The sequence below is a fragment of the Paenibacillus sp. 1182 genome (genome assembly GCF_017833915.1).
Classification (GTDB): Bacteria; Bacillota; Bacilli; order Paenibacillales; family Paenibacillaceae; genus Paenibacillus; species Paenibacillus polymyxa_D.
In genome coordinates this window covers 1-115343 of record NZ_JAFICR010000006.1, presented here as the reverse complement: position 1 = coordinate 115343, position 115343 = coordinate 1, and the positions used below count along the sequence as shown (strand labels likewise).

General features: G+C 46.4%; 99 protein-coding genes, 1 pseudogene and 1 other annotated feature (1 of these 101 running past the window's edge). Of the genes and pseudogenes, 14 read left to right on the top strand and 86 right to left on the bottom strand.

The window, feature by feature from the left end; all coding sequences use genetic code 11:
- The 25 genes from glyS to JOD82_RS13900 form a co-directional block, all read right to left on the bottom strand.
- A protein-coding gene (glyS, locus tag JOD82_RS14020) for a glycine--tRNA ligase subunit beta (protein WP_209949498.1) crosses the window boundary here: on the bottom strand, positions 1–1835 show its 5' portion. It extends 241 nt beyond the left edge of the window; 1835 of the gene's 2076 nt are visible here — the first part of the coding sequence; the start codon lies at positions 1833–1835; its stop codon lies beyond the left edge, outside the window.
- Positions 1828–2715 carry a glycine--tRNA ligase subunit alpha gene (gene glyQ / locus JOD82_RS14015; RefSeq protein ID WP_023989480.1) on the bottom strand — a complete coding sequence of 296 codons (888 nt, stop codon included), beginning with the start codon at positions 2713–2715 and terminating at the stop codon, positions 1828–1830. The genes glyS and glyQ overlap by 8 nt, the downstream gene beginning before the upstream one ends.
- 403 nt (positions 2716–3118) lie before the next feature.
- On the bottom strand, positions 3119–3871 hold the full coding sequence (recO, locus tag JOD82_RS14010) for a DNA repair protein RecO (RefSeq protein ID WP_013311133.1): 753 nt from the start codon (positions 3869–3871) through the stop codon (positions 3119–3121).
- 42 nt (positions 3872–3913) lie between these two features.
- Entirely contained in the window at positions 3914–4051 is a 138-nt protein-coding gene (locus tag JOD82_RS14005) for a YqzL family protein (protein WP_080658633.1), read from the bottom strand.
- Positions 4052–4558: 507 nt separating this feature from the next.
- Positions 4559–5461, bottom strand: coding sequence for a GTPase Era (gene era / locus JOD82_RS14000; RefSeq protein WP_029517791.1), 903 nt, complete (start codon positions 5459–5461; stop codon positions 4559–4561).
- Positions 5462–5510: 49 nt separating this feature from the next.
- Positions 5511–5885, bottom strand: a complete 375-nt coding sequence (locus JOD82_RS13995; RefSeq protein ID WP_209949496.1) for a diacylglycerol kinase family protein — start codon at positions 5883–5885, stop codon at positions 5511–5513.
- Entirely contained in the window at positions 5885–6382 is a 498-nt protein-coding gene (gene ybeY / locus JOD82_RS13990) for an rRNA maturation RNase YbeY (protein ID WP_029517792.1), read from the bottom strand. The genes JOD82_RS13995 and ybeY overlap by 1 nt, the downstream gene beginning before the upstream one ends.
- A 55-nt stretch (positions 6383–6437) precedes the next feature.
- The gene (locus JOD82_RS13985; protein ID WP_165149033.1) at positions 6438–8684 is read right to left on the bottom strand and encodes an HD family phosphohydrolase; all 2247 of its coding nucleotides are present in this window, start codon (positions 8682–8684) and stop codon (positions 6438–6440) included.
- Positions 8685–8779: 95 nt separating this feature from the next.
- Positions 8780–9751 (bottom strand): PhoH family protein, encoded by a 972-nt coding sequence (locus JOD82_RS13980; RefSeq protein ID WP_029517794.1) that lies wholly within the window; start codon positions 9749–9751, stop codon positions 8780–8782.
- Positions 9752–9757: 6 nt separating this feature from the next.
- On the bottom strand, positions 9758–10951 hold the full coding sequence (gene yqfD, locus JOD82_RS13975) for a sporulation protein YqfD (protein ID WP_209949494.1): 1194 nt from the start codon (positions 10949–10951) through the stop codon (positions 9758–9760).
- Positions 10948–11241, bottom strand: coding sequence for a sporulation protein YqfC (gene yqfC / locus JOD82_RS13970; RefSeq protein WP_029517796.1), 294 nt, complete (start codon positions 11239–11241; stop codon positions 10948–10950). Before yqfC ends, yqfD begins: the two co-directional genes overlap by 4 nt.
- Before the next feature lie 381 nt (positions 11242–11622).
- Positions 11623–13032: a branched-chain amino acid transporter BcaP gene (gene bcaP / locus JOD82_RS13965; protein ID WP_165149027.1), complete on the bottom strand. Its 1410-nt coding sequence runs from the start codon at positions 13030–13032 to the stop codon at positions 11623–11625.
- Positions 13033–13453: 421 nt separating this feature from the next.
- On the bottom strand, positions 13454–14032 hold the full coding sequence (locus JOD82_RS13960; RefSeq protein WP_069010261.1) for a hypothetical protein: 579 nt from the start codon (positions 14030–14032) through the stop codon (positions 13454–13456).
- A 44-nt stretch (positions 14033–14076) separates the two neighbouring features.
- On the bottom strand, positions 14077–15078 hold the full coding sequence (gene floA / locus JOD82_RS13955) for a flotillin-like protein FloA (RefSeq protein ID WP_029517799.1): 1002 nt from the start codon (positions 15076–15078) through the stop codon (positions 14077–14079).
- A 43-nt stretch (positions 15079–15121) separates the two neighbouring features.
- Entirely contained in the window at positions 15122–16489 is a 1368-nt protein-coding gene (locus JOD82_RS13950) for an NfeD family protein (RefSeq protein ID WP_029517800.1), read from the bottom strand.
- A gap of 279 nt (positions 16490–16768) precedes the next feature.
- A complete protein-coding gene (locus JOD82_RS13945; RefSeq protein ID WP_013311146.1) occupies positions 16769–17212 on the bottom strand; it encodes a GatB/YqeY domain-containing protein in 444 nt (147 codons plus the stop codon).
- A 16-nt stretch (positions 17213–17228) separates the two neighbouring features.
- A complete protein-coding gene (rpsU, locus tag JOD82_RS13940) occupies positions 17229–17402 on the bottom strand; it encodes a 30S ribosomal protein S21 (RefSeq protein ID WP_005547957.1) in 174 nt (57 codons plus the stop codon).
- A 171-nt stretch (positions 17403–17573) separates the two neighbouring features.
- Positions 17574–17933, bottom strand: a complete 360-nt coding sequence (locus JOD82_RS13935) for a histidine triad nucleotide-binding protein (protein WP_025722131.1) — start codon at positions 17931–17933, stop codon at positions 17574–17576.
- Between the two features lie 162 nt (positions 17934–18095).
- Complete coding sequence (locus tag JOD82_RS13930) at positions 18096–19439, bottom strand: aminotransferase-like domain-containing protein (protein ID WP_209949492.1); 1344 nt, start codon at positions 19437–19439, stop codon at positions 18096–18098.
- Between the two features lie 328 nt (positions 19440–19767).
- Positions 19768–20172 (bottom strand): hypothetical protein, encoded by a 405-nt coding sequence (locus tag JOD82_RS13925; RefSeq protein WP_029517802.1) that lies wholly within the window; start codon positions 20170–20172, stop codon positions 19768–19770.
- 261 nt (positions 20173–20433) lie between these two features.
- Positions 20434–23829 carry an AAA family ATPase gene (locus tag JOD82_RS13920; protein WP_069010258.1) on the bottom strand — a complete coding sequence of 1132 codons (3396 nt, stop codon included), beginning with the start codon at positions 23827–23829 and terminating at the stop codon, positions 20434–20436.
- A complete protein-coding gene (locus tag JOD82_RS13915) occupies positions 23826–25010 on the bottom strand; it encodes an exonuclease SbcCD subunit D (RefSeq protein ID WP_069010257.1) in 1185 nt (394 codons plus the stop codon). Before JOD82_RS13915 ends, JOD82_RS13920 begins: the two co-directional genes overlap by 4 nt.
- 28 nt (positions 25011–25038) lie before the next feature.
- Positions 25039–29058: a helicase-exonuclease AddAB subunit AddA gene (gene addA / locus JOD82_RS13910; RefSeq protein ID WP_069010256.1), complete on the bottom strand. Its 4020-nt coding sequence runs from the start codon at positions 29056–29058 to the stop codon at positions 25039–25041.
- A complete protein-coding gene (gene addB, locus JOD82_RS13905; protein WP_069010255.1) occupies positions 29055–32621 on the bottom strand; it encodes a helicase-exonuclease AddAB subunit AddB in 3567 nt (1188 codons plus the stop codon). The genes addA and addB overlap by 4 nt, the downstream gene beginning before the upstream one ends.
- Before the next feature lie 236 nt (positions 32622–32857).
- The gene (locus tag JOD82_RS13900) at positions 32858–34237 is read right to left on the bottom strand and encodes a class I SAM-dependent rRNA methyltransferase (protein WP_069010254.1); all 1380 of its coding nucleotides are present in this window, start codon (positions 34235–34237) and stop codon (positions 32858–32860) included.
- Between the two features lie 394 nt (positions 34238–34631).
- Here JOD82_RS13900 and JOD82_RS13895 point away from each other — a divergent pair, with 394 nt between their 5' ends.
- Positions 34632–35654 (top strand): Na/Pi cotransporter family protein, encoded by a 1023-nt coding sequence (locus JOD82_RS13895; protein ID WP_069012562.1) that lies wholly within the window; start codon positions 34632–34634, stop codon positions 35652–35654.
- On the opposite strand, the gene JOD82_RS13890 is transcribed toward JOD82_RS13895, so the two are convergent.
- From JOD82_RS13890 to prmA, 5 genes are all read right to left on the bottom strand, one after another.
- The gene (locus JOD82_RS13890) at positions 35644–36078 is read right to left on the bottom strand and encodes an NUDIX hydrolase (protein WP_029515343.1); all 435 of its coding nucleotides are present in this window, start codon (positions 36076–36078) and stop codon (positions 35644–35646) included. The two genes, JOD82_RS13895 and JOD82_RS13890, sit on opposite strands and share 11 nt — an antisense overlap.
- A gap of 104 nt (positions 36079–36182) precedes the next feature.
- Positions 36183–37526, bottom strand: coding sequence for a tRNA (N(6)-L-threonylcarbamoyladenosine(37)-C(2))-methylthiotransferase MtaB (mtaB, locus tag JOD82_RS13885; RefSeq protein WP_029515344.1), 1344 nt, complete (start codon positions 37524–37526; stop codon positions 36183–36185).
- A 1-nt stretch (position 37527) separates the two neighbouring features.
- Positions 37528–38292 (bottom strand): 16S rRNA (uracil(1498)-N(3))-methyltransferase, encoded by a 765-nt coding sequence (locus JOD82_RS13880; protein ID WP_029515345.1) that lies wholly within the window; start codon positions 38290–38292, stop codon positions 37528–37530.
- A 188-nt stretch (positions 38293–38480) separates the two neighbouring features.
- Positions 38481–39173: a site-2 protease family protein gene (locus JOD82_RS13875; RefSeq protein ID WP_029515346.1), complete on the bottom strand. Its 693-nt coding sequence runs from the start codon at positions 39171–39173 to the stop codon at positions 38481–38483.
- A 2-nt stretch (positions 39174–39175) separates the two neighbouring features.
- Positions 39176–40141: a 50S ribosomal protein L11 methyltransferase gene (gene prmA / locus JOD82_RS13870; protein WP_029515347.1), complete on the bottom strand. Its 966-nt coding sequence runs from the start codon at positions 40139–40141 to the stop codon at positions 39176–39178.
- Between the two features lie 39 nt (positions 40142–40180).
- On the opposite strand from prmA, the gene JOD82_RS13865 reads away from it, so the two are divergent.
- Positions 40181–40579, top strand: coding sequence for a hypothetical protein (locus tag JOD82_RS13865; protein ID WP_141695525.1), 399 nt, complete (start codon positions 40181–40183; stop codon positions 40577–40579).
- A gap of 84 nt (positions 40580–40663) precedes the next feature.
- Here JOD82_RS13865 and JOD82_RS13860 read toward each other — a convergent pair whose 3' ends face one another.
- From JOD82_RS13860 to hrcA, 10 genes are all read right to left on the bottom strand, one after another.
- Positions 40664–40849 carry a YfhD family protein gene (locus tag JOD82_RS13860; RefSeq protein ID WP_029515349.1) on the bottom strand — a complete coding sequence of 62 codons (186 nt, stop codon included), beginning with the start codon at positions 40847–40849 and terminating at the stop codon, positions 40664–40666.
- A gap of 24 nt (positions 40850–40873) precedes the next feature.
- Positions 40874–41248, bottom strand: coding sequence for a hypothetical protein (locus JOD82_RS13855; protein WP_069012560.1), 375 nt, complete (start codon positions 41246–41248; stop codon positions 40874–40876).
- A 168-nt stretch (positions 41249–41416) separates the two neighbouring features.
- Entirely contained in the window at positions 41417–42613 is a 1197-nt protein-coding gene (locus JOD82_RS13850; RefSeq protein ID WP_069012559.1) for an NAD(P)-dependent malic enzyme, read from the bottom strand.
- Positions 42614–42676: 63 nt separating this feature from the next.
- Positions 42677–44023, bottom strand: coding sequence for a 2-hydroxycarboxylate transporter family protein (locus JOD82_RS13845; RefSeq protein ID WP_069012558.1), 1347 nt, complete (start codon positions 44021–44023; stop codon positions 42677–42679).
- Between the two features lie 121 nt (positions 44024–44144).
- Positions 44145–44855, bottom strand: a complete 711-nt coding sequence (gene dcuR / locus JOD82_RS13840) for a two-component system response regulator DcuR (RefSeq protein WP_069012557.1) — start codon at positions 44853–44855, stop codon at positions 44145–44147.
- Positions 44848–46503, bottom strand: a complete 1656-nt coding sequence (gene dcuS / locus JOD82_RS13835; RefSeq protein ID WP_081317617.1) for a DcuS/MalK family sensor histidine kinase — start codon at positions 46501–46503, stop codon at positions 44848–44850. Before dcuS ends, dcuR begins: the two co-directional genes overlap by 8 nt.
- A 155-nt stretch (positions 46504–46658) precedes the next feature.
- The gene (dnaJ, locus tag JOD82_RS13830; protein WP_029515355.1) at positions 46659–47789 is read right to left on the bottom strand and encodes a molecular chaperone DnaJ; all 1131 of its coding nucleotides are present in this window, start codon (positions 47787–47789) and stop codon (positions 46659–46661) included.
- A gap of 247 nt (positions 47790–48036) precedes the next feature.
- A complete protein-coding gene (gene dnaK / locus JOD82_RS13825; RefSeq protein ID WP_029515356.1) occupies positions 48037–49881 on the bottom strand; it encodes a molecular chaperone DnaK in 1845 nt (614 codons plus the stop codon).
- Positions 49882–50058: 177 nt separating this feature from the next.
- A complete protein-coding gene (gene grpE, locus JOD82_RS13820) occupies positions 50059–50631 on the bottom strand; it encodes a nucleotide exchange factor GrpE (RefSeq protein ID WP_029515357.1) in 573 nt (190 codons plus the stop codon).
- A 121-nt stretch (positions 50632–50752) separates the two neighbouring features.
- Complete coding sequence (gene hrcA / locus JOD82_RS13815) at positions 50753–51784, bottom strand: heat-inducible transcriptional repressor HrcA (protein WP_029515358.1); 1032 nt, start codon at positions 51782–51784, stop codon at positions 50753–50755.
- A 327-nt stretch (positions 51785–52111) separates the two neighbouring features.
- Here hrcA and JOD82_RS13810 point away from each other — a divergent pair, with 327 nt between their 5' ends.
- Positions 52112–52678 (top strand): hypothetical protein, encoded by a 567-nt coding sequence (locus JOD82_RS13810; RefSeq protein WP_245249048.1) that lies wholly within the window; start codon positions 52112–52114, stop codon positions 52676–52678.
- An 82-nt stretch (positions 52679–52760) separates the two neighbouring features.
- On the opposite strand, the gene JOD82_RS13805 is transcribed toward JOD82_RS13810, so the two are convergent.
- The 6 genes from JOD82_RS13805 to gpr form a co-directional block, all read right to left on the bottom strand.
- The gene (locus tag JOD82_RS13805; RefSeq protein WP_029515360.1) at positions 52761–53237 is read right to left on the bottom strand and encodes an N-acetyltransferase; all 477 of its coding nucleotides are present in this window, start codon (positions 53235–53237) and stop codon (positions 52761–52763) included.
- A gap of 156 nt (positions 53238–53393) precedes the next feature.
- Entirely contained in the window at positions 53394–54581 is a 1188-nt protein-coding gene (gene hemW, locus JOD82_RS13800; protein ID WP_029515361.1) for a radical SAM family heme chaperone HemW, read from the bottom strand.
- 335 nt (positions 54582–54916) lie between these two features.
- Positions 54917–56731: a translation elongation factor 4 gene (lepA, locus tag JOD82_RS13795; RefSeq protein ID WP_029515362.1), complete on the bottom strand. Its 1815-nt coding sequence runs from the start codon at positions 56729–56731 to the stop codon at positions 54917–54919.
- 71 nt (positions 56732–56802) lie between these two features.
- On the bottom strand, positions 56803–57318 hold the full coding sequence (locus JOD82_RS13790; protein ID WP_209949490.1) for a hypothetical protein: 516 nt from the start codon (positions 57316–57318) through the stop codon (positions 56803–56805).
- Positions 57319–57345: 27 nt separating this feature from the next.
- The gene (locus JOD82_RS13785; RefSeq protein ID WP_209949488.1) at positions 57346–58605 is read right to left on the bottom strand and encodes a stage II sporulation protein P; all 1260 of its coding nucleotides are present in this window, start codon (positions 58603–58605) and stop codon (positions 57346–57348) included.
- 222 nt (positions 58606–58827) lie between these two features.
- Positions 58828–59829 (bottom strand): GPR endopeptidase, encoded by a 1002-nt coding sequence (gene gpr, locus JOD82_RS13780; protein ID WP_029515365.1) that lies wholly within the window; start codon positions 59827–59829, stop codon positions 58828–58830.
- 198 nt (positions 59830–60027) lie between these two features.
- On the opposite strand from gpr, the gene rpsT reads away from it, so the two are divergent.
- Positions 60028–60300, top strand: coding sequence for a 30S ribosomal protein S20 (rpsT, locus tag JOD82_RS13775; protein ID WP_013311181.1), 273 nt, complete (start codon positions 60028–60030; stop codon positions 60298–60300).
- A gap of 143 nt (positions 60301–60443) precedes the next feature.
- Here rpsT and holA read toward each other — a convergent pair whose 3' ends face one another.
- From holA to JOD82_RS13740, 8 genes are all read right to left on the bottom strand, one after another.
- Positions 60444–61475 (bottom strand): DNA polymerase III subunit delta, encoded by a 1032-nt coding sequence (gene holA / locus JOD82_RS13770; protein ID WP_029515366.1) that lies wholly within the window; start codon positions 61473–61475, stop codon positions 60444–60446.
- A gap of 209 nt (positions 61476–61684) precedes the next feature.
- A complete protein-coding gene (locus JOD82_RS13765) occupies positions 61685–63148 on the bottom strand; it encodes a zf-HC2 domain-containing protein (protein ID WP_209949486.1) in 1464 nt (487 codons plus the stop codon).
- The gene (locus JOD82_RS13760) at positions 63145–63693 is read right to left on the bottom strand and encodes an RNA polymerase sigma factor (protein WP_013311184.1); all 549 of its coding nucleotides are present in this window, start codon (positions 63691–63693) and stop codon (positions 63145–63147) included. Before JOD82_RS13760 ends, JOD82_RS13765 begins: the two co-directional genes overlap by 4 nt.
- A 403-nt stretch (positions 63694–64096) precedes the next feature.
- Positions 64097–64309, bottom strand: coding sequence for a hypothetical protein (locus JOD82_RS13755; protein ID WP_069010454.1), 213 nt, complete (start codon positions 64307–64309; stop codon positions 64097–64099).
- 126 nt (positions 64310–64435) lie between these two features.
- The gene (locus tag JOD82_RS13750; RefSeq protein ID WP_312887694.1) at positions 64436–67009 is read right to left on the bottom strand and encodes a ComEC/Rec2 family competence protein; all 2574 of its coding nucleotides are present in this window, start codon (positions 67007–67009) and stop codon (positions 64436–64438) included.
- The gene (locus JOD82_RS29625; RefSeq protein WP_256026030.1) at positions 66939–67091 is read right to left on the bottom strand and encodes a hypothetical protein; all 153 of its coding nucleotides are present in this window, start codon (positions 67089–67091) and stop codon (positions 66939–66941) included. Before JOD82_RS29625 ends, JOD82_RS13750 begins: the two co-directional genes overlap by 71 nt.
- A 178-nt stretch (positions 67092–67269) precedes the next feature.
- Positions 67270–67788: a deoxycytidylate deaminase gene (locus tag JOD82_RS13745; RefSeq protein WP_069010453.1), complete on the bottom strand. Its 519-nt coding sequence runs from the start codon at positions 67786–67788 to the stop codon at positions 67270–67272.
- 89 nt (positions 67789–67877) lie between these two features.
- Complete coding sequence (locus tag JOD82_RS13740) at positions 67878–68525, bottom strand: ComEA family DNA-binding protein (protein WP_209949484.1); 648 nt, start codon at positions 68523–68525, stop codon at positions 67878–67880.
- A 294-nt stretch (positions 68526–68819) separates the two neighbouring features.
- Between JOD82_RS13740 and comER the strand changes: the two genes are divergently transcribed.
- The gene (gene comER, locus JOD82_RS13735; protein WP_165148970.1) at positions 68820–69665 is read left to right on the top strand and encodes a late competence protein ComER; all 846 of its coding nucleotides are present in this window, start codon (positions 68820–68822) and stop codon (positions 69663–69665) included.
- On the opposite strand, the gene leuS is transcribed toward comER, so the two are convergent.
- A complete protein-coding gene (gene leuS, locus JOD82_RS13730) occupies positions 69646–72084 on the bottom strand; it encodes a leucine--tRNA ligase (RefSeq protein WP_209949482.1) in 2439 nt (812 codons plus the stop codon). The two genes, comER and leuS, sit on opposite strands and share 20 nt — an antisense overlap.
- Positions 72085–72145: 61 nt before the next feature.
- Positions 72146–72403: a binding site (T-box leader), on the bottom strand.
- Positions 72404–72587: 184 nt separating this feature from the next.
- Between leuS and JOD82_RS13725 the strand changes: the two genes are divergently transcribed.
- Positions 72588–72977 (top strand): tautomerase family protein, encoded by a 390-nt coding sequence (locus JOD82_RS13725; RefSeq protein WP_029515373.1) that lies wholly within the window; start codon positions 72588–72590, stop codon positions 72975–72977.
- 72 nt (positions 72978–73049) lie between these two features.
- Here the strand turns inward: JOD82_RS13725 and JOD82_RS13720 are convergent, their stop codons facing one another.
- From JOD82_RS13720 to spoVAC, 15 genes are all read right to left on the bottom strand, one after another.
- The gene (locus JOD82_RS13720; protein WP_029515374.1) at positions 73050–73823 is read right to left on the bottom strand and encodes a class I SAM-dependent DNA methyltransferase; all 774 of its coding nucleotides are present in this window, start codon (positions 73821–73823) and stop codon (positions 73050–73052) included.
- 3 nt (positions 73824–73826) lie between these two features.
- Positions 73827–74735: a CvfB family protein gene (locus tag JOD82_RS13715; RefSeq protein ID WP_029515375.1), complete on the bottom strand. Its 909-nt coding sequence runs from the start codon at positions 74733–74735 to the stop codon at positions 73827–73829.
- The gene (gene rsfS / locus JOD82_RS13710; protein WP_013311194.1) at positions 74732–75079 is read right to left on the bottom strand and encodes a ribosome silencing factor; all 348 of its coding nucleotides are present in this window, start codon (positions 75077–75079) and stop codon (positions 74732–74734) included. The genes JOD82_RS13715 and rsfS overlap by 4 nt, the downstream gene beginning before the upstream one ends.
- Positions 75076–75672: a bis(5'-nucleosyl)-tetraphosphatase (symmetrical) YqeK gene (yqeK, locus tag JOD82_RS13705; RefSeq protein WP_029515376.1), complete on the bottom strand. Its 597-nt coding sequence runs from the start codon at positions 75670–75672 to the stop codon at positions 75076–75078. The genes rsfS and yqeK overlap by 4 nt, the downstream gene beginning before the upstream one ends.
- Positions 75656–76246 carry a nicotinate-nucleotide adenylyltransferase gene (gene nadD / locus JOD82_RS13700; protein WP_029515377.1) on the bottom strand — a complete coding sequence of 197 codons (591 nt, stop codon included), beginning with the start codon at positions 76244–76246 and terminating at the stop codon, positions 75656–75658. The genes yqeK and nadD overlap by 17 nt, the downstream gene beginning before the upstream one ends.
- A gap of 17 nt (positions 76247–76263) precedes the next feature.
- Complete coding sequence (yhbY, locus tag JOD82_RS13695; RefSeq protein WP_013311197.1) at positions 76264–76560, bottom strand: ribosome assembly RNA-binding protein YhbY; 297 nt, start codon at positions 76558–76560, stop codon at positions 76264–76266.
- A gap of 68 nt (positions 76561–76628) precedes the next feature.
- Complete coding sequence (gene aroE, locus JOD82_RS13690) at positions 76629–77498, bottom strand: shikimate dehydrogenase (protein WP_029515378.1); 870 nt, start codon at positions 77496–77498, stop codon at positions 76629–76631.
- A 110-nt stretch (positions 77499–77608) separates the two neighbouring features.
- On the bottom strand, positions 77609–78736 hold the full coding sequence (gene yqeH, locus JOD82_RS13685) for a ribosome biogenesis GTPase YqeH (RefSeq protein ID WP_069010449.1): 1128 nt from the start codon (positions 78734–78736) through the stop codon (positions 77609–77611).
- Positions 78729–79259: a YqeG family HAD IIIA-type phosphatase gene (locus JOD82_RS13680; protein ID WP_013311200.1), complete on the bottom strand. Its 531-nt coding sequence runs from the start codon at positions 79257–79259 to the stop codon at positions 78729–78731. Before JOD82_RS13680 ends, yqeH begins: the two co-directional genes overlap by 8 nt.
- A 108-nt stretch (positions 79260–79367) precedes the next feature.
- Positions 79368–81578 (bottom strand): transglutaminase TgpA family protein, encoded by a 2211-nt coding sequence (locus tag JOD82_RS13675; protein ID WP_209949480.1) that lies wholly within the window; start codon positions 81576–81578, stop codon positions 79368–79370.
- Positions 81575–82822: a DUF58 domain-containing protein gene (locus JOD82_RS13670; RefSeq protein ID WP_209949478.1), complete on the bottom strand. Its 1248-nt coding sequence runs from the start codon at positions 82820–82822 to the stop codon at positions 81575–81577. Before JOD82_RS13670 ends, JOD82_RS13675 begins: the two co-directional genes overlap by 4 nt.
- A gap of 3 nt (positions 82823–82825) precedes the next feature.
- The gene (locus tag JOD82_RS13665) at positions 82826–83785 is read right to left on the bottom strand and encodes an AAA family ATPase (protein ID WP_165148948.1); all 960 of its coding nucleotides are present in this window, start codon (positions 83783–83785) and stop codon (positions 82826–82828) included.
- 215 nt (positions 83786–84000) lie between these two features.
- Positions 84001–84357 (bottom strand): stage V sporulation protein AE, encoded by a 357-nt coding sequence (gene spoVAE / locus JOD82_RS13660; protein WP_013311204.1) that lies wholly within the window; start codon positions 84355–84357, stop codon positions 84001–84003.
- Positions 84354–85376, bottom strand: a complete 1023-nt coding sequence (gene spoVAD / locus JOD82_RS13655) for a stage V sporulation protein AD (RefSeq protein WP_029515383.1) — start codon at positions 85374–85376, stop codon at positions 84354–84356. The genes spoVAE and spoVAD overlap by 4 nt, the downstream gene beginning before the upstream one ends.
- Positions 85373–85879, bottom strand: a complete 507-nt coding sequence (spoVAC, locus tag JOD82_RS13650) for a stage V sporulation protein AC (protein ID WP_029515384.1) — start codon at positions 85877–85879, stop codon at positions 85373–85375. The genes spoVAD and spoVAC overlap by 4 nt, the downstream gene beginning before the upstream one ends.
- A 185-nt stretch (positions 85880–86064) precedes the next feature.
- Here spoVAC and JOD82_RS13645 point away from each other — a divergent pair, with 185 nt between their 5' ends.
- Positions 86065–87144: a M42 family metallopeptidase gene (locus JOD82_RS13645; RefSeq protein WP_069010446.1), complete on the top strand. Its 1080-nt coding sequence runs from the start codon at positions 86065–86067 to the stop codon at positions 87142–87144.
- Positions 87145–87242: 98 nt separating this feature from the next.
- Here JOD82_RS13645 and JOD82_RS13640 read toward each other — a convergent pair whose 3' ends face one another.
- A complete protein-coding gene (locus tag JOD82_RS13640; RefSeq protein WP_209949476.1) occupies positions 87243–87959 on the bottom strand; it encodes a metal-dependent hydrolase in 717 nt (238 codons plus the stop codon).
- A 478-nt stretch (positions 87960–88437) separates the two neighbouring features.
- Here JOD82_RS13640 and exlX point away from each other — a divergent pair, with 478 nt between their 5' ends.
- Positions 88438–89151, top strand: a complete 714-nt coding sequence (gene exlX, locus JOD82_RS13635) for an expansin ExlX (RefSeq protein ID WP_209949474.1) — start codon at positions 88438–88440, stop codon at positions 89149–89151.
- 262 nt (positions 89152–89413) lie between these two features.
- Here exlX and map read toward each other — a convergent pair whose 3' ends face one another.
- Both map and JOD82_RS13625 read right to left on the bottom strand, forming a co-directional pair.
- A complete protein-coding gene (gene map, locus JOD82_RS13630; RefSeq protein WP_029515388.1) occupies positions 89414–90160 on the bottom strand; it encodes a type I methionyl aminopeptidase in 747 nt (248 codons plus the stop codon).
- A gap of 26 nt (positions 90161–90186) precedes the next feature.
- Complete coding sequence (locus tag JOD82_RS13625) at positions 90187–90906, bottom strand: TetR/AcrR family transcriptional regulator (RefSeq protein ID WP_209949473.1); 720 nt, start codon at positions 90904–90906, stop codon at positions 90187–90189.
- Between the two features lie 266 nt (positions 90907–91172).
- Between JOD82_RS13625 and JOD82_RS13620 the strand changes: the two genes are divergently transcribed.
- Positions 91173–93434, top strand: a complete 2262-nt coding sequence (locus JOD82_RS13620; RefSeq protein ID WP_209949471.1) for an AraC family transcriptional regulator — start codon at positions 91173–91175, stop codon at positions 93432–93434.
- 76 nt (positions 93435–93510) lie between these two features.
- Here JOD82_RS13620 and JOD82_RS13615 read toward each other — a convergent pair whose 3' ends face one another.
- From JOD82_RS13615 to JOD82_RS13595, 5 genes are all read right to left on the bottom strand, one after another.
- Positions 93511–95052 carry an extracellular solute-binding protein gene (locus JOD82_RS13615; protein ID WP_029515391.1) on the bottom strand — a complete coding sequence of 514 codons (1542 nt, stop codon included), beginning with the start codon at positions 95050–95052 and terminating at the stop codon, positions 93511–93513.
- Positions 95053–95163: 111 nt separating this feature from the next.
- A complete protein-coding gene (locus JOD82_RS13610) occupies positions 95164–96057 on the bottom strand; it encodes a carbohydrate ABC transporter permease (RefSeq protein ID WP_029515392.1) in 894 nt (297 codons plus the stop codon).
- Between the two features lie 18 nt (positions 96058–96075).
- Positions 96076–97071 (bottom strand): ABC transporter permease, encoded by a 996-nt coding sequence (locus JOD82_RS13605; RefSeq protein WP_029515393.1) that lies wholly within the window; start codon positions 97069–97071, stop codon positions 96076–96078.
- 207 nt (positions 97072–97278) lie between these two features.
- A complete protein-coding gene (locus tag JOD82_RS13600; RefSeq protein WP_209949469.1) occupies positions 97279–98469 on the bottom strand; it encodes a copper amine oxidase N-terminal domain-containing protein in 1191 nt (396 codons plus the stop codon).
- Positions 98470–98612: 143 nt separating this feature from the next.
- The gene (locus JOD82_RS13595) at positions 98613–99500 is read right to left on the bottom strand and encodes a DMT family transporter (protein ID WP_209949467.1); all 888 of its coding nucleotides are present in this window, start codon (positions 99498–99500) and stop codon (positions 98613–98615) included.
- 217 nt (positions 99501–99717) lie between these two features.
- Between JOD82_RS13595 and JOD82_RS13590 the strand changes: the two genes are divergently transcribed.
- A complete protein-coding gene (locus tag JOD82_RS13590) occupies positions 99718–100467 on the top strand; it encodes a YdcF family protein (RefSeq protein ID WP_069010437.1) in 750 nt (249 codons plus the stop codon).
- 105 nt (positions 100468–100572) lie between these two features.
- Here JOD82_RS13590 and JOD82_RS13585 read toward each other — a convergent pair whose 3' ends face one another.
- Both JOD82_RS13585 and JOD82_RS13580 read right to left on the bottom strand, forming a co-directional pair.
- Positions 100573–101034, bottom strand: coding sequence for a 2-thiouracil desulfurase family protein (locus JOD82_RS13585; protein ID WP_039272334.1), 462 nt, complete (start codon positions 101032–101034; stop codon positions 100573–100575).
- 112 nt (positions 101035–101146) lie between these two features.
- Positions 101147–101317 (bottom strand): annotated as a pseudogene (locus JOD82_RS13580) (sigma factor); the annotation flags it as partial.
- Between the two features lie 235 nt (positions 101318–101552).
- Here JOD82_RS13580 and JOD82_RS13575 point away from each other — a divergent pair.
- Together JOD82_RS13575 and JOD82_RS13570 are read left to right on the top strand one after the other, a co-directional pair.
- A complete protein-coding gene (locus tag JOD82_RS13575) occupies positions 101553–102182 on the top strand; it encodes a TetR/AcrR family transcriptional regulator (RefSeq protein ID WP_209949463.1) in 630 nt (209 codons plus the stop codon).
- A complete protein-coding gene (locus tag JOD82_RS13570; RefSeq protein ID WP_029515398.1) occupies positions 102179–103153 on the top strand; it encodes an alpha/beta hydrolase in 975 nt (324 codons plus the stop codon). The genes JOD82_RS13575 and JOD82_RS13570 overlap by 4 nt, the downstream gene beginning before the upstream one ends.
- A gap of 158 nt (positions 103154–103311) precedes the next feature.
- On the opposite strand, the gene sigK is transcribed toward JOD82_RS13570, so the two are convergent.
- Positions 103312–104013 (bottom strand): RNA polymerase sporulation sigma factor SigK, encoded by a 702-nt coding sequence (gene sigK / locus JOD82_RS13565; RefSeq protein WP_013311218.1) that lies wholly within the window; start codon positions 104011–104013, stop codon positions 103312–103314.
- Positions 104014–104293: 280 nt separating this feature from the next.
- On the bottom strand, positions 104294–104665 hold the full coding sequence (locus tag JOD82_RS13560; RefSeq protein WP_029515399.1) for a hypothetical protein: 372 nt from the start codon (positions 104663–104665) through the stop codon (positions 104294–104296).
- Between the two features lie 217 nt (positions 104666–104882).
- Here JOD82_RS13560 and JOD82_RS13555 point away from each other — a divergent pair, with 217 nt between their 5' ends.
- Complete coding sequence (locus JOD82_RS13555) at positions 104883–105392, top strand: discoidin domain-containing protein (protein ID WP_209949461.1); 510 nt, start codon at positions 104883–104885, stop codon at positions 105390–105392.
- Positions 105393–105441: 49 nt separating this feature from the next.
- On the opposite strand, the gene JOD82_RS13550 is transcribed toward JOD82_RS13555, so the two are convergent.
- The 4 genes from JOD82_RS13550 to JOD82_RS13535 all read right to left on the bottom strand — a co-directional run bounded on the left by JOD82_RS13550 (position 105442) and on the right by JOD82_RS13535 (position 114538).
- A complete protein-coding gene (locus JOD82_RS13550) occupies positions 105442–110028 on the bottom strand; it encodes a fibronectin type III domain-containing protein (RefSeq protein ID WP_209949459.1) in 4587 nt (1528 codons plus the stop codon).
- 193 nt (positions 110029–110221) lie between these two features.
- Complete coding sequence (locus JOD82_RS13545) at positions 110222–111100, bottom strand: hypothetical protein (RefSeq protein WP_209949457.1); 879 nt, start codon at positions 111098–111100, stop codon at positions 110222–110224.
- Positions 111101–111313: 213 nt separating this feature from the next.
- Positions 111314–112783, bottom strand: a complete 1470-nt coding sequence (locus JOD82_RS13540) for a hypothetical protein (protein WP_209949455.1) — start codon at positions 112781–112783, stop codon at positions 111314–111316.
- 273 nt (positions 112784–113056) lie between these two features.
- Positions 113057–114538 (bottom strand): Ig-like domain-containing protein, encoded by a 1482-nt coding sequence (locus JOD82_RS13535; protein WP_209949453.1) that lies wholly within the window; start codon positions 114536–114538, stop codon positions 113057–113059.
- Positions 114539–114710: 172 nt separating this feature from the next.
- On the opposite strand from JOD82_RS13535, the gene JOD82_RS13530 reads away from it, so the two are divergent.
- Positions 114711–115202: a hypothetical protein gene (locus tag JOD82_RS13530; protein WP_245249047.1), complete on the top strand. Its 492-nt coding sequence runs from the start codon at positions 114711–114713 to the stop codon at positions 115200–115202.
- Positions 115203–115343 lie beyond the last annotated feature (141 nt).

The window sequence follows — 115343 nt, the reverse complement described above, 5'->3', positions numbered from 1 at the left end:
TCGCCTTGTTCCGTAAACTCACCCGTATTAACTGATTTATGCACTGCTTTAGCAGCCAGATTACCTACACGATTAAAGGACTCAACTGTTGCTTTGAATACCTCACCTGTTTGTACGGCAGTCATTAACGCAGCTCCACGGTTAACAACGGAAGCAACGTCGTCATATCCAGCTGCAAGCACAGCATCCACAACGTCATAACGAAGTGTCTCAGACAATAGTTTCTTCACGCGTAATCCAAAAAACTCATGTAATTCTTTACGTATTTCATCCGCGGAACGTTTCATATTTCCAAGATTGCCGTGCACATCGAGCGCGATATTGAACACATCAGACAACGTAGCTGAAAGCTTACGATCCAACAAAATCTGCACAATACCTGCTGCCTGGCGACGAAGCGCGTAAGGGTCCTGTGAACCTGTTGGAATAATACCGATGGAGAAGCAGCCTGTAATAGTATCTATCTTGTCTGCGATACTTACAATCGCTCCAGCATTCGTTGAAGGAACCGTTTCTCCTGCATAACGCGGCTGGTAATGCTCAAACACCGCTCTTGCCACTTCTTCCTTCTCTCCAGCCTTACGAGCATAGTCCTCACCCATCACACCTTGCAGTTCCGGGAACTCATATACCATTTGTGTTACCAGGTCAAATTTACAAATATCCGCTGCTCGACTAACCGATTCCTGTGTATCTGGAGAAACGCGAAGCTTCTCTACCAGAGCATCAGCAATACGGCGAATCCGGCGTACTTTGTCTCCAACCGTTCCCAGCTCTTCGTGGAAAACGATACTTTCCAGTTTGGAGAGTGCATCCTTAATTTCCAGCTTCTGATCTTCTTCATAAAAGAATTTGGCATCAGACAGCCGCGCACGCAATACTTTTTCATTCCCTTTAGCAATGACTTCCAGCGATTGACTTCCTCCGTTACGTACCGTAACAAAGTATGGCAGTAGCTCTCCTGTGCGATCCAGCACTGGGAAATAGCGTTGATGTTCACGCATGGAAGTAATGAGTACATCCTTCGGAATGTTCAGGAACGCAGGATCAAAACCTCCGAACAGTACTGTTGGGGTTTCCACCAAATACAGCACTTCTTCCAGCAAATCATCCTTGACCGCAATCGTCCAATCTTTTTCGGCTGCCAACGCTTCAATCTGCTTTACAATAAGCGTTTGACGTTCCTCAATGTCCACAATGACATGCTGCTTGCGAAGTACTTCAACATAGTCAGCTGGACTTTCTACAACGGCATCCTGTCCCAGGAAACGATGCCCTCTTGTCACATTTCCTGACTGTACGCCGGCAATCTCCAAATTAACAATATCGTTACCAAACAAGGCAATCAACCAGCGGATCGGACGAACAAATTTAAAGTCATAACTTGCCCAGCGCATGAATTTAGGGAATGTCATCGCATGTAAAATGTGCAATAAACCTTCGGACAGCACTTCCGCTGTTGGTACACCTATGCTGCTCTTAGTTGCGTAAATATATTCGACGCCTCCAAGCTCCTTGAACGTGAACTGTTCAGGATCAACACCTTGGCTACGAGCAAAGCCTAGTGCAGCCTTGCTCCAGTTACCAGCTTCGTCGAGTGCGATTTTGCGGGAAGGACCTTTAACTTCTTCGTTAATATCTTCTTGCTTCTCCGCTACTTCCTTGACAAGTACCGCCAAACGGCGAGGTGTAGCATAAGCCTCTACAGCACCATAAGCAATACGCGAGCTGTCAAGCCACGCCGTCATACGCTGCTTCAACTGCTGAATTGCATTCGGGATAAAACGTGCAGGGACTTCTTCCAATCCGATCTCAAACAATAAATCCTTAGACATTTGCCGCACCTCCTTTCTTCAACAGCGGGAAGCCCAGCTTCTCGCGCTCCTCCAGATAGGTCGCAGCCACCTGACGCGCCAAATTGCGCACTCGTATAATAAACCCAGTCCGTTCCGTCACACTGATCGCTCCGCGAGCGTCCAGCAAGTTGAACGCATGAGAACATTTCAGCACATAATCATAGGCTGGAAATACAAGATGCTGCGCCATCGCTTTATTTGCCTCTTCTTCGTACATATTGAAAAGAGTAAAGAGCATTTTGACGTCAGATACTTCGAACGTATACTTGGAATGCTCAAATTCAGGCTGGTGGAAGACATCACCGTACGTGATTCCATTGACCCACTCCAAATCGAACACATTCTCCTTGTCCTGGATGTAGGAAGCAAGACGTTCCATACCATACGTGATTTCTACCGCAACCGGACTGGCATCAATACCGCCCACTTGCTGGAAATAGGTGAATTGGGTAATTTCCATACCGTCCAGCCATACTTCCCAACCTAAGCCCCACGCTCCCAACGTCGGTGCTTCCCAGTTGTCTTCAACGAAACGAATATCATGCTCCAGAGGGTTAATGCCCAAACGGCTCAAACTCTCCAAATACAATTCCTGAATGTTATCCGGTGAAGGCTTCAAAACGACTTGGAACTGATGATGCTGATACAGGCGATTCGGGTTCTCACCATAACGTCCGTCTGACGGACGACGAGAAGGCTCAACATAAGCTACATTCCACGGCTCAGGTCCGATCGAACGTAAATACGTCATTGGGTTCATCGTGCCTGCCCCTTTTTCCGTGTCATACGGCTGTACAATAATACAGTTGTGTTCAGCCCAAAATTGTTGCAGCGTTAAAATCATCTGCTGAAAATTCATTGGTACACGCTCCCTTTCCACTTCTCTCAAATGTTGGTGATTTCTTCTCATTAAGCTCGTATGTACAGGGCTATTTTATCCCAAAAGCCTTGCTAGAGACAGCAAAAAGCCCCCGCCTCTACGCCTGTACAGACGTAGGGACGAGAGCTGACTCCCGCGGTTCCACCCTACTTGATTGCGATCCTATATCACCAATCAGATCGTAATCCTCTTTTCCGTGTCCATTCAGACGCTCCCGAGTGCCTTGTTCACGAAGAATTCCCGCTGGGCTTACACCGTCCCCAACTCGCTAATTACAGAGAATACATCCCGCTACTTTCTCGTTCAATGCATCTGCTCCCGAAGGAGATATATAGTAGGATATTACACGGTTTCAGCAATACAGTCAAGAGAATAGGGCGTTTCACATATCGTATTTGTCGAGCTGATCCAAGAAATTGCGGGATTTCAGCTTGACCTCCAACTGCATATCCATGAACTGACGCATGACATGTTTGATCTCCAGCTTGGTGGAGTCCTTCACGTCAATGTTGCCGAGCCGATTCAAATCCATTCTGGCGAACAAGCGCAGCAACTTCAATGTACGTGGAGTCACGCTCAATGCCGCTGGATCAAAATGCTTGTAGCTCCGACACAAAACTCCGCCTAGTCTCGGACTGACAAACATATCTTCATCAGCACATTGTTGACCACTTGAAATACATGCATCAAGCTGAGGAGCATATCCGGCCGCCTGCAATATTTTAAATTCATAAATACTCATGACGATCAGCGGATCTTTGCCACTCTCCAGCGCCTCCAAACATGCTTTTAGCTGCTTAAACCAGAACGCACCTGTTTCCTCATCCTGTAACACCCGATCGAGTAATTCACAAGCATAGGAAGCGTAAGCAGCCTTAGTAATATCCTCGCGTAATGTATGGTGGGATTGGATGATTTCACCGGCATTCAACGTGCCTAAGCCTGTGTTTCGAAAAAAAACGAATTCACCGTACGTAAACGGCTGCGTTAAAGCAGCGTGACGGCTTTTGGACTTTTTTGCACCTCTGACCAGCACGCCTGCTTTGCCTCCGCTTTCGGTGCAAAGCGTAATAATTTTGTTCCCCTCACCGTAATCCATGCTGCGGATGACGATTCCTTCCACCCTGTAAAGCATGCCTCTTCCCCCAAACATTCGCGAAGAAGCCAGTGGCTTGTACTATTCACGGGCTTCTTCATGCTCGTCCGACTCTCCTTCATCCGTATCTTGCTCCCTTGTCATGGCGCTCTCCCGGTATAACAGATACGCACCGACATCTCCAGTCATCGCAAAATACTTCCACGAAAAATCTCGCAATCGTATTCATCCTCTCTTCGGAAATGACGTTTGCATCTCAAAATTAGGATGATGCGAAGAGAAGGGAAGTATGCGATGAAATAAATGGATTGCGTTAAAAAAGGCTGCTGTATGTAGAATGGAATACGCTTCGCAAATGATTTGATCTTACGATCGCTGTTACCCCCGAATTTATTTGAATGTAAAACATACAAAGGGTTAAATTCGGGGGTAAAGGCGAACGCTATCGCTTCTTCAGATTCAAATCCTTCGCTCCGCACATCGTGCATACAAGGCCTTTTTTAAAGCACACCTATTTCATCGCTGGAAGAAAAGGATAAAAAGAGCAAGAAGTTAAGCGCCGCACATACGCGGCGCTTTAAATGATCAGGAGACTATTACTATCTCAGCCAAGAGATCGGGACGGCTTTTTTATGATGCTTACTACAACTATACATATTTATATAATATCAATTTTTAACCTCAATAAACCCTTGAACTAAAGTGACGTAGAATCGAGTTCTGTTTTTAAGCGTCGCGATGAAAGCCAAGGTCACGAAGGACGCGTTCCTGGTTGCGCCAGTCTTTTTTGACCTTAACCCAAAGTTCCAGGAAAATCTTGGAGCCTAACAGGTTTTGGATATCCTGGCGTGCCTGTTTGCCCACTTCTTTGAGCATGGCTCCCTGTTTGCCGATAATAATCCCCTTCTGGGAGTCACGTTCTACAAAAATAACAGCCATAATATGCACTACACCATTATCCTGCACTTTCATGTCTTCAATCATAACCGCAATAGAATGGGGTACTTCCTCACGTGTCATATGCAGAATTTTTTCACGCACCAGCTCGGCAATGACAAACTGTTCTGGATGATCGGTAATTTGATCATCCGGATAATATTGCGGACCTTCTGGTAAGTATTTTTGCACCTGCTCCAGCAGGGTGTTTACATTGTTGCCCATTTTGGCCGAGATGGGTACGATTTCTGCAAAGTCGTACAACTTGCGATACTGCTCAATCAGGGGTAACAATGCTTCTGGCTCAATACGATCAATTTTATTCAGCACCAAAATAACTGGCGTTTTTACTTGTTTAAGCTGTTCCGCAATAAAACGGTCGCCACCGCCTAGACCTTCAGCAGCGTCAATAAGAAAAAGTACCGCTTCTACTTCACCCAACGTATTAAAAGCAGTCTGATTCATGTAATCGCCTAATTTTGACTGACGCTTATGAATCCCGGGTGTATCCAAAAATACAATTTGCGTGTCCTCTGTAGTAAATACGCCGTGAATTTTGTTGCGTGTAGTTTGTGGCTTGTCTGACATAATGGCGATCTTCTGCCCAATGACGTGGTTCATCAGTGTTGATTTTCCGACATTAGGTCTGCCAACAATTGCGACAAAGCCTGATTTAAAGTGTTTCTTAGCCATTTCATTTCCTCCAGCGCGATTAAGCACCTATTTTATTTTGGTTTTTCCATTAAAACAGCGAACTAATTAACGTCAACATAGGCCTATAAAACACAAATATACCAATAATTACAGCAAAAACCGCTGCCAGGAGCACGGCTCCGGCGGCGGTGTCTTTAGCCGCTTTGGCCAGCGGATGAATATCAGGTGAGATGAGATCCACCGCTGCTTCAACAGCGGTGTTGAACAGTTCGGCTACAATGACTATAGCGATAGCCACGCAGACGAATAACCAGTCGAGCCGGGAGATGTGCAGAGTTAAGCCTGCTACAATGACAAGGAGCGCCACGACCACATGTATCCGCATATTTACTTGCGTACGCAGAGCGTACATCACGCCTTCTGCCGCATAGCGAAAAGTCATTCTCCAAGGCTGACGTCTCATTACCTTGTCAACCCCGCTTGAGCCAGTACAGCTTCCTGTTTGCCCATCATTTCAGCTTCACTCACATCATCCTGATGATCATAGCCTAACAGATGAAGAAAGCCGTGAACAAACAAAAAACCGATTTCACGCTCAATCGAATGTCCGTATTCTTCACTCTGAGCTTGCGCTGTTTGTACAGAGATTATAATATCCCCCAAAACATCAGGTACATCATTCAATGAATTTTCATCATTCGGTTCGTAAATAATTTCAAGCTCTTCATCCAGTGTTTCCTTCATAGCAAAAGACAACACATCGGTGGGACGATCAATTCCCCGATAGTCCCTGTTCAACTCATGAATTTGCTCATCATTAACGAAGGTAAGGGCTACCTCACCGTCAGTGACTCCTTCCACTTTGCCTGCCTCCTCTAATAAGGTGTTCAGCAGCGTAATCAAGGATTCGTTAATTACCATATCGTTTTGTTCATTATTCCAAGCTAATTGAAGGCCCATGCCAACCGCTCCTTTTAATTCTAGTGCTCTAACCGTACTTCATGCACAAGTTATATTAAGCTTTTCCGTTTTCAGACTTGGGCCTTTCCTCCGGATACTCAATACGGGAATGGAAAATCCCCATTACTGTTTCCTTGAGGGTTTGAGCCACGATATCAAGCTCCCGCATGGTCAGCTCGCAGTCGTTAAATTGGTGATCATCAAGACGGCTCTTAATAATTTTCTCAATCATGGATTCCACTTGTTCCACTGTCGGCTTCCGTAAGGAACGAACTGCTGCCTCCACGCTATCAGCAATTCCCACCACAGCAGACTCTTTAGACTGAGCCTTCGGTCCCGGATAACGGAAATCATCCTCCGTGAAGTCAGGCTCCACCCCCCGCTCTTCAGCTTCGCGCAACGCCTTGTGATAAAAATAGTGTAAGAATGTCGTTCCGTGGTGCTGCTCGGCAATGTCGCGAATGGGCTTGGGTAGCTTGTAATCCAATTGCATTTCCACGCCGTCACGAGCATGGGCGATAATGATGGATTTGCTCAGCTTGGGCTCTATTGTATCATGTGGATTTTCCAACCCATTTTGATTTTCAATGAAGTACGAAGGCCTCTTGGTTTTACCAATATCATGATAATACGAACCAACCCGGCACAACAAGCCGTTTGCCCCTATAGCCTCCGCTGCGGCCTCTGACAGATTACCCACCATTACACTATGATGATACGTTCCCGGTGTCTCCGTAAGCAGCTTGCGGAGCAATGGATGATTGGGATTTGACAGCTCAACAAGCTTCAGTGCCGACAAGATACCAAAGGTAGACTCAAAAAATGGCATTAGCCCAATAACAAGTATTGCTGTTATCAGACCACCTGCAAAAGCAAAAGCTACCCCATAGAGCGTCGTCGTTTGAGTCCAATTCCCTTGGTCAATCAGTGCCAGAGAAAAAACAGACAGGGCACCGAACAGGCATACCATAATCGCCCCTTTGAACAGTGTTGAACGCTGGCTGGCTCGATGAGTAGAGAAAATCGCTGCCAGACAGACCACAATAGCAAAAAATCCAAAATTAAAGTCGAAAATTTGTCCCTGACGGACATTCAAAATAACACTTGCCAATATACTGAATATAACGGCACATACGAAAGCCAACGACATATCAAGCAACAGCGTTACGAGCATAGCTCCAAGCGCGATAGGCGCCAGATAGCCGAGATAGGAACGTTCATTGTTCTGCAGTATGGAAATTAACATCATTGCTCCAACTGTTATCACAAAGATTAATACTAGCATGAGCAACTGCGCATTATTATACTTGAAGTTTCGTGTTCGTGATTGAAATTGACGAATATACATAAACAGGCCCAATGCCAGCATCATAGACAACATCAGCAGTCCAAATTGTGGCCAATAATTGATTTTATCCTTGAGCAATTCATTTTCATCAAGCAGTGTATAGATTTCCTGGGTAATAATCTCACCCTTCTTGACGAGTACTTCACCCTGTTTAATGTAAACTGTCGGTGTATCTTCACGAGCCTGTACCTTTGCGTCCTTCGTAGCTGTATCATCATAAAACTTGTTGGCGGTAATCACAAGCCTTGCAAGTTCCTGAACAACCTCCCGTGAAGTACGCTTAGTAAGCGAGCTTGTACTAACCCGCTCAGCTACTTTCGCTCGGGCTGTCTGAGCATCCGTAATTTGATCATTCATCAACCCTGTCACAATCTCACGGGCAACAGGCCGCATTTCAGCAATATCCTCAGATGTAAGGCGCGGAATTTTAATGAATGTCTCCTCTGGAATTCGGTACGTTTGCTCTTTCGTTTTTTCCAGCACTTCATCCAGCAACTTATCTGGGTAGGCATCCGCATTACGGCTGTTATTCACAAAATTTTGTACAAATTCCCGTGCACGTTGCGGAATCTCATCCTTATAAATCGAAATCTTATCTGCTCTGGAGACCTGGTCATCCTGATTGAGCCGTTCAATTCGATCCAAAATACCAGTAATCAGGTTATCGTTGCGAACGGGCACAATGGTATACATGGGCTGCACACGTTCAGCTGATTCCTCTTGAGCCTTCAAAGTCGCCTTACTGTTAGGAAGCTGCATCGGGGCGACAATTTCCTTTTCACTCGGTTGATTTACCCGAATATCATAACGCTCGGGAAGCAGCTTGGACGCAAAGCCTACATAAAAAAGAACCACCAAAAATAAAAACAGAAGATAGCGTGTCGCCACGCTATACTTCCATCCATTCATTCTATGCTGGAACGTTTTCCCTTTAGATAATTCCTTCGAGATCATCTAAAACAATCCCTCTCCATCATCTTTTTCAAGGCAGCTACACTGCTCATTTTATACTTTTTCTGGTCGTACACGACATACTCGTGATTGAATGACTATCCTTGATTTTCGGCAACTCGGTCATAAGCAACAATAATTTTTTGAACCAGGGAATGACGGACAACATCCTCTTCTGCAAACTGGACAAAGCCTATTTCCTCAATCCCTTGTAAAATCGCATTTGCTTCAATCAGACCGGATTTTTTGCCACGAGGCAAATCAATTTGCGTGACATCGCCGGTAATGACCATTTTGGAGCCGAAGCCAAGTCGAGTCAAAAACATTTTCATTTGCTCGGGTGTAGTGTTTTGCGCTTCGTCCAAAATAATAAAAGAGTCATCCAGCGTACGTCCCCGCATATAAGCCAAAGGTGCAATTTCTATTAATCCGCGCTCCAGTGCCTTTGCAGTCTGCTCTGGGCCCATCACATCGTATAGGGCATCATACAATGGGCGTAAATACGGATCAACCTTTTCCTGTAAATCCCCTGGTAAAAAACCTAAATTTTCACCTGCTTCCACCGCAGGACGAGTCAGTACAATGCGCTTGACTGAACCTTCCTTCAGGGCAGCTACGGCCAGCACTACAGCCAGATAGGTTTTACCAGTACCCGCCGGGCCAATTCCAAATACAATATCGCGTTTCTTAATCGTGGTTACATAGTGCTTTTGTCCAATCGTTTTGACGCGAATCGGTTTACCCCGGAACGTCGTCGTAATTTCACCCTTGAACAAATCGAGCAGCTGATCAGCGCGCAAATCTTTTGCCAGTTCAATCGCATAATGGACATCCCTTTCGGTCAGTATATACCCATTGCGAATTAACTGGAGTAATACGTCGAACAATTGTTCGAGCACTTCCACCTCGTGAGCATTACCAAAAACATTAACTTCTGCCTCACGAGATGCTATTTTTGCGGGAATAGCTGCTTCGATTAATTTCAAAAAGGAATCCTGCGGGCCAAATAACGCCTGTCCTTCTCCCGCATTGTTCAATGCAATTTGTATGCTGCGTTGTTGTTCTGCCAAATAGCCTCATTCTCCTTGGTTATGAACTAACGGAAGTTCTTCCGCAATATCCTGCTCCACTTCAAAAAGCACTTTCATATAAACTTTACCATTCTCTCTCTTCTCATGCAAAATTTTTTGGCTCATTATTTTCGTTCCTTTGCCGTATTTAGCTAAAATATCAGCTCGCGCGCCTTCTAAACCTGACATTTTCGCTTCTGCTTCCGTAAGCTTCTGCTCCTGTATCTTTGTCTCCCTCACACTTTCGGTCATCCAACCCATCGGAAGTTTGTAGGAACGCCATGTTAGCGGATCATGTTCAACTGTTGTTTTATGTGTAGAATAAGGTATTTTCCCATATCCCCACAATTGTATCGCACGGTTGCCTAGGACCAGATACAAGCGGTCATGACTGATACCTGTATACGTGCTGCTGCGTTGCACCGTGGGACTGCTAATTTCGTATTCATGCCATACAAGACCCTTAACCTCTCCTTTGGCTACGACCTGCTGTTGGTTCTCCTCATCTCCAAGCGTTCCAGAGATGAGGATGGCTCCTTTTTTGACACGCGTATTTTTATGCACGACAGGACGACCCTGCTCGGCAAAAATTTCAGTAACTACCGCATCTGCCTTACTAATGATATGACGAGGGCTGTAGAGCGGCGCAGGGGTAGGCTGTGAAGCTTCAACAACCTGAATCGTCACCAAAGTACCCTGCTTTTCCACACCGATCCAGGATGCCTCTGGAAGCTTCTGCATGAGCGCACGTGAAAGCTTGTCTTGACTGGATAGACGAAAGCTCCATTGAAATGGATACAGGCCCTCCTGTCGAGCGGCTTTGAGAACAGATTCCGTCGATAGCTTATCATTCCCCTTTACTTCAATGTCCCAGATAAGCGAAGACATCAGCAGAAGACCTATCCAGAACAAAGCCAATCCAGCCAGGAAAAATTTACGTTTGGCAAGTCGTACAGCAGTAAAGGGAAGCCCTTGCCGCTTCAGAACATGCATTTTACAGCCTGTCCTTCTCAAAAGCGGGCGTAGGAGGAAGACGTGCGGCAGCAGAAGGTTCATTTCTGCATGTCTAGTACCCATCGGCCGCACGTTCCACACAGGTATATGGTGATCGGTGAGTAAATTAATGAAAGCTTCCACACTTTCGCCCTTGATAGCAAGGGTAACCGTACCACGCAGCTTTTCTAAAGCAGGATGTTTCACGAGCCTTCCTCCGTTCCTTCCATTTGGATATCCGTTATATGTCCCTCCACACTTACCTGCTCTGGCAGAATAGACGTAATGACTAGATCATGGCCGGACACCCTCAGCCTGCCTTGCGCAAGTGCAAGTACGAGCTGATCCGGCGTGAAATCCACCACGCCCCGGTGATTCTCCACATAAAGCTGACGGCTGCCGATGAGGGTTAACCGCGGCAGGTCAAATAGAATGTCCTGCGGAAGCTCCAGCGTCTCGCTGGCCCACTTTCGCAGTTTGCGGCTCATCCTGCTCATACGGCGAAATCTCCCTTCCTGTCATCAAAATATTTGTTATCCAACGGCTTAGAGTTGTTTTGATGACAGCACGCTGCTATTTTTTCATCTTCTGTTATTGCCATCCGGTACCCATAGATGTTTCAAGGCAGCTACGCTGCTGGCTTTCCATCTTATATTCTTATGATCAGTGAACACCATTACACCAGCGCCACAGATATCTGTACTGTACATTTTATGATCCAGTCGCGGCATTTATGAGGCTAAACTTACAATTCGTAGTAGCTACTATATTGCAGAGGAAAAAGATGTGTCCTTTCAAAATTCACAACAAAAAAGACAACCTCATTTTCATATTGAAAACAAAGGTTGTCTTCTTTTGAATTTCATTAAATGACACGGTTATTTTTCGCTATCTCGATTTAAAAGAGAGTTTTTTCTAGAGTATAAGAAGTAAACAGCCATACCAATGACAAGCCAAATAATAAAGCGAATAAATGTCTGGCCATTCAAATTAAGAATGAGCACCCCACATGAAACGATAGCCAGGATCGGGATATACGGAACTCCAGGACATCGGAAGGCCCTTGGCAAGTCAGGTTGTGTTTTTCTCATAACGATAACGGCGACCGAAATCAGAATAAATGCTGACAAGGTTCCAATGTTCACCAAACTTGCTAACTCATCCAGCGGAATCAGTCCACCCATTAATGCAGATAAAGTGCCGAAAAACAACGTGTTAATGTAGGGCGTTTTGTATTTGGAATGAACCTTGGATAATACTTTGGGGACTAAGCCGTCACGTGACATAGCAAACATAATACGAGTTTGACCATAGAGCATTACCAGCATGACCGTTGTCATCCCTAAGATGGCTCCTATATCTACAATACCTGCAACCCAGTTCTGGCCTGCAACCTGCAATACCAATGACACGGGGTGAGAGATACCTTCAAATTGCATAAACGGTACTATACCAGTCATAATCGCGCTAACAATGACATACAAAAACGTACAAATAATGAGAGAGAAAATAATGCCTCGCGGTAAATTAGTAGTGGGATTTTTAGTTTCTTCAGCCGCTGATGAAACAGCATCAAAACCAATAAAAGAAAAAAACACAAGAGCTGCGGCTCCAAACACCCCACTGAACCCAAACGGCATAAACGGTGTCCAATTATCTGGCTTCACATATCTAAAAGCAACAATGATAAATAATAAAATAACAACAATTTTTATGATTACCATGATGTTGTTTATCCGTTTTGATTCTTTTATCCCTAAATAAAGCAAGAACGTGATACCCATCAAAATTAAAAAAGCTGGGAGATTAAAATAAGTAGTTTGGTCTTTCAAAGCCCCCGGTGCGGCAGTGAATTCAAGCGGAATGTGAAGGCCAATTCCGTTCAAAAATGATACAAAGTAACCCGACCAACCTGCGGAAACGGCGCTGGCTGCCAGCATGTATTCCAAAATTAAATCCCATCCAATAATAAAGGCCAATAGCTCCCCCATCGTAGCATATGTAAAGGTGTAAACAGAACCGGATACTGGAACGGTGGATGCAAACTCCGCATAAGCCAATGCTGCGAATAAACACGCGAGTCCCGCAATCACAAAAGAAAGAACCAAGCCTGGACCAGCCGTAACTGCTCCTGTACCTGTCAACACAAAAATTCCCGTTCCGATAATGGCTCCAATTCCAAGCATCGTTAAATCAAACGCACCCAGCTCCCTTTTGAGTGCTTTTTCCCCTCGCGTAGCGGCAATCAACTGATCAATGCTTTTCTTTCTAAACAAGCTATTTCCCATCGATCCCATCCTCCTAAAAATTAATTTTTCCATTTTTATAACCTTGTTGTATCACCTCGATATAAATAAAATTTTAGGTAAAATTGGAGTGAATTTCATAAGTATCTATCATTGAGAACATTATATATAAAAAAGAAAAAATGAAAACTGCTTTCGGAAAGCTCCATTCATATTGTTACATTTGATCATTTTTCAGGAATATATTTTCATAAATGAGGCGCTAAATTAGACAAAATGCCACCATTTTAGATGACAACAAATGTGAGAAAGCTAGAGCACACAAGGGATTATCACATTCGTTGTCAGGTAATTAGAGCATTTGTCGTTAATTCACTTTTTATTCCGAGCATGGTTATGTATTCCTAAAGCATCACAAAAAAAGATCCGCCACAGCCAAAGCCGTGACGGATCCACTATCATTTTAACGTCTTCCTCCACCCATGTAGCGCTTGGAACGTGGAGGACCTAATATTTCTGCCCAAATCACACCTCTGCGCAGATCAGCCGTATCCACCGTATTACGGTCTTGCGAAGCTATCTCTGGCGCATCTGTAATTTCCCCTGACTCCCTCGCATTGGATATACGATCGAGACGGGCTAAAACCATTTTTCGTTCTTCTTCCATAGCACGGATCCGATCCTCTAGAGTCGAACCATTATCTAATAAATCCCGGTCCATCCGTTCTTCGGTTTCCGACCGATCGCCCATTTCTTCTATGCGACGAGCTTCCATAACCGTCCGTCGTTCATTAGGAAATTGACGTTGCAACTCTCCAGCAATATCCTGCTGACGTTGCTCTTGCCCATGTTCCATTGTGAAGGGTCTGGATGACGTCGAGGGTCCACGAGAACCATGATCACCACCAAAGGTAGGCATACCTTTTCGCGGCGGTGATTTCCGCCCTGTACCTTGGATGCTTTTCCCCAAAAAAGACACCAAAGCAAAGCCAATCACGATCAGGATATACAAATGTTCAAAGATCCAGCTGATAAAGTTCATTACTCACCACCTAGCTGCCGTAATTCATCGGCTATGTCCCGTTATTAATCCCGGTTCTTGTTGTCATTCCCCGAGTTCTCATTCGGTTTGCCTAAGGAGCCACGCATTTGCGTATCCGCCTCAATATTTTTCAAATTCATATAGTCCATGACACCAAGCTTCCCGCCGCGTAGCGCTTCAGCCATTGCCAGCGGTACTTCGGATTCGGATTCCACCACGCGTGCTCTCATTTCTACAACACGCGCCTTCATTTCCTGCTCCTGCGCTACAGCCATCGCACGCCGCTCTTCCGCTTTTGCCTGCGCAATACGTTTGTCGGCTTCCGCCTGCTCTGTTTGCAGAAAAGCACCGATATTTTTACCTACATCAACGTCCGCAATATCAATGGACAGGATTTCAAATGCTGTCCCGGCATCCAAACCTTTGGACAATACGGTTCTTGAAATTGAATCCGGGTTCTCCAGCACGTCCTTATGCGAGTTACTGGAACCTACGGTCGTAACAATACCTTCACCGACCCGTGCAATAATCGTTTCTTCTCCAGCACCCCCAACAAGTCGATCAATGTTGGCACGCACCGTAACACGAGCTTTAACCTTCACTTCAATACCATCCTTGGCGACCGCAGCAACAATAGGTGTCTCAATAACACGCGGATTAACGCTCATTTGGACCGCTTGCAGAACATCCCGTCCAGCAAGGTCAATCGCTGCCGCACGTTCAAACTCAAGCGGAATGTTAGCACGCTGCGCAGCAATCAACGCATTGATCACTCGGTCTACATTCCCTCCTGCGAGAAAGTGGCTTTCCAGCTGGTTGATGTTCAAGCCCAGACCCGCCTTGGTTGCCTTAATGAGTGGATTGACAATTCGGCTTGGCGTGACGCGCCGTAAACGCATAGCTACCAGCGTAATGATGCCAATGCGCACACCCGAAGCCAATGCTGAAATCCACAGCATCACCGGGAAGAAACTAAAAAATACGCTCAATACAATAATCACTACAACGGCAATCAGCAAAACGCTGACAATACCCGATTCGAACACTCGCATCATCCTCCATTAATCTAATTCTTTGTTATTTGCTTGTTTAGACGCTAGTGTCTGCCTTGACCACAATTCGCCCGCCTTCTACTTTGGATACTATAATCGGCATATCTGTAGCAATAAACTCGCCGTTCGTTACAACATCGACTCGCTCATCAGCGATCAGCACCGTTCCGGCTGGACGAAGTGGAGTCAGACTGACACCTCTTTGACCTAATAGCATTTCCCGGTTCACAACTGAAGAAAAACCTTGTTCAGCCGTTAAACTTTCTTTAAGTATAAAACGGTTCCATATCCCTCGGTCCTTGAATACAACCGCGATGATCGCCACCACGGCAACCGCAGCTGCAAAGGCAATGCCCAAAGATATAAACGCATGCTGCATGTTGTATGCTGCACGAACAACTCCGGCGACAAGGCTGACGGAACCCAGAATGCCCAAAATACCAAAACTCGGGATGAACATTTCAAGTATAAGCAGAGCCAGACCGATAATAAACAACAACCACGTCTCCGAACCTGCAAAACCAGCGATATAATTGCCGAAAAAATACAAACCAAATCCGAGTATGCCCAAAATTCCCGGTACACCAAAACCGGGTACGATCAACTCAATAACAATACCTGCGATACCGATAAATAAAAGCAACGTCTGTACAATTGGGTTGGTCAATATCTCGGCTGCTTTTTCAGCCCATGTTCGCTCCACATGAATGACATCATCCGTGCTGTAACCCATCCACTGAATAACCTCTTGTTCGGAAGACGCGATGTGATCCGCATAACCCAACTTCAGCGCTTCCTCACTGGTTAAAGAAATGATCTGACCATTTTCCTTGTTAAAGTTCATCTCAGGAATAGATATGGTCGTTTTAGAGTCAACCATACCTCTGGCAATATCCGGATTACGTCCGCCAGCTTCTGCGGCAGATGCCATGCTACTCTTCCACCAGGCTATCGTTTTTGGATCTGTGATAGCCTGCCCCCCGCCGTCTACTAACGCTGCTGCTCCGATAATACTCCCCGGTTTCATAACAATCTTGTTTGCGCTCAACGCAATATAGCTACCCGCTGAGGCCGCTTCGCCCCTTATATAGGCTACGGTCGGAATTGGACTGTCTTTAATCAGTTTGCCCAGCTTCTCCGCTGTATCTACCCGTCCACCGGGAGTGTTAATATCCAGTAAAATCAGACCTGCTTTGGAATCTGCTGCTTCTGCAAATCCACGTTCCATAAATTTGCCCAGGCCATGCTCAATTTCCTGATCGACTGGTATAACAAACACAGCTCCACCTTTAGTTTGGGCCGCCGCTGATTCGGAATGAACTAAGGGCAACAGCAAAACGGATACCATAATCCACAACGTTAAAAGGATCCATTTGCGACTGGAGTGGTGATGTTCTCTATGCATTTCTCTCCCCCTTTCGATCTCTCTATGTTACAGCATACCAAACTTTGTTAGACAAACTATACAGTTTTCAGGATTTAATGTGAAATTATTGGGTATATTGCTAATCCTGACGGCTGCCAAATACTTTACGCACCCAATGAACATCACGTTTCACATAATTAACAATAGCGCTTACATATAAGAATCTTCTCATCATTACATTCTATGGTAGGCAACACATATATAGAAATAACACCCTCTGTAAACAGAGGGTGTTGTGTTTTCCTGTTTGTCGCAGGTTTATTGCAGAAATTGCTGAACCGCTTGGTTCACGAGCTTACCGTCAGCGCGGCCTTTTACCTTAGGCATCAAGGCCGTCATTACTTTCCCCATCTCGGCTTTCGAAGAAGCACCGGTTTCCTGGATGGTCTGCTGTACAATAACTTTAATTTCTTCCTCAGAAAGTTGTTCGGGAAGGTACTGAGCGATGATCTCTATTTCTGCTTTAGTGCTTGTCGCAAGTTCATCACGACCGGCTTTTTCAAATTCATGGAGGGCATCTTTTCGCTGTTTGATCTCACGACTCAGAATATCAAGCACTTCGTTGTCGTCCAAATCCCGTTTCAAATCTATTTCAAGATTTTTAATCGTAGAACGAACCATTCGAATGGTGGAGAGTTTGAACTTGTCCTTACTCTTCATTGCTTGCTTCATATCTTCGTTCAATCGTTCGCTCAAATTCATGATTGCTTAGATCCTCCTAGAACTTTCTCTTACGAGCAGCCTCGGACTTTTTCTTGCGCTTTACGCTTGGCTTTTCATAATGCTTGCGTTTCTTCACCTCAGCCAATACGCCATCCTTAGCAATGGAACGTTTAAAGCGACGAAGTGCAGCATCAATTGTCTCGTTTTTGCGAACTTTAGTTTCAGACACCAGTTTTCCCTCCCTCCGACCAGACCGTCCAAGAGCAATAACACGGTTCATCAAATTTTATTATAGGTGAAACGGAAACCAAGTGTCAACCTATAAGAAAAAATGAATACATAAAGGGCCACTTTTCTCCATTCACATCCGTATTACTGAAAAGACAAGCTCTGTCATTTTTTAAGAATGTGAGTCCGAAATACCTGTCAAGGCACCCAATTTGGCGCCGCCCAGTAAGTGATAATGCAGATGCCCCACCGCTTGTCCACTATCCGGGCCACAGTTGTTAATCAACCGATAACCAGACTCGGCGATTCCTAACTTTTTCGCAACCTCAACCGCAACACGATGAATCTCCGCGATAAGAGGAAGATCCTCCTCCGTCACAGCGTTCATTGAAGGAATATATTTTTTGGGAATAATGAGCACGTGTACTGGTGCCGCAGGCTGGATGTCATGAAATGCGAGCACATTGTCGGTTTCCAACACCTTCTTGCTGGGGATGGTTCCATCCACAATTTTCAAAAACAGATCGTCCATTCAAAACCCTCCTTTGGCAGTGAGCCGATCCTAAGCAAATAGACACAAACACCCCTTGCTCTCGGCATTCAAAGTTATGTATTTCCCACACTGAATAGAAACATATACAGCCATGTTTGGTTATACTTATGTTTCTATATGTATCATAACGGAAAAAGGGTCTTAATACCAGTTTCCCTTACTAACTTCCTCTATAATGGCTTTCACCCCTCCATCAATTTGATCCAGCTGTGCGCGCGAAATACTTATGCGCAAAAACTTCTCTTGTTCCCTATAGCCTGATAAATAAAAGCCTTTGCCAGCTACAACCTGGATGTTCCTCGCAGAAAGACACTGTACCAAGCGTTCCAAATTCACTGTCCGAGGCAGTTTAAACTGCATATAAACTCCTGAGGTTACAGCTGAAGTCTGAACGTATCCGGCCTGATTGTATCGTTCCACGGCCTTGTTCAGAGTACGAATGCGCTCCGAATACAGTTTACATATCGTGTGCTTGTGGCGTTCATACATTCCATTTTTAATATAAATATCAAGCGCCGCCTGAGACAACATAGATGTGTCGACATATCTTTTATAAGCGTTAAACGACTTTAATAGGACTTCTGGCAATACCGCAACTCCTAATCGCAAGCCAGGGAAAATGATTTTCGAGAAGCTTTTCAAATAAATAACATGGTCCGAATGGTCGTATGCATAAATGGGATCAAAAAGATGATCGGCCCCCAAATCTGCCATATAGTCATCTTCTACGATGTACACATCATATTTGGCGGCTAAGGCAGCTATCGCTTTTCGCTCCTCTGTGTTATATGAGATCCCTAATGGATTATGATATCTTGACATGGTATAAAAAAACTTGATGCTCTCGTTCTTAAATTGATTCTCCAATTCGTGAAAATCCATACCTTTCGCTGTCCGGACGATGGTACTGACGGGTATGTTCTCTTCCTCCAGAAAGCGCAAATAAATATCGTAACTTGGCTGCTCGACCAAAACCTTTTCTTTGCCATTGGGAAACGGCATTTTAGCGAGTATCTCCAATGCCTGCTGAACACCCGAAGTAACGATAATCCGATCCATTTTTGCAAACACCTGAGTATTAGCCAAATGGGAAACCAACGTATGACGCAGTGTTTCCAGTCCTTGCGAATCGCCATAAGTGAATAGATGATATTTGTAGGTATCAATAGCCTGATTCAAACAATGTTGGAAATCCAGATAAGGGAATACATTTAAATCCGGGGAGGCCGAAGCAAAATCAACGGAGTCTTGCATATGACTATGGTGTAAATCGCCCGAATTTTCCACTACATAGTATCCACTTTGCGGTATGGAATAGATGGCGTGTTTCTTTTCAAGTTCAGAATATGCCCGCAGAATCGTGCTTTTGCTGCATCTATATAATTCTGAAGCCTCACGGACCGACGGTAGCTTGTAACCTGATTTATATTGTCCCTCGCGAATTTTAAGCTCTATATCCAATAAAATTGATACATATTTTTTCACAATATCCACCCACCTGCTCTTTACATACTCATTAAATGCTCATTTCATTACATGCTTATTCCGTCTTATGTTTCTTTCACGCTAGATGTTACCATGGTTTATAGATAAACAGGATACCTTATTTCATTGAACTGTACTGATACAGTTTCAATTATTGGATCATATTTGGGATGGTTTACGTGAAAAAGAGGCTGTTTCTTCATAAAGGAAGAAACAGCCTTGCATGGTGATGATGTATGGATGCGCCTTAAAGTCACTTGTACTGTACAAGAGCTGTAGGCGGGAGAGAGCAGAGAATTCACTATATCTGGCGACTAAGAAATTAGGATTAGTAATAAGGCAGCAAGCTGATCGCTGTCAACGCTGCAAGTGGCAGAATCAAACGATTAAAGCGACGGCGTCCGTAGGGGAACCCATATGCATAAGCAGGTACTGGATACGGGTACGGATACGGATACGGAGGATAAGATGCATAGCCACCATAAGCACGGGAACCGCAGCCACAATTGTTAGGCGGATACGGGAGATTAACATTGACATTCTCCATCTCGTCTCCACCCATAGGAACGGCTAAGTATATCTTTTCATCATCCACATGCTCTACAATGCCATCATACATTGTCCCGTCCTTCACCCATACGCATACATAACGATGCATATGCTTTTGACATAGTGTTTTAGCATCCGTCTGTTCCGGTGCTGTAACTTTTTCGGTTGTCATGCTTTTTTCCATGGTTGTTTCCTCCTAGGCTCTTGCATGTATACCGTATGTTATTCAAAAACGGGCCATTTGCTACATCAAATTGGGCGAATTCCGGCTTGCAAAAAAAAGAAGCACCCCGGGAGCTCTTGGCAGAGCCCCTCTGAACGGACGTATGATGGGAAGATTTCTTCCGCAGCATACGTCCGCCGGGGTGCTGTATGATTAACTTGTCGGCTTGGCTGTATTATAACAATAGTTTGAAACTGTATCTGTGACCTGTATCACATTACTTCAAAAAGTTTCCATAACCACACGTGATCCGCCTCCAGCCTGCTCTGCTGGAAGAACAACCAACTTGCGCGGAAGACGGGCCCGTAGTTCAGGCACATGACTAATCACACCAACAGACAATTGATCGTGGTGCAGCTTTTCCAGTGAGGTGATCACCGTGTCAAGCAGCTCAGGGTCCAACGTTCCAAAGCCTTCATCCAGAAAGAAAAATTGCAGAGGGTACTGGCCCCGCAATTGAATTTGAGCCGACAGCGCAAGCGCAAGCGACAAGGAGGTCAGGAACGTTTCGCCACCGGACAAGGTCGATACCGGACGTTTGACCCCACCGTTGGCATCGTCACTAATGACAAAACCACCGCTGGAATCTACCTCTAGCGCGTATCGCTGCTTGGTCAGAAAACGCAGGCGGCGTGAAGCCGATTGACTGACCTGCATGAGCTGCTCCTCAGCAATATATTCAACAAAGGCATTGCCGCGAAAAACAGTCTGGAGCTTGGACATTTTTTCCGCTTCACTACGCAAATGTACACGATTGGACTCCAGCTCCATCCAGCGGACGTGCCGACGCTGCAAGTCCTCTAAATCACGCTCAGCCTTGGCGCGATTTTGAAGCGCCTCTTCATCGCGTGCACGGCAATCACGTAGCTGTGCAGTGGCCGCTTCCCACTGTTCCTCTGTTACCGTTGCTCCATTCAGCTGCTCTTCGACATGCTTTAAGCGGGAAGACATCTCCTTTTCCCGTTCTCGATGTAAACTCACTTCACGCTCATAGCGTGCGGCTTCTTCCGGTCCCAGGCAGCATTCCATAACCTCTGCTTCCGTAGCAAAAGAGGAGGCTTCCAGACGACTGCCCCAACGGGACTCTGCCATCTGACGTCTTTCTTCTGCCGAGTCGGAGGCCTGCCGGGCAATCAGTGAAGCATGAACGGCTTGCTGCTTGCGTTCTTCCGCTTCAGTACGTTGTCGTGCCGCGACTTCGGCTCCGTTTTTCAGCCCCAACAGTCGCGAGGTCGCTTCTTCCAGCAATGAAGCCGCTTGGCCATCTCCAACCCACTTTCGGAGCTGGGCCAGCTTTTCGCGAAGCGAATCATCTTTGCTTTGGAGCCCTGTACGACGGGCAATAATGATTTTGTCTTCCTCGATGATACTCTGCTGTATCTGTTGAACACGCGCCGCCTTTTCTTCGAGGAAGGTCACACTCGTCTCCAGCCGGGACCGCAGCTCTTCCGCGCGCCCATCGCGCTCCTGCATGGCGCGGTAACGCTCCGCGGCTTCGTCCGGAGCGACATCCGTTAGCTGCGCCGCCCATTCGGCGCGCAGCCCCTCGCTGCGCGTGGTGCATGCCTCGCGCTTGCTCTGTGCCTGCGTCAGCGCTACAGCTGCTGCCTCCTGCTCGGCGGCGGCACGGATACGCCGCTGCTGTCCAGCGGCGTCTGCTTCGCGCAGCGCCAGTGCCTCGGCAGGCAGCGCATGCGCACGTGCGGCTAGCTCGGCTGCAGCACGTTCCAGCGCCGCGCAGCGCTCCGCCCATGCTGCGGCACCACGCGGCTCTGCTGGCGCTGCCGCAGGCGTGAAAGGCTCGCCCGTGGCGGCAGCGCCACTGTTTGCGGTGGCGGGCTGCGCCAGCAAGCTGCGTTGCTCGTGCAACTGCTGGCGCAGTGTGAGGCGCAGCTCCTGCAAACCAAGCCGCAGGCGGTGCATCTCATCTGGCGCAGCGGCATCCGCGCTATGCGCCGCGACGACGGCAGGCGCGGGGTGATGCAGCGAGCCGCACACTGCGCACGGCTCGCCTTCGCGCAACTCGGCAGCGAGATGCTGAGCGAGACGCCCCAGCTCCTCGGCACGGAGCTCGTGACGCAGCTGTTCTTCCTCGGCAGCCAGTGACGACATATCGGCGGTGATTTCTGCCTCCAACGTCAGCAATGCCTCAATGCCATCAGCTGCCTGTGCAGCAAGGGCAGAACGCCGTGCCTCCGTCTCCTGTGTCTCCTGGTCCGTCAGCTTTAGACGTTCGTCAGCTTGCGCAAGCCGTTTCTCCTGAGTCACGTACTCCAGTTCAGCTTCACGCAATTGCTCATTCGCGATTTCCAGCTGTTGCAACCGTTGCACAGCCTCTTGCAGCATACGCCGCTCATCTGCTCGCACTTCATTTTGCTTTAGCTCTTGTTGAAGCTCTTGCTGTCGCTTCAAGCCTCGCGTCTGTAGCTCTTGTTCCTTTGCGAGTCCTTCTGCATGTTCAGCAAGGATTTGTTCGCTATGCCCAAGCTCGGCCGCCAGACGGTCCCGTTCGGTCCGCAACGCTTCCGTATCACGCTCCAGTTGAAGCGCCTGTTCTAGTTGGTCGATCCGAAGCAATAGCTTTGGTTCTTCGGCACTGAGTGCTTGCCGGGCCTGCTCATCTGCTTGCGCAGAGACAAGCGCAGCCTCCTGCGCGGTAGCGGCCAGGACTGCCACTTCTTCGGCAGTCTTATGCCGTTTTTCCGCTTCAGCAATGGCTTCCTTCCAATCCGTCAGCGCAGGCAGCAATGCCTCGGCTGAAGTTGCTTGTCGAAGCTTGTGCTCCAGCAAAGCAATGCCCGGCTCCTGTGCTGCCAACTGCTTCAGCTCTTTCGATCTTTGGCTGAGCTCGATGACTAGCTCACGTGTTTTGTTTAGCGCCTCCGATTCACGTGAGACACGCTCTAGCTCGCGACGCGAAGCTTCTGCATTGGCAATCGCCTCTTTGAGACGCAACTCTACATGTTCAAGTGCTTCAGCACTCGCATCCCCCAGCCCTTGCTGCTCCGCCTCTAATGCTTTCAGTGCGATATCGTTATCTTTCACACGACGGCTTAGCTTCTGTGCAAGTTGATCTCCGTACTTCTCCAGATGGAACAAACGCTGTAGCATCTGTCTGCGTTCACTGCCCTTTAAGGACAAGAATTCCGCAAACTTTCCCTGCGGCAATACGACAGCTCGTGTAAAATCGTCCATTTTCAGGCCGATATACTCCTCCACACAGCGCGTCACATCCTGCACCTTATCGGCAAGCACTTCCTCGCCATCCTCTGTTAACGCAATAAAACGGCTAAGCGTATTATTAACCGATACGCCTCCAGCACGTTTGAAACGTCGTTCTACACGGTAACGACGAGGTCCTTGAGCTGACATTAATTCAAACGTAAATGCAACAGACAACGTATCCTCGGCATGATTCATAATGCCTTGTGTACCATTCACTGCCCGCTCCACTTTACCGTACATAGCCAACGTAATAGCATCCAGCAGCGTTGATTTACCACTACCCGTTGGGCCGAATATTCCGAACAATCCAGTTTCGGTCAAATCGTCAAAGCGAATTTCCTGCGACTCCCGGTAGCTTTGCAACCCCGCCAGTTTTAGAAGGATTGGTTTCATGCGTCCTCCTCCTCAGCGTGATCTCTTGCATCATCCTGTTCCACCAGCTCCAGAAACAACTGCACTAATCCGTCATCTGGCTGTGCTCCGCCTGTCTGCCGCTGATAGAATGCCCGGAACAGCTCATGCACTGGCAGTTCTGATCGTTGGTGCTCCAGCTGTGCGGCAGCCATTTCTGGATACATGGGGCGAATATGAATGATACCTTCACGGCTTTTGCGCAGCCGCTGAATATCTCCCATTGACATTGCTTCATCCAGCGTAATTTCCAGATCAATAAAGGCATCGGCATCTAGTCCTTCGTCCAGCCAGCGATATACTTCCTCCAGACCTCCCCGTGCGCGCCACCTCACTAATGGGCGTCCACTGGTAATATACAGTTCCTCGACCTGAGCAGGCTTGCCAGCAACCACGTCAATTAACGTAACCGATTTGGCTTGTCCGGCTTCGGAAAAGCTATAAGCCAGCGGCGAGCCACTGTAACGCATCAGCCCGTCTCCTTTCACATATTGGGGACGATGCAAATGTCCTAGAGCCGTATACTGTGCCCCAATGCTCAAAGCAGACGGATCTACGGTATACGCCCCCCCGACCTGAATCGGGCGTTCCGAGTCCGACTCCAGCCCGCCGAGCACATAAATATGGCTCATTGACAAATTGACGGTGTCAGGCCGAAATGCTGTACCCAGCTGTGACATCAGCAAGCCCACACGGCGACTGTATGCCTCGCGCAAGACTGTTTCATCTCCGTCTTCAGACAATAGCTCGTTCAGACGAGACTCGGAGGGATATGGCAAGGCTGCAATGCATGCCATTTCACCCGTTCGCGGTGTACGAACGCGTACCGCTTCCCCATGGGGCAGTCCCAGCAATGTAATTCCGCGCCCGCTCACCAGTGGTGTGACCGAGGATACCCTTTCCGGCTGATCATGATTGCCCGCAATGACGACTAGTGGTCTTCCTCCAGCCGTAAGACGGGCAGACGTTTCATAAAACAATTGCTCGGCTGCGGCTGAAGGATTGACTGAGTCGTATACGTCTCCAGCCATCATAATCAAATCGGCCTGCTGATCGTCAGCCATTTTCGCTAGTTCTTCCAAAAACGCCTCCTGCTCCTTCAAACGGCTGCGTCCTTCCAACGTGCGACCCAAATGCCAATCACCTGTATGCAAAATCCGCATGTTATTCCTCCTCTCCCTAGCTATATAACTACAGCTGTACACTCTCTCCAGCTTCTAAAAAATACAGCCACTTCTCAGCAACCTTTTTGCCTGTAATTTCTTCGATCACACGGGCATACAGCTCCAATTGAAAACGATATTGGTCTGTTAAATGGGACAGTGTACGATACTCAGATATCCGATCTGTTTTATAATCCACCAGCACGAGTCCTTCGGGAGTTTCAAATAGACAGTCAATAATGCCGTTCATCAGCACTTTATCTCCGTCCTGTCCACCTTCCGAATCTGTTTCTTGTCCTGGTGACATCGATGGTAAGCTGTGGTTCCAGTAATCGTTTGCCCGCATGGTATAAGTAAACGGAAGCTCTCTTTGAACATGCGATGCCCCCAACATTCTGCTACCCAGCTCACTAGTGAAAAAGCGTAATATTTTATTCGTATCTAGCGCCTTTGCATGGACATTCAGTAACATACGCTGATTGAGCAAACGAGCCTTTGTTTCCTCAATAACTTCGGCGCTCATCCCCCCATCTAGTGGCAAATGCAGCATCAACGTATGATAGACCGTTCCTCGTTCCGTTGGAGTCAGTCGCTGATTCCCCATAAACTTAGGTCTGCGCAAGTGTAATTGACTGCCCCCAGTGTGAGAATCCTCCCGATCCTCCGGTAACTCTGCTAGTACGGTGGTAGATAGATTCAACCAGTCGTCCGATCCCATCTCCTGCATTTCCAGCCATCTTTTCATCTCAGTAACCGATGTATTGGCTGCCGTCTTGCCGGCCCGCTCATACGGATAGGTCCAGGAAAGAGCAGCTTCAATGTCCGTTTCACTCTTTTCGTTCAAGTCGATTAGCTCCGCATTTCTCAGTGCTTCTGTCTTCTTTTGGCGCTCTTCGCCCGACACCTCTTCCTCATGATCTGAGTTCACACGAGAGCCGGAAAATGTTTCCGAGGCCACAATTTTAAATAACCAGTCTGTTCCCGGCATATGTTCCAATTTGTGATAGTACCCATCTTGATCACCTGCCGCTTCCCTCAACAAAGTAGCAGAAGGATGCCGAATCAAAGCGGGACCTACCCAGTCCAGATAGCTGCGGCCTGCCGCCAGCATATAGTCTGGTAAGACCGTTTCCGTATGCTCTTTGGCACGTGCCCAACCCGCTGCGCGTGAAGCTAGATCCTTCACGGTTCCGGTCATAATCAGCTTTTCACGCGGCCGTGTAAGCGCCACATATAACACCCGCATTTCCTCAGCCAATAGCTCCAGCTGTGAGCGTCGGCGGATCGCTAAATTGGGCAGCGTAGGGTAGCTGACACGATTTTGTTCCTCCACATATTTAGGACCAAACCCCAACTCCTTGTGCATAAGAAACGGCGCATTGAGATCCTGTTGATTGAACATTTTTGCCGTCCCGGCTATAAACACGATAGGGAATTCAAGTCCTTTACTTTTATGAATGGTCATAATGCGGACAGCTTGATCGGGTTCGGTCCCCCCGCTAATGGATCCTAAATCACCGCCTCGCTCCCGTAGACGGGAAATGAAGGTCAGAAATCGGAACAATCCTCGGTTGGACGTTGAAGTCTCATACTGTCTCGCTCGGTCATATAGCGCCCGCAAATTGCTTTGACGCTGTGAGCCGCCAGGCAGTCCACCGACCCAATCCAGATACCCTGTTTCCTCCAGCACATTCCAAATCAATGCACTTAAGCTACCTTGTCGGGCTTCCTGCCGCCAGGCTTCCAAATTATGCAAAAATGAACGTAGTCGGGCAGACAACGTATTCCCGTTATTTCTATTACCAAAGTCAGATGAAGATAAAGAGTCCTCAGGGAAAAGATACAACTCCATGATGTCAGCAGTGGTCCCTTTTTCGCTCTCCTTCAGTGGGTCCGCCTCTGCCGCCGCCAGCAATGCGCCATAAAACAATCCATCCGGCTTTTCCAACCGAATTTGTGCCAGTTCATCTTCGGTCAAGCCGACAATCGGCGAACGAAGCACGGATGCAAGCGGGATGTCCTGCTGTGGATTATCAATAATGTGCAGCAGAGACAACATTACCTCAACTTCCGTTGCTTTAAAAAAGCCAGTCGTCTGCTCCCCGGAGGCCGGAATGCCCTCAAGCCGCAGTTCCTCTACAATTAGGGGGGCCCACACGCTTGCCGAACGAAGCAAAATGACGATATCGCTGTAGACTGCCGGACGCATCGCTTTTAATCCTCTGTCGTAAATCAACAGTGGTTGTCCGGTATCTCCGGTCAGTTCTTTAATCCGTTGCGCAATCGCACGAGCCTCTAACTGTGCCGTTTCCAGCTCCACAAGCTCAGCCAGCTCACTTTCCTGAAAAACAGATTCGTCCTCCGTTTCGGACAGCTCCGAAGCCTCGGAAAGACCATGGCCACCCTTATCTACTAACAGCAGCTCAGGTGCATATACAGATGCGGTGTCTTGATCCGACGGGTCGGGATAGGATGCGCCGTGTACCAGCCACGCTCGTTCATCGTACTCAATTTCCGCCACATCCACACTCATAATCTGGCGGAACACCAAATTGACCGCATCGACAACTTCCTCCCGACTGCGGAAATTACGCGCCAAATCAATTAAAAATCCATCTTCCTGCTCCTGCATGCCGTACCGTTGATACTTATTCAAAAACAGACCCGGCTCCGCCAGCCGAAACCGATAAATACTCTGTTTCACGTCGCCCACCATAAAACGGTTACCCGGTTCCTCCCGTGATACCAGCCTAACGATATCTTCCTGTACGGTATTCGTATCCTGATATTCATCTAACAGCACCTCGTCGAATTGCGCCTTGTATTCGAGCGCAGCGTCGGAAGGTAGTAGCTTGTACGGAGTAGAATCGGGATGTCGTAATATTTTCAGACAATAATGTTCCAAATCCCCGAAATCCACCAACCCTTTTGACTGCTTGTGCTGTTGAAAACGTTCCCCGAATACAATCACGGTTTCTACCAATTCGTCCATCAACGGAGCTGCGGCGTGTAGCTCCTCCCAATAGGCTTCTGCTCTCCTGCCAAACAGGGAAGCCTTCATATCTGTAATCATTTTTTTGGCTGCTTCGCGCAGCGTCTTAACCCGTTCCTGCAATGCAGGCTCAGTCTGATCTTTTTTGACCGGCTTGAGCTTACCGAAGGCAGCTGCCTGAAAATGATCATATAGAGATGCCCACGGCTGTGTCTCCAATTCCTGCAGCAATCCCTTCACCATCGCCGTATCCTCTTGCAGCGTCACTGTATAAGGTGCAGGACCGCCGGGCTGCATAGCAGTTTCATGCGCCTGTTCCAGCAAGCTCGCTGCTCCGCGCAATGAAAGTGCAGCATCCGCCAAAATGCTGCGAACCCAAGGCGTCTCTCCGAGAGCCGCTACATCCTGCACACGAAATGCAGCTGCTGTCTCCCGCAGCCAATGCTCCGGCCAAGGATGACTTTGAGAAAAATCATACAACCGCTGAACAAGCACATACATCGCATCATCGGTGCGTTCTCCACTAAACCAGTCGACTAGTCTGCGGAATGTACTGCCTTCATCATGAGCCTCATATTTCTCCTCAAACAGTTCTTCTAGAAGCTCCTGGCGCAGCAATTCTGTCTCATGCTCATTCATAATCCGAAAACCAGGATCAAGGGGAATGGCCTGATAATGCCTGCGGATGACCTCCATACAAAATGAGTGAAGCGTCGTAATCGAGGCCCGATTCAGCAACGATAGCTGACGGCGTACATGTTCACTTTCCGGTTCCTGCTCCAATACACGTTCCAACGCTTCGCGTATCCGTTGACGCATTTCGGCGGCGGCTGCCTTCGTAAAGGTCGCTACCAGTAACCGATCCACACTGAAGCCAAGCTGGGGATCGACAATTTTACGAATAATACGCTCTACAAGCACCGCTGTTTTACCAGACCCTGCCGCTGCCGCAACCAGCATGTTGTTACCAGATTCCGAAATGGCACGCCACTGGTCATCGCTCCACATACTGCCTTCCGGCTTCGGTAAACCTTTAATGTTTGACATGCCTATCATTGGTCCATTCCTCCTTTCCCTTCCTGTGTATGACCCAGCAGATTCCAGATCTGATCCTTACCGGGTTTACCCCATTGATTGTAGCCACTGCCCTCCAGACTGTCGTCAAATTGACAAACAGGCTTAAAAGAGCAGAAGGTACATGCCGTCTCTTGCTGGATACGATACGGTTCAATGGCCACATCGCCCTCTGTCATCCGTGTACCAATCGTCCGAATATTATTACGCACCGAAGCTAGCAGGCTGTCCCACTGTTCCGGCGAAGCAACCGAGGCACTGCTATAAAAACTACCGTCTGCTTTCACCGCAACAGGTAAAATAGAAGAATATCCCTTGTCCAATGATGTATCCATCTGCCCAACTACATCCCGATCCGCGAGCAACAATCCCTTCATCTTGAAGCGTTTCAAAAGCTCCTGACGGGCCTGTTCTTCGCTAAGACCGTTAGGCGACTGTAACATCGGATTGTGGACGTGAAAATACAGCGTACCCGCCGGATAAGCAGTCTCGCCCAACCATTCCTCCGCCGCATTCAGCAGCACATCCAGGTACGTGAGCATTTGCAAGGACAAGCCATAGTACACTTCATGCAGCTTGAGATCCTTTTGGCTGGACTTGTAATCGATGACACGCAAAAGTAAACCTTTTTCTCCCTCTGCCACATCTACACGGTCGATCCGTCCGACAATTTCCATCACAACACCGTTATCTAACCGGAAGCTTAACGGAGGAAGCTGCTGACCCGGCCCAAAGTCCAACTCCAGCCCAATCGGCTCAAAACTACCTCTTCGCGCATGTTCACCTAAAATCAACGAAGCACGGCTCACGATATCTTTCAATTTGCGCAAAATGTACCCATACCGCTTGGAGCTCATTAGAATCTCGCCTTGCAGACGAGGAGCCAAACGCTCCACTGTACTTTCCGCCTCTTGGCGGCATTCCTCCGTGCTGAGACTGCCCCAGCTGACATTGCGATTACGCAGATTGATCGCCATCTCTCCAAGCGCTGCATGGAATAATTGTCCGATATCCGGGGCCTTCAGGCGATACATTTGACGTTCCTTCAAACGAAGACCATGAGAGGCAAAGTGCGAAAATGGACATGCCACAAAACGTTCCATACGAGATACGCTGGTACGCAGCTTGCTGCCGTACAGACGACGGCTCGTTTCCTTCTGCATTTCGGCATGGTTCTCGTAAAAAAGTGAGGTCAACAGCTGACGCAGCTTGTCCTTCTCACGCCCTTGCTGGCTGGCATACCAGTTATATACCTCCCACCAAGGAGATAAAATGTCACCGCCACGTCGCCATTGTCGTAATTGCGCAATAAGCTGCGGCAAAGCCTCGGACGGATGAGAAGCATACTCCCATTGCGTCGTCCAAGCATCCCCAGGCAAAGGGTATCCAGCCAGTGGGCGTTCGTCCAGACTAGGAAACAATTGCCGCACATGTCGTACTAACTCAGACGGCAACAATGACTTGCCTTCTTCATCAGTCACGGCATAGCTCATCCACAGGCTTCTACCGGCTGAAGTAAGGGCCGTATAAGCGAGAAAACGTTCGTCCAGCAGACGTCTTGTCATATCCGGCGCCAGCTCTACGCCTCGTTCGTTTAATGCCGTACGCTCCTGCTCATTCAGCACACCGTCCTCATGGAACACAGCCGGCATCACACCTTCGTTCATACCTAGCACAAAAGCATGTTGAATACCGGTCACACGTGTACGATCCGTGTTTCCGACTAGAACCTGATCCAGAGCTGGCGGAACAAGTCCCATACGGAATTCAGCCAATCCCGTTTCCAGCACACCCGCAAACAAAGAGGTATCCAGCCTCTCGTCACCCATCATTTCGACGATTTGATCCAGTAGTTCAAGCACTGCATCCCATACCTGACGATGCTCCTTGGCCTGCTCAGGATTTCCTGCTTCCTCTGCCTGATGAATGAAGGCGTCCAGCTTGTGGCCAATTTCTGCATCCTCCAGTAACAGATATACCGCTTCACACTTCTCAAGTGCAGTTCGTGCCTTGCCCACACGTTTCTCAAACGCACGTAAAGGCGTCACGATTACATCCCGACACAGCTCCATCAAATCCAACGTTTCATCCCGCCTACGGTTCCGTTCCTGCTCCTCCAGCTCCAGTGACAAGCTGGGCACAGCCTGCCACGGGCGACCGTCTGTCCAACGGCTACCTTGTATTCCGCAGGCCAGTACATAGTTTTCCAGACGATCCATCTCCTCGCGGCTCACCCGACCATCCAGCGGCAGGAGAAGATCTGTTTTGACCGCACGGAATACATCCTCATATCGCCAGCGTCGCTGCACGATATCCAGTGAAGCCCGAATCAATTCCACTAAGGGATGATGCAATACACTTCTCCGCTGATCCAGAAATACTGGAACCTCATATTGTTTGAATATCGGTTCCACCCATGACTCATAATCTTCAATATGACGCACAAACAGGGCCATCTCCCGATAACGCGCGCCCTCATCTCGGGCTAAACGACGCATTTCGCGTACAGCACCTTCCAACTCAGCGCGGCGATTCGCCGCAGCATACAGTTTTATGCCTTCCGGCTGTTCTTCTGTCCACTGCTCTCGTAGCTGCTGCAGCCGCATCCGTTGTTCCTGATTCCGTAACCCTGTACGATATTCAAAGTTAGCCTCCAAATACGCCAACGCCGGACGCTCCTTAAATCTCGGCGGCGGATCAGGGCGAAGTAATTGTGTCTGCGTCTCTATCATCAGCTCGTCTGCCATTCCTTTGAGCTTTACATACGTAGCCGCCGAAGGATGAAACAAATCCAGCTCATGCGGAAGCTGTCCGCTCTCGTAGCTGCGGTTGCAAGTCAGCGCCACTGTCAACGAAGAGGCATGCAGCATAAGTTGCTCCACCACTTTATATTCATGTGGTGTAAACCTACGGTAGCCATCCATCCAAATGTCTGCTCCACGCACAAGGGAAGACTCTGCAATCTGTTCTGCCAGCATGCGCAGCGTATCTTCACCGTCAATATATTTAAGCGTCAGCTCTCGTTCAAAATCCTCGTAGATTAGACTGATATCTTTGAGCTTGCCGCGCAAAATCGGAGTTGACTCTCCAGCAGCGTTCATTCGCTCCAGTTGCTCGGGTACAGACCGAGTATCATTTCCATACTGCTTCAGCTCCGTGAACAATGTATTCAACCGATCCACAAAGCCGAGCTGGTCTCCCGAATCCTTAAACAAACTCAGTTCATCCTTGCGACGACGAATAATTTTATATAAAAGCATCTTCTTGCCTTCTTCCGTTACAGGCACCAGCGCTGAACCCCCGGTTTCCTGCATAACTAAATAGGCAAGACGGTGAAATCCCATCACTTGGGCGCGCACCGACCCCTGAATACCGTTTCCGGCTTCTGTAAGTAACGCATGCTCAGAAGCAAATGACGATTGCTCCGGTACAAGTAACAGCATAGGCTTACCTAGCGGCTCCTCGCGTAACAAAGACGTCATTTCATTGCGGATTAACGTACTTTTACCACTCCCAGAGCGGCCAATCAACAAACGGACCGACATGATGCGGCCTCCTTTCCAACGAACAACATTCTATTAAACAGTATAGCATATCAGGCAAGAGAGAAAAGAACGTACGTTTGCCATGTTGTAGCAATTCTTTCTCCCTCTAAAAAATAAATCAGTCCCGCAGATTGGCTTGGTGCACGCCTTCTCTACAGGACTGATTTATACCTAAAACGAGTTTATTTTACCTATTTAATCACCAAAAGGGCGATTGACTTTGACTTTGTATGAAACTACAACTGTGTCCGGCTGCGCACCTCAAAGATGGCGAATTTCAAGTAATGGCCTTCCTCCACACCCAAAATTTGAGGATGGTCCTTACCAGCTGCTCTCCAGTCTACCAGACGAAGGATTTTGCCGGCATCTGCCGCTGCTTCCTTAATGGTGTCCAAAAACAACTCCGGCCGCATGTGGAACGAGCAACTCGCTGTCACCAGATAGCCGCCCTCATTAACGAGCTTCATCCCGTGCAGGTTGATATCTTTATATCCACGTGTAGCCCCTTTGACAGCGTTCTTCGTTTTGGCAAAGGCTGGCGGATCAAGAATGACCACGTCAAAGGTGCGTCCGCCACCCGCTGTCAGCGGCTTAGACGTATCTCCTTTGCCCCCGGCTCGTGCATTGCGTTCCTCTACACCTTTCACCTGATTGCGCAAATATTGAAAAGCATCGTCGACGACAAACTCGACGCGTTCCTCAAAACCGTTCAGCTTGACATTGTCCCGCGCACTTTCAATCGCATGCTCAGAAATATCAAGACAAGTTACTTTTTTAGCACCATATTTACAGGCATTGAGCGTAAAGCTTCCCGTATGTGAAAAACATTCCAATACGGTTGCGCCGTCCCAGAATGGGAATTCAACAACCTTACCACTTTTATTCACTGGCTTCATGACCGTTGTGGCAGCGTCCCCTGAGTCTGTAGCAACTTCTTGTAGCGTAATTCCACTACGTGCTCCCCAACCTGTCATCAACGGTGCTATGGCCGCACGATTTTCACGCTGGTCAAAGAAATAACCCGTCTTCTGGCCCTCTACGATATCAACCTTGATGTGCAGGCCATTTTCCGTCACCACTACATGACGCGGGCAATCACCGTACAAAGGACCCTTCGTTTGTTTCAATCCTTCCAGCTCTCGGATGGATACATCACTGCGCTCATATATACCAACAGGACCCAATACTTCAACGAGCGCATCCCTGATTTCTTCCCTGCGCCGATCCATGCCAAGCGTTAACAGCTGCACAACCAACACATCACCAAAACGGTCTACAATCAGTCCAGGCAAAAAATCAGCCTCGCCGTACACCAACCGATAAGCGTCTCCCCCGGTCACAAAACGTTCGCGGTGCTCCAGACATTTGCGAAAGCGTTGGGCAAAAAAGTTTTGATCCATCGCTTCCAGCGGCTCATAGGACATCACACGCACTGTAATTTGTGAAGCCGGATTATAGTAACCTGTCGCCAAATAACGCCCCTGATGGTTAACAATACTGACCAAATCGCCTGCCTCTGGGTCTCCTTCGATCTTGGCTATTTCGTTTTTAAACACCCAAGGGTGTGCGTGCTCCAGCCTTTTTTTACGGCTGCGTTCTAATATTACTGAAGGCAAAATCCTTCACTCCCATTCTTGGATTACTCAAAGTGTTAAAACGTTGTTCGATAGGGGCGCGGCTCTGCGGATCATTTGATCTTACGATCGCTGTTGCACGGGGATTCTTTGGATTTTATAAATGATTTTAATGGTAAGAATCCCCCTAGGTTTATACTTCCGAAGCAGCTTTCCTTTGGAAAGCTTTCAGGCGAACGCTCTCGCTTCTCCAGATTCAAATGATCCGCTTCGCTACTGCCCGCCTGTATATCGGCGTCACGCTTTTAAAGCTTGTGAAGATACTACAAAAATTATCGTTTTCCTAAAAAGAGCTTAGCCATGCTTGTCATGGCTGTCCTCGACAGATCATAGGCTGTTACATAAGTATTTTCACCTAGAAAAGGGGGCTATGCCCGTGCTTATACATGTTATACTCCCGCTGTGCGGCGGACTGTTTATTTTTTTGGGCGGGATGAAGCTGATGGAAGCAGCCCTCCGGCATTTGGCTGGCCCCTTCCTCACCCGTTGGCTGAACCGCGCCACCGTTTCCCCTTGGCGGGGTATGCTGTTCAGTTCAGGCATTACCGCCCTGTTGCAAAGCAGCACCGCTGTAACGGTGCTGACGATCGGACTGGTCAACGCCGGGCTATTGACCTATGGCCGTACGCTCGGCATCATTCTTGGCACCAATATCGGTACCTGTCTCACCACCGAGCTGATGGGGCTCCAGCTTGGCAAGCTGGCTGTTCCGCTGCTCTGCGGCTCACTGCTCTGCTGGAGCGCCGCCGTACTGTGGGGAGAATCCGTCTCCGTTCGCCAGTACGCGTCTGCCGGAATTTCACCCGGCTCCAATGGGCTTAGCCGTCCGCAGGCTGTACAATATATCAGCCTCGTATTTGCTGGATTTTCGCTGATTCTGGCGGGTATCCGCGTAATGCAAACGGTCGGCCCATGGATTGAGCAGGCCGGACTATTCCGCTGGTTTCTTGATCACGCTGCGGCCAACATGTGGTGGGCCTTCGCTGCGGGTGCCTGCCTGACCGCACTGGTTCACAGTAGCGCAGCCGTTATTGGCATGGCGATCAGCCTTGCCGCTGCGGGTGCCTTGCCAGCCGATGTGGGGATCGCCATCGTCATCGGCTCCAATGTAGGCACCTGCGTAACCGCCCTGATTGCCGCTGTTGGTGGCAGCGTGTCCGGCAAATTTGTAGCCTGGTCCCATGTGCTGCTGAACGTAGGCGGAGCCTTGCTCTTTATGCCGTTGATCCCTGGGCTAGAAATGGCCGCCGCCTGGATATCTACCGAGCCCGGAGCCAAGGTAGCCCATGCCCAAACCCTGTTTAACGTCATTAGCTCTCTGCTGGTCTTGCCTCTGTGCTACCTACCTGTATGGACGCGTTTAGAGGATCGTATATCTCCCCACAGAATCAAACGTTAATTCCTAGCATGGACAGCGCCTTGCTCAAAATGACATCATTATTGTCATATCCGCCCTGGCGCTGGAGAAGCCATGCTTCCTCAGGCTTATGCCATGCAACTCCCTTAATTTCTTCGATTTGTGCCTGTAAATCCCCATCTAGTGCCTCTACAAGATAATAGTGTACTTCTTTATCCACTTCCCCAAATTCCGGATGCTGATACGTATAAGCAATCATATCTACATGCTGGATAATCCGCCCGTTCAACCCTGTTTCCTCGCGAATTTCACGTAAAGCCGTCTGTTCGATTGTTTCTCCCAACTCCATTTTTCCTTTAGCCAAGGATACCTTGCCATATCGGTCAGTAATGAGCTGAATTTCAAGTTGCTCCCCCTGTTTGCGAAACACAACACCGCCTGCTGAAATTTCCTTTTTTGCTGCCATCCTGTAATCTCCCTTCCTTGCGCAACAAGGATTCCGTCCTCTCTGTAAGGAAAGGCGAAATCCTTGTTTGCCATCTCTATTGCCTTTTCAGGCTTTTTTTGTTCTTACAGAGCTGTTTGCAGCCCATTCTCCAGTACGCGAACCAATTGGCCTTCACTTTCATTAATGCCTGCCTTCGTTAGCTTCACGCGGCATACCTTGCCAACCAGATCCTCAGTACCTTCAAACGCCAGTTGAATATAATTGTCACTATATCCATGGAGTATGCCGCTATCTTCGGTCCCTTTCGGCGCAACTTCCGGAATGACCTCCAGCACCTGACCTACAAACCTCTCAGCATACGCCAGTTGCATTTGCTCTGACAGTTGTATCAGCTCATGCACTCGTGCATTTTTCACGTCTTCGTCCACCTGATCCTCCATACGCGCCGCAGGAGTTCCACTACGCTTGGAGTACGGAAACACATGCATTTCTGAAAAACCGATTTTTTTCATCAGCTCATAGCCATTGCGGAACATTTCATCCGTCTCCCCAGGGAAGCCGACAATTACGTCCGTTGTAATCGCAACATCGGGCATTGCTTTGCGAATCATAAGCATTTTGTTATAAAACTCTTCTGTGGTGTACTTACGACGCATCCGTTTCAATACAGTGTCGTCCCCCGCCTGAAGCGGTATATGAAAATGACGAACCAGCTTGGTGGAACGGTTCAGTACATCAAGCATTTTTTCATCAATCTGGCTGGCTTCAATCGAACTGATGCGGATACGCTCCAGCCCTTCCACTTTCTCCAGATCCCACAGCAGATCAGATAGGTCATAATTATCCATGTCGTCACCATAACCGCCAGTATGGATACCAGTGAGTACTATTTCCTTGTAGCCTGCGTGTACCAGTTGACGCGCCTGTGCAATAATGCTCGCAGCGTCACGACTGCGGGATAGCCCCCGCGACCATGGAATGATGCAGAAGGTACAGAAGTTGTTGCACCCATCCTGAATTTTCAAAAAGGCCCGAGTATGATTAGCAAAATCAGGCACATCCATTTCCTCAAATACACGCGTTTTCATAATATTGCGCACGGCGTTCACTGGTTGACGCGTCCCTTGAATTTCCTGCACGAACGGAATGATTTTGTCCCGATCTTGAGTCCCGATAACGAGATCAACGCCAGGAATATCCATAATTTCGGCAGGAGAAGTTTGGGCGTAGCAGCCCGTCACTGCCACAATGGCATCTGGATTCCGGCGAATCGCGCGGCGAATGATCTGACGACTCTTTTTATCACCGGTATTCGTAACGGTACATGTATTAATAAGATAGACATCCGCGGTCTGCTCATCAAAGTCCACCTGTTCATAACCTTCATTTTTAAACAGCTGCCAGATCGCTTCTGTATCATAAAAGTTTACCTTACAGCCCAATGTGTAAAATGCCACTGACGGCATATTAAACCCCTCCCATTTCTCCTGTCTCATATAAAATGCAAGCCAATGCAGCCATTCCTGCGGTCTCAGCACGCAAAATACGTCTTCCCAGTCCTGTAGACTGGGCCCCAGCCTGCTCGGCCTCCAGGCTTTCCGCTTCAGTAAAGCCGCCTTCCGGGCCTACCACCAGCAGAACACGCGGCATGTCCGTCGACGCCCATTGTCCTACCAATGGCTGGATTACATCCCGTAGCTGCTGACCCTGCTCTTTTTCATAACAATAACATATCAAATCATACCCAGCAAAAGAAGCCAGAAGTTCTTTCCACGTCATTGGCGCACTAATTTCTGGAATCCGGTTACGGTGGCTTTGTTCAGCCGCTTCCTTCACAATCTTGCGCCAACGCTCCAGTCGCTTGCCTTCTTTTTTGGCATCATACTGCACTACTGTACGCTCGGACAAAAACGGTACAAACCCGGTTGCTCCGATTTCTGTACATTTTTGCATCACCGTCTCCATCTTGTCTCCTTTAGGAAGACTCTGAGCGATGGTGACCTGCACATGCGGTTCAGAGGTCATCTTCAGCGGCTCAATAATCGTCGCCGTAACATGATCCTGCTCTATCGTATCCAATGCAGCCAGTGCTTCCCTAGATACCCCGTCACTGACTATAATTTTGTCACCACTACGGCCCCGCATGACTTTAGCGATATGCCGCGCGTCCTCACCCGCAACAATCACGTGATCTTCTAGAAATTGCTCTGCCGGAATAAAATAACGCTGCATTCTCTCTCACACCTATTCCTGGATTTTGCAAAAATCCTCATTCTAAAAATAACTGTTATCCACTAATGTTCCGTACAAAATCCGAATAAATCACCAAGCAACATCATATCATCTTTTGCGCCTGTATGACCAGTCTGTTCACTCTTCTATTCAAGGTATACCTACCATTCTCGTAAAAAAAGGAGCCCTTAGGCTCCGAACAATCCAGTGATATAAAAAGAGAACTGCAAAAACTGTATATAAATCATCTGGGCCAGCGTGTAAAGAGGTTCAATCGTTACAACTCGAACCTGTGGAATGACCAGGATAAGCAGAAAAATAAAGATCGACCACTGTTCAAACTGCTGGAGTTTGCGACGTACAGGAGTGGGGGCCACATCTTCCACAATCCGGTATCCATCCAGTGGAGGCAATGGGATCAAATTAAAGATAAACAAAAACAGATTTAAATTGATCAAAGCATTGATAAACAAATAGATTGCTTGAGCCACCCGTTGGTTCTCCATCCCCGGCAATACTTGAAAATGAAGGAGCACGGCATAGATTAAAGTAGTAACAAATGCAAGCAGCAGATTGCTGAGCGGACCCGCAGCCGATACAATAATGCCCATGAGGCGCGGACGACTAAAGTTATCACGATTAACCGGAACTGGCTTGGCCCAGCCAAAGCCTCCGATCAGCAGCAGTAGCGTACCCAGCAGGTCAATATGCACTGCCGGATTTAAAGTCACGCGCCCAAGTAGCTTGGCTGTAGGGTCACCAAATTTATTGGCATAAAATGCATGTGCAAACTCATGAACCGTGAACGATATGATCACGGCCAGCAAATAAAATGGAAGAACATTTAAATTTACACGAAAAATATTTTGTAAAAAATCCATACTTACCTCTTTCTCGCCACAAACGCCAGCCAATCTTCATCCCGGCTTATTTCGGCAATCTCAAAGCCAGCTGCCTTCAACGCAGTTTCGACAACTTCTTCTTTGTTCTTCCAAATCCCTGAAGCAATATAAATACCACCTGGTTCCAGGGCTTTATATACATCGTCAATGAACAGCAAAATAATCTCTGCCAATATATTAGCTACCACTAGCTTGACGGGTAACTGGATACCCAGCGTTGGATCGCTTGCATTAAGCACCGATAGCAAATCACTTTCTTTAATGGTAATGCGTTCCTCCAGCCCGTTCAGACGCGTATTTTCCCGCGCACTGGATACTGCCACCGGATCGAGATCCAAGGCAAGTACATGCTTCGCTCCCAGCTTTACAGCTCCAATGGCCAAAATACCGGAACCCGTGCCGACATCAATGACTTCTTCCCCGCCCTTAATTACAGATTCCAGCGTTCTCAGACAAAGGGATGTCGTAGGATGCGTTCCAGTCCCGAAGGCCATACCAGGGTCCAGCTCAATGATTTTTTCCTCTTCACTCGCAGGCTCATAGTCCTCCCAAGTGGGTTTAATCGTCAGACGGTCCGACACACGCAAAGGCTTGAAATATTGCTTCCAAGCATTTGCCCAGTCGTCCTCATCAACTGTTTTCAGTTCATACTGAACCTCACCAGGGTCAATATCGAAAGTTCTCAATTCTTCGACGCGCGGCTCAATTTGCGAACGAATACTATCCATGTCCACTTCTTCGGCAAAATAGCCTTTGATGATCGCTTGTCCTTCAGGTATGTCGTTCAAAGGTCGATCATACCACTGTCCATAGGACGTATCCCGCGGCTTGTTGAGCGAACCGGATTCTTCAATGGAAACCCCTCCTGCACCTGCTTCGTGCAGAAAATTCGAAATCATTTCGATGGCTTCTTCGGTTGTATGTATTGTAATTTCATTCCACAACATGGTTTTCATTTCCTCCTCATTTCACATGCATACATTACATTGTACTATATACATGCACAGGAGTTCAAAAAAGCTGGTAATCGTCCTTTTCCGATTTCTCCAGCCGGACTTGGAATTGCTACGACGTCTGTATTTATTGATCCTGCTATTTCTGGTGCTGTCAACAACCGTGTAGAGTTAAAAGCCTCGATTGGACTACGTTTCGTCGGTGTCGGCAACATTCGAGTACTTGTACGTATATGGAGAGCCGGCAAGGAAATTTATTACGGACTGGAATCCAATGTCTTCGATAACAATATTATTCTTAATGTCGAAACGGTAGACGTTGCGCCTCTGGGCGTGCAAAACTACCAACTAATTATTGAAAATCAAACGCCTGCGACTACTGCTTTCGTCGCCGGTCCTCTTGTTTTTAGTGCAACAGCATACAGCGGATAATGAATAGAAAAAGGAAAGAACACAAATAAGACGGGCTATCCCACAAATCATCCTATTGATGGAGATAACCCGTCTTATTAAATTCTACTCATTGTCGTTTATGATACGCTGCTGACGACGGTCAGCTCCTTCGCTACGCCGGATCGCTTCCAGATCCTCAGCATCTGCCTGATCTGCTGAGAACTCAACATCTTCATTTTTAGCAGATTGCATGCGTTTGATTTTCTCTGTTTTGGTTAGCACTTTATCAAACCGTTTGTTTTTAGACATCGGTCACTGCCCCTTCCAAACTTTTCACAGCATTCCACCCGCTTGTTCCACGATGGACATTGCCTGATGATGAATGGATTCATCCACCACAGCAGTCAACAAAATATCGCGGCCTGTCGGTCCGCCCTGTCCTCCATCACTCATGCCACTGGCGGACGGATCAGCCGCAGCCAGTATTGCTGGAGTTGCATCTGTAAAGTCCACGCCCTGTGTCAATGAGGACAAGCTGCTAATCTGTCCTGAAAATACAGGCAATCCGGCGTTGCCAGTAGACTGCCGCGGATACCGGCTAAATCGGTCTATCGACACATCGGCTGCCCGGAGAGCTTCCAGTTTTCTAGCAGCTCCCTGTGCTTCCTCAGGACTTTTGAAATACGCCAAAATATTTTTTTCGCCCATCTCAAAATCTCCCTGTGTAGTATTGAGCGCAACTGCTCTTCAAGAGCATAGAGCGTTACGCTTTGTTATATCCTGCTCATTGGCACGATTTTATATTCCGACGGATGCAGACGATATCAAGAACAGTAGGCCAAGACAGTGAACCAGAGTTTGTGAAGAGCATAACTTTTACGGGTGTAAAACAGCTGCTGGAGCTTCACCTGACTTAGCTACTCCTGTCTCCCAAGCAGCGCGAATAACTGCATCCCGTACCTTTTGAACCACCTTCGGATTAAAGACATTCGGTATGATATAAGTTTCACTTAGCTCCTCAGGACAGATCGCATCAGCGATGGCAAGTCCGGCAGCTAGTTTCATTTCCTCATTAATCGTCGTAGCATGACAATCTAGAGCACCCCGGAAAATTCCCGGGAAGCACAGCACATTGTTAATCTGATTTGGAAAATCGGAGCGGCCAGTAGCGAGCACACGTACATAAGGTGCAGCTACAGCCGGATCGATTTCCGGAATCGGATTCGCCATGGCGAACACAATAGGATCAGTTGCCATGCTCTGTATATCCTCTACAGTCAGTATGTTCGGGCCTGACACACCGATGAATACATCAGCTCCCACAATCACCTCGGATAAACTCCCACTTAAATTGTGCGGATTAGTCATGTTCGCATACTCTGTCCAATGCGGATTACTGTACTCCACATCACGGTGAATAGCTCCCTGTCGATCAACGCCAATCAGATTGCGCACACCTGCCTTAAGCAGCATACGGGAGCAGGCCATACCCGCTGCACCGATTCCTGCAAATACGACTTTGACATCCTCCATTTTTTTGCCACATACCTTTAATGCATTGACCAGACCCGCTAACACAACGACTGCCGTACCATGTTGATCATCATGAAATACTGGAATGTCCAGTTCCTGCTTCAACCGTCTCTCGATTTCAAAACAGCGTGGCGAAGATATATCCTCCAAATTAATGCCGCCAAAAGCAGGAGCAATCATTTTAACAATTTGAACAATTTCATCAGCGTCCTTCGTGTTGAGACAAATCGGAAAGGCGTCGACACCTGCAAATTGTTTGAACAACACCGCTTTACCCTCCATTACAGGCATAGCAGCCTCCGGCCCGATATCTCCTAATCCCAGTACTGCTGTTCCATCTGATACGACCGCTACAGTATTTTTTTTGATCGTTAATTCGAACGCTTTGGCAGGGTCATTGGCAATTTCCATACAAATTTCAGCTACACCCGGCGTATACACTTTGGACAGCCCCTCCATCGTTTCAATTGGTTTCTTCGGTAAGGTCTCCATTTTGCCACCTGCGTGTAATTCTCTAATTTCATCTATTAAACTGCTCATATTTTTCTCCGTCCTTTCATGTCTCTTTTTGGATATGAATCTCAGTCCTGTGTATAAAACTCATCAGCTCCATAATTGGAGTAACAAAGTTGCTAAAATGACCGTGCCTGCCCCACCAATACGTGTTGCAATTTGCGCAAAAGGCATCAGTTCCATCCGATTGGACGCAGACAGAATGGCTACATCTCCCGTGCCCCCTAATCCACCGCGACAGCTAGTCACCAAAGCAGCTTCTACAGGATACATGTGAATCCATTTTCCTGTGAAGTATCCGGTAACAATCAATGCAACTACAACAGATGCGCAGGTGATGGCATAAGGAACCGTTAAGATCCCAACCACACTATCCAAAGGTACATACAAAATACCCAATCCCACCATCAAGGGCCATGTCAGACTTGCCGTTATACATTTGTATAAGTGAAAAGCTCCCTGCTCCAATGTGTTCGGCATAATCTGAATGCACTTAATTAACGCCGCCGCCAGAATCATGAGGATCGGACCTGGAATATGGAGATACGGCTCCAGCAACTTACCCACAATAAAGAAAGTGCAAGCTAACAGCAGACCTCCTCCCATCAATGGAAAAGAAATCGATTGTTCCAGACTTGCCGGGGCTAGCTTTTCTGCATGTTTTTCTAGTTTCAATAACCTCCCGTTACCTGAAGTTTTTGGATTTTTCTCCGCTAATCTCTTCAGAATACCCGCACCTATGATTGCAACAATGTTCCCGATAATTGCAGCGGGGATAAATTGAGACACGAATATTGCCGAATCCTTGCCCAGCACCAATCCATACGAAATGGACAACGGTAAAATGCCTTCCCCAATCCCACCGGAGATAATCGGAATGATGATGAAAAAAAATGTATGATAGGCGCTATAGCCAAAAGCCATACCCACTATCATCCCCACGGCAACTGCTGCAATAGATCCTATAATAATGGGGGCGAAAATCCTGACAATTCCGTTCATCAGCATTTTCCGATCCATACCAAGAATACTACCCGTTACTAGACATGCGATGTAGAAGTAAAGAAAATTCGAGGTTTTCATAAGCGTGTGTACAGCACCCATCGCAGATGGACTGAACATATTCCAAAATACCATTAACGATGGAACCATAAGAGATAAAATGGCCGGCCCGCCAATATGCTTAAGCAACGGAAGTTTGGCCCCTAGATCACTGAGCAGTATACCTAAAATCATGATGACGGCAAACCCGCCTAACAGATCGTTCGGAATTCTTTCAGTAATTGCAGCTGCATAAACAATCAGCGCGATCACGGCATAGAGCGGAAGAGGAATAACCCCCACCTTTACCCTGCCCAGCATTCTCATGCCATCTACAAAATTTTTGCTCCATCTTTGCCCCTTTTGAATGACAGGCTGGTTCGTAGCATTTTCCATAAATCTCCCTCCATAAAGTGAAGAATGATGATCATGTTTCCATTCTACACCTTGGAAAACGCTTTATTTGGTTTTAAAACTAATCATTCACTTTTGTAATTAAAGTAATCGGAAAGAAGACTTAAATAAAACTATTCATGATGTCTTCTGCCTGTGGCAATATTCGGTATTGGTAAACAGGGCGTCCTATGGTTCCGTATATGGTTTCCATGGAAAGAGCCTCAATCTCTGTCATAAAAGCCAGGTACTTGCGCATAGACACCCTGGATATCCCTGCACTCTCCGCAATATCCTCGGTGGAAAATAGTACCTTATTATTGTGCCGCTGGATACAATTCCATATCATAGCCAGCGTGGATTTAGTTATGCCTTTGGGCAATCGTGCCAAGTCTTTAGTCAAGCTTTTATGATAAATCAGTCGGTCCAACTCCTCCTGAGAAAGTAGACTGCGCTCACGCACGATGCTAATGTGCTCTCGGTACCCCGTGAGGGCCTCCAAAAAACGGTTAAAGTGGAACGGCTTAATTAAGTAATCCACCGCGCCGAAGTTCATTGCTTTTTTGACACTGTTCATGTCACTTGCAGCCGAGATGACAATGACATCTATATTTACACCTGTCTCCCGTATGAATGACAGTAAATCGAGGCCATTGTTTTCCTGCATATACACATCTAGCAATATCAGATCAATGGCTTGTTCAGCTATATATTTCTTAGCCTCTTCCACAGAAGAAGCCCAACCCCCACATCGGAAACCTTCTACCTGCTCCATATATTTGCGGTTAAATTCCGCAACCATCGGATCATCTTCTACAATCAGGACATTAATCATGTTCATCATTCCCCGCTATAATGTATGGAATCGTAATCTGAAAACAGCACCCTTGCTCGGCTGGGATTAACTTTATACTTCCCTGTAATCTTTTCACGCTTTGCGTCACTAGATAAAGACCCATCCCTCGTGACTCTCCCTTGGTCGAAAAACCTTTTTCAAATATAGCCTTCACAAGCCCTTCCGGTATACCTGGACCATTGTCGCACATGATACAGGTCAGATAACCGTTCTTCTGGCTTTCTTCATAATAAAGTGAAAGGGTAATTCGCTTGTGCTCGAAAGATTCCATCGCCTCCACCGCATTATCAAACAGATTGCCAAGAATAGTAATCAGTTCATGCGTCGTTTGAGTTTGACTGGATTCGGGCAAGTAACTACCTGGAGTCAGTTCAAAACTTACCGCTACCTCTCTGGCCCGGCTTAATTTTCCCAACACAAACCCTGCCATAACCGGGTCCCTAATCTGCCGGGTGATAGAGCCAATTTCCACTTGATGATGCTCGACGGCATCCATAATGTAATGCTCCAGTTTATCATACATTTGCAAGTGCACCATCCCCATAATGACATGCAGCTTGTTCATAAATTCATGAGCCTGCGCACGTAGTGCTTCCGTGTACAGGGACACTCCTGTCAAACGTTCTGCCAGCTGGTTCATTTCCGTTTTATCTCGAAAGGTTACAATTGCCCCCACAATTTCCCCTTTGACCCGTATCGGAACACTGGTAGTCAGCAAAGTTATTCCACCCAGCTCCATTTCCTCATCCATTTGTGGAGTACTCGCTTCCAGGACCTCTTGCAATCGAAAAGCGGATAGATAAACGGTAATTTCCTGTCCGGAGAATGAGAAATCTTCAATCCCCGCTTGTCTAAGTAGACGAATCGCTTCTGCATTCATCAGCATGACGCGACCGAATTCATCTACCGCAATAACTCCTTCCTTGATGGATTGCAACATAGCACTGCGTTCCTCCAGCAAGCGTGCGATTTCCGGCGGCTCCAGACCGACTAGCATATTTTTGATTTTACGAGCCAGCACTACCGCACCTCCAGTGCCGATCAATATTCCGATGCCAAGGGCGATAGCAATAAGACGGTTGTTGCCTTCCTGAGCCATCTGTACATCTTGCATGGATATACCAACAACAATCGCCCCTACCTGCTTCCCCGTTGAACTGAACACGGGGGAAAAGGCTCTCATGGACAAGCCCAATGTACCCTTCGCAACGGACACGCTCTCATGGCCATGAAGTGCAGTATACTCGTCTCCACCGACAAAGGCTTTGCCGATCATCCTAGCATCCGGGTGCGTTTTACGAATTCCCTTCATATCCATAGCCACGATGAACTGGATGTGATTTGCTACTGAGACCCTCTTTACATACTCCTGCATGGAAAGAGACGAACCTGTCCCTTGCAATTGCTTGACAATAAGCGGCGTATGGGCGAGTGTACGCGCGATGGACATTGCCTTTTCTTCCAGTCCCTTCTCAGTTTCCTGCTCCACTCTCTCCGCAAATAACAGGGTTACAGGCAGAAGCACAAGTGCCATAACTAGACATACTAGCAGTGTAATTAGGCCTCTGAGCTTTAATAGTGGTTTACCCCGACGCAGCTTGAGCTGTACATTTCCGATGGAACTCACCCCTTTCTACTTGATATTAAGTCTCGATAGTTCAACATGCCTATACAAAAATGGTTATGTATGTGTTTACCTGAATATAAAAAAAGGAACTACCCCGCAATTGCGGAATAGTTTCCTTTGATTCATGGTTGAAGCTCCGCGATTTCTAATTGGGCTTAGTCGCCTCGGAAGGCGCGCTTCACACGGTCAAAAAAAGACTGCTCATTCTCATGCGTCTGTTCTCCGCTAAGCGAAGAGAACTGACGCAGTAAATCCTTTTGTTCCTCACTCAGCTTGCTAGGCGTTATCACAACTACCTTAATATGCTGGTCACCCTGACCAACGCCACGCAGTTTTGGCACACCTTTTCCTTTAAGACGGAAGTAAGTACCTGTTTGCGTACCTGCTGGAACTTTCAACTTCACTTTCTCGGTCAACGTCGGGATCTCGACTTCATCTCCCAATGCTGCCTGTGAGAACGTCAGCGGAATTTCGCAGTAGATATCGTCTCCCTCACGCTCAAAGAAGTCGTGCGATTTCACACGGAACACGACGTACAAGTCACCTGCCGGTCCTCCGTTGACACCGCCTTCGCCTTCACCGTTAATACGCATCTGTGCGCCGTCATCCACACCCGCTGGAATGCGAATATGAATTTTACGTTGCTTGCGTACCCGACCGGAACCGCTACAAGTCGTACATTTTTCTTTAATGATTTTACCGGAACCGCCGCAATTAGAGCAGGCGCGTCGATTAACCATACGACCAAACGGTGTATTCTGCACCACTTCTTCCTGTCCGCTGCCGTGGCAGACGGAGCAGGTTTGTGGTTGAGTACCCGCTTTGGCTCCCGTACCGTGACACGTATCACATGTTTCCGTACGTTCAATATGAATGTCGGTTTCTTTACCGAACACCGCTTCCTTGAACTCAATCGTCATCGTATATTGAAGATCGTTCCCACGCTGCGGTGCATTCGGATCACGTCGACCATTGCCGCCGCCACCAAAGAACATATCAAAAATATCGCCAAATCCGCCACCGAAGTCGGCACCACCACCGAAGCCGCCTCCCATGCCCTGGTTCGGGTCTACATGTCCGTACTGGTCATATCTTGCCCGCTTCTGACCATCGCTGAGAACATCGTAAGCTTCTTTGACTTCTTTAAATTTAGTTTCCGCGTCCGCAGCCTTGTTCACGTCCGGATGATACTGACGCGCAAGCTTACGGTAAGCCTTTTTGACTTCATCATCCGAAGCGCCCTTCGCGACGCCCAGCACCTCATAATAATCACGCTTATCAGCCAATGTTCCACCCCCATGCCTACAACGTGTCTGCACTACATATAAAAGGAAAGCCAAAGGCACGGGATGACCCGGCTTTGACCTTCCCATCATTTCAAGGCAGTACAACCCGTAATATGCTTATTTATCTTGGAAATAACTGTTACCCTTCGGCTAATTGTTATTTATCAAGGCAGCTACGCTGCAATTACTATTCAGTATATCATAACGCATCGGTGTACCGTAAAGCTACCACTACCCGATCCGTAACTTAGTCTTTCTTCTGGTCTTCGTCAACAACTTCATAGTCCGCGTCAACCACATTGTCACGGCCTTTGCTGTCTGCTGCGCCGTCTTGGCCTTGTTGAGCCTGTGCTTCTTGAGCAGCTTGCTCATACAGCTTTACTGACAATTGCTGAACGATTTCAGTCAGTTCTTCAGTAGCCTTTTTGATATCTTCCAGGTTGTCGGTTTCCAGCGTTTTTTGCAGATTTTCTTTTGCTGCATTTGCTTTTTCGACTTCGCCTGCATCCGCTTTTTCGCCCAGATCTTTAATCGTTTTGTCTACAGAGTAGATCAGTTGATCCGCAGCGTTTTTCGCTTCTACCAAATCTTTGCGTTTTTTATCTTCTTCCGCATGCAACTCGGCATCCTTCATCATACGTTCTACTTCCTCGTCGCTCAAGCCGCTGGAAGATGTGATCGTAATCTTTTGGCTTTTGCCTGTGCCTTTATCTGTAGCGGATACGTTCACGATACCGTTCGCATCCAGATCAAAGGTAACTTCGATTTGCGGTACACCACGTGGTGCTGGAGGGATATCTCCCAATTGGAAGCGACCCAGTGTTTTGTTGCCTGCTGCCATTTCACGTTCACCTTGCAGCACGTGAATTTCTACGCTAGGCTGATTGTCGGCATATGTCGAGAATACCTGCGATTTGCTCGTAGGGATCGTCGTGTTACGATCAATCATTTTAGTAAATACGCCACCTGCGGTTTCAATACCGAGGGACAGTGGAGTTACGTCAAGAAGAACGACGTCTTTCACATCACCAGTCAGTACACCCGCTTGAACTGCCGCGCCCAAAGCTACCACTTCATCAGGGTTTACGCCTTTGTGAGGCTCTTTACCTGTCAGCTTTTTGATTGCTTCTTGTACAGCCGGAATACGTGTGGAACCGCCGACCAGAACGATTTTGTCGATGTCGCTGGCACTCATGCCTGCATCTTTCATCGCTTGACGAGTAGGTCCCAAAGTACGTTCTACCAGACCTTCAGACAATTCTTCAAATTTCGCACGAGTCAGGTTCAACTCCAAATGCTGTGGAACGCCATCAGCTACTGTGATAAACGGCAAAGAAATCGTCGTTGTCAGTACGCCAGACAGTTCTTTTTTCGCTTTTTCCGCTGCGTCTTTCAGACGTTGTACAGCAGCTTTATCTTTGCTCAGGTCAATGCCTTGATCTTTTTTGAACTCATTTACGAGGTAATCAATAATCACTTGGTCAAAGTCATCGCCACCCAGCTTGTTATCGCCGCTTGTTGCTTTAACTTCGAAGAAACCGTCGCCCAGTTCCAGAATGGATACGTCGAATGTACCGCCACCCAGGTCATATACCAGGATCGTTTGGTCTTCGGATTTTTCCATACCATATGCCAATGCAGCTGCTGTCGGCTCATTGACAATCCGCAGAACTTCCAGACCGGCAATTTTACCTGCATCCTTGGTTGCTTGACGTTGACCGTCATTGAAGTAAGCTGGAACAGTGATAACAGCTTGAGAAACGGTTTGTCCCAGGTAAGCTTCAGCATCGGATTTCAGCTTTTGCAAAATCATAGCGGAAATTTCCTGTGCGGAATATTCTTTGCCGTCGATGCTTTCTTTATGATTTGTACCCATGTGACGCTTGATGGACATGATTGTACGATCCGGGTTTGTAATTGCTTGGCGTTTTGCTGTTTCCCCTACAGTACGTTCTCCATCTTTTTTGAAACCAACAACGGAAGGGGTTGTGCGTGCGCCTTCCGGATTTGGAATAACGACTGCTTCGCCGCCCTCCATAACAGCCACACAAGAGTTGGTTGTACCTAAGTCAATACCGATTACTTTGCTCATCGGACAATTCCTCCTTCTGTATATACGAGGCCCGCAGGCCAGAATGGTTGAATCAAAATGATGTATTTCTAATGTCATAATTTTGCAAAATTCGATTCCAGTCGCTCCAAAGTGCAATATTGTTCATTGAAAGTCGCTTATGGGATTTTTGCAAAATCCTCATGTATATTGAAAAAGCTACATGCTCACTTTTACCATCGCTGGACGAAGCACCTTGTCCTTCAGCATGTACCCTTTTTGTACCTCTTCAACAACAATGCCTTCCTCATGCTCTTCGCTCTCCACCTGCATAATAGCCTGATGGAAGTCAGGATTAAACGGTTGTCCCACCGAATTCATGGCCGTTACTCCTTCTGCCTGAAGCACACTCTCAAACTGGCGGAAAATCATTTCCACGCCTTTGCTGAATGACTCAGACTCCGCTCCTTGCGGTGCCGTTGCCAGCGCACGCTCGAAGTTATCCAAAACAGGCACCAACTCGGTAACCAGCTTCATAGATGCATATTTGGCAAGGTCTTCTTTTTCTTTCAGCGTACGACGGCGAAAATTATCAAAATCCGCCTGAGCGCGTAAAAACCGTTGCTGATGCTCTTCCGCCTGAGCGCGAAGCTTATTCAGCTCTGTTTCGCTTTCTTGGTCTTCCAGTGCCGCCGCTTCATTAACCGGCTCTTCCTGCTGGCTCGCTTCGGCGGCTTCCTCTGTGCTTACATTTTGTTGTTTTTCTTCTTGGAACGCTTGTTCTTCCTTCAAAATGTTTCACCTCCTTCAAGTCATAACTACCTTTACAAAAACACGCAACAATGCACCCGCGCAGGATACGAGCCGTATCCCGACGCGGAACATGTAATACCGCAACCTATGCGGCTTTGTTCTATTTAAACCGCTGCGTTAGCATTGCGGTCAAATCCTTAGACAGGATACCCAAAATATTAATAACTCTCGCATATTCCATCCGTGTCGGACCCAGTATGCCTATAGTGCCCAACGCTTCTCCGTCTACTGCATACGTAGCAGTAATCAGGCTGCAATTGGCAAACGCCTCATGATCATTTTCAGTGCCGATGCGGACTTGAATTTCAGGTGCCCCGACAACAGGTGTCATTAGTTTAAGCAGCGTTGGTGTTTCCTCCAGCAGATCGAGAATATGTTTAACCTTTTCTACATCTTTAAATTCAGGTTGATTAAGCATGTTTGTCGCACCGCTCAAATACAAGCGCTGATCCGATTCATTATCCAGTGCTTTATCCAGCACCTTCATAGCGTCCTCAAAATGAGACACATGCTTCTCCATCTCCTGACCAAGTGCGGTGTAAAGGCGTGATTTAAGCTGATAAATCGGCACACCGACCAGCTTGCTGTTCAGTAAATTCACAACCTTCTCCATCTCGGAAATCGAAATTCCCGGTGGAATATCTACCGTTTTATTCTCCACCTGACCGGTATTGGTCACGATTATCGCCACAGCCGTCGTTTCGTTGAGCGGCAGTAGCTGAAAATGACGCAATGAAGTATGAAAAACCTCCGGCCCAAGCAGGATGGAAGTATAATTGGTCATATGGGACAGAATGCCTGACGCATGCTGGATCACTTGCTCCATTACATTCAGCTTTTCGGCATAAAAGGCTTTCAGTTCCCGCATTTCCATAGGCTTCAGTGTATTCAGTGGTACCAGATGGTCCACATAATAACGATAGCCTTTATGAGACGGGATGCGTCCCGCAGAAGTATGGGGTTGCTCCAGATAGCCCTGTTCCTCCAAATCCGACATTTCATTACGGATCGTGGCCGGGCTGAATCCGACATCCTGCCTTTTGGATATGCTGCGGGAACCCACTGGCTCAGCCGAACGAATGTAGTCATCAATAATCGCATTCAGAATGAGTCTCTGACGTTCGGTTAACAAGCGAATCCCCCCTTGTTGTTTATCCATAATAGCATGATTGTTAAATGGAATCATTAGCACTCGTTCGCGTTGAGTGCTAACCGATAATACAAAAATACCAAACCGACCTGATCATTGTCAAGTCAGATCAGTATTTTCAATAAACAAGATTTATCACAACAGTTTAGTTTACTGGAATGAATCCAGAACGTTTACACTTTTTCACGAAAAACCTCAATATCCAGCGTATAAAAACCGTATTTATGTATAGTGACACAGAAAATAGAAAAATTCGAGACTATGTCTCCATACCATTATAACTTCTTTGTCCTTGAGGAGGAATTAAATTTGAGAACTAATCGCCGCAACCTTTTATACGCATCGATCGCACTTTTACCTACAATTTGTATGTTTCAGATTTTAATCGAGTTGTTTCCGTATACAGGACTAGGAAGAATAGTTGCTTTGCCATTGGTTTTCATCCTGAATGCAGCCCTTATTATTTCAGTCATCCATTTAATTCGTAAATTAAGCCCCCTATGTTGTGCCTTACTCTTGGTTCCTACAATACTTTTAAGCATATGGAATACCATTTTGTTTTACCCTCAAGAATTCAGTCCAAGTATTCCCAAGCAAATAAAATACAGTATATCGGCAATACAACATTACGATGATTTAACACTAGCCGATTGGGGAAGATATACACATAGTCCAAGCAGAAGCGGAGAGTCTGAAAGATATGTTGTCGCCTTGTATAAATATAAACACCGAGTTCCATTAGACGGCACTGCATATTTTTATAATGATACTGATTATCATAAGGACCATCCCATAAGAAGCCTGAATGGAATACCTTCCGAGCTGGAGCCTCATCATCAATTCATTTGGTGGTTGCTCAAAACATATGAGAAATAAACCCGCATTAAACAATGTAGGCTGTATAATATACGCATGATTAGGTCCTGATGAAAAAAGAACTGACCTCATTATTGACAGGTCAGTTCAGTACTTTCAACACTGCGATTTCATCACAATTGTTTTGTTTACTACAGTGAATGCAGTCGGTCCATACCTTTTCAGGGAAAATCTCTTTGCTTACTACATCAAAACCGTTTTTTATAAAAAAGGAGACCTCGTAGGTCAATGCCATAATTTTAGGAATACGTTGCCGCCGTGCTTCTATCATAAGGCCCTCCACGAGCTTAGAGCCAATACCCATACCTTTGTGTCCCTCAGAGATGCCAAGGGAGCGAATCTCTACCAGGTCAGCGCCCAATTTGCATAAAGAACCACAACCAACAACTTCGCCGTCCACCTCTGCAACAATAAACAGCTCCAGTTGGCGCGTTAGCACTTCCCTCGAACGTGGCAGCATAATCCCCCGCTCTGCATAGCCGCTAATCATTTGATATAAAGGCTCCACATCCTCAGGAACCGCACTTCTGCACAATACATCTTTACACACTGAAGCCATCTTGCTCTCCTCCTACCGCTTGCCGCATATAATGAATAAATATACAACATCACGCATAGAATCGCAATACTCCATTTACCCTGCTGTGACAGAATGGTGTAATAAAATGATGGTCCCAGCTTACGAAGTTGAAACGCGCTGTATTGAAGCTACGACTTATGAATTTACCGTGATTGAACCAATAAACTCTGCAAATACATCATTTCCGAATAAAATGCCACGTTCACTCAAACGATAACCGTCCTCAATCGATTCGATTAACCCCGCATTGAGCATTTTTCCAAGAGGAGCAGTAAACGTATCCTCCAACGCCTGACCGAATTGAGCTTCAAAGCGAGACTTGGAAACGCCCTCTAGCATTCTCAAACCGACCATAAGAAAATCCTCCATGGCTTCCGCCGCTGGCACCTCAAAGCTATCTAGACGCGGCAAACCATTACGACTAGCCTCCACATAAGGGTTAATGCCCTTAATGTTCATATGGCGCTCTCTGCCAACATATCCATGTGCCCCAGCTCCGAGACCGTAATAGTCCTCATTTCGCCAATAGGTCATGTTGTGCTTGCTCCCCAAGCCTGGTTTTGCGAAATTACTAATCTCATACTGTTCATAGCCCGCTTCTTTCATGCGACGCATGAGGAGTAAGTACATTTCCAGTTCGTCATCCTCATGTGGAAGCGGTAGCTGATTTTTCTGGTACAGCGTGTGGAAGAGCGTGTTTTCTTCAACCTTCAAACTGTAGATAGAGTAATGAGGAAGCTCCAACTCTAGCGCTCTACTGACGCTTTCATGCAGCATCTCCACTGTTTGATTCGGCAAACCGAACATCAGGTCAATCGACAGGTTGTCCAAGCCAACCTTACGTGCGTTTTCCAAACTACGATATACGTCATCTGTACTGTGAATACGACCTATGCCTGTGAGTAGCTCATTCTGAAAAGCCTGTACGCCAAAGCTGAGTCGATTGACGCCGCCTTCTTTCATCACAGAGAGTTTTTCAAAATCAGTGGTACCTGGATTAGCTTCCATGGAGAACTCAATATCTTCCGCCCAATGCGGGAAGTAGGTTCGGACGCTCTTCAGGAAATATTCCATTTCTTTCGGATTTAGGGTAGTTGGTGTTCCACCCCCGACAAAAATGGTTTTAATCTCTCCTGGTGGGTGAAGCTTAACTGTATGTTCCATCTCCCGTTCCAGTGCATACAGATATTCCATAACAGGTTGATCCTTGAGCACATAAGAGTTGAAATCACAGTAAAAGCATTTATTCGTGCAAAAAGGTATATGCAGGTAAACCGCTTGAGGCGCGGATGAATGTTCATGTTTTTGTATGGATGCGGTCATACCGATCCTCCTTGTCAATTCAGGGAATAGTGAAAAAATGCGCCGAGGTCTCGACAACCGCTTCGTGTTCCATTTGATCTTCTGATCGCTGTTACTCCAGATTCAAATGGACCACTCCGCTGCTGCCTACCACCATCGATCATTTTTTTGTAATGTAGGTGTTGCAGTAAGAGTAAAGCATCTATAGAAATACGCTAAAGATACTGTTGTTATACTATTTTTGCAACTGAGATAACAAACACTCCATCTCTGGATAGCTTGCTCAAATAAATAACGTCCATTCTCCATGCACGGCAAATGCCCCATGAAAGAATGGACGAATACTTCAAACAACTTTACTCATCTATTTTCAGTACCGCCATAAATGCTTCCTGAGGTACTTCTACGTTACCGACCTGCTTCATACGCTTTTTGCCCTCTTTTTGCTTTTCAAGCAGCTTCCGTTTACGAGAAATATCGCCGCCATAACATTTGGCCAAGACGTTTTTACGCATCGCCTTAACGGTTTCACGCGCCACAACCTTTGTTCCTACAGATGCCTGGATCGGCACCTCAAACATTTGACGCGGAATTAGCTCGCGCAGCTTCTCACAGATAATACGTCCGCGATGATAAGCCCGATCTCTATGCACGATGAACGACAGTGCATCGACCTGCTCGCCATTCAACAAAATATCCATTTTCACCAGGTTGGACTGGCGATAGCCTGAAATCTCATAATCAAAGGAAGCATAGCCTTTGGTACTTGATTTAAGCTGATCGAAGAAATCATATACGATTTCAGACAGTGGAATTTGATACGTAATGGTTACCCGTGTCGTATCCAGGTATTCCATATTTACATACTCACCACGTTTGGTTTGACAAAGCTCCATCACCGTACCCACGTAATCATTAGGGACGATAATGCCTGCTTTTACATAGGGCTCTTCCACATGTTCAATCCGTCCGATTTCCGGATAATTCGATGGATTGTCGATCTGGATCGTTTCCCCATTCGTCAACTTTATGCGGTAAATAACACTTGGTGCCGTTGTAATCAGCGGAATGTTAAATTCACGTTCAATCCGTTCCTGGATAACGTCCATATGAAGCAGACCAAGGAAGCCGCAACGGAAGCCAAAACCCAACGCGCTTGATGTTTCCGGCTCAAAACTGAGCGAAGCATCGTTCAGTTGTAGCTTTTCAAGCGCCTCACGTAGATCGTTATACTCCGATGTTTCGATTGGATACAAGCCACAATATACCATCGGATTAATTTTCCGATAACCTGGCATCGGTTCTAATGTTGGATTTTTTGCATCTGTCACTGTATCCCCGACACGCGTATCACCCACATGCTTGATACCGGCAACGATAAAGCCAACATCACCGATGTTCAGCTCGTCCACGATGTTCATACGCGGCATAAAAGCACCAACTTCAATAACCTCAAACGTTTTGTCAGTCGCCATCATTTTAATTTTCGAACCGGCTCGGATACTACCATCCACAACGCGAACATATACGATAACGCCTTTATAAGGATCATAGTGCGAATCGAAAATGAGTGCCTTGAGCGGATTATCCGGATTACCTTGCGGAGCAGGCACACTTCTGACCACCTGTTCCAAAATTTCTTTGATGCCGATTCCAGCTTTGGCTGAGGCATGTACTGTCTCGCTCGTATCCAAGCCGATAACATCCTCGATTTCCTGCTTTACCCGCTCAGGATCAGCACTTGGCAAATCAATCTTGTTAAGCACAGGCAAAATCTCCAGATTGTTGTCCAACGCCAAATATACGTTAGCCAACGTCTGTGCCTCGATTCCCTGCGCGGCGTCTACTACCAGCAAAGCACCTTCACAGGCTGCCAAACTACGGGATACCTCATACGTAAAATCGACGTGTCCCGGTGTATCAATCAAATTCAAAATGTACTCTTCGCCGTCATCGGCCTTATAAGTGAGTCGCACTGCCTGGAGCTTGATCGTAATTCCGCGCTCCCGTTCCAGCTCCATCTGGTCAAGCACTTGCTCCTGCATTTCACGGGAAGTGAGTGCACCGGTATATTCTAGAATCCGGTCAGCCAGCGTGGATTTACCATGGTCTATATGTGCAATGATACTAAAGTTCCGAATTTTACGTTGTCTTGCCAAAATGTCAGTCATGCCTTACCCCCACACAATGCCTAGTGTCAATCAGCTTATTATAGCAGTTGTAAGGGGGGTCAGCAATATTTCTATTCTGTTACTCCATCAAATACAGATACGACCCATCGAATGCCCTGTCTCGACAGGTTTTGAAGCAACCCAGCTGTTTTGTCCGCCATAGTATCCACCGAGGCTTGCTGTCCCTTGACGGCTAGCAGTTCACGCGGTGTCTCCAGACCCTGAGTATTGACATGTTGCGCAGTCGTCGAATACCATCTGGATGCTCCGAGCTGCGTCTGTTCCTCATTTTCTTCCCTTCCACCAGCTTCATTTATACCCGCTTCCGTTTTCGGCTCAACCTTAACTTCTCCACTTGTGCTATACGTACCGCTATATGCACGAGTGTTAGCTGCGGGTGTGTCCTCAATAATCGTCTGTTCATATCCAACTTTCTGTTGATTTACCGATTGAATCGTATCCCCTCCGTTCCATTCCGGCCCATACACTGAACGCAGACCAGATCCTGCCAGTTGCATACCAAGAAGAATACCTGCCCCCATAAGCAGTACAAATCCAAGTGCTTTCTTACGAAAATGTCCAGACATTACCTTCCCCCCTTACCGCTACCTCATTTAATTGCCGCTGTTGCTCTTTTTTGTACCCGATACATTAGTGCCCGCTTTCTGAGCTTTCTGATCTTCCCAATACACTTCACCGATCATGTCCGCCAAAACGTCCGAGGTCCGTTTCAACTCCTCCTCGGTGTTATCAATACCCCCGATTTCAATTAAAATGCTATGCGAAGACAAGCTTTGATTGTATTCACCGTTGTTGCCTTTGCCACCATCTTTCCCCCATACACCACGTGATACGCCATGATACGATTTTTCCAGCTTTTCATGAATACGAGCAGCAAAGGCTTCATTTTCGCGCCAATTTTTGTTGTCATGTCCGATAATAAAATACACCTTGGCATAAGAAAGTCCATTAATGGTTGCTGTTGTTTTTCCATGGCGTTGTGAATCCCGGTGGATATCAAGCAAATAAGTTAAACCTTTATTTCCTGCTAAAGCTTCCTTGACTGTTTCGCGTGAATATTTATAGGAATAGTTCCAATTGTAATTTTGAACTGTAGTAGCATAATCCTTGTTTACATGCAGTGTGGATATCCCCTGCTTTTCCAGCCTCTTCTTTACAAAGTCCCCTACCCTTGACACATTGGCCGATTTAGAACCTGAATTGGGATTGGAACTGGTTTTGCTAAGTAGTGGGTTATATGCTTCTCTGGGATGAGAATGGTAGATTAATATGCGCTTGTCCCCTTTGGCCGTATCACCTGGATGATCCTCACGTACCGGATCTGTTTCCGGTGTTGTCGGAATATTCGGCGTATTAGTCGGTGGGTTCTCAGATGCATCTGAGCCACCAGGAGCATCCGTCGTTCCCTGATCGGGCTGATAATCCGTAGGACCCTCTACCTTGATGTTCCCCGAACCCTTGCGCAGCAAGACAGGTGCTCCTGCAGACATGCCAGGAATCTCACGAGAAATGAGACTTTTGGGATCCTGCGGATTAATGCCTGTAAGCATCTGAAATACAAAAGGCGACCATTGTTCACCCGACAACGAAGATTGCTGCTTCTTTTGTGCCAAATGAGGTACTTCCATACCTAGCATATCCGCAAAAAAACCGCTGGACACCGAGCCTGCCAATCCTTTCATCGAAGAAACAGGAGATGTTTGTAGACGATTTTCTGCCAATCCCCCTAGCCCCAAAATGACAAATAAAAGCGCCGAGCCCATGATCAGCAGCACAAGCGTATGTCCCATCGCCAAAATTTCGATCCCTTTTCTTCTCCATCTTCCGACGTTCCAGGTCTGAATTTTTTTCATGTGAGCCTTGTCCTCCTTCGTCCCGTCGAAACCCGCTTTATATTTGGAACATAGGGTTCCTATCTGCTGCGGAAATCTCTTATATTTCAACTCTATGAACGGAGAACAATTACTAGAACACAAAAAATCTCTACCACAGGTATATCACCTCCCTTTTTGAAAGAGATTAGATTCCTGTTAAATAGAGACTTTTGTGTGAAATACGATTTTATCAACCCTTGATTAATGCGTATATGCGGCGACATTGCCAGGATCCACAGCTTCGTGCAGAGCAGCGTTCAATCCAGTAGCAATGATGTTCGCGATATCTTCAATAAATTCATCGATTTCTTTAGGAGTCACAATCAGATCATGTCCCAGCGGTTGCAGTACCTCTCTCACCAGCCCAAGTCTCTCAGGTTCTGAAATATCGTCCAGCATCCCCAGGATTGCTTTTGTAGAAGCCTTTTCTTTGGTAAAATGTGTTTTCATCAGTTCAATTACGTTATTGACAATGGTCGAAGCGTAGCATACCGTTGGAACGCCGATAGCGATACAAGGAACACCCATAATATCCTTGGTGATACCGCGCCGCTTGTTGCCAATACCTGAACCCGGATGTATCCCGATATCGGCCACCTGAATGGTCGTATTGACACGCTCCAGTGAACGTGACGCCAGTGCGTCAATGGCAATAATCAGTTCTGGCTTTGTGCGATCCACGATGCCTTGAACGATTTCACTGGACTCAATCCCCGTAATACCCAGGACGCCCGGCGCAATTGCGCTCACATCCCGATAGCCCGGGTTGATTTGATCAGGTGTCAGTTCAAAAAATTGACGAGTCACCATCAAATTCTCAACGACAAGCGGACCAAGTGAATCGGGAGTGACGTTCCAGTTGCCCAGACCTACCACCAGTACCTTTGCCGTATTAGAAATCCCTATTTTTTGTATAAAATGCTCCATTTCTTTTGCAAATGCAATAGCTACACGTTGCTGGAGCCCCGTATCGCCTTCACGCAAGCCGGGTACTTCCAGTGTAACGTAATGCCCTTGTACCCGCCCGATACGGTTGGCTCCTTCTTCATTCAGTACATCCAGCCGTGTGATTTTGATTCCGTCATCTTCCTCCACGTTCTCACTTATGCCCGCCAGAGGTACAGGCTGATCCCGTTCGGCCAATTCTCTTGCCTCTAATGCCAAATCCGTGCGTACCGCGTACTTCTGCAAATCCAGATCCATCTTTTGAGCCTCCTTGGATGCCATCTTTGACTATAGTGTGCGAGACACCCAACAGGTTTATGCACATCCATTTTCATCCTGTAATTCGCATCGCCTCAGAATGTTTTCTTATTGCAATTTGAGGTGTGGCATGCTAAAATATTTTAAGTTGTGAAACGTTTGTGTTCATAAGTAATGCCTTTACAGGAGGTGAATGTAATGCCAAACATCAAATCCGCTATCAAACGCGTTAAAACTAGCGACAAACGCCGTGCGTTGAACGCTTCTCAAAAATCCGCGCTTCGTACAGCAGTAAAAGCTGCCGATACAGCGTTGGTAGGTAACGAAGCTGAAACTGCTGCTGCTGCTTTCAAAGTAGCTTCCCAAAAGCTGGACAAGGCTGTAACTAAAGGTCTGATCCACAAAAACGCAGCTGCTCGCAAGAAATCTCGCTTGGCGAAAAAACTTAACGCTCTTACAGCTCAAGCGTAAGCAAGAGCTACTTTCATACGTTAATGAAAAAAACCTGACCAGCCTTGGCTGATCAGGTTTTTTTAGTTTATAACTTTTATTTGTTTACAGCATCAGCGTTCTGCGCTACATAAGCTGACTCTATTAGCAGCACATGAGTGGAATTAGATCGAAGCCCCCGCACCCATTTTCATCAAAAACAGCTCCAATCCCAGTACCTTGTCAACGACACCTGTTTTCATATGATAATCCAGCTCGCCCAATTCGTAGAGAAGCTGACGTAGCTGCTCAGGGCGGAACCTCCGCGCTTGGTCCCCTGCAACTTTCACCCCATAAGGATGCAAACTAAGCTGACTCGCAATTTGTTGCTGGGAATAGCTTTGACCTGCCAGCTCTTTGACCTGCAACATAATACGGAACTGTCGCGTGATCAAAGCGGCAATCTTGATCGGTTCCTCTTTTTGCTTAAGCAACTCATAAAAAATACTGAGCGCCTTATCCAGCCGCAAATTAGCCAGATCCTCAACCATCGCAAATACGTTTTGCTCTGTGTTACGAGGCACCAGAGATTCTATATCAGCGGATGAGATCGTTCCCTGTGCTCCTGCGTACAAGCAGAGCTTGTCTATCTCGGCAGCCAAAGATTGTAGTCCGGTACCTGTGAATTGAATGAGGCTTTCAGCAGCTCCTGCAGCCAATTGCACTTCTCTTTCTCCTGCACGCTTATGGATCCAAGCCACAAGATCATCTCCACCCATTGGAGCAAAGGCAATAACCGAAGCATCACTTTTTAGCTTTTTGACAATCTTTTTCCGTTCATCCAACTTTTCAGCCTGAACCGTAAAAACGATGACGCTATAGTCAGTCGGGTTATCCATATAAGTCAACAGCGTCTCAAGCCGGTGCTCTATCTTACCGCTATCTTTGCCTGCTGCAAATACACTGGTATCCCGTACAATAATCAGCTTCTTTGGCACAAGAAAAGGCGCTGTTTCCGCCTCCTCCACGACCACCTCAATTGGCGTTTCGGTTAAATCATAAGGAATGATGGCGAAGTCACGATGCTCCTCTTCCACCACTTTCTCTTTAAGCATCTCAACAAACTGCTTCATTTGGTATTTTTCACTACCGTATAGCAAATACACTGGCGAAATGTCACCTTTGCGAATAGCCTTAGAGGCTGTTTTTACATCCATTTTCCGTTCCCCCCACCCACTGATCGTACCTGACATCCGAGCGGAAGGCAAGTCATGACACAAACGAAGGGACCCTATAGGCAGGATCCCTTCACCACCATCTATATCAACACGGCAGCAGAAAGCTCTAGAAACTTTCGGCCGTCGGGATACGACGTCGGTTCATATAGTTTATTCCCTGTTTTTAAAAGTGTGTCAACTTACGGAAACTATTTTCCAGTGCTGCGCGGAACGGTGTACGTATATTTACTTGCAGTCCCATCCTGCTCCGTCTCATACATAAAGGTCTGGCTGTCTTCCGACCAGCTTCCTTTGACCCAGGCACCTTTTAGAGTACGGACTTCCAGTGTTGTTCGGTCTACACCGTTATCGGAAAGCTTATACACTTTCAGCTTTTTGCCCTCAATAGCCACCGCATAGCTACCATCAGGCGAGTTGAGCTGATCTGTAGAGGCAGATTGGGCACTATAGTTGGAAGCATTATTGTTGTCCGGAGAGACCAGTGAATTAGATACAAAGCCTTCTTTACGAACCGGGTCTTGTGACACGGATGATTGCTGATCATTAGAAGCTGCATTGCTGCTATCCGTTCCCAAGGCATTGCCCGAATCCTTGGTGATGCTTCTGGAAGTCGCTTCTTTCGACGTTTCATTTGACGCAATTCGATCCTGTACCTTCAAATCCTGACTAAGCGACGAGGATGAATCATTCGTACTTGTGTTACCATTATTATCGTCCTGAGCAGTACCCGTACCCGCTAAGGGTGCTTTTTCCATTTTCGGTTCCAACTGTTCATCAGGAGCAATCGTGGATTGATCAGATTTTTCCTGACTTAGCTGTTTGTCCTCAGATTTAGGAGCATCTCCAGCAGACGGATTTTCCTTTGTCACCTGACGATCCGTACGTAGCTGTCCCTGCCCTTCATCCTGACGAGAAGAATGTTCGGCTGGTGCAGACTTCGTCGAATCTTCCTCCCCAGCTCGCTGATCGTCACGTTTCCCAGCATCCCGTTTGGAAGAGTTCTTTTCATCGTCTGTATTGGTTGCACCTTGTTTGCTCAGGCCAGGATCTTTATCCGCAGGTGGCTGAGATGCATCCGTTTCTTGCCCCTGCTCCGACGGCTGCTTTGTAGAATCCGAACCAATGGCTGCATCATGTCCTCCACTGCCATTGGCTGTACCTGGAAAAGTTTCCGTCTGATTCTGCGGATTCGTCACTTCGGGCGACTGGGTAGTAAGTATGCCTTCCGCATCTTGTACTGTTTTAGGCTCGAAGTTAAATACTACAATCCCCAGTACAACAGCAGCGGCAGCCACGCCCATAGCAGCGCGCCCAGCCATTCGATTCCACCAAGGTATAGGCTGGGTACGTTGTCTAGGCACTGGTCCAGGCTCTACAGCCACAGGCTGCATTTCCTGAAGCGCACTTCCCTGCTCTTCACGTGCGCGGTCAATGGCATCAAGCTGAGGCATGATGGAATCCACCAGGCTGAACGCCGGGGAAACCGCAGGCAATTCCTCCAGCTCGCGAGAGAGTGTCTGAAGAATAAGAAATTTTTCCGCACAGTCCGGGCAAGTCGCAATATGGTTCATTAATTGGGACGTCTCTTCTTCGCCCAGCTCATGATCCACATAACGCTGCATCCAATCCATCACCTCTTCCCCACACTTCATCCTGATACACCACCTTTCTGATATTCCTGAAGTAGCCCTTGCAATTGCTGTCTTGCACGATATAAGTATGACTTGACCGTATTTAGCGGCAAATCCAGAGAATCTGCAATCTCGTTATAGGAGAAATCCTGCAAATATCTTAAGACAATTACCGTCCGGTGGTGCTCCGGAAGCTGTTGTATAGCCTCACGAACATCCTGTGCCATGTAAGAGGTCAACACCTCGACCTCCACATTTTGGGGATCGTTGAATATCATGTCGTGCTCGTCAATGGAAACCGAGGGCTTCGTTCTTCTGAATTTGTCGATGCATATATTCGTTACAATGCGTTGGACCCAGGTTTTAAACTGCGCTTTTTCCTCATAAGAGTTAATTTTGGAATAGATCCGTATGAGGGCTTCTTGTGAAGCATCCATGGCGTCCTGCTCATTGTTTAGAATGTAATATGCCGTACGGTACACATGCTGTTCTATCTCTCTTAATAGGGTAATGAGAGCGTCGCGATCGCCCGATTGAGCGGCTCGAATGAGTCCCTGCTCTACCACAAAGGATCCCCCTCTCCCTGCAATATTACAGACGTATCCCTTTTACAAATTGTTGCAGGATAGACGTCTGACACTAATTTTATTTTTTCAACAAAAAAAATTATACCAAAAAGCCCAGAATCCCCAGCGTATCCTCCCTTAGAATAACAGAAAAAGGGAAGGTAGTCACCTTCCCTTAGCTCCTACTACATCTAAATGCTAGCCTATCGAGCTGCAAGATCATATTGTTACTTCTTGGAAATCAAAAAATCCGATATGCATTCTAATTGATAAGTCAGAGCAATCGGATCTTGAAAATAAAAATCTTCGATTGAGTATTGATATACTTTACCTGATTTAACGGCAGAAAGGTTCTTCACACGCTTTTAGATAAAATATCTTTTCCTTGGCTGCTCCATCACCTCTAATACCCAACATTAAATAAGAAGAGTAATTGTACCTTTATCACTTTCATATGTACGCGTGGCAGCTTCATCTCCAGTTGATGTGGTCTTGGCAGCAGCCGATTGACCGCTTTCCGTTGCAGTCTCACCCCCACTTGTAGCATTGCGCTCAATACCAGCATTAACGAAATGATGAACAAACAAGCTGAAGCTCTAAATTTAAAATAACTCACAATATTTCCCCTATTAATAATGATTCTCATTTTCATAACTCATTTGATTCTATCAAAGCTTACAGCTACTGTCCATGTAGATTGGATTCAAAGCAAACAACACACTCCTAAGAGTGAGCACCCGTTTTAGTGTGTTGTTGTATTCGTATCTGTTTTGTACTGTTTGCGTTGGTACCGCACACTCAGTTTTCCTTGCTGTGCTCGAATCTGTATCTCTCCCATCGTATCGGTTCGATATATAGCAGAATCAACTGCTGACAAACGTTCCAATACCGCTTCATTCGGATGTCCGTAAGTATTGGTCGCACCGACCGAAATAACAGATACTCTCGGTCGCCAGTAGGATAACCACTCTTCCGAGGTAGAATACTTGCTGCCGTGATGTGCTATTTTCATGACATCTATAGCATTCCTTGCCCCTCCCGTTGCTCCCTCATCTTTCAAACGGAATGAAGAAGGGGTTAATTCAGCAAGCAACAATGACTCTGCTGCATCATCCATATCTCCTGTGAACAAAAAGGAGGCTCCCTCCATCTCCAATATCATGGCAACAGAGTAATGATTTTGTTCCTTCATAACAGGCAGCTGTTCAGATTCGTTATCCGGTAGCGTAAACGGATAGAGAAAGCGGATTTTCGTAGCCTGGTCTGGTTCCCATTCCATGCTATGATGTGCCCCGTACAGCTTGATCTGCTTATCTAAAGCCGTGTTCAACAGCTTACGGAATGGAGCTTTATCTGTCAGGGTACCATTAAAAAACAAGGTAGATACGGGAATCTGGTCAAGCACAGCTTGTAATCCTCCGGCATGATCATGATCTCCGTGTGTTAAAATGACAGCATCTAGTCGATGCACACCTCGTTGCTTTAGTAAGGGTACAAGCGTATCTTTACCTACCTCGTAGGGATCTGCACGCTTGCGCCAAGCATTTTTCCCTGTTGCAAAGTCCATTGTCCCCCCGCCATCAACCAAGATATGTTTCCCGCCCGGCGTTGTGATTAAAATGCTGTCACCTTGGCCCACATCCAGATATTGAACAATTCCCGTATTACCCTCACCAGGAGATTGGTAACCTGTATACAATATTCCAAGCCAAGCAATAACACTTAGAGCCAGTGCCAAATGACGATAACCATTCCACTGTCGACGCGCAAATCTCCCTGCTCCCTCAGGTTCAAGAGCCGTATGCAATATAGCCGCCCACTCTGAAGAAGCTGCTAATCCTGTATAGATAGTTGATGAATTGGGAGTAGAGTCCAAGACGGTAATGTCGTTCGTTTTTCTGCGGGATGTCAGCCACGTTGTGAGCCAGTACAAAACACTGTACAAAGCTACGTAATACGCTATGACCCACAGAATGGAGGAAGACGGCCAAATACTCACATAAGCATCATCCACATTCAGCCATTTTACTAGTAAAAAGGTCAAATCGTTCAATTGCTCTGCCGGCCAAGCAAAAATGCGAGCCCCATCCCCCCACAAAAAGGCAACTCCCATCGCCACCGTACCCAATGGAAGCACGATATATGTAATAAGAGGTACAAGCACAAAATTGGCCGCAAATGATAGCAGCGAAAATTGATTAAAGTAGAATACCGTCATTGGAAACGAAACAAGCTGTGCCGTAATTGTAATCGCAACTTCACCGCCGATCAGGAAAGGCCATTTGGCGAAAAACGGCTTCATAAGCGGCATATAAATGAGCAACCCACCTGTCACCAAAAAGGAAAGCTGAAAGCTGACGCTAAGTAGATAATATGGATTCCAAATCAGCATGAGCAGCGCGGATATACTTAGAATATTAAGTCCGTCTTTGAGCAACCCTCGTCGGGCTGCAAACAAGCCGATCATCGCCATAATTCCTGCCCTCACAACAGAGGCAGAAGCACCAGTCAGCAGGACATAAGCCGGAATGAGTATCATCACGACCGTAAGAGATGTCTCGCGGCTAACTCGTAACAGCCTGAGTAGATATAATAGTGTAGCTGCATATACCGCCACATGCATGCCCGATATTGCTAAAATATGCGTTAAACCAAGCTGCGTAAACTCGTTATAGGTTGCTGGGTCCAACTCATCTGTTACCCCAAGTACCAGTCCTTTCATATATCCTGCGTGATGAAGCGATGTAAATGCCAGTTCCATTCTCTGTCCTAGCTGCTCCCTAAGCTGGTCATTCCACCTGAACAAAGTGTAGCGGTTCCATAGTGAAGCATCCTGCTTCTGTAACGAGGCTGCCCCATCGCCTTTGAAAAGCCAGTGGATTTCCTGTGTGTGCAGGTATTCACTGTAATCAAAGCCACCAAAGTTCCCCGCTTTTGCAGGAGCCTTTAAGGTGCCACGCAGTAGGATCGCATCTCCACGTTGCCATGCTGCCGCAAGTTGCTGTTCCTGCTTGGCAGCCAACTTGATATGAACAATGACCTGTTCAGAAATTGGTGCACGATTCTCGTCCTTGTTCGAATGATTTCCGAAGTGATTGATTGAAGTAACTCTCATCTCAAACTGTGTTCGATCACCATCTACCTGTACTTCAGAAGCGATAAACCCTGCTGCTTGAACAGGCATGTCTTCCACCATAGAAGACGATACATGAAGAGCATCGGGAATACTGCTAACATTATGCATATCATGCCAAAACCAATGAAATCCACCCCCGCTGAATACAAGCCAAAGTAATACCATATGCCGAATGGGGATTTTTATCAATAAAGCTATAAGCGGAAAGATCAGAGTAACCCCCGCCCAGAGCAACAAAAGCATACGTCCAGAATACAGACATGCTCCCACACTTCCTGTAATCCAACAAACAGTAAGGGTCAATATAGGTCTAGTTAACACAAGCTTAGCTTGAATACGATCACCTTCCGGTAGCAAACATTGCTTTCTGTTCACAAACACAAAACAAAAAGAACCTCTGACAAAATAGCATTCGTCAGAGGTTCTTCCTCGTTTACTTTTTAATTCATAACATCCATCAGCGTTTCTTTTGGCGGATGATAGGTCTTCAGCATACGAAAAGCGATGCCCTTTTCCTCCATCATAGCACGAACCTTGTCGGCATCTTTGGGATAAGGTCGGTGGTATACAATCTCCACAATACCGCTGTTCGCCAACATATTGGCACACGTCCAGCATGGCTGATCGGTGACATATACTGAAGAGCCTTCACGATCAATTCGGTCAGTAAACAGCAGCAGGTTCTGCTCCGCATGAATAGTGCGAATACAACGCTGCTTTTTAACCATTTCCTCGTGCCCATCACGGTGAACGACCTCATACTCCTCTGAAATCATACAACCTGCCTCTGAACAGTCAGGCACCCCCGATGGTGCTCCATTATAGGCCGTCCCCAAGAGCTTTTTACCTTGTACAAGTACGGCTCCAACATGACGCCGCGCACAGCGCGAACGGGTGGATACCATATAAGCGATATCCATGAAGTAAGTGTCCCAGTCCTTGCGTACATCTGCACTCATTTCCATCTCTCCCGTATAAACAAGTTAAAACGTAAACCATATCCGCTACCGTCGTTCTCAGGGCATGTACAATGTAATTATTACATAAGTTACAAGCTGACATACGGCTTCATTTTCGCCAACATTTTAGCTCCGATTCCTTTTACATGATCCAAATCATTCACACGTTTGAACGCCCCGTGCTGATTACGGTAGTTCAAAATAGCCTCGGCTTTTTTAGCCCCAACCCCTGGTAGCTCCATTAACTCGGCAGCAGTCGCCGTGTTGATGTTTACCTTCTTTTCGCCGGAAAGGGGTGTAGTAACCGAATCACTTACCGTATTGGTCCTACTCGTCGTTGCACCACTCGAACTAACAATACCTGTGTCTGAGGTCGGATCCGCAACACCTGACTGCTTTACGGCACTCGAATTTCCCGCAATAGAGTTTCCGCTCAGAGCAGCAGATATACCAGTAGATATCTGCACAGTATCACTTTTCACTTTGTAAGCGGCTTCGGCATTCCTACTGCGCTCAGCTTTGTCTGAAGGTTCTTTTACAGCAGGCTTTTCCTGGGCATAGTCACTGCTGCGCTGCGACTCATTTGGCTCTGAATCCATCGCCACAGCCTGCTCCACCTTATGGTTAAGTAAAGTCCACTCTTCTTGCGGCTCAGAACGCTGTCCTCCGGCAAATAAAATAAGTCCACTGCCGATTACAGCAAGCGTTATCGCTGTTCCTGTCCATACGCGTTTCATTTCCGTATCGTCCCCTACTCCACATGGATTCGGGAAATTGAGCCGACTGAAAACACCGTCTCTATCAAACAGAGCACGTCTGTCCAATTCCCGTTTAGCCGGAGGATGTAAACAACCTCCATACGGTCTCGCTGTGAGCATTTTTACAATAAAGTGGTACGACCCCGGGCACGATCTAACATGCTCAGACATAAAATTCGTCATGTCGGCCAAGACCAGGCGCATACACTAAGAAGAATGACAGCTGACAGCACAGCGTCTATACCGCAAAGTATGAAAGGAGGACGTTGAACAATGAAAGTTGGATTTATCGGGACTGGCAGCATGGGAAGTCTGCTAATTGAGTCTTTTATTCATTCTAACGCACTCAAGCCGCAGCAAATATCAGCAAGTAATCGAACGCATTCCAAGGTAACCGAGCTAGCCCGTCGTTATCCAGGTTTGCATGCAGCCCAAAGCAACCGTGAAACGGCAGCGGAAAGCGATGTTCTGTTTATCTGTGTGAAGCCGCTGGAATCAAAAGCCGTAACGGATGAAATACGCAACGTCATTACAGAAGAGCAAATCGTCGTATCTATCACAAGCCCGGTGCAGATTCGTATTTTAGAGCATGCAATGAAAGCTAAAGTGTCCAAAATTATTCCCAGTATCACCCACCAAGTAGGCAGCGGAGCCTCACTATGCATCCATGGAAGCCGGATTACAGAGGAGGATCGCTTCCTTCTGGAAGAGCTTATGTCCCACATCAGCAGGCCGATTCGGGTTAAAGAATCTTATACTCGGATCACGTCGGATTTTTCGAGTTGTGGTCCTGCTTTCTTGGCCTTTTTTATGGACCAGTGGATTCAAGCCGCAGTTCAAGCTACAGGTATGGACCGCACGGAGCTATGCGCTCTGGCCGGTGAAATGATCATCGGCACTGGAAAGCTGCTCACGGAAGGCGGGATGACACCAGCCGAGTTACAGGCCAGAGTAGCGGTTCCCGGAGGTATTACCGCCGAAGCTCTCGCACTGTTGGACATCAGCCTGCATAGTGTCTTTCCCGAGCTGATACAGGTAACGCACAACAAATATGAAGAGGACATGCAAAAGATAGATGTCTCCTTCGGCTTAAAGCCAATTAACCGGCAACAATATTAACCAGCTTACCTGGAACAGCAATTACCTTGCGGATCGTTTTGCCGGCCAGTGCCTGCTGAACATTGTCCAACGACACAGCGAATGCTTCCATCGCTTTAGCATCAAGATCCTTGGCAATCGTTGCACGCTGCACAATTTTACCATTCACTTGCATAACAATTTCCACTTCGGCGTCCACCGTCCATGCTTCATCATAAGCAGGCCAAGCCGCGTAGGTAATGCTATCATTGTGCCCCAGCAGCTGCCACAATTCCTCGGCCAGATGGGGTGCAAGCGGCGACAGCATTTGCACGAAGTTTTCCATTGCTGCACGCGGCAGAAGGTCTGCTTTATATGCATCGTTGGTGAAGATCATCAGCTGGCTGATCGCTGTATTGAAGCGCAGTGCATCCAGATCTTCAGTTACTTTTTTCAGCGTTTTATGCCAAGTACGATTGAACTCATCGCTACCGCCGTCATTTGTAATTTTATCGTTCAGGCTACCATCCTCGGAAACAAACAGGCGCCATACGCGGGACAGAAAACGATGTGCTCCCTCTACCCCATTCTCATTCCATGGCTTGGTCGCTTCCAGCGGCCCCATAAACATCTCATAAATACGCAGCGTATCGGCGCCAAACGTATTGACAATATCATCAGGATTAATGACATTACCGCGTGATTTACTCATTTTTTCATTGTTGTTGCCCAAAATCATACCCTGGTTGACCAGCTTATAAAAAGGCTCTTTCGTTTCCACTACGCCGATATCATACAATACCTTATGCCAGAAACGGGCATACAGCAAGTGAAGAACCGCATGTTCAGCTCCGCCAATATACAAATCAACAGGCATCCATTCACGTTGTTTCTCTTTGGATACAAGCTCTTTGTCATTTTTCGGATCAATAAAGCGCAGGTAATACCAGCAACTTCCTGCCCATTGCGGCATTGTATTCGTCTCGCGACGTGCTTTCATACCTGTCTCAGGATCAATGGTTTCCACCCAATCTGTTGCGTTCGCCAGCGGGGATTCACCTGTACCTGAAGGCTTAATATTGTCCATCTCCGGCAGTACGAGCGGAAGTTGGTCCTCAGGAACCGTTTTGATCGTTCCATCCTCCAGATGAATTACCGGAATCGGCTCGCCCCAATAGCGTTGACGGCTGAACAGCCAGTCACGCAGGCGGTAGGTGACTTTGCCGTGTCCTTTGCCCTCGGCTTCCAGCCATTCAATCATCTTCGGAATCGCTTCCTCGTTGGTAAGTCCATTCAGCGGGCCTGAATTCACGTGCGGTCCATCCTCAGTATATGGCTCATTAGCCACATCTCCACCTTGGACAACCTCAATGATATTCAATCCGAATTGCTTGGCAAATTCCCAGTCACGCGTATCGTGAGCAGGTACAGCCATAATCGCTCCAGTTCCGTAGCCTGCCAGTACATAGTCAGCAATCCAGATCGGCAGCTTTTCGCCGTTCACTGGGTTCACTGCATAAGCTCCTGTGAATACGCCTGTTTTATCCTTGGCCAGATCCGTACGCTCCAGATCGCTTTTACGAGCAGCTTGTTCACGGTACTGTTGTACAGCATCCTTTTGCTCAGGCGTAGTGATAATATCCACCAATTCCTGCTCTGGTGCCAGCACACAGTAGCTTGCGCCGAACAGTGTATCTGGGCGAGTTGTAAATACTGTGAGTTGCTCGTCATAGCCTTCAATCGGAAAACGAACCTCTGCCCCGGTAGACTTACCGATCCAGTTCCGTTGCATATCCTTAATACTCTCAGACCAATCCAGTTCCTCCAGATCATCCAGCAGACGATCCGCGTATTCCGTAATTTTCAGCATCCATTGACGCATTGGTTTACGGACGACCGGATGACCGCCACGCTCACTCTTACCGTCAATAACTTCTTCATTCGCCAGCACCGTTCCCAGCGCTGGGCACCAGTTCACAGGTACTTCAGCTACATATGCAAGGCCGCGCTTGTACAGCTGGATGAAGATCCATTGTGTCCATTTGTAATAATCAGGATCCGTCGTGCTGATTTCACGATCCCAGTCGTAGGAGAAGCCGAGCGATTTGATTTGACGGCGGAAGTTATTTACGTTTTTCACCGTAATTTCGCGTGGGTGCTCCCCTGTATCCAGCGCATGCTGCTCCGCAGGCAGACCGAAGGCGTCCCAACCCATCGGATGCAGTACGTTGTAGCCGCGCATTCTTTTATAACGTGAAACAATATCCGTAGCTGTGTAGCCCTCCGGGTGGCCTACATGCAGGCCGGCTCCAGATGGGTACGGAAACATATCCAAAGCATAAAACTTCGGTTTGCCCGGTTCTTCCCCGGTGCGGAACGTCTTGTTCTCATCCCAATATTTCTGCCATTTTGGTTCAATACTTTGCGGTTGATAGCCGTGCTTCGGCTGTGTGTCTGTCATTGTCTTTTCCTCCTCAAACGGTATGCAACAAAAAAACCTCTGCATCCCGTAGCGTGTCAGCGCTAGGGACGAGAGGTTATATTCCCGTGGTACCACCCTAGTTAGCAGAAAGCGTTCTTCGCGTTCTACTCCCTTTGCACCTGATAACGGAGGTGATCCGATGCGGGTTAATAACAGGATACAAGCACCAGTATAGGGCGTTCCTGCGTTGGACGCATATCTCCGAGGCGAGTTCACTTTGTGCTGTCAACCGGCTTGCACCACCCGCCGGCTCTCTACATGTCCAGACAAAGCTACTATTCCTCATCAGCGATTGTTTAACCGTTAATAATGGCACTATTATATTGAAAACCGCGAAAAAAGTCAAATAAGGACTACCTTTGGTGTTAAGAGCCCTCTCCATACTAAATTTTCATGACACATGCATACGAATGTTTTATAATAATTCCGAGTTAAATCGCTTCAAGCTGAGATGAGTTGAGATAAGAAAGGTGAGCTGAGACATGGCACAAATTAAAATTTACGGAATAAAAGAGACTCTAAATCCAATCAAAAAGCAACTTTCAGAGGTGATTCATTCTGCTGTGGTGGATGCGTTCAAATATCCTCCTGACAAGAGGTTTCATCGTTTTTTTCCTATGGATCAGGAAGATTTTATATATGCCGATGGTCGCTCTGAGGCGTACACCATTATTGAAATCAGTATCTTTGAAGGCAGAACGATAGAAGCTAAGAAGCAACTCATTAGCCTGTTATTCCAAAGAATTAACGATCTTTTGGGTATTTCTCCACAGGATCTTGAGATTACTATATTTGAAACACCCAAACAGAACTGGGGCATTCGGGGTGTACCGGGTGATGAGCTTCAGTTGAACTATAAAGTGAATATATAAGTGCAAAAAGACGCCCTTCATGTCATCATGAAAAGCGTCTTTTTTTTCCCATATTCGTTCAATGAATCTTTGCTATTTTACAGCAACATAAAACAGTCTCGCCGCGTCATCTTCTGCTTCTACCCATTCAAAATCCGCATATACCTTCACATCGCGAAAACCCGCTTTGGACAATTCTGCCTTCATCCAGTCTGGGTCATAGGCACGTTGTACATGTATTTCCTCGAAACGCTGGTATAGATCGCGTCCTTCATGTTCTGCTTTCGCAAAGATACTAAGATGATGCTCAATTTCACAACGGGGAGTGTCCAACGCACATGTCCAGATATATGAGATAGAGCGTTCGTCCAGTACGAAAGGCTGCTCTTCATCATAACGTAAAAACGTCTGGGGATGATGCACATCGAACAAAAAGGTTCCGCCAGGCTTCAGACCAACATGCGTTCTGCGAAAAGTAGAAATGATATCTTCTTCCTCCAACAAGTAATTCAGACAATCGCAAAAAGAAATTACAGAATCCACAGGCTCGGGTAAAATCCATTCTCTCATATCCTGCTGTATCCAGCGAACGCTTCCCTCACGAAACAATCGCTGTCCCTGTGGAGTGGTTTCCATTTTGCGACGGGCTACTGCCAGCATGTCAGAGGATAAGTCGATTCCAGCCACTTCGAACCCTGAGTTAACCAGGGGAATCGTAATTGAACCCGTTCCGCAGCCCAGCTCGGCCACCGTATGCGGCATCCCGTACTGATCCCAAGCCTGCCGTGCAAAGCGCAACCAGTCCGGGTACGGCATGTCCTGCATCAGCTCATCATACACATAGGCAAACTTCCGGTAAGAAGCCATTTTTTATTCCCCATTCCCGTCCTTCGGTTTCGGCATTTTCTCCACCAGGTAGGTCCAGTTTTCCTTTTGTGTAACCATTCCTTCCTTCATCAGCTTGCCCATCGCACGCTTGAAGGCGGATTTACTAATACCAAACCGTTGCTTGATAATATCCGGCGGTGTTGCGTCGGAGTAAGGCATACCGCCGCCCGGACGCTCTTTCAGAAAAGCAATCAATCGATCCGCATCCTCATCACGGCCCACTTCCTTGCGTGGCGACATTGCCAGATTGACCCGACCGTCTTCGCGAACAAGCGTGACCCGTACCTTAACCTCTTCGCCCAAGCGAAGCATCCGGTTGCGTTCTGAGGAGTGAATCATCCCAATCGCGCCAAAACCAAGCACCCCTCCGTCCACCAGAACGAATGTGCCCATTTGAAGCGGCTTGTACACAGTCGCCTGCACCCACGTATTCAGCCACGAATCAGGGGCGTGGAAGCACAACGGAGCCAGTTCCTGTTCCCCTGCCAGCTTAGCCCGCAATCTGCCTTGCTTGTCATGCTCCATAATGGCATACACGTAGTCGCCCACCCGAGGATGCAAATCTCGGTTTTCTGGCAACTCACGAATCGGCAGCAAAAGCTGACGACCCAATCCCATCTCCAGGAAACAACCCAAACGCGGATGCACATCGGCCACCTCAAGCTTAGCCATTTCGCCCAACGACAAGAACGGCTTTTTCATGGTTGCGGCCAAACGGTCCTCTGTATCGTGAAAAATAAATACCTCCAACCGTTCACCAACTTCAATTTCACGTGTCAGCTCCGTATAGTGCAGCAGCACATCCTGCTCACCAACAGTGAGAAAGTAGCCGAAAGGAGATACCTCACGATCCACCATAATGGTGACATAAGTACCGGCGATCAAACTCATACCTTTTCCACAACCTTAGCATCCGACCAGAGTCGTTCAATGTTGTAATATTCGCGCTCGTCGCGATGGAAGACATGCACTACGACATCCCCCAAATCCATTAGAACCCAACGGGCGGAATCCATCCCTTCGATTCCTTTGATAGTTACACCTTCATCATGAGCGCGTTTGCGAATTTCTGTTGCAATCGCCTGTACCTGTGTATCCGAATTACCGTGGCAGATGACAAAATAATCAGCTACTAGTGATATTCCCCGCAAATCCAGTGCGACAATATTCATTGCTTTTTTATCATTTGCGGCATCAACCGCTGTTTGCATTAATTGCTCATTAGTTAGGGTCATTCATGAACCTCCGTTTTTCTCTGTTTTAGTTGTTGAATCAAGTCATTGCGCGACAAGACTGTCAGTGGAAAAATAACCTTTTTCTTCTCCAGCAACAATGAAATTGTGGAGTCAAATCCAGCGACAAGGCCCTGCTCCAAACTTTTCTTTGCCTGTTTACGGATATGCTCAACCCCGGGAAAATCCCGTCCCGGTTCGATGTAATCAGCGAGACACACGACTTTGTCCAGCAGGCTCATACCTACGCGTCCTGACGTATGCCAGCGGATCGCATTCCTTATTTCAGAATCATCCACTCCGTAATCTCTTGCTGCAACGCAGTATCCTACCTCTGAATGCCAGAGCTGCTTGTCATGTTCCAAAAGCTCCTGATCACATTCGGGATGACTGCGAATCACTTCTTCCATCTGCTGAACAGGCCAATATTTCGCTACATCATGCAAAATAGCCGCCAGTTCGGCCTTATCCGGATCTACTCCATAACGCTTCGCAAGCTCCACTGAGGTATGCATAACACCTAGTGTGTGCTTCCAGCGTTTTTCAGGCATTTGACCAGATACGGCTTCCATTAATTGCTCACGGCTGTACTTCATACAAACCGCCCCTTGTAATATAGTCATGCACTCGATCAGGCACAAGATAACGGATAGTGCGCCCTTCCGCAGCACGCTCTCGAATATCCGTGGACGAAATGTCCACCACTGGCATATCTGCCAACAGTACCTTGTCCTGCAAATAATGTGGCAACTCATCCATTGCAAGCTGGAATCCTGGTCGCCGAACACCAATGAAACAAATTCGCTGCGCCAGTTCCTCAATTCCCTGCCAATGAGGCAAGTAGTTCACCATATCCGCACCAATAATAAAATAAAAATCCACAGCAGAATGCAACTCCTGAAGCTCCTTGATCGTGTCAATGGTATAGGATACTCCCCCGCGAAGCACTTCAATATCCAGCACTTCAAAAGCAGGATGACCCGCCACCGCTTCACTCGTCATCTCCAGACGCTCTTTACCGCTCGCCCCCGCCTGATGCTTGTGCGGAGGAATATGAGAAGGCATAAACCATACTTGATCTAGTCCATAGGCATCTCTTGCCGCTTCTCCAGCCAGCAGATGTCCAATATGAATCGGGTCAAATGTACCACCCATAATACCGATTTTCATAATTTTCTCCCCGCATGTTATCCTCTAGGCAACTCAATTTCCTTATGGTCACGGGATTCTTTGTACAAAATAATAGTGCTCCCGATGATCTGTACAAGCTCAGAACCTGTCTCCGCGGCCAGTTCTTCCGCAATTTCATGCTTGTCGTCCAAACAGTTGTTCAAAATTTGTACTTTCATCAGCTCACGCTTTTCAATCGCATCGTTGATGTGACGCATAAGATGCTCATTCGTACCGTTTTTGCCTACTTGAAAAACCGGGTCCAAATGATGCGCCATTGAGCGCAGATATCTTTTTTGTTTACCTGTTAACATGTATATTTAACCCCTTCGTCGCCACATATGCAATGCAGCATTTCCATAATTTTAATGTACCCTCTTACTTACGACAGGCTACTCAGCACAGCTGCTCTCATTTGCTCTACAGCAGGGACAACCCCTGTAAAATACTCAAAAGCCACAGCCCCCTGGTACACGAACATGCCCAAGCCCCCATGTACAGTGCAGCCGCGCTGTTCACGGCTTTCCTGTAAAAGTCTCGTTTCCAACGGGTTGTAGATCAAATCACTCACAATGATTCCCTCCGGAATCAAGCTCGTTTCCAGTGGAAGTTCATCCGATAAAGGAGACATTCCCACCGAGGTTGTGTTAATCAACACATTCACTGTGGCGAGCACGCTCTTGGCATCCTCGTTGGAATAACCCCTCACTGGGATCGCTTCCGTCGTCCACTCTAATGCCAGTTGCTCAGCTTTGTCACGTGTTCGGTTCAAAATAATGACCGATTCCGGCTGCTCCTCCAACAGAGCATGAATCACGCCACGAGCAGCCCCTCCGGCTCCAAGCACAGCAATTCTTGCTCCCTTCAACTCAACAGAAGTCTCTTCTTTGAGGGAACGTACGTAGCCAATTCCGTCCGTGTTATACCCCTTAAGCCGTCCATTATCATTTACTATCGTATTGACAGCGCCAATGAGTCTGGCACCTTCATCAATCTCATCCAGATATTTCATAACCTCGACTTTATGGGGAATCGTCACATTGACTCCGCGGAAATGCAAAGCGCGAATCCCCTTCATGGCATCTTCCAGCTGATCCGGTTTTACATGAAGAGGTACAAAATCTCCTTCAATCGCCGCTGCCTGCAAAGCTATTTTATGCATAAGAGGCGATTTGGAGTGCTTGATTGGATCACCCAATACGCCCAATAGTACAAGACCTTGTTCAGTCGCTTCAGACTCCCCGCTGTTCATCGTCGCTCTCCCCCATATTGCAAAATATTAGGCCGCACAAATACATGAATGGCGGCAGGAACCAGTACAGTACCTGTTCCTTGCCGCCCTATAACATGGTTACAGCAACGTTATATCAACGCAGGCCGCAAAAGCACACGGACTCCCCGAGGAGCATGAATCGCAACCAGAGCTCCGTTCTCGCTATTTACCCTGATCCATCCCAAGCCGGAAATATAGATGTCCGATGGAGACTTGCGTGGCACGCGGAACTCATGTCTTGTCCATTCCGGCATCTCTGCCAATTGATCGCGTGTTGGCGGAGATAACAATTCCCCGGCATGATCAGCGAACAACTGATCAGCTCGCTCCAGCTTCGTGCGATGTATCTTAAGACCACCGTTAATGTAGCAGGTAAAAGATTGGTGCTGACCGTCGACAAAATCAAATCGGGCCATACCGCCGAAAAACAATGTTTGTCCGGCATCAAGCTGATACGCAGCAGGCTTCAGCGGCTTGTCCGGCATAATAGCGCTCAAGTCCTGACGGGAGACGATCTCACTGAATCGCCAAGGGTATACAATACCCGGAGTATCAATAATGTGCTTGCCGTCGTCGAGCGGAATATTCACCATATCGAGTGTAGTTCCCGGGTAACGGGACGTTGTGAGCTCCTGCTCCATGTCGCTATAATCACGAATCAAACGGTTAATGAGCGTGGATTTACCCACATTTGTCGCTCCAACCACATATACATCGCGGTTACCACGGAGCTCAGATACCACATCCAAAAGACGGTCAAAGCCCTGATTTTTTTTAGCTGAGCACAGTACGATTTCTTCCGTGCGAAGCCCTTGCTCCTTCGCTTGCTTTTGTACCCAGTTACGTATCTTGTTCCAATTCGTTACCTTAGGCAGCAAATCGGTCTTGTTTACAGCCAGTATAACCGGATTAGAGCCTACAAAGCGTTGCAGACCGGAAATCAAGCTGCCTTCAAAATCAAAAATATCTACAATGTGGATAACGAGTGCATCCTTGTCGCCAATCTGGCTGAGCAGCTTCAAGAACTCATCTTGATCCACTGTCACTGAAGACGTCTCATTATAGTTTTTGATTCGGAAACAACGCTGACAAATGACAGGTTCGCGAGTAAGCAATTTTTCAGGAATAAATCCCGGAAGCTCCGGGCTAGTGGTCTGCACGGTTATACCGCAACCACTACATTTGACGGCAGTGCCGCCGTCAGGTCTTTCAGTCATTCTTCTTTTCCTCCTCAAGCCATAAGCCTTTCTTACGTAACCTTGTGAGCGCGATTCGCTCCAACCGCCGATTAAATCGAGTCATGACTCCTTCATCATGAATGGATATCGGTAACACCAACACCGTATGCAACCCCAGTCGGTTACCTCCCAATACGTCCGTCAACATTTGGTCTCCGACCATAATAGTTTCTTCCGGAGTCAGCCCCATCATACGGATGGCTCTACGAAAAGACGAGTTGGAGGGCTTCCGTGCGGCATGTATAAATTCAATGTCCAAAGGCGTAGCAAACACGGATACACGGTCCATATTGTTGTTAGACACGATGACAAGCTTAAAACCCGCCTGTTTGACCTTCTCAAACCAGGCCACCAGCTCGGGAGTTGCATTCGGCGCTTTTGCGCCGACCAGCGTGTTATCCAGATCCGTAATAATGCCGCGATATCCTTGAGCATATAAGCCTTCAAGATCAATATCAAAGACGGTATTCACCCGTAATTTGGGCATCAGCATTTCAAACAACGTCGGTCACCTCAGTTTCATACGACAAACTATACCATATTACTATGGCTTAGTAAAAAGCTATCCGCAACAAACGGACAGCTTTTTCACTAAATATATAGCTAAAGACTAAAATAGACGTTTTATCCAGCCTTCTTTGTGTAACAGAGAGGCTTGCTTGCGAACCATATGCCAATCTTCTGCGGTTACGGATGAGGGACTATAACGCGCCTGTTCAAATCGTCCAAGCAGCTGATGTAAAATTGAAGCCTGTTCCGGTACTTCTAGCGACCATCTATCAACTGATTCCCTCAGTGTTTCGTGACTGGCGCGGACAAATCCCCTTCTTCGCATGTACCTTAACCAGTGCTCAGTTTCGACGACCACCTTTTCATCCGGAGTCAACGGCTTACCTCTGCGTAAACGCAGCAGGTAAAAGTGAAGGTCTGCCCGATTACGCCAGACGACATAAGCAGCCCACAACAGCAGAATTGCAGCAGCAGAACCTATAATTACAGGATGAATCTTTGAAGCTTCCTCCGGATTAGTCTGCGGGGTCTGCTCAGGCTGTTCCGGTTCAGACTGATCTTTAACCTCTGGGGCTTCTGGAGTCTTTGAATCCTCCTGTTCCGTAAGCAGCGGCATATCAAAGCCAGGAGTTGCTTCTACAGGAACCCAACCGTATTCACCTAAATATACTTCCGCCCAGGAATGAGCATCCGCATTTGTCACGGAGTAAGAGGACATATTTTCGTCACCTTCATCCGTTGTTGCATCATCTGAAAACGTCTGCTGACCAGGTGCATACCCTTTAACCCAACGGGCCGGAACCCCAACGGAGCGAGCCATCATGACTAATGAGGTGGAATAATAATCGCAATAGCCCTCCCGAATCTCAAACAGAAAGGCATCCACAAAATCTCTGCTTCTTTTCCGTGAGAGATCCGGATTGTTCGTATATGCATAATTTTGCTGCAAATACTGCTGTAGTAATCCGACTTTTTCATATGGCGTTTTCGCCGTTGACGTTACGTTCTGAGCCAAATCACGAACCCGCTGTGGCAACTCATCTGGAATTTGTAGATAGGCTTCCTGTTTGTTTTTTCCGTACAACTCATTAAAAGTTTTTGTGCGTAGCTCTTTCTCAGGGATCACAGGGACATGCGATACCAGAGTATACGTTTTAGGATAAGCAGTTCTTCGGGAGGATGGATTCCAAAGCAGTTCCGCCTGTTCCGGCTTCCAACGTAACCCGTCTGCCCGTGAATCTCTGTCCACCGATTGAACACGCTGCACCGAATAAGCGCCAAATAGAACAGGATAGCTTTGGTCGTTTTGCATCGTAATGGTCTGAACGACCTGCTCAGTCGAATGCCGCGTTTCTTGTGTGTTTTCAAGCTCTGCGGTCATTGGAACATCATTTAACGTTTGATCATCGTTGCCCTTGTCACTCCAGCCTGTACCGGAATAGGTTCGTTTCGTTTCCCCCCGCCAATAGCTTCGTTGAGTGGTCGTGATGGTCATGACAGGAGAATAGTCAAAATTAAAACCTCCCCCCAACCGATTATCCTGGCGACTATAACCCGATGCAGTGTTCATCCGCTGATCCAGTGCCCCAGATCCATTGTTGATCCCGGCGGTAGTTGAGCTATTTCTCTGGGTCCACGCTGTATAGGGATCCGTCAAAGCGGGCTGTACCTCGGGCATATTGACACCAGCCATAATAATGAGCGCAAAAATGACCGCAATATTGGCTGCTATTTTATATGGATAGCGCCGAATATGCTTCCATCCTTGAGGATAATGCTGCCGAAAATACTGCAGATGCTGTGTCACCAGCCAACCCATACCAGCAAAGACGATCCAAGCAACCTCCTCCCACAGCACAGTTGGCGTGAAGGAATCAAGTACTGCCAGCGCGGCAATGTTAATACCCACAAAAACAAGAATCCGCTGCTTCGTTGTAACGATGAGCGGCACCATTTCAATAACTAGCCAAGCAATGAGGGAAAACCAAATATAAGGTGACATATTGGAAATAAACTGGTCCAGGCGATTGGCTACCCCTCCGAAGGGGATAATGATTGAATAAGACACCAATGTCCGATACAAAATAAAAAACAGCGCCGCCGCCTTAACAATAAATTCAATCCAGGGACGAACTGGTAGTACAATCTTCACCAGAGCCAGCATTGTAATGGTCATTAGTACGAGTGCTCTTGTCTCTTCCAACCATAATTCGGAAGCAAAAGAAACCCATTGCATGGCAATAATAATAATCCATAAAAATGTAAAAGCGGGGACCCAGGAACCCTTTAACGATTGTAACCAGCTCTTCATAGTGTCCCTCCCCCCATTACAGCCGGGAGCTCTTCAAGGCTCTCAACATCGTAGCCCTTAATTCCCCTTGCACGAAGCATGCTCATCCATTCTTCAACTTCTCCCTCAGCAGAACCTTCTCCGATATAAACGTGGCACGGAGTCATCCCCCGGGTATCGGCCCAGCGAAGAAGCTCCATCGCCTGATAATCCTTCAGCGGACTAATCAGTATAAAATAACAGCCTTGCGGAAACTGGCGCACACTGCTTTCTACAGCGGATTTCAAGCTACCTTGTGAAGTGGTGTGTATGTCTACCAAGTGATGCATCATTCGTTGTCGTTCCATTGTCTGCTCACTTGGTTGAAAGACGGTGCCTTTCTCTCCAGCTGTGCACAATCCAACCCCCATTCGCTCCCGTCCACCATATTCCAGCAATGAAGCGGTAGAGGATACAGCTAGCTCAAACTGTTCGGCGTTCACATAATGCTTCATGTGTACGTCCAGCACAAGCATCGTTTTAGGAACGGTCTCATGCTCAAATTCCTTGGATTTCCAGCTACCTGTACGCGCCGTCGCATTCCAGTGGATGCGCGAAAACCGATCTCCATATACATAATCCCGTACACCGTTAATTTGTGTCGTTTCACGCCGCGTTCGAGTTTGAACAGTCTGCGGTCCAGACATCCTTGAGCGACGGTCATTCATCTGCCAATACGGAATGAATACCGTTCGGGGCAGAACCCGAAATTCACCGCGTGCGTTCAAGCTGCCTTTGTGCTCCAACAGACCGAAGATGTCCTCACTCACACATTCCGTTTCCTCAAAGTGATAGCTTCCTCGCTCTAAAGCGGGAGTCTGAAATGTAAGCTGACCGCCCCCTTTTAGACTGGGAATGACACTATCCTCAAACGACCAGGACTCACCTGTATGTCGCTTAAGGACCTCACGGACAATGACATAGGGTAACGGAAGAAATCCAGGAATGCTGAGGCTCAGCTTTACATGCACTTGATCTCCTGCATGCAGCAGTTCTCCAAACTCCGAGCCTTGCGAAAGCTGCCGGGAGCCTTGCACACGGCGAACTCCGCTCAGACCAACGATCCATAAATAAACGATTAACAGCGTAACCATAGACAACAGCATGACCGACGTCTTGCCGCCCTGAAACAACAAATATAGCAGGCACACCACCCATATGACCATCAGAAGCCAGATGCGGCCTGACAGCCGGGGAAGCCTGCGCTTCCTTTTGACCATATTCATTCCCTAAGGACGCTCCATTCGTACGGGTACATGTACGTGCCGAAGGACAGCCTCCAGCACGGACTGGGCATTGGAACTATCCAGGCGCGCCTCGGGACGCAGCAACAAACGATGCGTTAGCACATAAGGTGCCAGCGCCTTCACATCATCAGGCAGCACATAGTCACGGTTGTCCAGAAAAGCGTATGCCTTCGCAGCCATTACAAAAGCAAGCGCCGCCCGGGGGCTAGCTCCCAGCAGCACAGATGGATGTTCTCTTGTCGCACGTACGATATCAAGTAAATAGGACGTCACTGCTTTGTCCATATAAATCCCTCTAATTTCCTGCTGGATGTCAGCAATCTGCTCCATATGAGCTACAGCCTCCAGACGATCTGCTGGCTGGCCTGCCTGATGATGGAGCAGCATGTTTCGCTCCGTCTCCATATCAGGATAACCCAAGCTGATTTTGAGCATAAAACGATCTAACTGTGCTTCCGGCAGCATATAAGTACCTTCAAAATCAATCGGGTTTTGTGTCGCACACAACATAAAAGGATGAGGCAACATATGAGTGTCCCCATCCACCGTCACACTGCGTTCCTCCATAACCTCCAGCAGAGCTGACTGGGTTTTCGTCGTCGCTCGGTTAATTTCATCCGCCAGCAAAATATTAGTCATCACAGGACCCGGACGGAAATAAAAACGCTCGTCCCGTGGATGAAATATGGATACCCCTGTAATATCACTCGGGAGAATATCAGGATTACATTGAACACGGCGGTAATCACCGCGCATGGATTTGGCAAGAGCCTTGATCATTTGCGTTTTTCCCGTACCCGGAACATCCTCGATCAGAATGTGTCCACCCGCCAGCATAGCCGTAAGCAGTAATTTTATTTCAAAGGATTTACCTAATATACATGATTCCAGATTAGAACGGATTGCAGATACAATCTGCACAGATTCTTGACGTACGGGCATAGCTCTGTAAACCTCCTAGATAGCAACCTGTTTCCTATTATTGTACATGAAGGTAGGCACAGAGTACACTTAACCCCCTGCCCATATTATTCAAACTCCATCCTTCTTTCGATCTCTCATGTGCAGAACAATTAAAAACCCTTCGGTCATTAGATCCGAAGGGCACATGTATACAATTATTTATCTTACGATGTCAAATCTAAAGTACGCTGCTTTTATATGCTTCCTTTTGGACGAACAAACAAGCATGCCAGAAAAGAGAAAATAATCGCAGAGGAAATCCCTGCACTTGTCAGACTAAAAATCCCTGTAATGACACCCAACCATCCGTCCTTCTCCAATTCGGTTAATGCGCCGTGTACAAGTGAGTTACCAAAACTGGTAATTGGAATGGTCGCACCCGCCCCTGCAAATTTAATAAGCGGATCGTATATCCCAACAGCATCAGCAATTGCACCTGCAACTACCAACGTACTCATCGTATGTGCCGGCGTCATTTTGAACACATCCATCATCAATTGGCCCACGACACAAATGGCACCACCCACTAAAAAAGCCCATAGAAATATCATACTGTTCCTCCCGCCTCAAAAGCTACAGCATGTGCAACACAAGGAATGCTCTCACCCTGCTGTGTAGTCAAAGGAGATAATAACGCTCCAGTCGCCACCACCAGTACCTTTTGTAGCTCTCCTTTTTCGATCCGCTTCAACAAATGCCCGTAGGTTACAACAGCCGAGCAGCCACAACCACTGCCTCCTGAAATGACTTTCTTTTGCTTATTAATGTCGTAAATCAGTAAACCGCAATCATTAAATTCCGTCTGATTCATATCAAACCCATCTTTTTTGAGCAACTCCTTGGCAATCGGCAGCCCCACAGAGGCTAAATCGCCCGTTACAATGAGGTCATAGTAACTAGGGTCACGGCCAGTATCTCGAAAATGAGACAACAGCGTATCCGCAGCCGCGGGAGCCATGGCTCCACCCATATTAAAGGGGTCTTTAATGCCCATGTCCATTACACGTCCAATGGTAGCACAATCCACCACCGTCCCTGACTTGGCATGGCCCACTATTGCGGCGCCGGAACCGGTAACAGTATACTGAGCCGTAGGAGGCTTCTGCGATCCGTATTCATTAGGATAGCGGAATTGTTTTTCCACAGTACAATTATGGCTAGTCGTACCCGCCATCACGTAGTCACCGGCCTCTGAGTCCACAATAAGTGCGGCTAAGGCTAAGCTTTCCATGGATGTTGAGCATGCTCCAAAAACACCCAAATAGGGAATGGCCAGCTTGCTAGCCGAGAAGGAGCTACTGACAATCTGATTCATCAGATCACCACTAATAAAAAACTGCACTTCTTCTTTGTTCAAATTGGCATTAATTAGCGCCAGCTCTGTAGAGTGCTCAATCAATCTACGTTCCGCTTTTTCCCACGTTTTCTCGTTGATTTCTATATTGTCATAAATATAATCAAAATCTGTGGACAACGGCCCCTCTCCTTCATCCGGGCCCACAACAGTGGCACTTCCAATGATGCGTGGTCTCGATTCAAACTTCCAGGTTTGTCCTCCCTGTCTTCTCATAAGTGATTGCCTCCTACACCAAGGATGGCATATATAACGCCTATGATAAATGCAGCCACCACCCCGAATACGACAACCGAGCCTGCCAGTTTGAACATATTCGCGCCCACTCCGAGCACCAGCCCCTCAGAACGATATTCCAATGCAGCCGAACACATGGAGTTAGCAAAGCCTGTAATTGGCACAGCGGTTCCCGCTCCCGCCCATTGGGCAACCTTATCGTAAACCCCGATACAGGTTAATATGACCGCCAGCAAGATCATCATAGATGAGGTCGGCGGGGCGGCCTCCTTGGCTGATATGTGCATCCCTGCCATAAAAGCCTCCTGAATCGCCTGTCCAATCACACAGATCCCGCCTCCAACCAGAAAAGCGCGCACACAATTGGCAAATACTTTTCTCGAGGGCTCATGCTTTTGTGAAATATTCTGATAGTCCTTCTCATTTATGGACAGCGGCGACGTATTGGTACGAAAACCGCGCTGCCCGGATTTAGCTGGCATCATTCACCACCCCTTATCTGTAAGTTTTCGCGCTTGGCGGTTCGAATTGCTTGGGTCTTTTTCATTATGAGCTTTTTGGAGAAATGTTATGTCAGGAAAATGATATCGTGGACATTCCGTACAAATCCATTCATACTAAATACATGACGACCACTGGTTAATTAATAAGGAGTGAGGTATACATCATGGAATCAAAAACATTGGAATTGTTTAAAACCTTAACGGAGTTTCCTTCCATTCCTGGGCATGAGCGAGAGTTACGGGCATGGGTTAAGGAACGGATATCCGGCTATACCGATGAAATCGTGCAAGATCGATTGGGCAGTCTTTTTGGGGTGCTACGCGGTCAAGAGAGTGGACCACGTGTAATGGTGGCAGGCCATCTGGATGAAGTCGGTTTTATCGTGAATGGTATTACGGAAAATGGAATGATTCGTTTTCAGCCGGTTGGAGGCTGGTGGAGTCAAGCCATCATGTCACAACGTCTTCAAGTATTGACTCCAAAAGGCCCAGTTATCGGTGTAGTTGGCTCTATCTCGCCTCATTTGCTGGATGAATCGCAACGCAGTAAACCTATGGACATCAAGCATATGTATCTGGATATTGGCGTAGACAGCAGACAGGAAGCTCAGGATCTGGGGATCGTACCAGGAACAGCCATAGCGCCAATCTGTGATTTCACACCACTGGCAAATCCTAAAAAAATCATGGCTAAAGCGTGGGATAACCGCTACGGTGTAGGCTTGGCTATTGAACTGCTTGAAGCGTTACATAAAGAAAAAGACAAGCTTCCCAATACATTGTATGCGGGGGCCACTGTTCAGGAGGAAGTAGGACTGCGCGGTGCACGCACAGCGGCCAATCTGATTCAGCCCGATATTTTCTTTGCACTGGATTGCAGTGCAGCCAATGATATGGGCGGTGACCCGAATGCTTACGGACACCTCGGTAAAGGCGCACTGCTGCGGGTATTTGATCCGGGTATGATTACACACCGCGGGATTGTGGAATACGTGCAAGACATGGCGGAAACTCACAAAATCAAGTATCAATATTTCATCTCCACAGGGGGAACCGATGCAGGCCAAGTGCACTTGAGCGGAATTGGCGTGCCATCCACCGTCATAGGCATCTGTGGACGATACATCCATACTTCCTCGTCTATTATTCACACTGATGATTATGATGCAGCCAAAGAGCTGATCATCAAGCTGGTTCAAAACCTGGATCGTACAACGCTGAATACCATTATTGAACGAGCTTAAGGTGTAATAGAGAATCGCTATCTATAAAAAACAGTCAAGACACGTACAACGTGCATTGACTGTTTTTTTAATTTAATAGAAACAAAAGATAGAACATTTCAAATCAAATGCTTATAACGAAGCAAAGCAATCACTACAAGTACAGCAGTTAGAGCAATGCAGACGTTTTCTACCTTAGCTCCCTTCCGGGTTCCGGTACTCATCAATTTAAATCGCAGCTTCCATTTGAACGGCGGCAAAGGTTTAATTCCATTATTCGTCAAGGAATCTGCCAGTAAATGCAGCAAGTACGCCATACCTCCAGCCAGCCATATGCTGTCACCGTGCAAACGTGTTGTACCATAAAGCAGCGCAGTCCATGCGACTGTCCCGTATACCGTATGAGTTAACCCCCGGTGTGGGACTAGCGTACAAATGATCAGCAGACACCCAGCGATATAATTCCACGGTGCATATGATTCTCCATACCAGGCGAGGCCGATACCAATTAGAAAGATAATAACCTTGCGCATGGATCGTGAAGGCATAAAAGAAGCACTAATCATCAGCAAAGCCAGAACAAGATTCCATGGCGGCGGAGCCAAACGGGTGAAAAATACCCAACCAGCAGCCCCAATCATTAGAAGCTGTACGAATCTAAGCATTTTGGTTGGCAGCGCACGGCTCACGAGCATGGAGTTAGGCTCGTCAATATCCGGCAACAGTGAACCGACCACAGCAGCTGCCACGGCAGCCGGGGTCACTTCGTATCCACTTAGAGCTAATACCGACAGGGAGACCCCGGTTCCAATAATCAAATGGGCTCTTCCCATCATGGTGCAAAACATCCTTTCGTTGCAGCATACAACAGAGTTCAACATCACTCCATTTGAATCAGCATGATTCGATTGTATACGACAAACAAAAGGAGAACAATAGTTCGCTTATTCTATTTAAAAGACTTCATTCAAAAGTCCTAGTTTAATCGCTCTAAAGTATTTTACTGGCGGTGCATAGAAGACATTCGTCCTTATTATTAACCCCCTCCTCTGTCCTTACTCTCCAGTCAGCCCTGTCCTGTGTTATAAGGATACATCTTCCTGAACTTATCGGCTGCCCTGCAAACTTTCTGCGAAAAAGAGCACTGTTCAACCATATTCAAAAAAACAAGACATATGGCCTATGAGTAAGTTGACAAACATCTTCAATATTTTCTTTTTGCCTTAAAGTCCTATTGTACAATTTGAAATATTAGGTAATATAGTGTTTATATTTACTATATGAATCTATTAAATGAATAAGGAGGAAATGATTATGCAAAAAAAATCGACGTTCCGAAAGTTCAAAACCCTCGGTCTGACATCGTTGTTAAGTCTTGTATTATTCGCCCTTCCCGCTTCAGCTGCTTGGAATGATACATACACAGGCTACGCCACATATACGGGATCAGGTTACTCTGGAGGGGCATTACTACTTGATCCCATCCCTTCGGATGCCAAAATCACAGCGCTTAACCGCACACAACTGAATTATAACGGAATCAAAGCTGCATTAGCCGGAGCCTATTTGGAAGTTCAAGGTCCCAAAGGGAAAACAACCGTATATGTAACTGATCTTTACCCCGAAGGTCCAAGTGGCGCACTCGATCTGTCCCCGAACGCGTTCAACCTGATTGGCAATCAATTAGACGGAAAAATTAATATTTCGTGGAAAGTTGTCAAAGCTCCTGTTAGCGGCAATGTCTCCTACCGTATTAAAGAAGGCAGCAGCCAATGGTGGGCAGCCATTCAAGTACGCAATCATAAATATCCGGTCTTGAAGATGGAAGTCCAACAAAACGGACAATGGCTCAATCTCGAAAAACAGGATTACAACCACTTTTTGGGTACCAACTTAGGAAAACAGCCTCTGAAAATAAGGATTACGGACATTCGTGGTGCCGTGCTCAACGATACCATCCCAGCTCTAGCGGAAAATGGCACAGGCCAAGCCTATATCGTTAAAGGTAACGTTCAATTTCCAGACTGATGAAGTACTGCCTCTCTTTGCTTACGTTATTTCAGGATCGATCCCCTAGGCTAATGGGAGTGTTTTACTTCTAGGCCATTTTCCCCGGGGAAACGGTTTTCCGTAAATCGGTAAAAGTTTCAAACCAGGCAAAAAAAGCGCTGATCCAGGTAGGTCCAGCGCTTTTTCGTGGTTTCGGATTACGAACTTTCGTCAGGCCAAACAGGCCGGGTTGGCGACTTATTTCCTGAAATGACGCATTCCCGTCCGTTCGCCTTTATTCTTACTGGGCCGTTAAAATCAGCGGTCCGTCCGGCGTGACTGCGATCGTATGCTCATATTGCGCTGACAACTTGCCGTCGGCCGTCCTCGCCGTCCACTGATCGTCGTCGATCGTGATACGAAACGTACCTTCGTTGACCATCGGTTCAATCGTAAACACCATGCCTTCCTTTAACCGAATGCCTTTGCCGGCTACGCCGATATGCTCGTAGCTCGGCTCCTCATGCAGGCTCCGTCCGATCCCGTGGGCCAGCAGATCGCGTACGAGCGAAAACCCGTTCGCTTCCGCATGCTGTTGAATCGCCGACGTTATGTCGCCGAGCCGGCCCCCAGGGAGGGCCCGGGCGATCCCCAGATCCAAGCATTCCTTTGTCACCTTCATTAATTTTTGCGCCTCCGGCCGGATATTGCCCACCGCATAGCACCAGCACGAATCGCCGAACCATCCGCCGTATTCCACGACGATGTCGAGCTTCAGCAAGTCGCCGTCCATAAGCATCTGGTTCGAAGGAATGCCGTGAGCCACCACATCATTGACCGAAATGCAGGTTTCGGCGGGGAAACCGTTGTACCCTTTCGTAAACTGCTTGCCGCCCAGCTTGGTGATGTGTCTGGCAACAAAGTCATTGATTTCCCGGGTGGTGATCCCAGGCTCGATCAGTTTGGCCACCTCGCGGTAGCAGTCCGCAACGATTTGGCTCGCCGGCTTCATCTCTTCGATTTCCCTAGGTGATTTTAAAATAATCATCTTTGTTTGTTCGCTCCTTATCCATTCTATAATTTTAAAAGTCGGACGATATCCCTGGCCTCCTCGTGCAGCTTTCCGCGGCGAAGCGAAAGCGCGGCGCAACCGACCAAAGCGGCCAGCAGCATTTCCGCGCGTTGTAGCCGATACGACGGCTCCGTCGCGTTTTCGCCGGAAGCGGTAGACCCGCCCGCCACACACCCGGTTTCCAGCAGCGCGGCAAACGGCGCGAGCACCTCCCGGCGAAAGGCGGCCGAGAGCGGGGCCGAGCGCGCTTCAGGTAGCGAGGCAAAGCCCTCACCGGCCAGCTTATTCAGCAGGTACAGGGCGTGGTCCTCCGCCCAAAGCTGCAGCAGCCGGACGCTGGCAGCGGCAACGGGGCTAAGCTCTGCGGCAGCCGAGATCCCAGTGTCCGCCGCATCAGCCAAGCCAAAATGCCCGCCCGCCGGCTCCTCCCCCGAAGCCGAAACGTGCGGGACCTCCGGCGGAACCTTCAGCGGAGCCTCTAACGAGGCCTCCAGCCATCCCCCGGCCCGCTCCAACGCATCCCATAGCAGATCGTAGAGCAAATTGCCCTTATTGCTGTAATAATGGTATACCGTGCCATAGCCGAGTCCCGCCTGCGCGGCCACATCGCGGATTTCCAGTAAAGGCCCCTTATTCAAAAATACATCGGCAGCGGCTTTCCGGATTTGCTCCAGACGCCGCAGTCGAATCTCTTCGTTTTGTTCCTTCGTGCGTGGACTCATCTCGTCCGTTCACCTCTTTTATTTTTGACCTACTATTATGTCAATATAAAGCATTGGCATGCAAATAACAAGAGATTAGCTGGAGGATTTCCGGCTCAACCTAGAAATCGGTACTTGACCAACGGGTTAGCTACTTAACGAAAAATCATTATTTTTCACAAAGAATCGGTTTGTTCACTGTCCTGTTCACAAGATCACACGTATAATGAATACATAAATAGGGTGTACTTTACAGCTACGTGCACACAGACAGGAGGCCTGTTCAAATGAGCAATTTCAAAAAGCATCATAAGCTTCACAGCAAATTGCTGGTCAGCATTACGTTATGTATTACGCTAACGTTGCTGGTATCCACCACTGTGTATTATTTTTACTATATTCGTGTGGAAAAGGAGCAGGCATTCGAGGCCAATCACAACAGCTTGACGTTGAGAAGCAGAGAGGTTATTAACATGACATCTATCGCTCAATCGTTGGCATTCCAAATGTATCGCAGCAGTACCCTATCCAAGTTGTTGTATTATCCCAAACCTAATGTATATGATGTAACCGCTGCCATGACCGAATTGAACAATTATCTTAACTCCATGCCGTATATCGAATCCATCTACGTGTTTAACCCTAAAAGCGGCACCTTCTACATTGCGTCTTCACAAGGTCAAAACGGGTTATTCAGCAAACATGAACTGGCTGATACAGATATCATTCGCGTACTGGATCATTATCAGGACTATAAACCCTTTACGCCTATTCCACGCACGTATCCGCTGCTGACTGCCTCAGACTCCAGAGCTGGAGTAGAGCAAGCAAGCCCAGATATCGCAGCCTATACGTATTTATGTTATGACGCAATTAACTCGAACGAAGCGATAAATTCGGCTGTGATTGTGAATGTGTCGGCGGCCTGGATGAACAAGGAAATGGCGGCGAATCCAATCTCAGGCGGGACCGCTTATATTTTAGACGATCAGGGCAGGCTGTTGTCTGGTACAACATTGACAGACGAAACTTTGAACGAAAAAGAGCAGCTATGGTTGCATACGAGAGTCAAAAAACAAGAAACAGGCTATTTTGTAGAAGACTTTCATGGTAAAAGATCACTCATTTCCTACACCTCCCCGGACGGACTAGGTTGGCAGTATATTAGTGTCACACCATATGAAAGCGTTATCAAAATGGCGAGTGTTATTCGTAATGCGATGTTACTGATAGCCGCCATCATTGCATTGGCAGGATTCGTGGCTTCGTGGCTGCTGTCCAAAATGCTGTATACGCCTATTGGCCAAATCGTTGTGCATATGAATTCACTGGAATCGGAGAAACGAAACAGTATGTACACGATCCGGCAAAACATTTTAAGAAATGTGATTCGGGGAATTCAAAATATCCCTGCCAGTGAAGAACCGGAACGATTGCGCGAGCTTGGGATTACGTTCCAGTTCGACAAAGACTACCGCCTTGTGCTGCTACGCATAGATGAATATACCCGATGGCAAAGCGAACGTGGACCTGATCTGCTACCCTATAAGTTTGCAATTATGAACATTGCTTCTGAAATATGCGGACAGACGTACCGGGTGGAGACTGTTGATATGGATGAGGACAGTGTACTGCTGATGCTTAACATTCTCGATCCCGCAGAACATACAGACACTGTACTACTAGAAACTTTATTACGCCAAATACGCGAAGCTTGCTTTGAATATTTGAAGCTGAGCGTTTCACTGACTTACAGTGCCATCACGAGTCAACCAGAACGGCTACATTTGCTGTACCGCCAGGTACAAAACGCATCTATGCACCGATTTTTTCAGGGACATGGCTGCATTATTAATGCGCAAAACACTACAGATGAAGATATCCAAAATACTTACGTATATCCAGCCGATAAAGAGAAAAAAATGCTGGATATGCTACTGTCTGGTCATACGGAGGATGCACACAGTATGATCAAAGAATTATTGATGCATATGGAAAAATATCCGTTTCCCTCTGTTCGAGAGGCGATATCCCGGCTCATCATGAGTGTGAATAATGCTGTTCGGCATATCAGTGAGCTCAATGGATTTGCTATAGAATCTAAACCTGAATTACCATCCGCAGATCGGTTAGAGACCGCTGAAAACCTAATTGATCATTATCAATTAGTCTTTGATCATATTCGCTCCAGTCTATCGGAAAAACGAAACACGAAACAGGAACGATTGGTGCGGCAAATTAATGAACGATTGGAGCAAACCTATATGGATCCCAATTTTTGTCTCAATCAGATTGCGGAAGAGCTGGATATGTCGCCGATCTATGTCAGCAGGCTATATAAGCAACAGACCATGTCTACTATCGTGGACGTCATCCAACAACTCCGTATTCGCAAGGCCTGTGAATTACTGGAACAGACCGACTGGTCCGTGGCTGACGTAGCAGAACAAACCGGATTTGCGAGCAGCTCTTATTTCCATCGCATGTTCAAACGTAGCTTGGGCGTAACACCGACAGATTTTCGCCGTTCTAGAGCAAATGCGCAATAAGTAAACTGACATCAAAAAAGCAAGCCTCCAACTTTCTGGAGACTTGCTTTTCTTCTTTATCACAAATCTTTATGTTTTATTTAATCCCCTTCTCCTTTACATAAGCTTCCCATTGTTTTGTATACTCGGTTTGAATTTTCTCCAAACCAGCTTGGTTTGCCTTTTGCAAGAAGGTCTGCAAGCCTTGATCTACATTGTCGATCAGTCCAGCTTGGAGCGGATACAGATATTGCTTCTCAACCTGTTCTAGAGCTGCTTTTTCTGCTTGGTAGGTCGTGTAGTCCTCTGCAAAGCCGGTAAACAGGTCAGGCTTCTGGATTTTATCCAGCTCGGCAAAAATTTTCTTCACACGGTCAAAGCCAGAATCAAACAGCATATATTCCGGATTACGCCAAGCCCAACTGTTCATACCTTCGCGTGAAAATCCATTAGAACTGCCGCTACCTATCATATGATAGTAACCATCTTTGACCTCGTAGTTTTTGCCTTCAATACCATATTGCGTGAGCAAGTTATAGCGTTTGTCCGTCACAAGCTTTTCATAAAAAGCTAATGCGCGCGCCGGATTTGGGCTGCTTTTTGGAATTGCAAAGCCGTTATGAATCGGGTGCACTGGAGTTGCATAACCTGTCGTCAAAGGGAATGGGTAATACTCGAGCTTCCAGTCCGGGTGAGATGCTTTGAGCTTAATGACCATATCATTAAACCGGGTTGGATTGTCACCGAAAATACTCGCTGCTTTACCAGAAGTCACTTGATCCTGAAGCGTATCTTTTACGTTTAATACATTTTTGGGAATGAATCCTTTATCGGCCCAGCGTTTGTAAGTATTCAGCTCTTCTTTTTGCTCATCCGAGCCCCAAAATTTATAAACCTCTGTTGGTTTTTCATATTTAATACCAATGCCATAAGGCAAGGCACCTATACTCTTCGTTACTAATTCGGTATATCGGTCATGTAGATTTCCCTTGATATCGCTGTTCAGAGATACGGTTTTCATATTTGGTTCATGCTGACGTATCCCATCCATATAAGCCTCGTAACTTTTGATATCTGTCGGTTTAGGCAAATTGTACTTCTCTCGTAAATCCTCACGCCATACAAAGCCGTTAGTGACATACTCTTTATACGTGCCAGGCACGGTATAAATTTTGCCTCCAATTTTAACTCCATCCCACATGTCCTGAGGCACAAATTTTTGCAGGGCAGGTGCGGCCTTAGGCAGCAGATCGTCTAGCGGCAGGAATGCGCCCTTCTTGGCATAGGCCTGATACTGCGTCCAATCTGCAGTGAATATCAGGTCGATAGGCTGACCCGAAGACAATAACAGCTTATATTTTTGATCCCAGTCTGTCCACGTCGTATAGTTAAATTTGACGGTGGCATTCAGATCTTTTTCCGCCAACTTATTAATCTCTGCCTCAATGGTAGACAGATCCTTAGGAGCATCACCCAGCATATAAAATTGCAGCTGCACTTTTTGGGATTTATCATCCTCTCCATTTGCTTTTTGTGCGCTGTTTCCGCTACCGCCTCCACATCCGGCTAATAGCGCCATGATGACCATTACTGCAATCAGGATGGACATGCGTTGTTTTCTTTTCTTTGTGAATGTCATGTGAATCCTCCCTTTGAAATGGTAGTCTGTTTAAATAAAACGCTTACAAAAAGTGCTGCTTTGATGGCATACCGTCAGCACGTTATGCCATCTCAGCCCGTTAGTGTCGCTTCAGCCTTTTACCGCGCCAATGGTCAGCCCCTTGACAAAGTAACGCTGAATGAACGGGTACAGCAGCAAAATGGGTCCAGTAACCACGATCGCCATTGCCATTTTCGTCGATTCTGTCGGCATATCACTGGAAAGGGATACGCCAGTACCTGCACCCATTTGAGCGATAAATTGCATGGAGTTAATTACATTATACAGATAATATTGCAACTGGTATTTATGCGGATCGTTAATAAAGAGTGAGGATGAGAACCAGTCATTCCAGTAAGCCAAGGCCAGAAACAGCCCCACAGTGGCAATACCCGGTGTGGATAAAGGCAGTACAATTCGATAGTAAATTTTAAAATCACCTGCACCATCTATTTTAGCGGACTCGAACAGCTCTTCCGGCATGGAAGAACGAATGAAGTTTTTCATCAAAATGATCAGAAACGGAGTCATCAATCCCGGGAAAATAAGCACTGTATACGTATCAAGCAATCCTAAATACTTCGTCAGCATAATGTACCAAGGCACCAACCCGCCTCCGAACAGCGTCGTAAAGTAAATATAGAATGAAAACGCATTGCGGTATTTAAAATCTTTGCGTGCCAGCACATATCCTGCCATCGTCATCAGGAACAGGCCCAACGTCGTGCCTACAACCGTGGTAAAAATCGTCACCCCGTACGCCCTTAACACCTCTTCAGGAAAGGTGAACACCGTCCGGTAACCTTCCAGTGAGAATTGCTGTGGTATAAAGTGATATCCATCCCTGATAATCGATTCATTACTGGTCAGTGAAGCCGAAATAATAAGTAGGAACGGGAGTAAACAAGCAATGGAAGCCATAATGATAATCACATAAGAGATAATTTTAAAAATTCGAGTGTATACATCCTCTTTGATCGCCATCCGTTTGGGTCCTCCTTTCTAGAATAAGGCATACTCGTCGTTCAACTTACGGATGATATAGTTCACGGTCATGATCAGTACAAAGCCGAACAATGATTGGTATACGCCTGCCGCCGAAGCCATACCCACATCAAAAGTCACTTTCAGCGATCGGTACACATAAGTGTCCAAAATATCCGTCGTATTGTACAGCACCCCATTGTTGCCGATTAACTGATAGAAAAGATCAAATTGTCCTTTCATAATACTACCAAGCGCAAACAACAGCAGCACAACGAATGTCGATTTAAGCATAGGAACGGTAATGTACCAGATTCGTTGAAAAATGTTGGCTCCATCCATTTTCGCTGCCTCATAATATTCGTCACTGATACCTGTAATCGCTGCTAGATAGATCACCATACTGTAGCCAAGATTTTTCCATAAATAGAACAGGATAATCAGGAAAATCCATACCCATGGTTTGTTGTATACATCCACGCGTTCACCACCAAGTTGCAGCAGCAGCGTATTCAGAAAACCATTATCATAATTAAATATGTTATACACGATGACACTTAGAATAACGAAAGAAACAAAATAAGGCAGGAACATCACAGATTGAGCGATCTTTTTAAAGTAGCGGCCTCGCAACTCATTCAACAAAATAGCGAGAACAATCGCTAAAACGTTACCAAGTAAAATAAACGCTGCGTTGTATCCGACCGTATTCAATGTCAGTTTTGTCAGCGTGCCGGATTGCCATAAAAAGCGAAAATTTTGGAGTCCGACAAACTTGGCATCAAACAGGCTGGTATTAAAGTCGAACTGGGTAAATGCATAATAAATACCCACCATAGGAATGTAGGAATTAATGAAGAAAAAAATTAAAGTGGGCAACAACATCAGAAATAATACTCGATTGCGGAACAGTTCATAGAAAAAACCGTGTTTTCTACCCGTTCCCAGCCTCTTACCGTTCAGGCGGGAATCCGCTGTAAGCATTGCAGAATTTTTGGGCATAGGCTGATTCAATGTGAGTCACTCCCCCTCTGTATACGTTGCCGACAGCAAGGTTTGTAGCACTGCCGCCGTATAACTATATTTTATGTAAGCGCATTCAAAATAAAAAGTGAAGCCTCTCATGCTTCATGAACAAAGGAGTGTCCTGAGGAGTGAACAATTCGGATATTTGTGAAGTTTTATGTAATAAGAGGCGTCTGATCGACGCCTTAAACCCATTCACAAAGCATATTTGAACGTTTGAGGCCGTCCTTTACTATCATGTAGCTCGAAGCGCAGTTCACCATCATTTTTGTTCTGACCGATAAACTTAATACCATCTTCCCTGAATCCGTTCAGTTGCTCAGGAGCTAATTGAAGCAACTCATACACCAACAATGACTGGTGGGTTTTAAGATTAATTAATATTAAAAAGCCCTCATCATTCGATCTGGCAAGAATAAACCCCTCGCCCATGCCTTCCACCGCAAAGCTGTCCTTCAAACGACCGGAAAGCTTCCCCATATTCCATATTTCTTTTACAGAACCATTAGCGTCAATCAGACGAACGGTCTGTCCATCGTTCATGACTGCTTTACCATTATAAAGCTTGATATTGTTGGCATTAAAATTCCAATAATGAGCCTTTGCCTGACGAAGTACCTTTCCTTTCTGGACGAACAGCGTATAAAAATCGTCATTAATCATGGGCTCGCCATACGCTTGCCATACCGTAACCAAATCTGCATCCTCCGTAACCTTGGTTGATATGATTTTCGTCATGCCAAAATAATCTTCTTTCAATTTAATATTTGTTGGACTGAGCGCACGGATACGGCCGCCATCCTCTTTATGGTACAATACTCCGCTGCTTGCATCCAGCAAATAGCCCTTGCTTTCCTCCGATTCCCCAACCAACTGAGGATAGCTTATGCTAGCCATTCGTTCGTTTTTCTTCCATTCGAGCTTGCCTCCGACCACATCACTGATAAATGCCAGAGGAACATAAAGCGTTCCACGAATGCTACTGGCTGAAACGTCGTAAGTAACCTTCCTGTTATGTACAAAACCTATATTGGAGTTAGCCTTTATTCGACCGGAACCCAGACTGGCTATACCATTGGTAAGTGTAAGCGTCTGTGTTTTGGGGTCATAATCCGTGGCTATTCCTGGCAGAGCAGCATCTGTAATAGGAATCATGACCTGTCCCTTGTTTATGAATGACTCTCCTTTGGGAAACGACATCATATTTCCGTTAAAATAAACACGGACACTTGCAGTTCTCTGACCTTGCTTTATAGATGCAGAAGTTCCCGCTGCCTGAGCAAACTCTCCATCGTTCAGTCCGATTGCCACACTTGCCAATAAAACAAATGCAACTATTATCCGCTTGGCAGACTTATACCGTTTGACATTTTGAAGCTGGATCATGCTTGAACCCCTCCTTATAGATCAAATTCGTTTCAGCCGAACCCGTTTCATTCTTCCTAAAAATTCGCCGGACAGGTGTTAAAATCCTCTAAAAAAGGACCCTGCTACCTGCGCAGAGTCCTTGCTTGTACCATATCCTATTTTCAAGCTTGCCGTACTACTCTCACTCTGCGATTCACCAAATAAATGCTAAGCCCGATTAAGATCAACCCGATCAGCAGGAAAGCCGTAATCGCTTCGCCCAGCACCAACGAGCTGACAAACACCGAGATCACAGGCACCAAAAACGTATAAGACGCAACCTTGCTCGCATCCCCTGAATTAACAAGTGTGAAATACAGCAACCAGGAAAGTGAAATTCCCAGCACCGTGCCGAATATCAGCCCTGACACATACGGGACATTCCATACGATATCCGACCAGCTTTCCGTCACCGTTCCAGCTCCCGTCAGCACGATGCCTCCCAGTGTACATTGAAATGCAACCAGCCACAGCGAATCCACACGCTGGTTTACCTTTTTCACATATACCGTTCCCAATGCCCAGCTCACGGCTGTAATAATGGCGAGGATTACACCTGCCACAGCCACATGTCCTGAAAATCCGCCGACACTGACAGCCGCAACGCCCAAAAATCCGATGACCAATCCAAGCACTTTAAGTCTGGACATCGCTTCCCCTAGCCACATCCATGCAAAAATGCCGACCAGTACAGGCTGGAGATATACCAGCACAGAAAACAAGCCAGAGGGGACGTACATCAGTCCCACCGTTTGCAGACCATAAAACAATACCACGTTAAAAATACCTGAAATAGCATACACCCGCCAATTTTCTTTCCAACGAATGCGATTCCATCTCGGTACTAAAATCACTCCCAATAGCAGACCGCCCAGCAGTGTACGTAGTCCTGCAAACAATAGTGGAGGTGTGAATTCCAATGCAACTTTATAAATGGGCCAAGAAATGCCCCACAACACAACCAGTAGCGCGATCATCATCATCCGCTTGGCTGTCGTTAACTCTCCCATGACGCTATCGCTCCTCTATGAAAAAAATCACTAGACTTTATATACTACGCCTACAGAACAACTTTATCAAACAAAAAATATGTATTGGAAAGCTCCAACTTTCATGCCCGTTTTTTCATCGAGGTATGTCTTCGGACAGAGGAATCCAGTCAGTTGCCTATGTTACAATATACCAAAAAGACAGATAAAGCTTATAAGGACAGGAGGTTGTCTGCACTTGATTTATATCATCAAATTTTTGTACAGCTTTGTGCTCCCTCCCGGTTTGTTCATCCTCGTGATGGCAGGGCTCGTGATTTGGCTATGGAAAAGGGCACGTATACCTGCGGTCGTACTGCTTCTTGTCACATTGCTGCTGTATGTTTCCTCGACCAATTTGGCTGGAGATTTGTTAATCAGTAGCCTGGAAAAACAGTACCCACAGCCCCGTACCATTCAAGGTGATGTCATTGTCGTACTTGGGGGCGGAGCCACAGAAGGAACCCCTGACATCAATGGACAAGGCAATCTGCTAGGATCTGCGGCCAATCGACTGCTCACTGCGGCCAGATTGCATGAAGCAACAGGCATACCCATTCTTTTCTCCGGCGGGCAAGTGTTTGGAGACAGTGGTAATGAGGCGAATATTGCACAAAGACAGTTACTGGGACTCGGTATTCCGGCAAAGGACATTCTGATCGAAAACCGTTCTTTGAACACACAGCAAAATGCCGTATATACATCGCAAATTTTAAAAAAACATCAACTCACTAGACCTGTTCTGGTGACCTCCGCTTTCCATATGCCACGTGCTGCAATGGAATTTCAGCGTGCAGACATGCAGGTCGTAGCTTATCCTACCGACTATCTGGCAAGTGAAAAGCTGTCACTGTATGCTGGCAAACTCTCGCCGTCTGCTGGGGCCATGTCTACAACCGGAACAGCCCTCAAGGAATACCTAGGAATTCTTGCATTAAAGCTTAAATAATGTGATGTCTATATCATATAGCGGCATACAGCACAAACAAGCGTCTTACGCTCCGCAGGTATAAGCCTGTAAGCTAGCAAGGCGCTTGATTTACCATTACATATTCTAATCCAAGAAAATATCCGAAATTTGTTCTTCCGATATGACCTTAAAGCCTTCCTTTTTTAACAAAGCCGAGGTTACCCCATTACCAGCTATTTTACGATTTTCGAATGACCCATTATATATTGCTGCTGATCCGCAGGACGGGCTGTTTTCTTTTAAAACAACATGCGTTGCGTTAACCTCTCTGGCTATATTCAAGGCTTCGTACGCACCCCTAATGTACATATCGCTGACATCGTTGCCTGAAAACTCAACCACCTTGGCTGTGCCGTTCAGCACATCCTCGCCTGTCCCTCCAACAATCTCAGCAGGCTCTCTCGGAGTCACAAAGCCCCCCAAAAGCTCAGGACAGATTGTCACAGCTTTCTTTTCCTCTACCAACTTCTGTATATATACATCCAGGCTATCCGTCCCGTTATATCGTACCTTCATGCCCGCCAAACACGAACTTACCAGAATCATTAGTTCCACCTCATATCCATTACATTCACTATTAAGTAGTTAAAGTATAAACAAATTTTCTCGTAGAGTCATCGTGCGAAAATTTTGACTCGCCTCAACGTCTGCGTTCCGTAAGAGTGATACGTCTTTGCATGTTTTTCAGAGATCGCAAATGCATCAGGATTTCATTTTCTATACAACGGGCTGCAAATGTTGCCAGCTTGGTGCCTTTCCCAGTCTGAAAGCTTTCAATGTCCTTCATCAGGCCGATGGTACCGAAGGGTATGAGATCCTCCAAATATTCATTGTTTTATTCATTTAAGGAAGGTGGAGCGTGTACTCATCCAAAATAACCTTATAAAACAAGCCGGAGGCGCATGTTGGGCAGCCTTCGGCTTATTTTTATATGTTGAGGTTCATCCTGCTCGTAAGTAAGATAAATTTCACTCTTGCTATAAGTCATAATTTAAGATATATTATTAATTAAATAATCATTCATTTAATTAATTGAAGTTTAGTTTAAAGAGAGGAGAATACATTTGGCAAGACCCATCAATGAAGAAAAAAGACTGGAGCGGCGTAAACGTATTCTAGAAGAAGCTGTTGTCCTGTTCGCAGAAAGTGGATATTCTAATACCACAACGGCGATCATTGCGCAGAGTGTGGGAGTGACTCCTGGAACCATTTTTCAATATTTCCCCAGCAAAGAAGCTTTATACTACGCTGCTGTCCTTGAGCCGCTTGCTGATATTCAGGCGAAATCACTTGCTTGTCTACAACAAGAGGGGACGCCGGGCGTATTGATTAAAAGCATGGTGGCAGAACAATTCAACCATATCTACTCCTATATAAATGAATTGCGACTTGTTCAATCTGTCTTAGGACAACGAGTAAAATTCCCCGAACTTACACAGAAGGTCCTTGAAAGTATAAAGGTAATGACAGATGCGATCGAATGCGTCTATGCCAAGGGACAGTTAATGGGAGAATTCAACAAAAGCTTTTCTCCAGCAATGATCTCTCGTGCCTATATCTCTTTCTTAAATGGAGTGGGCTTAACTCTTGGAGAAAGTATTATTCATCATCCCGAGTGGGAAAATCTGAAGGGGCATGCCTTTTATTTGTTCGCACCCATACAACCTAAAGAAAAACTGGAGGAGTCTGAATGAGTCAAGCATCATTACAACCCGATCTGACATTTAACGTTCGTGTGAAAAAACGAAAGAAAATTTTATGGAGCCTAGGGATCGTGCTTTTGCTTGTGACGGCTCTTGTATTTTTTATATCTTATAAAGTAGTAGACACCTTGTTGCACCATCCTAGAGACACTAATGTCAGCTACGGATTAAATATCGATAAAACTCCCTATGAAGAGGTCGAGTTCAAGAGTGAAAAAAATGATAATACGATTAGAGGTTCCTTCTTTCCTGCAAGTGGTCTTTCTGGTAAATCAAGTAGTAAAACGATTATTGTCGTCCATGGATATACGAGCAATCGTTTAGTCAAAGGGCGGACCCAAAAGTTAGTAGAGCACTTCGTTCCGAAAGGCTACAATGTATTGGCATTTGACCTCAGTTCACAAGGTAAGTCCGATGGTGATTTGATTACGCTGGGCCTCAATGAAAAATATGATTTGCTAGGAGCTGTAAGCTATTTAAAATCGAGAGACCATACGGGTGATAACATTGGAGTTATCGGTTTTTCAATGGGTGCTGCTACTTCTTTGCTAGCCGCAAGTGAAAGTGATGACATCAAAGCCGTAATTGCGGATAGTCCTTTTCGTAATGCTGGTCTATTTCTGAGAGAGGGTTTGCCCTTCTTTTCAGGTTTACCTGCGTTTCCATTCAGTTATACATCGACATGGATGGCAAATTGGGCCTTTAAGGTTGATCTTGATTCCATATCTCCTATGGATGCGGTAAAAAAGATGCAAGACAAGCCAGTTATGCTCATTCATGGTACTGGAGATCAGCAAATTAGTTATAAAAATACAGAAATTATTTACGAGTCCTTAAAAGATAACCCAAAAGCAGAAGTATGGTACCCGCAAAATACGGAGCACATCGATGCCATCAACCATTACCCCACTGAATATTTCAAAAGAGTAGATCACTTTTTGGATGAATATGTAGGGAAATAAATTCAATCCAAGAGAGCCAACTAGCTGAACGAGTAACCACACTTATAGGAAAATTCCCTAGCGCTTTTCAGCGTAAAGAAGCAAGTAATTGAATTATGAAAAAGACCTAAAAAGGCCCTGTAAAGGGCCTCAAGTGGGTTCATATATCTCCTTATCCATTACCCCTTCTGCTTGTAAAATTCATGGTACAGCTTCATTAATGCACGCTTTTCAATGCGGGACACATACGAACGCGAAATCCCCAGCTCTCTGGCGATTTCCCGCTGTGTACGTTCTTCACCTCCGGCTTCTAGGCCGAATCGACCAATAACTACTTCTTTTTCACGCTCATCTAAAATATCCAGGTTGCGATAGATTTTACTCTTCTCGATTTTGAGCTGTACTTTATCTACAATATCGTCCGCCTCGGTGCCGAGGATATCAATCAAAGTAATCTCGTTGCCTTCCTTATCAGTCCCTATAGGATCGTGAAGTGATACGTCTTTGCGTGTTTTTTTCAGGGATCGTAAATGCATCAGGATTTCATTTTCTATACAACGGGCTGCAAATGTTGCCAGCTTGGTGCCTTTCCCGGTCTGAAAGCTTTCGATGGCCTTGATCAGTCCGATGGTGCCGATGGATATAAGGTCCTCCAAATCTTCACCGGTGTTATCGAATTTTTTCACAATATGGGCCACCAGCCGTAGGTTATGTTCAATGAGTGTGTTACGAGAGTGTGCGTTGCCTTCGGCAAAAAGCTTTAGGTGTCGAGCTTCCTCTTTCTCAGTCAATGGCTGCGGAAAGGCGTTGTTTTTCACGTAGGAAACGAGTAGCGTCAATTCCTTGATGAACAGAGCGATAGCGCTAAATAGTCCGGGCACGGATGACACCTCCTGAGGTAGTTGCGAACTTACCGGCCTTTGTTACTTACCGGGCTTGCGGTCTGTTTATTGTATGTAGGCAGGTGCCCATCCGTGCCTGTACTCCGAAAACTGCTCCGTAACAATTTGCCGGATATCTTGCTGGAGCAACCTCCAATACTTAATTCGAAACATAGAGATCTCTTCGACACAAATCAACGCACTCCATATAGCCAGAGGAAAACCCGGAATAGCCTTACATTATCCAACAATTGGTTTCCCATTTTCTCTCAGCAGAGTATTAACTTCTTTCTAAATATGACAATGGGAGTGGAGAATAGACCATTGTATCTCCATCTTCATCACGTTTTAAAACAATAGCAAACTCAGCACCATTACTTTCATCACCTCTTGGCAACGGGAATATCATAGCCGGACAACGCAACTCATAATTATGAGGAAATTCTTTTCGAAAGTTCTCTAAAGCATAATTCAAAATCGCATCTATTTTGTCGGTAAGCACATTAAATCCGCCTATTACAAAATCATTGTATTCTTGGGAAGCGGTGTACTTCTCAAATAATTTTCTTTTATATTCCTCAACAGTACTAAAACAAACTTCCCAATCCAAAGGGAATATGCCATTTCCCAAATAATAAGTGTATATTTTCATATTCGATCCATTTCCTTTCTCGCACCTCATTTAGTTATTTATATTCTAAACATGCAACTCCCCGCCCGCAAATGAGTTTGCTATTATGATGTCAGACCGCTTAAACACTAGTATGCATTCCATGATCAAGGAATATATTCATAGAGAGTTTCATATAAATGATATATATCAACCTTTTCAACACATTCAAAAATTAAACTTAAGGAGGAATTTCAACATGGCAAAATTCAGTCAAAATCCAGACAACTATACTTTTTCCATGGATCCTGTTGTTATAGCAGAGGAAAATGTATCAACCAACGGAGATTCCAAAAATACTTTTCCGAAAAATGTTTTAATTGATAATAATCTCTATTGGGAAAGCAGCTTAAACGGTAAAGGTGGAGAAATCATCTTTAAATTAGATACAGGTAAGACGATCAATGATATTCTTTTAGCTCAGCCATCTTCTCGAGCTTTTATACTTTCATTTTCTTTTCACGGCTCTAGAGACGGAGAAAATTGGTTTAGGTTAGGTGAAGTCGAAACTTTGCCAACCACTGCAAAAACAACCTATCAATTTAGTAATGAGATTCCTTTTTCATATTATAAAATAACTGTACTTTCATCGGGAATGAGTAGTACAACCTCCTATTATGGTTTACGATATGTTCAGCTAAGAACCGCACTCATTAATGGCGTTCCTGCCTACAGAGCATCCAATCTAAACCCCACTATTGCGGAATAAGTTAGTATACACAAAAAAGGGGCTGGCCAACGCCGCCCCTTGATTCATTCTATTTCATTTGAAGCATGTTATAAATCATCTCTGCTGCTTCTGCACGTGTGACCTCCTGCTTGGCACGGAAGCTACCATCTGGATATCCTTGTACTAAATTAATTTCGGTTAGACCAAGTACATCCTTTCTGGCCCACTCTACAATTTGAGAGGAATCTGAGTATGCACTGCTTTCTTGCTGTGGTGTAGCCTTGACAATGTTATTCACCATTTTAGCCGCCTGCTCACGGTTAATGACACGATCTGGGCCAAATTCTCTATTACTAAACCCGCGAGCAACCTGATCTTTAATCGCCGTTTTGAGCAGATCAACGTACCACGCCGATGGATTGATATCCTCGAAGCCTAAAGTCACATCCGTTTCGAGCGGTAATTTCAAGGAACGGACCAGCATAGAGGTAAACTCCATACGTGTTACAGGTCTGTTCGGCTCAAATAGCGTGTGGGTTGTTCCCTTTACTACACCTAAATCAGCAAGCACATTTATTTTTTCTCTATTAAATATCCGATCAATGTCACTAAAACGATTTGGCTTCTTTTCAACGGTTGAATCTTGAATGTGCTCTGTTTCTATCGGTTCCTTTATAACAGGCTGAATCGGTTTTACACTCTCCGCCCCTCCTGCTCCGCCACCTGCTTCCACAGTATTACCCGTTGTTTTGCCATTCGCTTGTTTTGCCTCTGTGCGTTTTCCTTGACTATTTTCTGCCCAAAGTTGAACTGTATACAACCGCTTCTCTTTAAGCTGTCTCCAGATATAGCTTCGATCCTTACCACGATATAGCTCTGTTCCTCCTTCACTGGCGAGGACGAAAATATCATTCTCATGGTCTGATTCCCAATAGATAATAAACTCACTATTCGTTGTATCCGTCTTCGAAAACGCAAACGCTGGGGACGGTAGCGTCTCGACCTGACCTTCTGTTGGCTTACCCTCACCACTTGTGTTCAATGGCTTGACGGTAATACGATACAATGTAGAACTATCCAGTCCATCTACTTTAAATTCATGGGTGGCCGTATGACCGATAAGCATCTCGTTTTGGTAGACATTGTAAGCATCTGCACCCGGAGCTTCTTTCCACGTAACAACCAAATCGGTATCTGTTACTTCTTTCACAGTCAATCTATTGTCTGATATCTGACCTGGTAAAGCACGATGCGTAAACGGAGCTATATTACCTGCCCCCGTTGTATTCACGGCCTGTATACCAAACGAGTAAATCATACCACGCTGGATACCTGAAAGCTTAATATGGGCATCTCTGGTGTTAAAAACTTCCCCCGTATCTTTACGGGTTACAGTATATTGATAAGCGCTCTGGATTCCATCCCAGCTCAGTGAAATCTGGCCACCCTCAAGTTCTGTAACATGAATATTTTGTACTTGAGGAGGAAGTGTCAGCAGCTCACCAAACGCTGGCTGGCTGAAACCACTACTGTTCCCACTGCTCACTTGAAAATCATAGTTACTCCCACCTGTTAAACCAGCTATAACCACACGTGGTTCCGTACTATAATAATCTTGACCGTTGATCGTTACCTTATATTGAGTTGCCCCATCAACCGGGGTCCATATCAATGTGGCATCGTGCTCGCGAACATCTACAGTTGCAAGTTGTACAGCCGAAATTGGTAGTGTTAATGCGTTGATAGAAGTATCTTTACCCGTACCACTTCGATTGTAGGCTCGTATTTTAATATTGGCAGACCTGCCCGCTGGCAAGCCCTCAAAAGTATAAGAATGAATACCACGCGCAACCCGGACCTTCGGTTCATCGTTAACATTCAAGATGTATCCTTCAGCCCCCTGCACATCCTGCCACTCAACACTGACAGCATACACATCCTTCGTCACACCCGATAATGTAGTTACTCGATCAGGTAAAGTGATGACTCCCAGATGAGCATAGTCTCCGAATCCTGTTGCATTTTCAGCGGAAACGTTATAATCATACTCTGTTCCCGCCTGAAGATCAGTATCGGTGAATTCTGTATACACATCGTTATAAACCGATACTTCATTACGTTCTAGGGTATAGTAGGTGGCAGTGATTACAGAATTCCACTTCAAGTCGATTCCATTTTCTCTTACAGTTACATTCCGGAATCCGTTCGGGCTGTCTGGTAGGCTTAGAAAAGATACATGCTTTGCTGTACCCTCTCCAGTGTCATTCATAGCTGATACAGAAATATCGTAATATTTACCAGGCTTCATTCCCGTAATTGGATTATACACATCCTGTGTAACCGTATCCTTAAATATGATTTCTCCCGTACTTACGTCTGCTGCTGTAATATTATATCTGTTAGCTGATGAAACTGGCGTAAAGTCAGCCATGATTTCTGTAGAATGACGAGAGACAGGTCGTAACTGGATATGATCAGGAGCATCAGGTAACGTTAATACACGGACTCGATTGGAATACGCATTGCCTCCTACATGATTACTAGAACGCACTTCATATTCGTATTGCCGTCCTCCTTGTAGCCCTCTATCTGTAAAGGAATTTGTCGGATGCGTAACATCCCAAACCTCATTAGTTGTTATATTTCGGACTGTATAAACGTAACCATCATCAAGGGCCGACGGGAGTGTCCACTGCAAATCAGCTTCTGTATTTCGTACGGATGTCGCAGAGAGCACAACCGACTGGGGCTGGTTTTGAATGCGAAGTGCACCGCTAACCGTTTCATAAATGTTACCCACCCTATCTTTGACCTTGGCATGAACATACCATTCACCTTCATTTGAAAGATCCATCTGGATTGTTGTGTCGGCTGCAGCATCCCAGTTTTCGGGTGAATCAGGGCTGTTCGTGATTTTATACTGCATTGTGGATGACTCAATCCCCGAATGCTGATCGGCATATCGTATCCTTACAGGAATATGAGTATCTTTCCATTCACGCGAATCCTGCGTCAGTTGGATCGTCGGTGGTTCCAAATCAATATAAGACACCGCGGACACCGGATCGCTTCGATTTCCAGCTGCATCTACAGCTTGTGCAGTCAATTGTATGACCCCCGAACCCTTTAATATTCCCGATGAACCAGACACATAAGCGCCAGAACCTAATTGATATTCATAATGTACTGCTGTAATATCCGTCGCACCCGATAGAGCAAACTGAACTGGCTTATTGGTATATCGAGTAGGTATCGTCACCTCGGAAAACGTAACTTTTGGAGACGTTGGCTTGGTTCGATCAATCGTAACCGATTGAGTTACGATTGAACTAGACACATCAAGATTATTGATCGTCCGTGCTGATAATTCGTAAATTCCTTCTGTGTTTAATGTAAAAGTACCCTTGTAGGTCAACCACTCCCCAGATGGATTCAAGCGATACTGTGTCATCTTAATTCCATTTGTAGGGTCACTTCCTGAACCAATGGTAATATTCACATCACGGTTCGTTGGGCCTGTTTCACTAGCCCGGATGACAGGAGCAGTCGGTCCCTTTTTATCAATAGTGACTTCCTTGCTTACTTCTCGGCTCACATTACCGACGCTGTCAATGGAGCGTGCATGTACCATGCTTTTACCATCTTTATTCACATGAAACGCTTCACTATAGTCCTGCCAATCCTGATTCACAACGCCTGTCATACGAAATTGAGTATGGGCTAGTCCAGAATAATCGTCTACACCTGGTTGTAATGAAATCGTATAGTCATTACTATTCCCTGTTGCTTCTATGCTAGGGGGAGTTGGTGGCATCTTGTCTATTCGGACATTCCCGGAAGAAAGGCCACTATACTGGTCATTCACATCCACTGTCCGGGCATAGATTGTATTTACACCATGGTCATAGACAGTGAAAGGCCCGGTGTATTGCTGAAATGCTCCTCCGTTCAGACTATATTCATAGTATTTTAATCCTTCAGGAGCCACATCTCCATCGATCCACACGGTTACAGGTTCTTTGGTCCATCCTGTGATCGCTTGCCCCTCTGTACCTGCATGGATCTGAGGTGGTTTAGGCATTAGGTCCGATTTGGGAATAACACGGATTCCAAACTTGGATATTTCAGCACTTGTCTGTTGGCTATCTCCCACCGCTCTGAAATATCGAACATCTCTTAATGTAATAGTATCGGTGATATCTAACCATTTTCCCTGATAATATCTATCCGCATAGAATTTCGTTACATTAGTCCATGTATATAAGTTCGTTCCATTAGGCCTCCAACTGTCGCCTGCTGCGTTATTAGATGCATATATATCAGTATGATAAGACCCTTCAATGTAAACAAAAATCCTGTAATCCGAAGTCTTAATGGATCTTCCAATATCAATAAAACGATTTGTCGGCTGCGTAGTACCATCACATTTATACCTGGCCGAACCCATGCCAGTATATACTTCCGTTGCTCCTATCCCATTTCCTGACCAAGAACCCCAACTATCGCCTCCACCCGGCAAATTGTTTTGGCAAAAAGGGCCCCCCATGATCTCCTGAGCAGCAGCTGATACCCTTTCCGGAAATATGGGAATCATCGTTAATAGTAGGAATACAGCCAAAAATCCATACACCCATTTCCTATACTTCCTTACCTTTCGCTTATTTTTTCGATACATACACTTCTCCTTACTTTATTTTATTTTCAAAGAGTTTTACAAACTCGCTTCGGGTAAAATAGAAAAAGCACCTCAAACGAAGGCGTTAATGCCTAGGTTTGAGGTGCTTCCTCTATATCACGAGTATGTTTTGAAGCTATTATACTTCGTTCCTGGCAGGATGTAAACAGAACTGACAAATTATTTGAGGATATTAATGAATCTGAACGCCCAAGTTCCGAAAAAATCCTCGCATATTTTGCATGTAAGAATCCTGAGTAGCGGAAGATTCCTTAAGAAGATTTTGCATACTGTTCATAAATGCAGAAGCTGATGTCGTATCAGCTTTGTCAAACCGATTGTTTAACGGTGTGTTATTTAGCAACTCTGCGTTCTGTCCCGTGCGTTCCTTGTATTTCTCAATCCAATCGGGATGTTGAGGAACCTTTTGCGCAAAATTTAACAGTTGGCTCAGCCCATTTCCTCCACCTTTAATATCATTCATGTACGCCGTATATTTTTGAGGATCGACCTGCTTCATCACTTCTGATAGCTTAACATAATCCTCAGGAGCACCTGACGGACGATCTATTGGAGTCGTGTAGCTAATATCTCCGGTCTCTGGATCAGTCGATCGTGTTGAAGCAATACCAGCGATCTGGTTCATGGTTTCGAGAAATTCTTTGGCCTTGTCGCCTTCCATGTAATGATCAGCAATATACTTGGATTGAGTGACTCCCATCTCCAGCAGCACAGCTCGCTGACTCTCATCCGTTACTCTTCCGTCGACGATAAAATTAGATTGAATCATATTGTACACTGCATTAGACACTTCTTCTGGCTGACCTTCCAAAACCCGGTTTAATGAATCATTGATTTGGGTTGTACCGAAATACTTGGCAGACTGTGATACAATAGCTCCTTCGGCCAACTGTCTGCCGGCTTCACTGATCTCCACGGAGTCTTGAACTACCACTCTGGAGACCTGTTCTTCATGAAGCTGGGGTGGTGGAGCTTGCTTGCTTGTCGGATTGATCCGTAAGCTACTCGCATTAAGAATCGCTTGCTGTGCTCTAAGAGGCCCAAAATTCATCCTATTTCCTCCTGTCATGTTTGTAACAGGCAATCTAAGGCGTATGTATAGTGTAATGTGACCCTGTTTCTATATATATCGGACAAAGCATATATGGAATGAATATATGCTTTGTCCCAAAAATGAACAAATATTGAAGCAAACTACTTTTGATTCAAATATAAAATACTCAAGCAACAAGTTACCTTAAGGGTTAGCTTAATAACCTATCTATCAACCGCCATAAATACTATAGGCAAAGTGATATACAATATCCGTATCTATAATCGAAGTACCTGACACCTGAGCGGCTACCCCTGATAGATCATAGTAGTGTGTAAAACTGATGGCTCCAGACAGGTATTCCGCTATACTTCCAGTGGAAGATGGCAGGGAAAGAGTCACACTAAAGGCTCCATTCTGGTCCGTATAAGCTGTGCCTGTACGAGTACGATTCCCGCTGCCTTCAGTCCAGTTCTGATTCAACCATGTCACATCAACAGGTGCATTTGCCACTGAATAACCATCAGTTGTCTTAACTACACCCTTCACGGTAAGGTTACTGCGTTGATTAACCCGATAATGACGACCATATGAGTAGTTCGGATAATCATTAGGGCCATTAGCAGAATCATAGCCGGTAATTTCAATTTTGCCAGCCCGAAGCACCGGCTTCAGTGTAAGTGTGTACAAATGATTGGGTGAATACTGATTGGTTGTGTACACTCGCACATAGTAGGTTCCTGTATTTAAGCTAACATTATGGTTCGTTTGCGGCAGAAGCACCATTTGGTTTCCGGTAAGGACTCCGTAGACTTCCGCTTTGTAGCCATAACCGTCCGAAACACTGTCAAGCTTGACGTTCAAAGCGTCATAATTGCGGCTGGCTGGGATCGTAACTTGGTACCAGTCATTATCAATGCCTGAATGAATGGAGCGTGAATTAAGCGATGAACCGCCCGTACTAAAGGTAAAGTTGTAGGCATGGAAAGCACTCTCATCTGGTTCATATGCATCGTAGCTGGAACTTGTATCGACCGTTAGATAGAAAGGATCATTGATACTGGAACCTTTTTTGGCATGGACAACAATCGCATATGCCTTTTCATTTCCAGAAGCGTTGCGGGTTCCTACGTTTTCAGGAAGTGAGGCAGCCCCCTGTTCATAATTGTTAAAATAAGTACCATAGGTGGATGCGTCAATGGCATTAGGATTAATGTCCCCTGTCGTCATATCAAACTCATATAAGTATAAATCATAGTCAAGCTGGGCTGAAAATGGACCATCCAACTGGGCCTGCAACAATTCACCAGGCTGCAAATAGATCGGATATAAAAATTGTGTACCTCCCTCTTGCGTAATCGTACCGGAATACGTAGCAGAAGAAGCTGTGGCTGAAGCAGCCATTGGGCTTTCTTTCAGCGTAGACATGGATTCCCTTTTCAATGAGGTTGTCTCTGATGTCTTGAAGTTGAGGTTTTCTTGCATGACATAAACCGAAGACGTAACGCTGTCTGACTTGTCTGCCCGCGTTAAACGCTTAATTAAGTCTCTATTTTCAGTTGTTAGCTGAATCTTGGATTCTACCTTAATCGCTTGATCCGATGCAGCCTCCTTACTTTCACTCGCGTTCGCAGTCATTCCGAAAGCAAACAGAAGCATCATGCTTAACATCATTGCAATAGCCTTTTTGAACCTTTTCATACTGAAATCCCCTCTCAAATGGTTTAAGGAATTCCCGCTATCCCCGGATAAACCAGGGTGATTTCTAGGCTGCATGGCTCTATCATAAATCATCTTTGGTTCTATTGGAATATATTATGCAAAACATTTTCTATTTGTAATCTATGAAAAAAAGACTATTTTCTTATCCTTGCTAAATAAACATGAAAAGTCGCTCTTTCAGAAATGGAAAGCCTCGGCTAACCCTTCAGAAAAAGCGACTCTCTCATGATCAAAATGACATTAAAGCATTTCTTAGTTTCTCAAGCTGTAAGCAAATAGATAAATAATGTCCGTCGCACTAATCGAAGTTCCATCGACCTGAGCGGCTACTCCTGTAAGATCATAATAGTGTGTGGAACCAATTTCACTTATATAATCTACATTTTTTCCTGTCGATTGCGGAAGAGAAAGGGTCACACTGAATTTACCGCTATCATCGGTGTACGTAGAAGCCGTTCTCGTACGGTTACCGCCACTCTCGCTCCAGTTCTTATCCAGCCAAACGACCGTGACAGGAGCATTGGGAACCATTTGACCATCTGTTGTTTTCACAACACCGTTCACGATCAGACTGCTGCCTCCGTTAATACGATAATGACGACCGTAAGAATACGTCGGATAATCATAATAGCCATTGGAGTTATAGCCGGTAATTTCAATTTTGCCAGCTCGAAGCACCGGTTTAATCGCTAGTGTATACAAATGGTCGGCTGAATACTGACTTGTGCAGTACACTCGTACACAGTAGGTCCCTGTGCTTAAGGTAACATTATGATTGGTTTGCGGTAGAAGCACCATTTGGTTGCCAGCAAGAGCTGCATATACTTCCGCTTTGTACCCATAGCTTTCCGAAGTGCTGTCCAGCTTCACATTTAATGCATCATAATTACGGCTGGCTGGTACTGTAACTAGATACCAATCGTTATCTATAGCGGAATGAATGGTACGGAAGTTAATCGAGGAGCCTTTGTCGTTAACCGTAAAATCATAAGCATGAAAGGCACTGTCATCCGGCTCATAGGCATCATAGTTGGAGCTTACTGCTACAGTTAAATAAAAAAGATCATTAATGCTAGACCCCTTCTTGGCATGAACTGCAAGCGCGTATGCCTTCTCGGCTCCGATTGAGTTGCGAGTTCCTACGTTTTCTGGAAGAGAAGCAGCTCCTTGCTCATAATTGTTAACATAAGTCCCGTAGTTGGAAACATTTATAGGATTGGAATTAATATCACCTGTCGCCATATCAAACTCATACAGGTATAAGTCATAGTCTAGCTGGGCTGAAGACGGACCATCCAACTGAGCCTGTAACAATTCACCCGGTTGCAAATAAATCGGATATAAAAACTGTGTGCCTCCCTCTTCTGTAATCGTGCCGGAATATGTAGCAGTAGACGCTGTCGCTACGGTCGCTGCAGCTTTAGCTGATACTGATTTTGTGCTGGCTTTGAGCGAAGGGGTAACTTTCTTTTTCAATACAGATTTCTGTGGTGTCGCCAAGTTAATATTTTCTGTAATGGTGTACACCGAATTTGTGATACTGGCAGGCTTGTCCGCGCGTGTTAATTGTTCAATGACACTTCCCTTATCAGTTGTTAGCTGCACATTGGAAACTATTTGAATCGCTTGATCCGTCTTCACCTCTGGGCTTGCACTCGCGTTCGCCGTCATCCCGAATGATAGCAGGAGCATTGAGCTTAGTGTAACTGAAACCACCTTTTTAAACCTTATCATACTGAAATCTCCTCTCAAATGTATTAAAGAAATACAGCTATTCCTAAATATATGCAGGGAAATTCTAGGATGTCCTTTTCTGTCATAAAGGAATTCTGGTTTCAATGGAATATAATTCTTAAAATATTCTTATTTGTAATCCGTATGAATAGGGTTTAGGTTAATTAACTTAATGATGAAAAAACTTAGCGTGTTTATGTTAGTATTATGTTGCTTCTCCATTTTGGCAGCCTGCTCTACCGATCCGGTTAAAAAAGATTTAATTACCTATGTGAATGATGGAATGCTTCCGTTAGCACAAGATGAAAAAACAGTAACTGAAAAATATGGATCCGTGACCGGTGATAACTTCACAGATGATGAAACACTATATAATACGTTACGAGACGAAATTATCCCACAATACACCAAATACCTTGATAAAGTTGAAGCAGTAAAGACGGAAACCCCTGAGGTGCGAGCTGTCCACGAAACCTACGTCAAGGCGGTTAGCACTCAAAAGGAAGCATTCATTACGATGCTCGATGCGTTGGAAAAAGGGGATCTGAACTTAATTAATGAAAGTAACACCAAGCTAAGCGAAGGTAGAAAGCTATTCAGAGATTTTGGCGAACAGGTTAACACACTTGCCAAAGAGCATGATGTGACTTTGAATAAGAAATAAACAAAAAAAAACCCATTATGGGAGTTTCAGATTGTCGAGAAACCCTGTCATTTTGAGACGTGGGTTTCTTTTTTACATCATAATGCTCTGGTCTCTGGAGAAGCAGGGGGGTTACCCCTGTTTCTCCAGGCGATCTAGGTG

What these genes read in the sequence shown, in the direction of transcription:
- glyQ (WP_023989480.1), bottom strand. Translation starts at nt 2,715, where the DNA reads ATGAATTTTCAGCAGATGATTTTAACGCTGCAACAATTTTGGGCTGAA.
- recO (WP_013311133.1), bottom strand. Translation starts at nt 3,871, where the DNA reads ATGCTTTACAGGGTGGAAGGAATCGTCATCCGCAGCATGGATTACGGT.
- era (WP_029517791.1), bottom strand. Translation starts at nt 5,461, where the DNA reads ATGGCTAAGAAACACTTTAAATCAGGCTTTGTCGCAATTGTTGGCAGA.
- JOD82_RS13995 (WP_209949496.1), bottom strand. Translation starts at nt 5,885, where the DNA reads ATGAGACGTCAGCCTTGGAGAATGACTTTTCGCTATGCGGCAGAAGGC.
- ybeY (WP_029517792.1), bottom strand. Translation starts at nt 6,382, where the DNA reads ATGGGCCTTCAATTAGCTTGGAATAATGAACAAAACGATATGGTAATT.
- JOD82_RS13985 (WP_165149033.1), bottom strand. Translation starts at nt 8,684, where the DNA reads ATGATCTCGAAGGAATTATCTAAAGGGAAAACGTTCCAGCATAGAATG.
- yqfC (WP_029517796.1), bottom strand. Translation starts at nt 11,241, where the DNA reads ATGAGCAGGATGAGCCGCAAACTGCGAAAGTGGGCCAGCGAGACGCTG.
- bcaP (WP_165149027.1), bottom strand. Translation starts at nt 13,032, where the DNA reads ATGGGAAATAGCTTGTTTAGAAAGAAAAGCATTGATCAGTTGATTGCC.
- JOD82_RS13960 (WP_069010261.1), bottom strand. Translation starts at nt 14,032, where the DNA reads ATGAACTTTATCAGCTGGATCTTTGAACATTTGTATATCCTGATCGTG.
- JOD82_RS13950 (WP_029517800.1), bottom strand. Translation starts at nt 16,489, where the DNA reads ATGCATAGAGAACATCACCACTCCAGTCGCAAATGGATCCTTTTAACG.
- JOD82_RS13945 (WP_013311146.1), bottom strand. Translation starts at nt 17,212, where the DNA reads ATGAATTTGAGCGAACGATTGAACGAAGATATGAAGCAAGCAATGAAG.
- JOD82_RS13935 (WP_025722131.1), bottom strand. Translation starts at nt 17,933, where the DNA reads ATGGACGATCTGTTTTTGAAAATTGTGGATGGAACCATCCCCAGCAAG.
- JOD82_RS13925 (WP_029517802.1), bottom strand. Translation starts at nt 20,172, where the DNA reads ATGGAAAAAAGCATGACAACCGAAAAAGTTACAGCACCGGAACAGACG.
- JOD82_RS13920 (WP_069010258.1), bottom strand. Translation starts at nt 23,829, where the DNA reads ATGAAACCAATCCTTCTAAAACTGGCGGGGTTGCAAAGCTACCGGGAG.
- JOD82_RS13915 (WP_069010257.1), bottom strand. Translation starts at nt 25,010, where the DNA reads ATGCGGATTTTGCATACAGGTGATTGGCATTTGGGTCGCACGTTGGAA.
- addA (WP_069010256.1), bottom strand. Translation starts at nt 29,058, where the DNA reads ATGATAGGCATGTCAAACATTAAAGGTTTACCGAAGCCGGAAGGCAGT.
- addB (WP_069010255.1), bottom strand. Translation starts at nt 32,621, where the DNA reads ATGTCGGTCCGTTTGTTGATTGGCCGCTCTGGGAGTGGTAAAAGTACG.
- JOD82_RS13890 (WP_029515343.1), bottom strand. Translation starts at nt 36,078, where the DNA reads ATGGCAGCAAAAAAGGAAATTTCAGCAGGCGGTGTTGTGTTTCGCAAA.
- mtaB (WP_029515344.1), bottom strand. Translation starts at nt 37,526, where the DNA reads ATGCCGTCAGTGGCATTTTACACATTGGGCTGTAAGGTAAACTTTTAT.
- JOD82_RS13880 (WP_029515345.1), bottom strand. Translation starts at nt 38,292, where the DNA reads ATGCAGCGTTATTTTATTCCGGCAGAGCAATTTCTAGAAGATCACGTG.
- JOD82_RS13875 (WP_029515346.1), bottom strand. Translation starts at nt 39,173, where the DNA reads ATGGATTTTTTACAAAATATTTTTCGTGTAAATTTAAATGTTCTTCCA.
- prmA (WP_029515347.1), bottom strand. Translation starts at nt 40,141, where the DNA reads ATGTTGTGGAATGAAATTACAATACATACAACCGAAGAAGCCATCGAA.
- JOD82_RS13860 (WP_029515349.1), bottom strand. Translation starts at nt 40,849, where the DNA reads ATGTCTAAAAACAAACGGTTTGATAAAGTGCTAACCAAAACAGAGAAA.
- JOD82_RS13855 (WP_069012560.1), bottom strand. Translation starts at nt 41,248, where the DNA reads ATGGGCGAAAAAAATATTTTGGCGTATTTCAAAAGTCCTGAGGAAGCA.
- JOD82_RS13850 (WP_069012559.1), bottom strand. Translation starts at nt 42,613, where the DNA reads ATGAGCAGTTTAATAGATGAAATTAGAGAATTACACGCAGGTGGCAAA.
- JOD82_RS13845 (WP_069012558.1), bottom strand. Translation starts at nt 44,023, where the DNA reads ATGGAAAATGCTACGAACCAGCCTGTCATTCAAAAGGGGCAAAGATGG.
- dcuR (WP_069012557.1), bottom strand. Translation starts at nt 44,855, where the DNA reads ATGATTAATGTCCTGATTGTAGAAGATGATCCGATGGTTGCGGAATTT.
- dnaK (WP_029515356.1), bottom strand. Translation starts at nt 49,881, where the DNA reads ATGAGCAAAGTAATCGGTATTGACTTAGGTACAACCAACTCTTGTGTG.
- JOD82_RS13805 (WP_029515360.1), bottom strand. Translation starts at nt 53,237, where the DNA reads ATGGCTTCAGTGTGTAAAGATGTATTGTGCAGAAGTGCGGTTCCTGAG.
- hemW (WP_029515361.1), bottom strand. Translation starts at nt 54,581, where the DNA reads ATGACCGCATCCATACAAAAACATGAACATTCATCCGCGCCTCAAGCG.
- lepA (WP_029515362.1), bottom strand. Translation starts at nt 56,731, where the DNA reads ATGACTGACATTTTGGCAAGACAACGTAAAATTCGGAACTTTAGTATC.
- JOD82_RS13790 (WP_209949490.1), bottom strand. Translation starts at nt 57,318, where the DNA reads ATGTCTGGACATTTTCGTAAGAAAGCACTTGGATTTGTACTGCTTATG.
- JOD82_RS13785 (WP_209949488.1), bottom strand. Translation starts at nt 58,605, where the DNA reads ATGAAAAAAATTCAGACCTGGAACGTCGGAAGATGGAGAAGAAAAGGG.
- gpr (WP_029515365.1), bottom strand. Translation starts at nt 59,829, where the DNA reads ATGGATCTGGATTTGCAGAAGTACGCGGTACGCACGGATTTGGCATTA.
- rpsT (WP_013311181.1), top strand. Translation starts at nt 60,028, where the DNA reads ATGCCAAACATCAAATCCGCTATCAAACGCGTTAAAACTAGCGACAAA.
- holA (WP_029515366.1), bottom strand. Translation starts at nt 61,475, where the DNA reads ATGGATGTAAAAACAGCCTCTAAGGCTATTCGCAAAGGTGACATTTCG.
- JOD82_RS13765 (WP_209949486.1), bottom strand. Translation starts at nt 63,148, where the DNA reads ATGAAGTGTGGGGAAGAGGTGATGGATTGGATGCAGCGTTATGTGGAT.
- JOD82_RS29625 (WP_256026030.1), bottom strand. Translation starts at nt 67,091, where the DNA reads ATGTCTGTATTCTGGACGTATGCTTTTGTTGCTCTGGGCGGGGGTTAC.
- JOD82_RS13745 (WP_069010453.1), bottom strand. Translation starts at nt 67,788, where the DNA reads ATGAGTGCAGATGTACGCAAGGACTGGGACACTTACTTCATGGATATC.
- JOD82_RS13740 (WP_209949484.1), bottom strand. Translation starts at nt 68,525, where the DNA reads ATGAAACGCGTATGGACAGGAACAGCGATAACGCTTGCTGTAATCGGC.
- comER (WP_165148970.1), top strand. Translation starts at nt 68,820, where the DNA reads ATGAAAGTTGGATTTATCGGGACTGGCAGCATGGGAAGTCTGCTAATT.
- leuS (WP_209949482.1), bottom strand. Translation starts at nt 72,084, where the DNA reads ATGACAGACACACAGCCGAAGCACGGCTATCAACCGCAAAGTATTGAA.
- JOD82_RS13725 (WP_029515373.1), top strand. Translation starts at nt 72,588, where the DNA reads ATGGCACAAATTAAAATTTACGGAATAAAAGAGACTCTAAATCCAATC.
- JOD82_RS13720 (WP_029515374.1), bottom strand. Translation starts at nt 73,823, where the DNA reads ATGGCTTCTTACCGGAAGTTTGCCTATGTGTATGATGAGCTGATGCAG.
- JOD82_RS13715 (WP_029515375.1), bottom strand. Translation starts at nt 74,735, where the DNA reads ATGAGTTTGATCGCCGGTACTTATGTCACCATTATGGTGGATCGTGAG.
- rsfS (WP_013311194.1), bottom strand. Translation starts at nt 75,079, where the DNA reads ATGACCCTAACTAATGAGCAATTAATGCAAACAGCGGTTGATGCCGCA.
- yqeK (WP_029515376.1), bottom strand. Translation starts at nt 75,672, where the DNA reads ATGAAGTACAGCCGTGAGCAATTAATGGAAGCCGTATCTGGTCAAATG.
- nadD (WP_029515377.1), bottom strand. Translation starts at nt 76,246, where the DNA reads ATGAAAATCGGTATTATGGGTGGTACATTTGACCCGATTCATATTGGA.
- yhbY (WP_013311197.1), bottom strand. Translation starts at nt 76,560, where the DNA reads ATGTTAACAGGTAAACAAAAAAGATATCTGCGCTCAATGGCGCATCAT.
- aroE (WP_029515378.1), bottom strand. Translation starts at nt 77,498, where the DNA reads ATGAACAGCGGGGAGTCTGAAGCGACTGAACAAGGTCTTGTACTATTG.
- yqeH (WP_069010449.1), bottom strand. Translation starts at nt 78,736, where the DNA reads ATGACTGAAAGACCTGACGGCGGCACTGCCGTCAAATGTAGTGGTTGC.
- JOD82_RS13675 (WP_209949480.1), bottom strand. Translation starts at nt 81,578, where the DNA reads ATGAAGAGCTGGTTACAATCGTTAAAGGGTTCCTGGGTCCCCGCTTTT.
- JOD82_RS13670 (WP_209949478.1), bottom strand. Translation starts at nt 82,822, where the DNA reads ATGAATATGGTCAAAAGGAAGCGCAGGCTTCCCCGGCTGTCAGGCCGC.
- JOD82_RS13665 (WP_165148948.1), bottom strand. Translation starts at nt 83,785, where the DNA reads ATGCCCGTACGTCAAGAATCTGTGCAGATTGTATCTGCAATCCGTTCT.
- spoVAE (WP_013311204.1), bottom strand. Translation starts at nt 84,357, where the DNA reads ATGATATTTCTATGGGCTTTTTTAGTGGGTGGTGCCATTTGTGTCGTG.
- spoVAD (WP_029515383.1), bottom strand. Translation starts at nt 85,376, where the DNA reads ATGAGAAGACAGGGAGGACAAACCTGGAAGTTTGAATCGAGACCACGC.
- spoVAC (WP_029515384.1), bottom strand. Translation starts at nt 85,879, where the DNA reads ATGCCAGCTAAATCCGGGCAGCGCGGTTTTCGTACCAATACGTCGCCG.
- JOD82_RS13645 (WP_069010446.1), top strand. Translation starts at nt 86,065, where the DNA reads ATGGAATCAAAAACATTGGAATTGTTTAAAACCTTAACGGAGTTTCCT.
- JOD82_RS13640 (WP_209949476.1), bottom strand. Translation starts at nt 87,959, where the DNA reads ATGATGGGAAGAGCCCATTTGATTATTGGAACCGGGGTCTCCCTGTCG.
- exlX (WP_209949474.1), top strand. Translation starts at nt 88,438, where the DNA reads ATGCAAAAAAAATCGACGTTCCGAAAGTTCAAAACCCTCGGTCTGACA.
- map (WP_029515388.1), bottom strand. Translation starts at nt 90,160, where the DNA reads ATGATTATTTTAAAATCACCTAGGGAAATCGAAGAGATGAAGCCGGCG.
- JOD82_RS13625 (WP_209949473.1), bottom strand. Translation starts at nt 90,906, where the DNA reads ATGAGTCCACGCACGAAGGAACAAAACGAAGAGATTCGACTGCGGCGT.
- JOD82_RS13620 (WP_209949471.1), top strand. Translation starts at nt 91,173, where the DNA reads ATGAGCAATTTCAAAAAGCATCATAAGCTTCACAGCAAATTGCTGGTC.
- JOD82_RS13615 (WP_029515391.1), bottom strand. Translation starts at nt 95,052, where the DNA reads ATGACATTCACAAAGAAAAGAAAACAACGCATGTCCATCCTGATTGCA.
- JOD82_RS13610 (WP_029515392.1), bottom strand. Translation starts at nt 96,057, where the DNA reads ATGGCGATCAAAGAGGATGTATACACTCGAATTTTTAAAATTATCTCT.
- JOD82_RS13600 (WP_209949469.1), bottom strand. Translation starts at nt 98,469, where the DNA reads ATGATCCAGCTTCAAAATGTCAAACGGTATAAGTCTGCCAAGCGGATA.
- JOD82_RS13595 (WP_209949467.1), bottom strand. Translation starts at nt 99,500, where the DNA reads ATGGGAGAGTTAACGACAGCCAAGCGGATGATGATGATCGCGCTACTG.
- JOD82_RS13585 (WP_039272334.1), bottom strand. Translation starts at nt 101,034, where the DNA reads ATGATTCTGGTAAGTTCGTGTTTGGCGGGCATGAAGGTACGATATAAC.
- JOD82_RS13570 (WP_029515398.1), top strand. Translation starts at nt 102,179, where the DNA reads ATGAGTCAAGCATCATTACAACCCGATCTGACATTTAACGTTCGTGTG.
- JOD82_RS13560 (WP_029515399.1), bottom strand. Translation starts at nt 104,665, where the DNA reads ATGAAAATATACACTTATTATTTGGGAAATGGCATATTCCCTTTGGAT.
- JOD82_RS13555 (WP_209949461.1), top strand. Translation starts at nt 104,883, where the DNA reads ATGGCAAAATTCAGTCAAAATCCAGACAACTATACTTTTTCCATGGAT.
- JOD82_RS13550 (WP_209949459.1), bottom strand. Translation starts at nt 110,028, where the DNA reads ATGTATCGAAAAAATAAGCGAAAGGTAAGGAAGTATAGGAAATGGGTG.
- JOD82_RS13545 (WP_209949457.1), bottom strand. Translation starts at nt 111,100, where the DNA reads ATGAATTTTGGGCCTCTTAGAGCACAGCAAGCGATTCTTAATGCGAGT.
- JOD82_RS13540 (WP_209949455.1), bottom strand. Translation starts at nt 112,783, where the DNA reads ATGAAAAGGTTCAAAAAGGCTATTGCAATGATGTTAAGCATGATGCTT.
- JOD82_RS13535 (WP_209949453.1), bottom strand. Translation starts at nt 114,538, where the DNA reads ATGATAAGGTTTAAAAAGGTGGTTTCAGTTACACTAAGCTCAATGCTC.
- JOD82_RS13530 (WP_245249047.1), top strand. Translation starts at nt 114,711, where the DNA reads ATGATGAAAAAACTTAGCGTGTTTATGTTAGTATTATGTTGCTTCTCC.